We start from the raw sequence: 114,058 nt of genomic DNA on the forward strand, positions 1-114,058 counted from the left end.
CCCCGAAGGCGTGGCCGCCTGGTGGGCCGAAGACGCGCACGGCGACCGCGAAGCCGGCGGCACGGTCAAGGTCCGTTTCACCAACAACGGCCAGGAAATCGGCGCCATGGAGATGAAGCTTGAGCAGCTTGTTCCAGGCGAGCTCGTGCTGTGGCGGTTCCTCGCCGGCCCCGCCGAATGGATCGGCACCCACGCGCGCTTCGCGCTGAAGCAGGAAGGCGACTACTGCATCGTCCTGTTCACCCATGAAGGCTGGAAAGAGCGCGTCGAGTTCACCTCCCACTGCAGCACCAAGTGGGCGGTGTTCCTGATGAGCCTGAAGGCACTGCTGGAAACCGGCAAGGGCCAGCCCAACCCACACGACGTCAGGATCGACAACTGGAATTGAAGACCTCCCCATGGCGGTAGACCACGTACGCGACGCAGACAAGGTGTTCAAGGCACTGGCCGATCCCACGCGCCGCACGCTGCTGGATCTGCTCTGCAAGGACAACGGGCAGACGCTGGGCCAGCTGTGCGAACACCTAAACATGGCCCGGCAATCGGTCACCCAGCACCTGGGCCTGCTGGAAGACGCCAACCTGATCAGCACCGTGCGCCGTGGCCGCGAGAAGCTGCACTTCATCAACCCGGTGCCCCTGCATGAAGTCTACGAACGCTGGGTACGCAAGTTCGAGCAGCAGCGCCTGAGCCTGCTGCATGACCTGAAACGCGAACTGGAAGGAGAATGACGATGTCTGCAGAGTCAACCCGCTTCATCCACGTGATCTACATCGCCTCCACGCCACAGAAAGTGTTCGAGGCCATCACCCGCCCCGAGATCGCCAGTCGCTACTGGGGCCACGAGAACGTCTCGGACTGGAAACCGGGCTCGCGCTGGCAGCACGTGCGTGCAAATGAAACGCGCTCGGTCGAGCTGGTCGGCGAAGTGGTGGAAAGCACCCCGCCCTCGCGCCTGGTCATCACCTGGGCAGCCGCCTCGCAGGCCGACAATCCCGCTGCCTACAGCCGCGTCACCTTCGACATCGTGCCCTACCAGGACATGGTGCGGCTGACGGTTACCCATGAGGAACTGGAACCCGGCAGCGGCATGGATACCGGCATCCGCCAGGGCTGGCCGATCGTGCTGTCCAGCCTGAAGTCGCTGCTGGAGACGGGCAAGGGGCTGGATGTGTTTGCGAAGCCGAACTGAGTCGTGCCGCAATCGGCGGCGGAGCGCCATCCGCCGCCAGCGCTCCCTGGCCGGTCAATCGCTCAATCTGCGCGAACGCCCATAGCCCCCGTGCACATCCTGCTTGATCCAATCGGCCAGCAGGCGCAGGTAGCCGTCGGTGATCCGCGTCGACACGCGGTTGCCCTCGGCATCGGTGCGGAACTCGACCATGCCGTGGTCGGTATCCGGGAACAGGTAGGTGTCGATCGGCTGCCCCGATACGCGCAGGCGCCCCAGGATGCTGCGGGTGGCTGTAATCGGCGCGGCGCGGTCCTGCTCGGCCAGCACCCACAACAACGGCACCTTCAGGCGGCGCAGCGCGGCCTCGGCGTCGTAGTCCCAGATCAGCTCCAGGTTGTCGAAGCGCGCGCGACCGATCCGGCGCAGGTCAGCGTCACTCATGCGCAGCATGTCGCCGCTGTATTCGCCGCTGATGTTCTTTGCCCACGGTGCGGCACCGATCTGCGTACGCACCTTCGCCAGCGCCTCGAACCCTTCATTGAAATGCGTGCGCATCAACTGCGCGGTCGCGTCTGAAAGCTGGCCGACCTGCTTCATCGCCGTTGCATCCAGCTGCATGCGCCGTGCCTCGTCGAACAGCTGCTCGCGGTCCTCCTCGATCGGCGACACCACCAGCCCGAAACCGATCGCCACGAAATCCGCCTGCGAGCGCGTCGCCGCAAGCGGTGCGATCCACCCGCCCTGGCTGCCACCGAAGTAGCCGGCGCGGCCGAACCGGCCTCTCGCCAGTTCGCGCGCCTTGGCAAGCGCCGCCGCTGCATCGTCAGCCAGCAGCTCGAAGTTCTGGGTGTACTCGCCTTCCGAATCGCCGGTGCCACGCTTCTGGTAGGCGAACACCGAGATTCCCTGCGCCACCAGCATGCGCTGGTAGATGGCCGCCACTGCCATCGTGCGTTCCGAGCCGTGCACCAGCACCACCAACGGCCGCTTGGGGTCGGCCGGGCCGGCCGGTTCGATCAACTGCCCGACCAGCTTGGCTCCCGCACTGCTGAAGGTCGTCTCGGTATCGCGGGTCGGCAGTCGCTGCCAGCGCTGCGTCGCTCCCGCAGGCGACCTGAAGCTGACCACATCGTCGCTGCAGCTCACCGGCGCGCTGGCATCACCGGTGGCGCCACGTCGCCCGTCCAGCATCAGATAGCGCTGGCCTGTGGCCGGCGCCGCAGCGGGTGCGCCCAGCACCACCAGGTTGCCCTGCCCGTCACCGTAGGCACTGACCGTGCACAGCTCGGCGGCTGCAACCGGCAGGCCAGAACACACCAGCACCGCCACCAACAACGAACGTCCTTTCCACCCTGCCATGCCCTTTCCCGGTATCGTGAACCCGCCTCGTGCGGGCGCCCGGCGCAGCCTAGCGCGTTCGTTCGCCAGATTCATGCTGCATCTGCTTACTGTCGGCCTCTCCCATGGCCATACTGGGCGGACGATACGAACTTCAGAGCGCACGATGCACACACATGTAGAACAGATCGGCAGCACCCGCGTCCTGCGCAGCGCCGATACAGGCCCGCTGCTGGATGGCAACGCCCTGCGCGACCTGGTCGGCGATGCCCTTGGGCACCAAGCCGAGTGGATCGCCGTGCCGGTGCAGCGCCTATCGGCAGACTTCTTCGAGCTGCGCTCCGGCATGGCCGGGCAATGGCTGCAGATGCTGGTGAACTACCGCCTGCACTTCGCCGTCCTGGGCGATGTCAGCGCCTACCGCGCACAGAGCGAATCGCTGGACGCGTGGATCACCGAATGCAACCGCGGCCGCGACGGCTGCTTCGTGGCCGGCTGGGGCGCCCTGCTGGCGCGCCTTTCGGCCCCCGCCAGCGCCGGCTGAACGCCGCCCCCACGCTCACCCTCGCCAAACCTGGTTCCGACTGCACTCCGACGCTGCCCGCCACAGCATCACCCGCGGGCTCCCCAGGCGACGTTCGATGCGCGCTTCAGACGCAGATTCCCTGCACAGCAAAGTGGCGGCGGTCACTCTCGGTTTCTGGGTGATGAAGATCGCCGCCACCACCCTCGGCGAGACTGCGGGTGACCTGCTGTCGATGACGCTCAACCTCGGTTACGTGGCCAGCTCGGCCATCCTGCTGGCGATCTTTGCCGGCCTGCTGGGCATGCAGTTGTCGGCGCGGCGCTTCCACCCAGTGCTGTTCTGGTCGGTGGTGCTGGCGACCAGCACCGCCGGCACCACCCTGTCCGACCTGATCGACCGCACGCTCGGCCTGGGCTACGCCACCGGCGCCAGTCTGCTGGCCGGCTGCCTGGCGCTGGTGCTGCTGGCTTGGCGGGTGTCGGAAAAGTCGATCTCGGTCAGCAACATCGCATCGCGCCGCGCCGAAGGCTTCTACTGGACCGCCGTGCTGTTCTCCAACACGCTCGGCACCGCGCTGGGTGATTTCCTCGCCGACGATTCCGGGCTGGGCTTCACCGGCGGCGCACTGCTGATCGGCAGCCTCATCGCGCTCACCGCGCTGGCCAGCCGCATCAAGGGCATCAACCGGGTCATCCTGTTCTGGATCGCCTTCGTGCTCACCCGCCCGTTCGGCGCCACCTTCGGCGACCTGCTCACCAAACCGCTGGAAAAGGGCGGCCTGGGCTTCGGCACAGTCGGCTCGTCGCTGGTGCTGTTCACCCTCCTCGCCACGCTGGTGGCACTGCCGATGCTGCAGCGCAAGGCGCAGCCAGCCAGCTAGCGCGCCGTCCAGCCCCCATCCACCGGCAGCGCCGTTCCGGTGATCTGCGCCGCAGCGTCCGAGGCCAGGAACACCACCGTCTCACCCAGCTGATCGGGCGTCACGAACTGCAACGACGGCTGCTTCTCAGCCAGCAGCGCACGCGCGGCGGTCTCCTGATCCGTGCCTTCGCGCTCGGCCAACGCGGTGATCTGCTGCTCGACCAGCGCCGTCCGCACCCAGCCCGGGCAGATCGCATTGGCGGTAATGCCGGTCCCCGCATTCTCCAGCGCGGTCACCTTGGTGAAGCCCACCACGCCATGCTTGGCCGCCACGTAGGCCGACTTGTTCACCGAGCCCACCAGGCCGTGCACCGACGCAATGTTGATGATGCGGCCGGCCCCCTGCTGCTTCATGTGGGGCAAGGCCGCCGCCGTTGCATGGAACACCGCCGAGAGATTCAGCGCCAGGATCGCGTCCCACTTCTCGACGGGGAATTCCTCGATCGACGCCGTGTGCTGGATGCCGGCGTTGTTTACCAGGATGTCGATGCGGCCCATCGTTGCAACGGCGCGATCGATCATCCCGCGCACCGCCTCGCCATGGGAAAGGTCGGCGCCGTCATGCGCCACGCGCACGCCGAACTCGGTTTCCAGCTTGGAACGGATGCGTTCGATCTCCGCCGCATCGCCGAAGCCGTTCAGCACGATGTCGGCGCCTTGCCGGGCCAGCGCGGTGGCAATGCCAAGACCGATACCGCTGGTGGAGCCGGTGACCACCGCAACCTTTCCACTGAACATGGGTGAGTTTCCATTGGGCGTAGGTGGTCAGTGTAGCTTTGCCGGCGCCCCGCTTCAGCGACGCTACATTGGTCAATTAACGGTTAGAACGCGTTGGGTAGCCGCCGAGGGAAGTGTCCAGCGTTCTTTCAAAACGGACGGTACGCCTCAGAGGGGACGCATCCGTGGCCCGCTGGCGATGCTGTCCGACTCCCACAAGGGCAATGCATCCATGCTTTGCCCGGCGGATCGAACACGTCCGAAAATAGCTTCTGCGGCCGTTCTACTCCCCCCACCGCCAACCGGGCGGGGCGCCTTTCATCCAGCAGATAAGGACAAGCACCAACACCACGGCCCACGTGTAGAGCTGAAACGCGATGGGCTCGCGAAATGGAGAGAACAGAAACGGACCCGCCAGTAGCAAGCCGAATGCGACTGCGTACACAAGCCAGCCTTGCCACGCGCACGGCATCCCCCAGCCCCATCCGTACTTCTTCCTGGTAAACCAGTACTTCCTGCTGATCATTGCAGTGTTCCTCGATGGCCGCCGGTCTCACTCACCTGATCCAAGCATGCTTTGAGCTGTTCGTAAAGACGCCGGTCCAGAATCAAGTCAATATCCCCTCTGGCTGTGACGAGAACAGAGCTACGATCCGTGCGCAGCACGAAGACGTTGCGACCGTTCTGCATGCCGAACTTGCCAAGTTCAACGCCCCCGGTGCTGGTCCCAAGTTGCCGGTGAGGCAGCGTGATCCTTGAAGCATCGGAAGCGTCCTGCCACGCGACACTGGAAAGCGGGAGCTGCAGTCGGACAAACGCTGCTGACCCAATCAGCTGGCCATCTGTAATGGCGATGTACGCTGTCCGCGCTTGATATACGAGGCCAAAGGCAACTACGACAACAACGGCCAGCGCCGAGCCGAGCGCAATATTCCTGGCTGGCACCCAGCCAGAGCGGGGTGCCAGCCATACTGCGATCAGAACCACGGCTGCTGCCACGCATATGCCGAGAGGAAGCGCATAGGCATGAATCAGGGAGACGTCCAGCGTGGATCGGCACATCATCATGAACTACTCCGCAGAGATTGACCGCATGCCGTAAACGTAAGTCGTCTCGACAATTATCTCAAATGCGTCTTCGTCACAGGTACCAAGGCCCACGCTTTGCGTCGCGCGCAGGAACGAGCGGACCTCGTTCCATGTTACGGGCTTTGCGTGTTCATCGCAGATCATGCTTGCACTGCCACGCATGAGAATGCTTCGGTATCAGATACCGCGCAACAAACGCCCATTTCTCATCGATTACATCGGTCACACAGGGGCTGCGCGCTGTGATGCCATTGCAGTGACACTGTTCATACCGAACTTCAAACACGCTCTAGAAGAGGATGCCCACCCGATCAACGGTCGCCAGTGGATTGGCCTTCCGCACCGCCTCCAGGAACAGCAGGAAATCCCGATTGAACAGCGTCAGGTTGTTGGTGAACATCACGCACTTTCTGCCCGATGCTTTGCTGAAGCACACCTGCCAGACATAACGCCCGTAGATCCTGTCGGACGTTCGTGTGACTGAGGTGATCTGCGAAAGCGGAACCGCCGTGGGCACCGGCCCACGCCGCAGGTAGAAGGATTCTGTATCAAAGAAATAGTGCTCGCGATCCTCTTTTCCATCCACCATCACCAAGGTCATGGACCTGCCGGAAATCCTGCGCGGGGCATGCAAATGCAGCCCCGATTTCACGTACGAGCGAGCAGTTGCTGACATCCGCCGAAGGGTGAACCAGAGGATCACCAACGGAAGGGCCGCGAGGACAATGAAACCTACAGTCTTCAAAACAGTTTCCAGCGTGCTGGGCACACAGATCTCCAGGATGAACTTTCAGGCGATACCCAAGTAGATCCACGTCACGCGTGGATGGCTCTCCCCCAACGCCCTTTCACTTCCAGTGATCCGGCCCCAGGAACGGCAGGCTCAACACAAACACCGGAACCGCCACAGGGATCAACGCCGCGCCGAGCACCTTGCCCGCCGCCGAACCCACACCCGGCTTGTCCTCCCTCTCCGGCAGGATCCGCTGCGCCCGCGCATTGATCGGCTGTGCCAGCTTCCCCTTCTCCGCCAGCGCCGCAGCATCCGGCAACTGCACCCGCTCGCCTTCGCCCTCGAACAGCGCGCTGTAATAGCTGCCGCCCTTCCTTGAAAGATTGCAGGCGCGGTCAAACGCCAGCGCGTAGCGGGTCCGGTCCATCGGCAGGTAGTAGCGCGACCGCTCCTCCACGGCCTTGGCCTCACGCGGGAGCACCTCAATCCGCTCCAGCTTGAACTGCGCGGCCTGTTCCGCCGTCACCTGCTCCGGCCGCAGCAGCAGCGCATAGCTGCCGTGCACCTTGGACTTGTTAGCCGGGTCGCGCCAATCCTCATGGAAGTACATCTGCGCGCAGGCCACCGCCTCGCGCAGCGGGCTGTCCATCAGCGCGCGGTACTCGCGGAACGGCGCGGCATTGAAGCGCATCGGCTCGTCATAGCGCGGCAACAGGTACAGCTGGCCGTCGTCGGCCACGAACGCACTGGTGATCTCGCGGCTTGAGGCGTGCTCCTCCGGGCCACTGGCACAGCCGGACAGCAGGCCAAGGCACAGGGCGGAGAAGGTGAAGAGGATGGACGTTCGCATGTCGTGTTGGTGGGCTTCCCTGGGAAAACGGCCCCGGCCGGAACGACGAGGCCAGCCCATCATGGTGCCATGCCGGCCTTGCCCTGCCCAATCAAGCTGCTGGAGATCGAGCGGGTTCAAGCCGCTGGCGCTGGTCGGCGTGATATATTGAGTGCGCCTGGACATGCATGTTCAGTGACGTTCCTGGATCAGTCTGGAACGAGCGCCACAGGCATATCCCCGTTCGGCCTTTCCGTAGCGCGTTGGGATTATCCAATCACCAGCGCGCCAGATTGCTCCTTGGTTCGCGAGATGAGCCAGTGGCTGGGGCCATGCGTCTTGGCCAACGGCCAGAGCAGCCACTCGGCATGCCTTTGAAGAATCGCCGCGATATATACCGCATTTCAAGCGTGCCGATTACGGCATCTGCCGGGCGGCATCGCCGTGAGGCGATGCCCATCTCAGTTTCAATTCTGGTTGGTGGTGCCCGTATTGCGTTGTTACGGCGCGGTGCACCGTCCCGCTGCAGCAGCGCCTGATGGACTCAAGAGGCACTCTGGCGTTCCGCATTGGCGGGGTTGCAGGCCATCACTCTTTCGCCCTGGACCGACGCCAGCGGCATCGCAATTGCTGCCATGTCTGTCGCAATTGCCAAGCACTTTGCCCGGCTACTGGGGAACCGATGAAGAAGAAAGCCCACTCTTGAAAGGAGAACGCGCAAATGAACGCTGAGGATGTGAAGACCATGCCGGTGATGGACCCGCTCGCCAACCAGCACGCAGGTGGATCGAGTGCATCCCGACGCACGATCTACGTAGATCTTGATGGTGTCATGGCCGACTTCGACGCGGCATTCCCCGCCCTGTTTGGCCTGGACCATCGCTTGCTTGCCGATGATGAAATGTGGGGGCACATCAACAACCACCCGTCATTTTTCCGCGACCTTCCGCCGATGCACGGTGCAGTAGAGTTCTTCCACAGCATCCACCACTTGAACCCGGTGATTCTCACGGCCTGCCCGAAATCGAACTATCCACTCGCTGCCATGCAGAAGCGGCAGTGGGTCCGCGAACACCTGTCAGCAACCTGCCTGGTGTTGCCTGTGCTCGGCGGCAGGCACAAGCCTCTTTTCATGCACCAGCCGGGCGATGTTCTGATCGACGATTTCGAAGCGAACTGTGATGCCTGGACAGCGGCCGGAGGCGTGGCGATCAGGCACGCCGGCGATTGGACCGCGACGCGTCACGCGCTTTCCCAGATTGAAGATCTGTCAGGAATAGCGCTCGCGAAGGGCTGATGCCCTCTCTGCCGACCACGGTGGCACTTCCATAGACAGGCCGAGGCGCTGGCCCCTCGGCCCCATGGCTGGCAACCTGCTGTGCAGCCCCGCCCTACTTCAACCGCTCCACCAACCGCTGCCCCACCTCCAGCGCAGAAGCCGGGTTCTGCCCGGTAATCAGCTCGCGGTCGACCACCACATGCCCGGTCCACGGCGTGGTGTTGCTGCTGAACTTCGCCCCCGCCCGCTGCAGCGCGGTCTGCGGGTAGAACTTCATCTCACCGCCGCCCAGCAGCGGCTTGGCTTGTTCTTCTTCCTGGTTGCTGATCACCGTCATCTGGTAGCCGCTGTAGATCCACTTCGGCATGGCCGGCATCGCACCCGTTTCCAGCTTTGCGACGAAACCTGCTGCATCCGGCAGCGTGGACAGCAGCGCGATCGGCCCGTGGCAGACCAGCGCGGTGGTCTTGTTGCGCTGGTGGAAGTCGGCCAGCAGACGGCCCAGCGCCGGGCTCTTCAGCAGGTCCTGCATCGGCGCGTGGCCACCGGGAATGTAGACCGCATCGAAACGCGCGTAGCCCAGCTGCTCGACGCGCGCCAGGCTGACCACCGGCGAAGCCGTCGGCGAGGTCAGCGCCAGTTTCTCCAGCAGGTCCTTGTGCAGCCTCAGCTGCGCGGCATCGTTGCCGAAGTACGCCGGCGTCACCGAAGACGCATCCACCGTCGGCGCCCGACCCTGCGGCGTGGCGAAGGTCACCTCGTGGCCCGCGTCCAGCAGCAGCTTGACCGGCTGCATCAGCTCGTTGAGATAGAAGCCGGTGGACAGCACCTTGCCGTCCTTCAGGTCCAGGTGGTTTTCGTCGGACAGCACTACCAGCACGTTGGCTGCATGCGCGCCGCTGGCGGCCAGGGTCAGGGCCAGCGCTGCGGCCAGCCGGGTCATCAGGTTCATGGGGGAGCTCCTATCGGGGAATGGCGACCACTTTATTCATCGCCCCAGCGGCGATAAATTGGCCCCATCGCAAAACATCTGTTCCCCGGAGAGCCAAATGAGCCGCAAGTTCGACTACCTGGGCGATGTAGAGGTGTTCCTGGCGGTGGTCGAGCACGGCTCGTTCACGGCCGGCGCGGTGGCGCTGTCCACCACGCCCTCGGTGCTGAGCCGCGCGGTCACCCGCCTGGAAGCGCGGCTGGGCCGGCAACTGCTGCAGCGGACCACCCGCCGCGTGGGCCTGACCGACGCCGGGCGGCTCTATCTGGAACAGGTGCGCACCGCCTTCGGCCTGCTGGACGACGCCGAGCGCGACGTACTGGCCCAGGACGGTGCGCTGGCCGGCCGCGTGCGCCTGAGCGTGCCCACCACCTATGGCCACTACCGGCTGCCGCCCGTGCTGGCGCGCTTTGCGCAGCAGTACCCACAGGTGCAGGTGGAACTGAACATCACCAACCGCAACGTGGACCTGGTGGCCGAGGGCTTCGACCTGGCCATCCGCCTGGGCCAGCTGCCGGACAGCGGGCTGGTGGGGCGGAAGCTGGAGGATGCGCCTTTGGTGCTGGTGGCTTCGCCGGAGTACCTGCAACGCCGGGGCGCGCCGCAGACGCTGGACGACCTGCAGCAGCACCTGTGCCTGCCCTTTGTGATGCCGCGCACGGGGCGGTTGGCGCCGTGGGCGTTCCGCGACGACGGGCGCGACGTGGACTGGCTGCCGCGTTCGTCCATCGAGACCTCCGACGATGTGCTGGGCGTGGTGTCGCTAGCCGAACAGGGTATTGGCATCTGCCAGAGCTATGAGTTCATCGTGCGCGAGCGACTGCAGCGCGGGCAGCTGGTGGAAGTGCTGCCGCAGCTGCGGGGGCGGTCGAGGCCGTTCTCGGTGATCTATGCGCCGCATCGGCGGCAGTCGGCGGCGGCGCGGGCGATGATTGAGTTGCTGGTGGGGAACGCGGCTGAGGATGGCGCTGGTTGAGGGTGCGAGGTTCGTTGGCGGTGTCGGGTTTGAACCGCTTTTCGGGATGTGCGGCTGATCGCGTGCCGTTGCTTGGCGAGGCGAACTAAGAACTGTTGCAAAGAAGGCTGTCGCGCTATTCGCTGGCGGCATGGGCGATTGCGCCACCGTGATTCGCAATCGACAGAGCATCTGCGCGAATGCGCCTGCTGGCGTCGCGTGCTGCACGAATGGTGCGTGCAACAATAGTTCTTCGCTCTCGGATTCCGCGATTCCTTCGTGAATTTCTATTGGCATTCGGAGCGTCGGCGTAAACACCATGGTGCGCCACCGAAAAAGGGTGGCAGCGGGTCTGCAAACCCGTGATGAGAGATGCACCTGTAGTTTGCGCTTGCCCGTCGGCACCGTCCTTAACCGGTGCCGGCGGGCAATCCGTCGGCCTTTCTGGCGGGCGGTGCGTGGGGGTCCTCGGGCCCACCGGTCTATGGTGCTATTTCATCCCGGTTTGCAGCCACGCATCGCCCGCCACCCGCACTCGCGGTGGCGCTGTTAAGCACAGCCACGGAAGCCGACGCCATGAACGAATCCGACACCTTCTCCTCGTACACCGTTGTTGAACCCATCAACGACGACACTCCCCTGCCCGACCTGAACTCCCTGCTAGGCATCCTCAAGCGCATGCGCGGCTGCGAGGGCGCAGATGGACTGCCCTGGCCGGAGAACGACGTGTCACCTGGCCGCCGCGTGAACTTGGCCAGGACCGAGCGCGCAATGGTGGGGCTCCTGACGGTGCTGGAAGTGCTGCATGCGGCAGACCGCTGCCGGGTGGCAGCGGAACCAGAGCGGCATCTGGATGAGGGGGTGGTTGATGGGCTGTTTCTGGCTTGTCGGGGGTTGGCTGAGTGGGCTTGTCGGGTAGTTAGGCCTGATTAGATACAGTGCTATACGCCATGTAAGCGCAAGCACTACGAAACACACCTATCTAACCGCACGGATCTTGATCCCCTGCCTACTGCTTGGCAACATAAGCCCGCAGACATGAGGAGAGAGATTTGCGATTCTTAGCAGACGGACCGTTAATTCCAGACGAACTCCTCATCGCTCGAGATCAGGGAAGAGTGATCTTCTTCTGCGGAGCTGGGGTGTCGAGAGCCCGCGCCAATCTCCCTGATTTTTTTGGGCTCGCGCAGAGGGTAGTTTCGAAACTTGGCGTTGATTCAAACAGCCCGGCATGTAGGCTAATCGAAGAGGCGAAAGAGTTTGATCGGCGCGTCGGCATTCCCGGAGTTATATCTGCCGACCGCGTTTTCGGCCTACTGGAAAGGGACTTTTCCGCAAAAGATATCGAAGAAGCAGTTGCGCTAGCCCTGAAGCCACCTGAAGATTGTGACCTAACGGCGCACAGCATTCTACTCGATCTCGCCACCACGCCGAAAGGATCCGTCCAACTGGTAACAACGAACTTTGACAGACTTTTTGATGATTGCGGGAGAAATCTCAAGGCATGGCAGCCACCAAAATTGCCTGACCCCAGGCGACCCAGTGAGATCAACGGAATCGTCTATCTCCACGGGAGGGCAAAAGCAGATTACACCGGAGCCGAAGGAGATGGCTTCATTCTCTCAAGCTCTGAATTCGGCCGAGCTTACCTATCAGATGGATGGGCAAAGACTTTCATCCGCGAGATCCTTGAGAGGTATGTAGTAGTTTTCATAGGGTACACAGCAGACGATCCGCCAGTTCACTACCTTCTCGAGGCGTTGCGCAACTCAAGGGGCACTAGAGATAAAGCCTACGCTTTTCAGGCAGGCGCGGAGAACGATGCAATTTCAAAATGGATTCACAAAGGTGTCGAAGCGATACCATATCTTGAAGAAAATTATCATTCCGCACTGTGGGACACCTTAGACGCCTGGGCGGAGCGCGCACGAGACCCCGACATCTGGCAGGACAAGGTAATACAAATGTCGCAAGGGGGGCCTGCCAAACTCCAACCCCACGAGCGCGGCCAGGTCGCGCACATCGTCTCAACTTTCGAAGGTGCAAAGAGATTCTGCGTTTCCAAGAGTCCTCCGCCTGCCGAATGGCTGTGCGTATTTGACAAGCATCGACGCTTTGAAAAGCCAGGCACCTCAGGCTCACCAGGCCAGAACGGACGGTATGTCGACCCATTCGATATCTACGGAATTGATTCCGACCCTCCCCCAAAAAAGGATGACCCTGAAGACCACTACGCAAAACGTGAGGTTCCTGCGTATTCTTGGGACGCGTTCGAAATCAGCCGACTTGATAGAACCGCTATTCGGGACGACAATCTCCCTGCCCTTCGAGGGCCGTTTTCAAGTCAATCACCGCATCTTGTGCAGCGCGTTGGGCAACTAGGCGCTTGGTTGGCACGAGTTCACGATCATTCAGCCGCCATTTGGTGGGCAGCTCATCAGACAGCCCTCCATCCAACAGTTCAGCAGATGATCTCCTGGGAGTTAGAACGAGGGGATCGGCAAGCACATCCAAGAGTCCGAAAAATTTGGCGGCAGATCTTTGAGGCATGGAACCGCAATTCCGACTTCCACTTGGCTTGGCACTCTCTGGTTAACACAATAAAGACGGACGGATGGAGTAGTGCCGCCGTTCGGCGCCTTGGCGACCTACTTAGCCCCTACCTTAGCGTAGAGCCCAGTATGTGGAGTCGTCCCGTGCCGCCAAGATCGAGAAAGGAAGGCGAAATCGACTCGGGCATCATTAATCTGGATGTCAAGTATCCTGAGCTACAGGAAGAAATTGTTATTCCGGACGAATGGGCTATTGCTTGCACCAAGGCGTTGAAACGAAACCTTGAACTGTCCATTGCACTGGAGCATGAAATTGGAGGATATGGGCTCTCCAACATTTCCCCAATCGCCCAAGGTGAAGTAGAGGATTCAGACTACCACAAGGATTACGGCCTATCCGCAGCCGTAATCAGATTCGCACGAATTTTCTCTCAACTTTCGATATTTGATATTAAATCTGCGCGAAACGAATATCTATCGTGGCCGAAAGATGACAACACTGTATTTTCACGCTTGAGAATATGGGCATCTGGCGACAGAAGAGTAGTTCGCGACCATGAATTCTCCAGTGTAATTCAATCGCTGAGCAATACTGCCTTCTGGGACAGCCATCATCAACGAGACCTTCTTCTTGTGATATCGGCACGCTGGAAAAGACTGAACAAGGCCTCTAGAGGGGCTATTGAAGATAGGATTCTGAAGGGCCCAAAAAGACTTCGCCGAGAGAGAGCTGAAGACTACATAATCCGCAAATCCTGGTCTACCGTTGAGCGCATCTATTGGCTCAAGCAAGCGGGATGCAATCTAAGCACCTCTGCAAAGGCTGAGATGGATCGTCTCCGCATTAGCATCCCAAACTGGACAGAGGAGCTGGGAGCCAGAGCCGCAGACTCGCTGCAGGGGCGCGGCGGCTGGGTGAGAACAGACACAAGCCACAGCATACTTGAGAACATTCCAGTATCAGAAATACTCTCAAAAGCGAAAGAACACAGCGGCAGGTCAAACGATTTTCTTGTTGAGAATGATCCTTTTGCCGGGCTGGTATCGGCCCGACCAGCACGCTCATTGGCGGCTTTGATTTACGCTGCACGTAACGATGAATTCCCCGTTTGGGCGTGGCGGCAGTTCCTTAGTCACGACACAAGAAAAGAGGACCGCGCTCGCCTCACTCTCGTTATTGCAGAACGATTACTCCAGCAACCCAACAGTAAATTGTCATCCATTTTGCGACCGAGCATCGACTGGCTTAAGAATGCCAGCATGAAAGTTGAGCCAAAGTGCATACCCGTACTATACAAGTTGCTTGACAAACAATTGACCATTTTGCATCACCATCCGGAGACCGGACAGTCGGGAATATTGCGGGGATCCCGCGCCCCAGACTGGACCATGGAGTCCATAAATTCACCCGTTGGCAAACTAGCGGAATGCCTATTCAACGATAGCCGTATAGTTTCCATGAAGAATAGCGAGGGCTTTCCCTCCGAATGGATATCCAGCGCCGAGCGACTCCTTTCACTTCCCGGCAATCTGCGGAGATATTCATTAGTTATATTTCTCCACCATCTTGAATGGATCTACCATGTGGATAAATCGTGGGCCGAGGAGCAACTAATCACTGCCCTAGAGAGTTCCTCCAAAGACGATCACGATGCTGCCTGGTCCGGCTTCTTGTGGGCAGCGAAGACCCCAAACAGAGATCTATATACACGACTTAAGGCCAGCATGCTGGCGCTATCAAAATCCCGCCCTTCAAATCGCCGCCAGTACACTGAAATTATTGCTGGCATGATCTTGGCAGGATGGGCCACCGCAGATGCGACGACAGGAACTCGCCTCATTTCCGATGATGAATTGCGCAGTCTGCTCGTAGCGACAGATGACGAGTTCCGATCACAAGTGCTGTGGTTAGCACGAAAATGGTCGAACGCTAGAAACCAAGGACAGTACAAACATTGGCAGAAACAACTACATGATTTACTTGACATTTGGCCAAGACATCTTTCCGCCAGGTCCCCAAATATTTCCGCGCGCCTTTGCGAAGTTGCCTTTGCTAGTGGCGAACACTTCCCGACCATCTCCACCAAAGTTCTTCCAATTCTCGGCAGGGTCGAAAGATTTAATCTGATCATCCCCGATATTCGAAATAATGGAAACACTGTCTTTGATAAATATCCACAACAGGCTCTCGCCATCCTGTATTCAGCACTTCCAACCAACGCTATTGCGTGGCCCTATGGGATCGATGAAGTACTGCAACGTATTGAGCAAGCGGACAGCTCCTTGCGCACTGACGAACGATTAATTTCGCTCAAACAGCAATGGGATTCGAGATGAGATCGAGGAAATTTCTGGATCTCACGCAAAGCCAGTCCATCCTTGAGCGAGACTGGAAAGGTACGATCCAGATAATCACCTCCTGGACATTGACGATTCATCATCAACGCCCGGAGTCTTAATCGCTGAAAATTCGATTCATGCACATCAATGGGCACAAACAACAAGGGCGCCTCTCGGCGCCCTCGTTGTTCCCACTCATTCCCACTCAATAGTAGCCGGCGGCTTCCCCGAGATGTCATAAACCACCCGCGACACCCCCCGCAACTCATTGATGATCCGGTTGCTCACCGTACCCAGGAACTCATACGGCAGATGCGCCCAATGCGCCGTCATGAAGTCGATCGTCTCCACGGCCCGCAGCGCAATCACCCACTCATAAGCGCGCGCATCGCCCACCACGCCCACCGACTTCACCGGCAGGAACACGGCAAACGCCTGGCTGGTCTTGTCGTACAGATCGGCCTTGCGCAACTCATCAATGAAGATGGCATCGGCCTTGGCCAGCAGCTCGGCGTATTCGCGCTTCACTTCGCCCAGGATACGCACGCCCAGGCCCGGGCCCGGGAACGGATGGCGGTAGACCATCGTGCGCGGCAGGCCCAGCTCGACACCCAGGCGGCGCACTTCGTCCTTGAACAGCTCGCGCAGCGGCTCCACCAGGCCAAGCTTCATGTGCTCCGGCAGGCCGCCCACGTTGTGGTGGCTCTTGATCACATGCGCCTTGCCGGTCTTGCTGCCGGCCGACTCGATCACATCCGGATAGATGGTGCCCTGCGCCAGCCACTTGGCGTTCTTCAGCTTGCTCGACTCTTCATCGAAGATCTCAACGAACAGGTTGCCGATGATCTTGCGCTTGGCTTCCGGGTCGCTCACGCCTTCCAGCGCGGCGAAGTAACGGTCGGCGGCATTCACGCGCACCACCTTCACACCCATGTGCTCGGCGAACATCGCCATCACCTGATCGCCTTCCTGCCAGCGCAGCAGGCCGGTATCCACGAACACGCAGGTCAGCTTTTCGCCGATGGCCTTGTGCAGCAGCGCGGCCACCACGGACGAATCGACGCCGCCGGACAGGCCCAGGATCACTTCGTCATCGCCCACCTGTTCGCGCACGCGGGCGATCTGGTCGTCGATGATGTTGGCGGCGGTCCACAGGGTCTGGCAGCCGCACACGTCCACCACGAAGCGGCGCAGCAGCGCCTGGCCCTGCAGGGTGTGGGTCACTTCCGGGTGGAACTGCACGCCGTACCAGCGCTTTTCTTCGTTGGCCATGGCGGCCACCGGAATGCGGTCGGTGGTGGCGGTGATGGTGAAGCCCGGCGGTGCAACGGAGACGTGGTCGCCGTGGCTCATCCAGACATTCAGCTTCGGCTCGCCGCCGTGGTCGCTCAGGCCCTTGAACAGCGCATCCGGGTTGATCACGTTCACTTCGGCGTGGCCGAACTCGCGCTGGTCAGCCGCTTCGGTGGCACCACCCAGCTGCGCGGCCAGGGTCTGCATGCCGTAGCAGATGCCGAAGATCGGCAGGCCGCTGTCGAACACTTCCTGCGGCGCGGCCGGCGCACCCGGCAGCGTGGTCGATTCCGGGCCACCGGACAGGATGATGCCCTTGGCGCCGAACGCGGCGATCTCGGCCGGGTTGTGGTCCCACGCCCAGATTTCGCAGTAGACGCCCAGCTCGCGGATGCGGCGGGCGATCAGCTGCGTGTACTGCGCGCCGAAATCGAGGATGAGGATCTTGTCGTTATGGATGTTGGTCATGGTGCCGTTCCAGTGGTGTTTTTCGCAGCGCCCGGCGCTTCAAGGCTCTGCGTCAGCGTGGCGATGAACGCCTCGCGTTGTTGAATATGTGAGGGGTCTTCCTCGTCCCAGCGCAGCATCAGCAGGCCGTGCGGTGCGTTGGGGTTGGCGCGGTCGGCGCGCGGCAGTTCGGCGATTTCCTGCACTTCGGTGCCGGGCACGATGCGCCGTTGAAAGGCGTGCATCGGGTAACCAGATGCTTTCGCAGTACCCCAATCGGCCATCGCTGCGCTCATCCGCTTCGGCTCCAACGGCCCCAGCACCGAATCGGTCACCGGATCTTCCGGGCCAGCCCACAGCTCGGTAATGCATTGCAAGGTGACCTGCAGCGGGCGCTCGCCGGTGCCTTTCAACAGCCAGCGCTGTTCGCCAGCGGCCTGCACCTGCCAGCCCTTCGGCAGCGAGAATGCGTTCTGGCAGGCCTGTACGTCCTGCAATTGCGAAACCGCCGCGCCCGGAGACCCGGAGCGCGGCGGCGGTTCGGACAACGAACAGCCTGCCATCAGCAGGCTGCCCGTGATCGCAAGAGCAGTTCGCAAGCGCATCAGGCGCGGTAGTTCGGCGGCTCTTTGGTGATCGTCACGTCGTGGACGTGGCTCTCACGCTGGCCGGCGCCGCTGATCTTCACGAACTTGGGCTTGCTGCGCATCTCGTCGATGGTGGCGCAGCCCACGTAGCCCATGGTGGCGCGCAGGCCGCCCATCAGCTGGTGGATGATGCCGCCCACCGGGCCGCGGTACGGCACGCGGCCTTCGATGCCTTCCGGCACCAGCTTGTCGGCGGTGGCGGCGTCCTGGAAGTAGCGGTCCTTCGACCCCTTCTCCATGGCAGCCAGCGAACCCATGCCGCGGTAGCTCTTGTACGAACGACCCTGGTACAGCTCGGTCTCGCCCGGCGATTCCTCGGTACCGGCCAGCAGGCCACCGACCATGATGGTCGAGGCACCGGCGGCCAGCGCCTTGCCGATGTCGCCCGAGTAGCGGATGCCACCGTCGGCGATCAGCGGGATACGGTCCTGCAGGGCTTCGGCCACCAGGTCGATGGCGGTGACCTGCGGCACGCCGACGCCGGCGACGACGCGGGTGGTGCAGATCGAGCCCGGGCCGATGCCGACCTTGACTGCGTCCGCGCCGCTGTCCAGCAGCGCCAGTGCGGCTTCGCCGGTGCAGATGTTGCCACCGATGACCTGCACGTTCGGGAAGTTCTTCTTGACCCAGCTGACGCGGTCCAGCACGCCCTGCGAGTGGCCGTGCGCGGTATCGACCACGATCACGTCCACGCCGGCGGCGACCAGCGCTTCCACGCGGCGATCGGTATCACCACCCACGCCGACGGCAGCGCCGACCAGCAGGCGGGTCGACAGATCCTTGGCAGCGTTGGGGAAGTCGGTGTTCTTCTGGATGTCCTTGACGGTAATCAGGCCACGCAGTTCGAACGAGTCATTGACCACCAGCACCTTTTCGATGCGGTTGCGGTGCAGCAGCTGCAGCACTTCATCAGACGCGGCGCCTTCCTTGACCGTGATCAGGCGATCCTTCTTGGTCATGATGTGGCGGACCGGGTCGTCCAGCTCGGTCTCGAAGCGCATGTCGCGGTGGGTCACGATGCCGGCCAGCTGGCCGTCGCTGCCCACCACCGGCACGCCGGAGATGTTGTGCGCCTGGGTCAGGGCCAGCACGTCGCGGATGGTGGTTTCCGGGCCGACGGTGATCGGGTCGCGGATGACACCGGCCTCGAACTTCTTGACCTTGGCCACTTCCGCGGCCTGCTGTTCCAGGCTGAGATTCTTGTGGATGATGCCCATGCCGCCGAGCTGGGCCATGGCGATGGCCAGGCGGGCTTCGGTGACGGTGTCCATCGCGGCGGACAGGATCGGAAGCTTCAGCTTCAGGTCTCGGGTCAACCGCGTTTCGAGGTTGACGTCCTTGGGCAGGATGGTCGAGTGGGCGGGGACGAGCGAGACGTCGTCGTAAGTGAGTGCTTCAGCCTGGATGCGCAGCATCGGCATACCCGAGATGTGGGGAAGCGCGACATTTTACCCTGTTTTCGCGTCGCGTGGCAGGGGGTAGATGCGACGCAGTGTCGCGCCGGCGGCGATCGGTTCAGGGCGACGGACCGGGGCCACGCGCCGCCTGGGAACCCCCACGGAACCGCCTTTGGTAGGTGCCAACCTTGGTTGGCACGATCCGTCCGGCACCGGCACCCCAGATGGGCCGATGGCCCCGATGGATGTGTGCCAACCAAGGTTGGCACCTACCAGGAGCAGGCCAACGGTTGCCCCCACCCCAAAAGGTCAGCTCAGCGCTTCCGCCGCTTCCAGGGTGTTCTGCATCAACGTGGCCACGGTCATCGGGCCCACGCCACCCGGCACCGGGGTGATCCAGCTCGCCCGCTGGGCAGCCGCCTCAAACCCGACATCGCCCACCAGGCGGCCGTCATCCAAGCGGTTGATGCCGACGTCGATCACCACCGCGCCCGGCTTCACCCACTCGCCCGGCACGATGCCGGGGCGGCCTACCGCCACCACCAGGATGTCGGCGTTGCGCACGGCCTGTTCCAGCACGTCCTTGGGGGTGAACTTGTGGCAGCTGGTCACGGTGCAGCCGGCAATCAGCAGCTCCAGGCCCATCGGCCGGCCCACATGGTTGCTCACGCCCACGATGGTGGCGTTGCGGCCGCGCACCGGCTGGTCGGTGTGGCCCAGCAGCGTGGTGATGCCGCGCGGGGTGCACGGGCGCAGGCCGAACTCGCGCAGGGCCAGGTGGCCGACGTTTTCCGGGTGGAAGCCGTCCACGTCCTTGCGCGGGTCGATGCGCTGGATCAGCCGGCGCGCATCGGGGATGCCCGGCAGCGGCAGCTGGATCAGGATGCCGTTGATCTTCGGATCGGCGTTGAGCTGGTCGATCAGCTCGAGCAGCTCTGCCTCGGTGGTACCGGCCGGCAGATCGTAGTCGTGTGCCTCGATGCCGACCTTCTCGGCGGCACGGCGCTTGTTGCGCACGTATACGGTCGAGGCCGGGTCGCCACCGACCAGCACCACGGCCAGGCCCGGGCGGCTGCCACCGGCCGCCACGCGGGCGTCGACGCGCACCTTCAGGCTGTCGAGCAGGTCCTCGGCGATGCGGCGGCCATCAAGAATGCGGGCAGGATGCGGGGCGGCGGAATCAGTCATCGGGGGCAGGCGTGGGGCGGCGGGGACGCTATTGTCCCTGATTCAGGCCCCCTCGCCCACCGCAGGATGGGGTCCTGACGGGGTCGGATCCCTTTGCCACAGGCAAAGGGCTCTGACCCCAGCACGACGTAGCGGGTCAGAGCCCTTTCCGCTGGAAAGGGATCCGACCCGCAAACGCTATTCTTCCTCTTCCGGCACGTCCTGCGGGTTCAACGTCTTGCTCGCCCGCTTCGGCGCGGTGAACGGCGTCGGCGTCGGCACGCCCTGGGCTGAATTGCCGAACACCATCTTGGCGCCGGCATTCAAGCCACCACCGGCAATCTCCAGCTCGAAACGCTCGGCATCGCGGCGACGGATCTGCTCGGCAATCTCCACCGCGTCGCCTTCATCCGCACCCAGTTCCACCAGCGCGGCCTGGCCGAACAGCACCGCCGACTCAAACGTCTCGCGGATCTGGAAATCGACACCGGCATGGATCAGCCGCAGCGAATGCTCGCGGTCGAACGAGCGCACCATCAGCTTGGCCTGCGGGAACTCGTGCGACACCAGTTCGACGATGCGGTCGGCGGCCTCGGCCTTGTCCACGCACACCGCAATCGCACGCGCGGTGGCCGCGCCCGAGGCATGAAGCACGTCCAGTCGCGTACCGTCGCCGTAGTAGATCTTGAAACCGAAACGCGCGGCGCTCTGGATCATCTCCACGTCGTTGTCGATGATGGTCACGTCCACATCGCGCGCCAGCAGCGACTGGCTGGCGACCTGGCCGAAGCGGCCGAAGCCGATCAGCAGCACACTGCCGGACAGACCCTCGGCCTCGTCCACGCCGTCCATGTTCACCGTCGGCTTCGGCGCGATGCGCTTGTAGACCAGCACCACCAGCGGGGTCAGCGCCATCGACAACACCACCACGGCGGTGAAGTTGGCATTGATCTCCAGGTTGATCACGCCGGCTGAGGCGGCAGCGGAGAACAGCACGAAGGCGAACTCGCCACCCTGCGCCATCAGCACGCCGCGATCCAGCGCCTGCGCGTGGTCACTGCCCATGATGCGCGCGACCACGTAGATGCACAGCGCCTTGGCCACCATCAGCGCCAGCACCAGGCCGAGGATCAGCTGCCAGTTGCCAGCCACCACGCCCAGGTCCAGCGCCATGCCCACGCTGAGGAAGAACAGGCCCAGCAGGATGCCGCGGAACGGTTCGATGTCCGCCTCGATCTGGTGGCGGAAGGTCGACTCGCTCAGAAGCACGCCCGCGAGGAACGCGCCCATCGCCATCGACAGGCCGGACAGCTGCATCAACAGCGCCGCGCCCAGCACCACCAACAATGCGGCGGCGGTCATCACCTCGCGCGCCTTCGATTCGGCCAGCACGCGGAACAGCGGATTGAGCAGGAAGCGGCCGACCAGCACCAGGCCGACGATGGCGCCGACCCCGATCGCCACTGACAGCCAGCGCGAACCCTCGCCATCGGCACTGCCCGCGCTCGGGCCCATCCACGCCACCAGCGCCAGCAGCGGCACGATCAGCAGATCTTCGAACAGCAGGATGGAGACGATCTTCTGCCCCGACGGCAGCGCGATGTCACCGCGCTCGGCCAGCAGCTGCATCACCACTGCGGTGGATGTGAGCACAAAGCCGGTGGCACCGATGAAGGCCACCTGCCACGGCAACCCGAACAGCTTGGCGATGCTGGTCAGCACCAGCGCACAGGTGACGATCTGCAGCGTGCCCAGCCCGAAGATTTCCTTGCGCAGGCTCCACAGGTGCGAGGGCCGCATCTCCAGGCCGATCACGAACAGGAACATCACCACGCCGAGCTCGGCGGTATGCAGGATCGCCTGCGGGTCGGAGAACCAGCCCAGCCCGAACGGTCCGATCGCCAGGCCAGCGGCGAAGTAGCCCAGTACCGAGCCCAGGCCGGCCCGACGGAACAAAGGCACCATCACCACCGCCGCGCCCAACAGGGCGACGACCTTGACCAGCTCGCTGGTCGCTGCTTCTACCGCCATGCGGTGTGTTCCCCAAGATCCAGAATCGCGTTCAACAATAGAGCAATGCCGATGACGGCAATAGCACGCATGTTGCGCCGGATTGTCTTGGAGATGGAACGATACCGGGAGTGACCCCCAGCATCATCCCGAAACCATGCATCCGCGTCGGTGGGTGCCAACCTTGGTTGGCACAACCACAACCTGTAGAGCCGAGCCCACGCTCGGCTGCTCTTCGTGCCGAGGCCAGAAGCAGCCGAGCATGGGCTCGGCTCTACAGTAGATCCACGCCATGCGTGGATGAATCCCCGGCCAGGTTCCCCGCCGTGGATCCACGCCATGCGTGGATGACGCCCGGCCGGGTTCACCCACCCCGGCAGAACGCGGCGTAATCGATATATCCCGGGAACGGCACGCCCGGCGCGCACACCGGGCAATGCGGGTCCGGCCGGATGCCGGTCTCACGGAAGCGCATGCCCAGCGCGTCGAAGCGCAGCAGGCGGCCAACCAGCGGCTCACCGATGCCCAGCAGCAGCTTCAGCACCTCGGTCGCCTGCAGCACACCAGCCAATCCCGGCAGCACACCCAGCACACCGGCCTCGGAGCAGTTCGGCGCGAACTCCGGCGGCGGTGGCTCCGGGAACAGGCAGCGGTAGCACGGCGCCACGCCGCGCTGGCGGCCAGCGTCAAATACGCTTACCTGGCCGTCAAAGCGCTCGATGGCGGCATACACCAGCGGCGTGGCGTGCTTGATGCAGGCGTCGTTGAGCAGGTAGCGCAGCGGGAAGTTGTCCGAGCCATCCAGCACCACATCCACCCCGGCCAGCAGCGCATCCACGTTCTCGGACGTGACCCGCTCAGGCACCGCCTCGACGTCGATCGACGGGTTCAACGCCAGCAGCCGCTCGCGCGCCGAATCGACCTTGAACTGGCCGACGCTGGCTTCGGTATGCACGATCTGCCGGTGCAGGTTGCTGCGCTCCACGCGGTCATGGTCGGCGAAGCGCAGGTGCCCTACCCCGGCGGCGGCTAGGTAGAAACCAGCCGGCGCGCCCAGCCCACCCGCGCCCAGCACCAGCACGCGTGATTGCTGCAGCCGGCGCTGGCCGGCCTCGCCCACCTGTGGCAGCAGCAGGTGGCGCGAATAGCGATCGTAGAAGTCGCGGTCGGCGGCGCTGGCCAGCGGCTGCACCAGCGGCAGCCACTGCTCGCGCCAGGCCACGGTGCCGCCGGTCACGGAAGCGACGCGGGTGTAGCCGGCCTCCAGCAGGAACTGCGCGGCGTCGGCCGAGCGCTTGCCGCTCTGGCAGATCAGCAGGATCTCCTGGTCGTGCCGCGGCAGGTGTGCGGCCGGGTCGGCCTGCAGCTCGTCCTTTGCCACGCCGCGCGCGCCCTCGGCCATGCCGCCGACCCGCTCGTGCGCCTCGCGCACATCGATCAGCACCGCGCCATGGGCCAGGCGCTCGCGCGCCTGCGCGGGGGAAAGCTCTTGGATGCTCATGGCCGCATTATCGCGCACGTGGCGGCAGGCCGCCTTGACCAGCATCTGTAGAGCCGAGCCTATGCTCGGCTCTACGGGTCCACCGCAGGCCTGCGGTAGCGCCCGCCCTGCACCCGGGGTCAGATCCCTTTTCCGGAGGAAATGGGATCTGACCCCATTCTCCGCAACGAAAAAGGCGGCCCTGCGGCCGCCTTCTCGTGAATCACTTGCCCTTGACGTGCTTCATCAAGCGCCGCTTGGCCTTGACCTGCCGCTCGGTGAGGACGTTCTTCTTGCCCTCGTACGGGTTGGTACCCTCGCGGAAGATGAAGCTCACCGGCGTGCCTATCAGCTTGAAGCGCTTGCGGAAGAAGTTCTCCAGGTAGCGCTTGTACGACTCCTGCAGCTCCTTCAGGCGGGTGCCGTGCACGATGAAGGTCGGCGGGTTGGAACCGGCCGGGTGCACGTAGCGCAGCTTGGAGACGTGGCCGCGGATGGTCGGCGGCGGGTTGGTCTCGTAGGCCACTTCCAGCGCCTTGTTCACTTCGCTGGTGGTGAAGGTCTTGTTCGCCGATTCGTGCGCGCGGTGCACCGCGCGGAACAGCTCACGCAGGCCCGAACCATGCTTGGCCGAGATGCGCACCGACTCGGCCCACGGCACGAAGCCCAGCTTCAGCGACAGCATGGTTTCGGCCTGCTCACGCTGGTACTCGGTCAGGCCATCCCACTTGTTGATGGCGATCACCAGTGCGCGGCCGGCGTCGAGCACGGCACCGAGCACGGTGGCGTCCTGGTCGGTCACGCCTTCGGTGGCGTCGAGCATCAGCACGGCCACCTGGCACTGCTCGATCGACTGCATGGTCTTGACCACCGAGAACTTCTCGACGACCTCGTCCACGCGCGACCGACGGCGCAGGCCGGCGGTATCGATCAGGCGGTACTCGCGGCCATCACGCTCCAGGTCCACCGCGATCGAGTCGCGGGTGGTGCCCGGCACGTCGGAGGCGATCATGCGCTCCTCGCCGAGGATGCGGTTGACCAGGGTCGACTTGCCCACGTTCGGGCGGCCGACGAAGGCGATGCGGATGCGGTTCGGATCGTTGTCCAGCTCTTCGCCGCTGCCTTCTTCCGGCAGGCGCTGGATCACTTCGTCCAGCAGGTCGTCCAGGCCCTGGCGATGCGCGGCCGACACGGTCAGCATCTCGCCGAAGCCGTAACGGGCGAACTCCGAACGCACGGTGTCCTCGTCGGTGCCGTCGATCTTGTTGATCAGCAGCAGCGTCGGGCGCGACAGCTTACGCAGCCAGGCCAGGATCTCGTCGTCCATCGCCGAGGTACCCTCACGGGCGTCGACCACGAACAGGATCAGGTCGGCTTCCGCCGCAGCGGCGCGGGCCTGGCGGGTGGTAGCCCCTGCCAGACCCTCTTCCTCTTCCGCGATACCGCCGGTGTCGACGACGAGGAAATGATTGTCCTCGTCCAGCCGGCAGACACCGTAGTTGCGGTCGCGGGTGACGCCGGGCTGGTCATGGACCAGCGCGTCACGGGTGCGGGTAAGCGCATTGAAAATAGTCGACTTGCCGACATTCGGCCGTCCAACCAGGGCGACCAAAGGCAGCATCGCGATTACTCCAATTTTTAATTTGCCAACCGGAAGGCGGTCAGCTTGCCATCAACGTTCTGCACCAGCAGCACCCCGTCTGCGACGACCGGCTGGGCCAGCAGGGCGTCGCCGCCACTTTTTGCCCGTGCCGCCATCGCACCATCGGACGCCTGCAACCAGTGCACGTATCCCTTGTAGTCGCCGACCACCACGTAGTCGCCGTGCAGCGCCGGGCCGGTCAGCGAACGACGGGCCAGCGCGGTCTGCGACCACATGGCCGCGCCGCTGGCCTTGTCCAGGCCGAACACGCCGCCCTTGTTGTCGGTGACGAACACATTGCCCGACGACACCGCCACGCCACCGGCACCGCCATGGTCGCGCGCCCACAGCGGGCGACCGGTCGGGCCTTCGATGGCCATGGTCTGGTTCTTGAAGCTGCTCACGTAGAGGGTGTTGCCCTCCAGCACCGGAGCGCCGTCGACGTCGGCCATGCGCTCCAGCTCGGTGCGGCCTTCGCCGTTGCCGAGGTTCTGCTCCCACAGCGTGCGGCCGTCCTGCTGGGCCAGGGCCGCAACCGCGCCCTCGTCCTTGCCGATGAACAGCACGCCCGGGCCGGTCACCACCGGCGCGTTGCCACGCACGGTCAGCGCCGGCAGCTCGCTCGGGTTGAACCACTTCTGCGTGCCGTTGCCGGCATCGAAGCCGGTAACGCGGCCGTCGTTGCTGCGCACGTAGACCATGCCCTGGGCAACGGCCGGCGCGGCGATGACTTCACCCGGAACACGGGCGCGCCACTTCTCGCTGCCATCGTTGATATCCAGCGCGATGACCTGGCCATCCAGCGTGCCGATCACGACCAGGTTCTCACCGACACCCGGGCCGCCGGACAGGCGCAGCTTCGCCTTCTTCTTTTCCTTCTTCGGCTCCCAGGTCCAGACCTTCTTGCCGGTCTGCAGGTCGATGGCGTGCACGCCACCGGTGATCGCGGCAGCAAACACGTGGCCGTTGGCGACCGCCGGGCCCTGGCGCACGCCGATGCGGCGCTCGCCCTTGCCGAGGTTGACCGACCAGGCCTTGCTGACCTTCAGGGTCGGCTCGAACTTGACCAGCTCAGCCGGTTCCTGTGCCTTCTTCGCGGCCGCGTCCTTGCCGGCGAACCAGCCCTTCATGGTGCTGCAGCCGGTCAGGGCCATGCCCATCAGGAGCACGGTGGCGACGCGGGTGATCATGACCTTCTGACTCATCAAACCGACTCCGCAGGGGCGGCGACGGTGCCGCCGGCGTCCATAACCTTGGTTTCCAGCAGGCGCCGCTGCGGCGCTGCCACGTCCAGCGTCTTCAGCGCCTTCTCGTACTGTGCACGGGCCTCATCACGCTTGCCCTGCGCCATCAGCGCATCGCCATGGATTTCCAGGCTGCTGCTGTCGGTCGCGCTGCCCAGCAGCTTGATGGCCTCGTCGCTCTTGCCGGTGGCCACCAGCAGGCGGGCCACACGCTGGTCGACCACGCGCTGCAGGTCACCTTCGACCTTCACATTGCGCAGGGTCGCCAGTGCCTCTTCATTCTTGCCGGCGTCGACCTGGGCCTTGGCCAGCTGCAGCGCCGCGAGGTCGCCGTAGATGCTGGACGGGCCGGCTTCGAGCGCCTTGACCGCCTTGGCAGCGTCGTCAAGCTTGTTCTGCTGCAGGCCCTGCAGGGCCTTCTGGTACTCGACATTGGCCGAGGCCAGCTTGCCGCCCTGATCCTTCTGGTACCACTGCCAGCCAGCAATGGCACCGATGGCGATGACTACGCCACCGAGGATGCTGGCGCCATTCTTCCGCAGCCAGCTGCGGACGCGTTCACTTTGTTCGTGCTCGTCGAGCAGATCGTCGATCGCCATGCGTACTCTCGCCCCGCCCGTCGGGAGGGACCATTGGGATTATCGAAGGTGGTGAAACCGCGCCTCAGTGCGAAACCGGGACCACGGAGCCTTCAGAGGATACCTGAAAGCGTGCCACGTTGGCTCGCTGGTAGGGGGTCAGATCGACGATAGCGCCGTTCTGCTGAACCTGGACCGCCGAGGCGTTGCCCAGGGTCACCCGGGTCACCTGGCCCGGCGTGAAGCTGCGGGTCTCGCCGGACCTGATCAGCGCCTTCTCGACGGTGCTGCCGTCCGGACCCCCGATGTCGACCCAGCTGTCGCCGCTGAACTGCATTTCCAGCGCGTTGCCGGCAGCCGCCGGAGCCGGCGCCGGGCGCGGCACCGGGGCCAGCGAGGCCACGTACGGGGTGGCCGCCGGCTTGCTGGCCGGGGCGGTGGCCGCTTCGGCCGGCGCGACAGCCTCGGCACCGGCCGTGGACGGGGTAACCGGCACGGCGGCCGGGATCACATCCAGCGAGGCGGTGCTCGGCGACGGGGTCGCGCTGCCGTCGAAGTGGCCACGGGTGGCGAACCACACCGGCACCGCCAGCACGGCGGTGATGCCGACATACAGCACGCGCCGGCCGAGGTTCTCGGCGATGCGGCGCGCACGCGGGGTATGGGTATGGCTGACCAGGGTGGGCGGAACCACCGGGCCGACCTGGGCCTGTTCCAGCAGCTGGCCGACATCCACGTCGAGCAGGCGCGCATAGCTGCGCAGCTGGCCACGCACGAACACCGGCGCCCCCAGCTTCTGCCATTGTTCCTCTTCCAGCGACTTGACCACCTGGACCGGCATGCGCAGGCGCGAGCCGACATCTTCGAGGGTCAGTCCGGCCGCTTCGCGGGCCTGGCGCAGGCGGGTGCCGCAGCCGGCCGCAGTCTCGAGAGCGCTCACAGTCTGGTCATCAATCACAATGCATCAACCCTGGAGTTAGGAGCCCGCGTCCTGCGGAAATTCCTGTCGAATCCGCTGCAGATAACGATCAGATGCCGCCCGATCGCCCAGCTTCACTTCGATTTGAGACGCAAGTTGTAACACGGAACGCGTTGCGGGTGCAGCCGCAATCCTACGTTCGGCGAAGGCCCGGGCCTCCATGTAGCGGCCCTGGCGGTAGCTCAGCTGGGCCATCGACTCCAGCGCGACCGGGTTGGCCGGGGCCGCCACGAGCGCCGCACGCAGGTCGCGTTCGGCGCGTTCAAGCTGGCCCGCGTCCAGTGCGCAGCTGCCGGCATTGGCCTGGGCTTCTCCCGGGGTGGCATAACCCGGCGCCTGCAACGCGCGGTCGAACCAGACCAGCGATTCGGCCGGCTGGCCCTGCTGGCACAGCCAGGCACCGTAATTGTTGAGCACGTCGCCGCGCTGCGGCGCCAGTTCGGCGGCCTTGCGGAAGTTCTCACCGGCTTGGCGGGTGCGGCCACGACGGTCATCGATGCCGGCTTGGAGCACCAGCGCATCGGGCGCCTCGGGCGCCAGCTTCAGTGCTTCGCGCACCTTGCGCTCGGCGGCATCGAGATTGCCGACCTGCATGTCGCGGGTCGCCAGCGTCAACAGGTCGCGCCAGCGCACTTCGCGCCGCACGCTTTCCGGGTCACCCACCGAATAGACCGGCGCCTGGCTCGGACCGAGCTTGGCCTTGGGATGGGATTTGCAGCCGCCGACCGCAACGGCCAGCACGCCTGCGAGAAGCGCCAGCCAGAGGCGGTCAGGCCGCGGCATCGCTCCCCTTCCCCGCCTGCAGCGTCTTGTTGAACTCCGCCTGGCGGCGGGTGCGGTCCATCACCTGGCCCTTGAGCTGGCCACAGGCGGCGTCGATGTCGTCGCCACGGGTGCGGCGGACCATGGTCAGCACGTTGCTGTCGAGCAGGATCTTCTGGAAGGCGCGGATGTGCGCTTCTTCCGAACGCTCGTAGCGGGTGCCCGGGAACGGATTGAAGGGAATCAGGTTGACCTTGCCCGAATCCTTGGCCTGCACCGCGTTGTCGAACTGGCGCATCAGGCGGGCCAATTCGCGGGCATGCTCGGGCTTGTCGTTGATGCCCTTCATCAGGGTGTATTCAAAGGTGACCGATTCGCGGCGCTTGTTGGCGCGCAGGTAGCGTGCGCACGAGGCCATCAGCTCGGCGATCGGGTACTTCTTGTTGAGCGGCACCAGGGTTTCGCGCAGCGCATCGTTCGGCGCATGCAGCGACACCGCCAGCGAGACGTCGCTCTCGGCGGACAAGCGGTCGATCTGCGGCACCAGGCCGGAGGTCGACAGGGTCACGCGCTTGTTGGCCAGGCCGTAGCCCAGGTCGTCGCGCATCACGCTCATGGCGCGCACGACGTTGTCGAAATTCATCAGCGGCTCGCCCATGCCCATCATCACCACGTTGGTGAGGCGGCGCATCTGGTGCGGCACGTTGCCCAGGTGGCGCGCGGCAACCCACACCTGGCCGATGATCTCGGCGGTGGTCAGGTTGCGGTTGAAGCCCTGGGTGGCGGTGGAGCAGAACGTGCAGTTCAGGCCGCAACCGACCTGCGAGGACACGCACAGCGTGCCGCGGGTCTTGTCCGGGATGTACACGGTCTCGATGGCGTTCTTGCCATCCACGCCCATCGCCAGCAGCCACTTGTGGGTGCCGTCGGCGGAGGGCTTGTCGAACACGATGTTCGGAACCAGCACCTCGGCATGGGCCTGCAGCTTGGCGCGCAGGACCTTGCCGAGGTCGGTCATTTCATCGAAATCGGTGACGTAGCGATGGTGGATCCACTTCATCACCTGGTGGGCACGGAACTTCTTTTCGCCGAGAACCTCGACGAAGAACTTCTCCAGGCCCGCGCGATCGAGGTCGAGCAGGTTCTGCTTGCCAGCCGTGGGTGCCGACTTCGGCAGCGGCTGGATGGCGGGGGACTGTACGACCTCGTTCACGGCATTACTCTCAGCGCGAAACGACTTCGGTGGCGGCGAAGAAGTAGGCGATTTCAATCGCGGCATTCTCGACCGAGTCCGAGCCGTGGGCGGCGTTGGCATCGATGGATTCGGCGAAGTCGGCGCGGATGGTGCCCGGCGCGGCTTCCTTCGGGTTGGTGGCGCCCAGCAGGTCGCGGTGGGCCAGGACGGCGTTCTCGCCTTCCAGGGCCTGGATCATCACCGGGCCGGAGATCATGAACTCGACCAGCGCGTTGAAGAACGGACGCTCGCGGTGCACGGCGTAGAAGCCTTCGGCTTCACGGCGCGACAGCTGCTTGTACTTGGCGGCCACGACCTTCAGGCCGGCCTTCTCGAAGCGGGCGTAGATTTCGCCGATGACGTTCTTGGCAACGGCGTCCGGCTTGATGATCGAAAGGGTGCGCTCCAGCGCCATGGGATGTCTCCAATGGAATCGGGCCGCTGATGGCCCGAAGGGTAACATGAAAAAAACCCGCGTCGGGACGCGGGCTTAGCCTGATAAACGTAGGCGAATTGTAAAAGATAAAGCGGCGGCATGGTAGTGCCGGTCGCCGGCCGGCAAACCCTCATGGCAGGGGTCAGATCCCCACAGGGGCTCTGACCCCATTCCGGGCCCAGTGTCGGGGTCGGAGCCCCTGCGGGGATCCGACCCCTACCCCATTCACCCACCTGAGTGAAATCTGACCGGACCGGCCGATTTTGCTGCACTGCAAAATGCCATACGCTACCGTCTGGTCCTAGTATCAAACAATCGTTTGATTAAGGTCCGCCCGCCGATGGCCAAACCCGCCCACTTCTCGACCAAGGACCGCATTCTCGGCGCGGCCGAGGAGCTGTTCGCACAGCACGGCTTCGCCGGCACTTCGCTGCGCCAGGTGACCAGCCAGGCCGACGTCAACATCGCAGCGGTCAACTACCACTTCGGCTCCAAGGAGAACCTGGTCAACGAGGTGTTCCGCCGCCGCATGGACGAGATGACCGGCGCCCGCCTGTCGCAGCTCGAACGCGCCCGCAGCGAACACCCCGGGCAGCTGCGCCCGGTGCTGGCCGCGTTCGTCGAGCCGGCATTGGCGCTGGCCCAGGACCGCCAGAACGGCGGTGCCTTCGTGCGCGTGATCGCCCGCGCCTACGCCGAGAAGAACGACAACCTGCGCAAGTTCCTGTCCGACCACTACGGCCACGTGCTGCGTGCGTTCGGCAAGGCCATCGGCGAGTGCGTACCCGACCTGAGCAAGGAAGAGCTGTACTGGCGCCTGGATTTCCTGGCCGGCTCGCTCACCTATGCCATGGCCGACTTTGGGCTGATCAAGCGTCCCGCCGGTGTCACTGAAGCGGCGCATCGTGCCCATGCCGCCCACGAACTGATCCATTTCGCCGAAGCCGGGTTCCGCGCCGCCGCTCGCGCCAGCGCCCTGCCCGCTTCCCTTTGATTCCACCCAGTAACTGCTGACCAACAAAGGCCCTACACCATGTCCAATTCCCTGCTAGTCCGCCGCGCCGCCGTGCTGGGTGCCGGCGTCATGGGTGCCCAGATCGCTGCCCACCTCACCAACGCTGGCGTCGACACCGTGCTGTTCGACCTGCCCGCCAAGGAGGGTCCGGCCGACGGCATCGTGCTGAAGGCGATCGCCAACCTGGGCAAGCTGAGCCCGGCACCGCTGGCCAGCAAGTCGCTGGCCGAAGCCATCACTCCGGCCAACTACGAGTCCGGCCTGGAGCAGCTGAAGGACTGCGACCTGATCATCGAGGCCATCGCCGAGCGCATGGACTGGAAGCAGGACCTGTACAAGAAGATCGCGCCGTTCGTGGCCGACCACGCGGTGCTGGCCTCCAACACCTCGGGCCTGGGCATCAACAAGCTGGCCGACGTGCTGCCCGAGCAGCTGCGCCACCGCTTCTGCGGCGTGCACTTCTTCAACCCGCCGCGCTACATGCACCTGGCCGAGCTGATCCCGGCCACCACCACCGACGCCGCCGTGCTGGAAGGCCTGGAAGAGTTCCTTGTCACCACCCTGGGCAAGGGCGTGGTGTACGCCAAGGACACCCCGAACTTCATCGGCAACCGCATCGGCGTGTTCTCGATCCTGTCCACCATCCACCACACCCAGCAGTTCGGCCTGGGCTTCGATGAAGTGGACGGCCTGACCGGTCCGCTGGTCGGCCGCCCGAAGTCGGCCACCTACCGCACCTCCGACGTGGTCGGCCTGGACACCATGGCCCACGTCATCAAGACCATGGGCGACACCCTGCCGAATGACCCGTGGCATGAATTCTTCAAGTCGCCGAAGTGGCTGGACGCGCTGATTTCCAAGGGCGCGCTGGGCCAGAAGACCGGTGCCGGCATCTTCCGCAAGGTCGGCAAGGACATCGTGGTGCTGGACCTGGAGAAGCAGGACTACCGTCCGGCCGATCGCGCTGCCGTGCCGGAAGTGGTCGAGATCCTGAAGATCAGGAACCCGGCCGAGAAGTTCGCCAAGCTGCGCGAGAGCCAGCACCCGCAGGCGCAGTTCCTGTGGGCGACCTTCCGCGACCTGTTCCACTACAGCGCCTACCACCTGGCCGACATCGCCGAGACCGCGCGCGACGTCGACCTGGCCATCCGCTGGGGCTACGGCTGGTCGCTGGGCCCGTTCGAGACCTGGCAGGCCGCCGGCTGGAAGCAGGTGGCGCAGTGGATCGCCGATGACATCGTCGCCGGCAAGAGCATGAGCAACGCGCCGCTGCCGGACTGGGTGTTCGATGGCCGCGACGGCGTGCATGCCGCCGAAGGCAGCTACAGCCCGTCGCGCAACGCCAAGCTGCCGCGCTCGTCGCTGCCGGTGTACCAGCGCCAGCGCTTCCCCGATCCGCTGCTGGGCGAGACGTTCGCGCCGGGCGAGACCGTGTTCGAGAACGACGGCCTGCGCATGTGGCACGACGGTGATGGCATCGCCGTGGTCAGCTTCAAGACCAAGATGAACACCGTGTCCGACCAGGTGCTGGACGGCCTGCAGGAATGCGTGAGCCGCGCCGAGAAGGACTTCCAGGGCCTGGTGATCTGGCAGCAGAAGGAACCCTTCTCCGCCGGTGCCGACCTGGCCGGCGCGCTGGGCCTGCTGCAGGCCGGCAAGGTCGACCAGTTCGAAGAAATGGTTGCCAACTTCCAGCGCACCAGCCAGCGCATCAAGTACTCGCTGGTGCCAGTGGTGGCTGCCGTGCGCGGCCTGGCCCTGGGTGGCGGCTGCGAGTTCCAGATGCACAGCGCCAAGACCGTGGCCTTCCTGGAAAGCTACATCGGCCTGGTCGAGGCCGGCGTCGGCCTGCTGCCGGCCGGTGGTGGCCTGAAGGAACTGGCCGTGCGCGCCTCGCAGGCCGCGGGCCCGGGCGGCGACGTGTTCGCCGAACTGAAGAAGACCTTCGAGACCGTGGCGATGGCGAAGGTGTCCAACTCGGCGGTCAACGCCAAGGAACTGGGCCTGCTGCGCAGCACCGACAAGGTGGTGTTCAACAGCTACGAGGCCCTGCACATCGCCAAGGCCGAAGCACGCGCCCTGGCCGAAGCGGGTTACCGCCCGCCGCTGCCGGCACGCCGCATCCAGGTGGCCGGTGACGTGGGTATCGCCACCTTCAAGATGATGCTGGTCAACATGCTGGAAGGCCGCTTCATCAGCCCGTACGACTACGAGATCGCCGAGCGCATCGCTACCGTGCTGTGCGGTGGCAAGGTCGACCGCGGCACCCTGGTCGACGAAGAGTGGCTGCTGACCCTGGAGCGCAAGCACTTCGTCGAACTGGCCCAGCAGGAAAAGACCCAGGCCCGCATCGCGCACATGCTGAAGACCGGCAAGCCGCTGCGTAACTGATCGCCCATCCCTGCTTCCGGTGGGTGCCGACCGTTGGTCGGCACTCCGGCTAAAAAATTCAAGAGATCACTGCAATGACCAAGCAAATCCAGGACGCCTACATCGTCGCCGCCACCCGTACCCCGGTTGGCAAGGCGCCCAAGGGCATGTTCCGCAACACCCGCCCCGACGACATGCTTGCGCACGTGCTGCGCAGCGTCGTCGCCCAGGCCCCGGGCGTGGACGTCAACCGCATCGATGACGCCATCATCGGTTGCGCCATGCCGGAAGCCGAGCAGGGCATGAACGTGGCCCGCATCGGCGTGCTGCTGGCCGGCCTGCCGAACACCATCGCCGCACAGACCGTGAACCGCTTCTGCTCCTCCGGCCTGCAGGCCGTGGCGCAGGCCGCCGACGCGATCCGCCTGGGCAACGCCGACCTGATGCTGGCCGGCGGCACCGAGTCGATGTCGATGGTGCCGATGATGGGCAACAAGATCGCCATGGCGCCGAGCGTGTTCGACAACGACCACGTTGCCATCGCCTACGGCATGGGCATCACCGCCGAGAAGGTCGCCGAAGAGTGGAAGGTCTCGCGCGAAGACCAGGATGCCTTTGCCCTGGCCTCGCACCAGAAGGCCATGGCCGCGATCCAGAACGGCGAGTTCAAGGACGAGATCAGCCCGTACGAGATCGTCTCGCACCTGCCGGACCTGGCCGACGGCCAGCGCATCATCACCCGCAACAAGATCGCCGACACCGACGAAGGCCCCCGCCCGGATTCCTCGGCCGAAGGCCTGGCCAAGCTGCGCCCGGTGTTCCGCAACGGCCAGTTCGGCGGCACCGTCACCGCCGGCAACTCGTCGCAGATGAGCGACGGCGCCGGCGCCGTGCTGCTGGCCTCGGAGCAGGCGATCAAGGATTACGGCCTGACCCCGCTGGCCCGTTTCGTCAGCTTCTCGGTGGCCGGCGTGCGTCCGGAAGTGATGGGCATCGGCCCGATCGCCGCGATCCCGAAGGCACTGAAGCAGGCCGGCCTGACCCAGGACCAGCTGGACTGGATCGAGCTCAACGAAGCCTTCGCCGCGCAGTCGCTGGCGGTGATCCGTGACTGCGGCCTGGACCCGGCCAAGGTCAACCCGCTGGGCGGCGCGATTGCCCTGGGCCACCCGCTGGGTGCGACCGGTGCGATCCGTACCGCAACCCTGCTGCACGGCCTGCGTCGTCGCCAGCAGAAGTACGGCATGGTGACGATGTGCATCGGCACCGGCATGGGTGCGGCGGGTATTTTCGAGGCGCTGTAAGGTTCAAGGCGTTGCCTCGTTGGGCTTCATGGCGTGGGTCGGGTTGGCAGGGCTGCCCGGGACACGCCGTGAACCCTTCCATGGGGGCTCGATGGCGCCATCCATGGCGCCAACGGTCCCGGGAAGCCCTGCCAACCCGGCCCTTCCAGCCTCCCCGCGGCGGAGGGATGAGCAAAGGCAGGGTCAAAGGCTGGGGTCAGATCCCTTTGCTGCGCAAAGGGATCTGACCCCAACCCACGAAAAAAGGCAGCCAGTGGCTGCCTTTTTGCTTTTGCTTCTGCCTTTGATTCCGCCCTTCCCGTCCGCGCCACACGGAAACTGTCGAGAGGGGGCGGATGGCCCTCTCCAAAACCGTTGGCGCCATGGATGGCGCCATCGAGCACCATGGAAGGGCTTTAGCGTGTTTTGGAGAGGGCCATCCGCCCCCTCCCCCACGTATCAATCAAGGCGCCGCACGGAGCGCTTGATAAAACCCTTATTCCGCCAGCATCGCCGCCAGCTTCTCCCGCGCCGGGCCAGCCAGCTTCGGGTTGTCCAGCGCGAAGCGGATCGTCGCCTCCACCAGACCCAGGTGCGTGCCGCAGTCGAAGCGGGTGCCCTCGAAACGATAGGCATCGACTTCTTCGGTCTTCAGCAGCTCGGCAATCGCATCGGTCAGCTGGATCTCGCCGCCGGCACCGGTCTGGGTCTGTTCCAGCAGCTCGAAGATCTTCGGGCTGAGCACGTAACGACCCACCACCGCCAGGTCGCTCGGCGCGTCCTCCGGCTTCGGCTTCTCGACGATCTGCGAAATACGGCCCTTGCGGCCATCGAACGCGTCGGTGGCGACGATGCCGTAACTGGCGGTCTTATCGTGCGGCACGTCTTCAACCGCGATCACGCTGGCGCCACTGGCTTCGTTGAGGTCGGCCATCTGCTTCAGCGCGCCCGCACCGCGGTTCCAGATCAGGTCGTCGGGCAGCAGTACGGCAAACGGCTCGTCACCGATCACCGACCTGGCACACAGCACCGCGTGCCCGAGGCCCAGCGCCTCGGCCTGGGTCACGAAGATCGCGCGCACACCATTGGGGAGCACGTGCCGGATCAGTTCCAGCTGCTCCTGCTTGCCAGCGCGCTCAAGCTTCTGCTCCAGCTCGTACGCCTTGTCGAAATAGTCGGCAACGGCGTGCTTGTAGCGGTTGGTGATGAACACCAGCGTGTCACAGCCGGCTTCGATCGCCTCATCCACCGCGTACTGGATCAGCGGCCGATCAATGATCGGCAGCATCTCCTTCGGCACAGTCTTGGTTGCTGGCAAAAAACGCGTCCCCAATCCTGCCACCGGGAAAACTGCTTTGCGAATTCGCTTGCTCATTGGTGCCTGTTGGCCTCACGTGCCGGAAAAGGCACGACTTTAGCGGATGAAATGTAAGCATCCTGTTCGATTGGCGAGAATTCCGGCATCGTCGCAAACAGGATTTCCTGGATGCGGGCGGTGTCGTAGCTGGCAATCGCCTCGCGCAGGCGCGGAACGTTGCCCAGCACCAGGTCGCGCGAGAACGTACGCACGCCGGCTTCAAGAATCTTCGGGTGCGCGGTGGAGCGGTAATCTTCGTCCGAATAGAACAGCGTCTCGTGCAGCTTCTCGCCCGGACGCAGGCCGGTATAGATGATCTGGATGTCCTTGTACGGCTGCTTGCCGGTCAGGCGGATCATCTGTTCGGCCAGCACGCGGATCGGCACCGGCTCGCCCATGTCGAGGGTATAGATCGCACCATGCGACGCCGATGCGGCCGCCTGCAGGATCAGCTGGCAGGCCTCGGGAATGGTCATGAAGTAGCGGCTGACTTCCGGGTCGGTGACCGTGACCGGGCCACCGCGCAGGATCTGCTCGCGGAACAGCGGCACCACGCTGCCGGCCGACGCCAGCACGTTGCCGAAGCGCACCGTGACAAAACGGGTATGCGTGGACTTCTGGTCCAGGCTCTGGCAGATCATCTCGGCGTAGCGCTTGCTCGCGCCCAGCGCATTGACCGGGTCGACCGCCTTGTCGGTGGAGATGAACACGAAATGCTCCACGCGGGCTTCCAGGCAGGCGCGCGCGACGTTCTCGGTCGCCAGGATGTTGTTGCGCACTGCTTCACGCAGCTGGCGTTCCAGCACCGGTACATGCTTGTAGGCGGCCGCATGGAAAGCGGTATCGACCGGGTGCAGCGACAGCGCGTGGCGGATCACCGCTGGGTCACCGCAGTCGCCCAGCACCGCCTCGATCTCGACATCGGGGAAGCTGCGACGCAGCTCGCCTTCGATGGTCAGCAGCAGCAGCTCGCTGATCTCCAGCAGGATGATGCGACCGGCACCATGCCGCGCGCACTGGCGGCACAGCTCCGAGCCGATCGAACCACCGGCGCCGGTAACCATCACGGTGCGCCCACCCAACCAGCCGCGGATCAGGTTCCAGTCCGGCATGATCGGCTTGCGCCCCAGCAGGTCCTCGATCGCCACTTCCTTCAGCTGGCCCGGCAGCGACTGGCCCTGCAGGATGTCACTGAGCTTGGGCACGGTACGGAACGGCACGCCGGTGCTTTCGCAGATCGCGACGACGCGCTGCATGCCTGCGGCGTCCAGCGACGGCATGGCAATGACCAGCAGCTTGGCAGCGGTCTCGCGGACCACCGTCGGCGCGTCATCCAGCGTACCCAGGATCGGCAGGCCCTGCAGCTTGGCGCCACGCAGGTGCGGCGCGTCGTCGAGCAGGCCGACCGGCTCGAAGTTGCCGGAGCGGCGCAGGTCGCGCACCAGGGTCTCGGCCGCCTGGCCGGCGCCGAGGATCAGCACGCGGCGGGCGCTGGAATCGGACTGCAGTGCCTGGTAGTCCTTCCAGGCGCGGTACAGCAGGCGCGGCGCGCCGAGCAGTGCCGACAGCGCGAACGGGTAGATCACCAGCACCGACATGGGTACGCCGTCGAAGCGCTTCCACATCAGCACCAGGATGATGGCCACCATGCCGATGAAGCTGGCCTTGAAGATGTTCAGCAGGTCGCTGACGCTGGCAAACCGCCACAGGCCGCGGTACAGGCCCACGCGCCAGAACACCAGGCCCTGCAGCAGCAGGACCAGGGTGGTATCGACGTTCCACAGGGGCAGCGCCGGGGCGTTGGGCAGGATCGAGTAACGCCCTGCATGGAGCAGCTGCCAGCATGCCCAGACCATGAAGAGGTCGTGGCAGACGATGGCCGAACGCGGCATCAGGCCGAGGATTCTGTCCCGCCAGGGTGAAGCCATAATTCAGGTAATTCCTTGTCGGTGGCGCATTCCATTGCGCAGGAGGAGCCAGAGGACGCTCAGCGCGATGAACCACGCGATCGCCACGACAGCCTCCCACCTCGGCTGCAAATTGGAGCAGACATTGAACACTGTAATACTGAACAGACCCAAAGCAAAGTACATCCCTGTCACCTGCGGGTGACTGGCTCCTGCCTGCACCGCGCGCTGGTAGACATGCTGGGTATGGGGTTCCATCCAGCGTTGTCCGGAAATGATGCGCGCCAGCAGTGTGAAGCCCGCGTCCACGAGGAACGGCGAAACCGGTACCAGCAGCAGGATCCAGTTGATATCGGTACGCACGCTGGCGATCGCCAGCACCACTGCGACCGCATACCCCAGCGCACCGCTTCCGACATCGCCCATGAAGATCCGGGCGCGAGGGAAGTTGAACGGCAGGAATCCAAGACAGGCCAGGCCCAGCGCCACGGCGGCCAGTGAATAGGGCCACGGCAGCACCGGCGCCAGCCCCAGCATCGCCACGACGGCCTGGCTGGCGGCGATGCCATTGATGCCGTCCATGAAGTTCCAGATGTTGATCAGCGACGCGGTGAACAGCAGCACCAGCACCGACAACAGCCAGCTGCCACCATTCACCTTGACCAGGCCGGCCAACAGCGCTGCGGCGATGAAATGCACCAGCAGGCGACGCATCGCCGGCAGGGGCTTGTGGTCGTCCCACCAGCCGATACCGGCCACCAGCACCAGCCCAAGGCTGGCCACCAGCACCGTCGGCGTGCTTTCGGGCCAGGCCCAGATGGCCACGCCGGCGGTCACCAGCAGGCTGATGACGATGGCGATGCCGCCACCGCGCGGGGTGGCAACGCTATGGCTGCGACGCTCGCCCGGCTGGTCCATCAACTGCTGGCGCAGTGCATAGCCCCGCGCAGCCCAGGTCAGCAACGCACTGAGCAGGGCGAGCCCCAGCAGCGCGCCCATCACAAGCCAGGGCATGGATCAGAGCACCGCGTAGTTCAGCAGCGGCTTGACCGTCCCCCACTCCTTGCAGCTCGGGCACTGCCAGTGGTGGGTACGCGCACCGAAGCCGCAGCGCGTGCAGCGATAGGCCGGGTTGCGCACCAGCAGCTGGTCGGTGATGTGCTTGAGGTCATGCAGGGTGGCGGTGGAATCGGCTCCCTCGGCGAGGGTCAGATCGATCAGCGCGGATTCGCCACGTACCGACGGGCGATCCTTGAGCTGGCGACCGAGGTAGGCACGGGCCGGCGCCACACCTTCCTGCTCTTCCATCAACCGGGTCAGCGCCAATACCGGGGCGATGCCGCGGTAGTGCTCGGTCATCTCCGACAGGAACGCGCGTGCACCTGCCAGATCGCCGACCCTGCGATAGTTCTGCATCAGTGCCGGCAGCAGTTCCGGCAGGTATTCGGGGTCGTTGCGCGCGGCGCGCTCGAAGGCGCGCACGGCGGCCTCTGGATTGCCCGCGTCGGTTTCCAGCCGGCCCTCGATGATGCCGGCGCGCACCGACATCGCGTCGGCCTGGTAGGCGCGGGCGATCGCTGCCCTCGCCTCTTCCAGCTTGCCGGCGCCACGGAAACGTTCGGCCAGTTCGCATTCGAACTGTCCGATCAGCTTGCCCATCGGCTCGCCGGTGACGTCCTCGAAACGGGTCGCGTTGTCGATCGCCTTTTCCCAGTCGCGCTCGGCCTGGTAGATGCCGATCAGGTGCTTGAGCGCCTGCGGTGCGCGCTGATCCAGCTGCGCCAGCTCGGTGAACACGGTCTCGGCACGGTCCAGCAGGCCGGACTTCATGTAATCCTCGCCCAGCGCCAGCAGGGCCTGCACGCGCTGTGCATCACTGAGGTCGTGGCGGTTGACCAGGCCCTGGTGCAGGCGGATGGCGCGGTCGACTTCGCCGCGGCGGCGGAACAGGTGGCCCAGCGCGACCTGGGTCTCGAAGGTTTCCTTGTCCAGCTCGGCGATGTGCAGGAACAGCTCGATGGCCTTGTCCGGCTGCTCGTTGAGCAGGTAGTTCAGGCCACGGAAATAGGTGCTCGACAGGCGGCTGACCTGGCTGTCACCGTGGCGTTGACCACCGCGCCGCCCGATCACCCACCCAGCCAGGGCGGCCAGCGGAACGAACAGGAAGAACCAGAACCACTCGGTGACGAAATCCATCTTCGATCAGCGTCCATCAAAAGATTGAGGGGAAGCAACCGGTGCCGGCGTGGCGGCAGCGGACTTGTTGGCGCGGCGCAGCTGGCTGTAGAGCGGAATGACCACGCTCACCAGCACCAGGCCAGCGCCAACGATGACGCCGATCAGCAACGCGGCAATGATGGCCACGCCGACCGAGGTCTTAAGCTGGGTGAACAGCAGGTTGATGGTCATCTCGTCCATGTTCATGGCACCGATGATCAACCCAAGAATGAGTACCGCCAGCAGGACCAGCAGACGAAAAACCTTCATGCGACAGCTCCAGTGGCAGGAGTCCGTAGCTTATCCGACTCGCGGCTGGATTCGCACGCGGTGGCGCGACGGAAGGCTCAGGCCGGATCGGCGTCCAGCGGCAGTACACTGCTGACCCGCTCGCGCAGTTCCTTGCCCGGCTTGAAATGGGGGACATGCTTGCCCGGCAGGGCAACCGATTCGCCGGTCTTCGGGTTGCGACCCAGGCGCGGCGGACGATAGTGCAGCGAGAAGCTGCCAAATCCACGGATTTCGATGCGATCCCCGGCGGACAGCGATCCGCCCATCATTTCCAGCAACGACTTCACCGCCAGATCGACATCATCGGCCTTCAGGTGCGCCTGGCGGCGCGCAAGGATTTCGATCAGTTCGGATTTGGTCATTACCGGCTCACATCAGGGGCATCTCAGCCTGAAACGGCCCGGGCAATGCCCGGGCCGTCCAGGAAACAACGAACAGCGTAAGGCCGATTACTCGGACTTGTTGCCGTTCAGCTGTGCACGCAGCAGCGCGCCCAGCTGGGTGGTGCCGCTGGAAGCCGAAGAGGACTGGTATTCCTCCAGCACTTCGCGCATTTCCGCGTCGTCCTTGGCCTTGATCGACAGCTGCAGGGTACGGCCCTTGCGGTCCATGCCCACGAACTTGGCTTCGACCTTGTCGCCGACCTTCAGGTGCTGGGTGGCGTCGTCAACGCGCTCGTTGGCGATGTCGCGGGCCGAGACGTAACCTTCGATGCCGTCAGCCAGCTCGATGATCGCGCCCTTGGCGTCGACTTCCTTCACCACACCTTCAACCTTGGAGCCCTTCGGATTGGCAGCCATGTACTGGCCGAACGGATCCTGCTCCAGCTGCTTCACGCCCAGGGAGATGCGCTCGCGCTCCGGATCGACAGCCAGGACGACGGCGTCCAGGGTATCGCCCTTCTTGAAGTTGCGAACGACGTCTTCGCCGGTGGTGTTCCAGCTGATGTCGGACAGGTGGACCAGGCCGTCGATGCCGCCGTCCAGGCCGATGAAGATGCCGAAGTCGGTGATCGACTTGATCTGGCCCGACACCTTGTCACCCTTCTTGTGGGTGGCAGCGAAGGTTTCCCACGGATTGGCGGCAACCTGCTTCATGCCCAGCGAGATACGGCGACGCTCTTCATCGACGTCCAGCACCATCACTTCGACTTCATCACCAACCTGGACAACCTTGGACGGGTTGACGTTCTTGTTGGTCCAATCCATCTCCGAGACGTGCACCAGGCCTTCGACGCCCGGCTCGATCTCAACGAACGCACCGTAATCGGTGACGTTGGAGACCTTGCCGAAGACGCGGCTGTTGGCCGGGTAACGACGGCCGATGTTGTCCCACGGATCCTCGCCCAGCTGCTTCAGGCCCAGCGAAACGCGGTTGCGCTCGCGGTCGAACTTCAGCACGCGGACGTCCAGCTCGTCGCCGACGTTCACGACTTCCGACGGGTGACGCACGCGCTTCCACGCCATGTCGGTGATGTGCAGCAGGCCGTCGATACCGCCCAGGTCCACGAACGCGCCGTAATCGGTCAGGTTCTTGACGACACCCTTCAGGATCGCGCCTTCCTGCAGCTTGTCCATCAGCTGCTCGCGCTCTTCCGAGTGCTCGCTTTCGACGACAGCGCGGCGCGAGACCACGACGTTGTTACGCTTGCGGTCCAGCTTGATGAGCTTGAACTCGAGTTCCTTGCCTTCCAGGTAGGCCGGATCGCGCACCGGGCGCACATCGACCAGGGAACCCGGCAGGAAGGCGCGGACATCCTTGATGTCCACGGTGAAACCACCCTTGACCTTGCCGCTGATGCGGCCGGTGATGGTTTCGTTCTTTTCCAACGCTTCTTCCAGCTCGTCCCACACCATCGCGCGCTTGGCCTTCTCGCGCGACAGGACGGTTTCGCCGAAGCCGTTCTCGATCGAGTCGAGGGCGACCTTGACGATGTCGCCTTCGGCGACGTCGATTTCGCCAGCGTCGTTACGGAACTGTTCGATCGGCACGATGCCTTCGGACTTCAGGCCAGCGTTGATCACCACGACGTCGCCGCGGACTTCAACAACGGTACCGCTGACGATGGCGCCCGGCTTCAGCTTGGCCAGATTGGCCTGGCTGGCTTCAAACAGTTCGGCAAATGATTCGGTCATTAGATTTACTCTGTTGGACACATGGGTCGGTGGCGTCCCCTTCAGGGGAATGGCGACCGCCCGCCTGTTGGTCGACCCCGGAAACGCAGGTCGTGTGTAGTAGGAAAACCGCCACGCATCATTGCGCGGCGGAGCTGGTACAGCACTGCTATGCGCGACCGCCGCCGATGCTGCTGGCAGCGCTCCCGCGCGAACGGATCAGGCAGCCGGAACCGGAAGCAGATCCATCACTCTGGCAACGACATCATCGATGCCGATGCCTGTGGTGTCGATGAGGACAGCATCGTCTGCCGGCTTCAGGGGCGCCACGGTACGCTGGGCATCACGGGCGTCGCGGGCCATGATCTCGCGCAGGAGGTCATCAAAGTTAACAGAAACCCCCTTGTCTTTCAACTGCTTATGCCGGCGCTCGGCGCGCTCCTCGGCACTGGCGGTCAGGAAGACCTTGTAGGAGGCGTCCGGGAAGATCACCGTGCCCATGTCGCGGCCGTCGGCGACCAGGCCCGGCAGCTCCCTGAATGCGCGCTGGCGCTCCTTCAGGGCAGCGCGTACCTCGGGAATGGCGGCAATGGCCGAGGCCAGCGCACCGGTGGTCTCCAGGCGCAGCTCGTCGGTGGCATCGGTGCCGTTGACCATGACCCGCATGGCATCGCCCTGCTCGACAAACTGAACGTGGGTGTCGAAGGTGCAACGCACCAGCGCCGAGGCGTCGGAGGTATCGATGTCGGCCCAGCTTGCGGCCACGCCCACCGCCCGGTACAGCGCGCCCGAATCCAGGTAATGCCAGCCCATCCGGCGCGCGATGATGCGGCTGATGGTACCCTTGCCGGCCCCGGATGGGCCGTCGATGGTCAGGACGGGAGCGAGTGGATTCATGGGGGTCCCAGAGCGTGTGAAGAGGCCATTCTAGCCCCTGCCAGACGCCCCCAGCGGGATCTTTTGTGCAACCACTTGAAACCACGAGGAAAAGCCCGGTAGAATGGCGGGCTTGAACGAGCGTCAACTGCCGATTGTCTTTCGCATATCGCGGCCACGCTCCACCCGAACAACTACTGTTTACGCCGAGGTATGCCATGAAAGTCCTGTCCTCCCTGAAGTCGGCGAAGGCCCGTCACCGTGACTGCAAGGTCGTGCGTCGTCGTGGCAAGATCTTCGTCATCTGCAAGTCGAACCCGCGTTTCAAGGCGCGTCAGCGCTAAGCCTCACAGCCTTCCGGCTGCGGCTGGCCCTACGCGGGGCCGACCCGATGCAAGAAACCGCCTTCGGGCGGTTTTTTGTTTATGCGGCTTTTTCCTGCCGTTTTTGCTGTAATCGCCTTTCTTGACCACTGGGGAGTAGATCGAGATGAAGCGTTACCTGTCCGCCCTGGCCGTGATGGCCACCCTGGCCGCCGCCACACCGGCACTGGCCGATACCCTGCTTGTCGACCGCGCCCGTGAGAAGCCGGCCGGTGCCCTGCCCGTGCGCGGCCAGAGCATGCAGCAGGTGCAGGCGCAGTTCGGCGCGCCCAGCGAGCAGCTGCAGCCGCGTGGCGGGCAGAAACGGCAATGGCCGACCATCAACCGCTGGGTGTACCCGCAGTTCACCGTCTACTTCGAGAAGCAGAAGGTGATCGACGTGGTGGCCAACCAGGCGGACCCGAACGAAATCGGCCCGAAACCGCCGATCCGTTGATCCCATTACCCGCCGTGGGCGGGCCTGTGTAGCGAGACCATGAACCAGACCCTTCGTTTTCCTGCCGAGTGGGAAGCCCAGAGCGGCGTCCTGATTGCCTGGCCCACCGCCGATACCGACTGGGCCGACCGCCTGGGCCAGGTGGAAGAGACCTACATCGCCCTGGTCGCGGCCATCACCCGCTTCCAGCCGGTGCTGGTCTGCGTGGCCGACGACGATGTGGAGACCTACGCCGAGATGCGGCTGCGCTCCAACCGCATCGACATGGACAAGGTCCACTTCACCACGGCGGCCTACGACGATACCTGGCTGCGCGACTCCGGCCCGATCACCCTGCGCCGTGCCGACGGCGGCTTCCAGCTGCTGGATTTCCGCTTCACCGGCTGGGGCGGCAAGTTCGACGCCACCCTGGATGACCAGCTGGTGGGCGTGCTCGACCAGGCCGGCGTATTCAACGATGCGCCGGTCCGCAGCATTCCGTTCGCGCTGGAAGGCGGCGGCATCGAGACCGACGGTGAAGGCACCCTGCTGACCACCTGGAAGTGCCTGCACGAGCGCCACCCGGACCGCGACCGCGCCAGCCTGAGCGCCGACCTGGCCGACTGGCTGCAGCAGGACCGCGTGCTGTGGCTGGACCACGGCTACCTGGAAGGCGACGACACCGACGCGCACATCGATACCCTCGCCCGCTTCGCCTCGGCTGACAGCATCGTCTACCAGGCCTGCGACGACGAGAGCGACTCGCATTACGCCGAACTGCAGGCGATGGGCAATGAGCTGGCCGCGCTACGCACCAAGGATGGCCAGCCGTACCGCCTGTTCCCGCTGCCGTGGGCCCGGCCGGTGATCGACGAAGGCCGTCGCCTGGCTGCCTCGTACGCCAACTACCTGATCGTCAATGGCGCGGTGCTGATGCCGGCCTATGGCGACCCGGCCGATGACCTGGCCCGCGACGTGCTGGCACAGGCGCACCCGGGCCGAGAGATCGTGCAGGTGCCCTGCCGCTCGCTGATCTGGCAGAACGGCAGCCTGCACTGCATCACCATGCAGCTGCCGGCCGGGCTGTTGAAGGCGTAACGATCGTGCCGGCCGCTGGCCGGCAACCCTGCAATGCCTGATGGATCCACGGGATTGCCGGCCAGCGGCCGGCACTACCCGCTGCGCCATTCAGCGCGCGACACGCCGTCGCCGCCCATCCGCGCTAACATGCTGGTTTTCCCCCGCAGGAACGCCCCGCATGAACTCGCGCAGCCCCCTTACCGTCGCCCTGATCCAGGAGCGCAACCACGGTGATGCCGCCGCCAACCTGGCGGTGATCGAAGCACGCGTGGCCGAGGCGGCTGCGCAGGGTGCCAAGCTGGTGCTGCTGCAGGAACTGCATAACGGCCCGTACTTCTGCCAGCACGAATCGGTGGACGAGTTCGACCTGGCCGAGCCGATTCCGGGCCCGAGCACCGAGCGCCTTGGCGCGCTGGCGAAGCAGCATGGCGTGGTGCTGGTCGGCTCGCTGTTCGAGCGCCGCGCTGCCGGGCTGTACCACAACACCGCCGTGGTGTTCGAGAAGGACGGTACGCTGCTCGGCAAGTACCGCAAGATGCATATCCCGGACGACCCGGGCTTCTACGAGAAGTTCTACTTCACCCCGGGCGACATCGGCTTCATGCCGATCGATACCTCGGTGGGCCGCCTGGGCGTGCTGGTGTGCTGGGACCAGTGGTACCCGGAAGCGGCGCGCCTGATGGCGCTGGCCGGCGCCGAGCTGTTGCTGTATCCGACTGCGATCGGCTGGGATCCGGACGACGTGCAGGACGAGAAGACCCGCCAGCGCGACGCCTGGGTGCTGAGCCATCGCGGCCATGCCGTGGCCAACGGCCTGCCGGTGCTGAGCTGCAACCGCGTCGGCCACGAGGCTTCGCCGCTGGGCGCGTCGGGCATCCAGTTCTGGGGCAACAGCCACGTGCTCGGCCCGCAGGGCGAGTTCCTGGCCGAGGCCGGCACCGAGGCCACCGTGCTGCTGTGCGACGTCGACCTGCAGCGCAGCGAGCACGTGCGCCGCATCTGGCCGTTCCTGCGTGATCGCCGCATCGATGCCTACGGCGACCTGCTCAAGCGCTACATCGACTGAGCCGGAGCCCGCGCATGGCCGTCCTCATCCGTGATGCCGGCCCGGCCGACATCGACGCGATCACCGCGATCTATGCGGTGGAAGTGACTGACTTCGTCAACACCTACGAGTACGACATTCCGGACGCGACCGAGATGCTGCGCCGCATGCGCGACATCGTCGATCGCGGCTTCCCCTACCTGGTCGCCGAGATCGACGGCCAGGTCGCCGGCTATGCCTACGCCAACACCTACCGCACCCGCGTCGCCTACCAGTGGACCGTTGAGAACTCGGTCTACGTCGATGCCCGCTTCCAGGGCCAGGGCGTCGGCACCGGCCTGCTGCAGGCGTTGATCAACGCCTGCATCGCACGTGGCTACCGGCAGATGGTGGCGGTGATCGGCGAGCCGACCAACACTGCTTCAATCAAGCTGCACGAACGCTTCGGCTTCGAACTGGTGGGCGTGTTCCGTGGCCTCGGCCGCAAGCATGGCCGCTGGCTGGACACCGTGCAGATGCAGCGCGCGCTCGGCGATGGCGCCGACACCGCACCTTCCAATGAATGAACCCATGACCGAAACCCTTCCCGAGACCGGTGACGACCTGTTCGCCGGCCAGCCGGTGCGCGTCGTCGAACGCGACGGCGTGCGCTACACTCTGCTGGGCACCGCCCACGTCTCCCGCGCCAGCGTCGAGGCCGTGGAAAAAGCCATCGACAGCGGCCGCTTCGATGCGGTTGCCGTCGAGCTGGACCCGCAGCGCCTGCAGGCGCTGAGCGACCCGGACACGCTGGCCAAGCTCGACCTGGTCGAGGTGATCCGCAAGGGCCGCGTCGCCCTGTTCGCCGCCAACCTGGCCCTGTCCGCCTACCAGCGCCGCCTGGCCGAACAGCTCGACATCGAGCCGGGCGCGGAACTGAAACGCGCGGTGGAACTGGCGCGCGAACGCGACCTGCCGGTGCACCTGATCGACCGCGAGGTCGGCCTGACCTTCCGCCGGGCGTCGCAGCGGCTTGGGTTCTTCGGCAAGCTGAAGCTGGTTGCCGGGCTGGGCGCCGGCCTGTTCTCGTCCGAGGAAGTGGGCGAGAACGAGATCGAAAAGCTCAAGCAGGGCGACATGCTGGAATCGAGCTTCGGTGAGTTCGCCAGCGAGAGCCCGGCGCTGTACGAAACCATCATCGGCGAGCGCGACCGCTACATGGCCACGCGCCTGCGCGAGGAGCACACCCCGCAGCAGCGTGAAGTGCTGGCGGTGGTCGGTGCCGGTCACCTGGCCGGGCTGGCGCGCTACCTGGAAACCGATACCGAGGCACCGGCGCCGCTGCGCGCCGAGCTGGAGGCGGTGCCGAAGAAGCGCAACATCCCGTGGTTCACGCTCGGCATCCTGGCGATCGTGGCGACCGGCATCGGTGTGGGCTTCTACCGCGGCGGCCTGGGCGTGGGCACCGAGCTGCTGGCGACCTGGGCAATGTATACCGGCGGACTGGCGGGCTTGGGCTGCCTGCTGGCAGGCGGTCACCCGCTGAGCATTCTCACCGCGATCGCGGTGGCCCCGTTCAAGCCGTTCCGCCTGAGCATCCCGACCGGCGCATTCTCGGCGCTGCTGGAAGCGCGCCTGCGCAAGCCGGCCTACGAAGACTTCCTGAAGCTGCGCGACGATGCGCAGAGCCTGAAGGGCTGGTACCGCAATCGCGTTACCCGCGTGGTGCTGACCTTCATGCTGACCAACATCGGCAGCATGCTCGGCCTGTGGCTGACCACCTTCAAGGTGTGGGGCAAGGTGGCGGGATAAGCCTCTCAACCGGCCACAGAATCTGTAGCGCCCGAGCCCATGCTCGGGCGATGCCGCGACGCGGCGAGCAGAAAAAAAGGGGGAGACCGCCCCACTACGACCGGCCTCCCCCACACCACAACACGTTGGCGCGCATTACAGCCGGGCAGCGCCCGGCTCCATCCTCTCCAGCCCGCGTGCACGGCGGATCAACCGCGTCACGGCATTGCGCAGGTCATCGAGCACCGCATAGATCGTCGGCAGGAACAGCAGGCTGACCACCGTCGAGAACGCCAGGCCGCCCGCAATCGCGCGCGCCATCGGCGAATACTCCGGGCCATTGCCGAACATCTGCGTATCGGTCAGCGAGATCGGGATCATCGCCAGGATCGCCGTGCCCATGGTCATCATGATCGGGCGCAGGCGTTCGCGTGAGCCTTCCACCAGCGCCTGGGTGCGGCCCATGCCGCTGCGCCGCAGGTTGTTGATGTGCTCGATCATCACGATGCCGTTGTTCACCACCACGCCCATCAGCACCAGGATGCCGATGAAGGACATGATCCCGAACGAGGTGCCGGTGATCCAGAACAGCCAGAACACGCCGAAGATCGAGAACAGCACTCCGCTCATGATCGCCGCCGGGAACAGCAGCGACTCGAACACCGCCGCCATCACCACGTAGATCATCACCAGTGCGATCAGCAGGTTGAACACCATCTGCTGCATGGCCTCGTCGTCGTTGCCGTAGTCGCCGCCGTCGAAGGTGAAGCCATAGCCGGCCGGGAAGTTCATCGGCTTGAGCACGGCTTCGATCGCCTTGCGCCCGTCCGGCGCGGTGACCTTCTCGGCCAGGTTGGCCTTGATGGTCAACGTGGTCTGGCGGTTGGTGCGGCCGATCTGGGTGGCGGACGAACCAACGTCCACGGTGACCAGGCTCAGCAGCGGCACGCTGCGGCCATCGCCGGTGCGCACGCTGAAACCGGCCAGGTCTTCCGGGCTGCTCTGCTCGGCGCCGGCAAAGCGCACCCACACCGGCACTTCGTTGTCACCGCGGCGGAACTCGCGCATCGGCGCGCCGCGCAGCGCCAGGCCGACGAAGCTGGCCACCTGCTCGGCATTGAAGCCGAACGCTGCGGCACGCTCGCGGTCGACGCGCACCTTCAGCTCGCCGCCCTTCTCGCCGTTGTCGATGCGCACGTCACGCAGCTCGGCACGCTGCGCCAGCAACGGCACCACTTCCTGGCCGATCTCCTGCAGCATCGAGCTGGAATCACCCACCAGCTGCACCTGCACGCCCTGGTTGCTGCCGCCACCGCCATCGCCGCCCTGGTTGCCGACGAAGTAATCGGTGCGTGCCGACTTCGGCAGGCCCTTGCGCAGTTCCTCCTGCAGCGACTTGATGTCCTTGGCGTATTTTTCGTCCAGGGTGACCACCGTGGAGCTGCCTTCCTGCTCGCTGTACCAGGAATACACCTGCTTCACGTGCAGGCGTTCGCGGTTCTGGTCGATCCAGTTCTCCACCCGCGCCACTTCCTCGGACATCTGGCGGTAGGTGTAGGCGCCCTTCCACATGTAGCCGATGAAGATGTCCTTGCCCCCCTCACCACCGAACATGTCGACCTTGGTCAGCTTCATCGGCACCAGGCTGACCAGCACCACGAGCAGGATGCCGAGCAGGCTCCAACCGCGGTGATGCAGTGACCAGTCCAGCAGCTGCGCATAGCGTCGCTGCAGGCGCGCGATCAGGCCGGTCTGCGAGTGCACCAGCTTGGGCGTGGCCATGCGCGCGGACAGCATCGGGATCAGGCTGACCGCCACCAGCCACGAGGCCAGCAGCGAGACCGAGATGGTGATCGCGATCTGCGCCATGAAGATGCTGATGTTGTTGGTCTCGCCGAACAGGTTCGGCACGAACACGATGCAGTGGCACAGCGTGCCGGCGCTGAGCGCGATGGCCACGTTGCGGGTGCCGATGATCGAGGCCAGCCGTGGCTGCCCCGGCATGCGCTCGCGCTCCTGGTAGATGCTCTCCACCACCACCACCGCGTTGTCGACCAGCATGCCGACGGCCAGCAGCAGGCCCATCATGGTCAGGATGTTGAGTGTCACCCCGACGAAGTACATGAAGCCGAGGGTGATGGTGAAGCAGATCGGAATGGCCAGGGTCACCATCAGCGTCGACGGCCAATGGCGCAGGAAGAAGAACAGCACGGTGACCGACAGGATCAGGCCGACCGCGCCGGCCTCGGCCAGCTCCAGCAGCGAGGACGTCACTGCCTTGCCCTGGTTGTCGATCACCTTGATCTGCACGTCGCGCATCGACGGCTGCGCGCGGATCGCCTCGACCTCGGCCAGTGCCGCACGCGAAACGTCCACCAGGTTGGCGCTGCGTTCCTTGAAGATGTCCAGGCCCACCGCCGGGTTGCCGTCCAGGCGGCGCCCGTAGTTCATCCGCGCCGGCTTCAGGCGCACGTCGGCGATGTCGCCCAGGCGCAGGCCCTTGGCGTTGATCACCAGGTCGCGCATCTCCTGAAGGTCGGTGATCTCGCCTACCGGCTGCACGCGCACGCGTTGGCCGTTGTCATCGATCTGCCCGGCCGAGATCGAGAAGTTCAGCGTGCGCAGGCGCTCGCTCAGCTCGTTGATGCTCAACCCATGCGCGTTGAGCCGGTTCGGATCGATGGCGATCTCCACCTCGTTCGGCGGCGCACCGGTGATATCGACGCGGGCCACACCGGGAATACGCTCGATGCGCCGCTTGAACTCACGATCGAGCATGTCATAGGCGGTGGTCAGGTCGGTGGTGCTGGCCAGCCGCACCTTCAGCACGGGCTGGTCGCTGCTGGACCACTTGAACACGTTGTAGCGCTGCAGGTCGTCGGGCAGGTCGCTGCGGATCGCGTCGATACGCTCGCGCGCGTCCGACGCGGCAATGGCGATGTCGCGGTCCCAGTCGCTGAACTCGATGTAGATCAGCGCCGCCTCGGAGGTGGCCGACGAGCGCATGCGCTTGATGCCGGTCATCGTCGCCAGCGATTCCTCGACTGGACGGATGATGGTCCGTTCCACTTCTTCCGGGGTCGAGCCGGTGTAGGGAATCTGCACGAACAGGAACGGCGCGGAGATGTCCGGCAACGCCTCCAGCGGCAGCCGGAACGAAGCGATCAGGCCGATCACCACCAGCGACACGAAGCACATGATGGTGGTGACCGGACGGCGGATGGAGAACTCGGCAACACTCATGCCGGTTCCTCCACACCCGCTGTGCCGCCCTCGTCGCCATGCAGGCTCTCACCGGCGTGCTTGCGGCCGCGCTCACGGTAGTAGGTGTCGCCGCGACGATCCATCAGGTCGTACACCACCGGGATCACCAGCAGCGTCAGCAGCGTCGACACCAGCAGGCCACCGATCACGGTGATCGCCATCGGTGCACGCACTTCGGCGCCCTCGCCCATCGCCACCGCCAGCGGCAGGAAGCCGAACAGCGTGCACAGCGTGGTCATGATGATCGGCCGCAGGCGCGAGCGCGCACCTTCCACCAGCGCCTCATGCTTGGCCACGCCGGCCTCGCGCAGCTGGTTGACCTTGTCGATCAGGATGATCGCGTTCTTGGTGACCAGGCCGACCAGCAGGATCAGGCCGATGAACACCACCACCGAGATGGGCTTTCCGGTCAGCATCAGCGCCAGGATCGCGCCGACCAGCGCCAGCGGGATGGTGAACAGGATCACGAACGGGTGCAGCAGGGATTCGAACTGCGAGGCCATCACCAGGTAGACCAGGAAGATCGCCAGGCCGAAGGCGAAGATCAGCGACTTCGCCGCCTGCGCCAGTTCCTCGCCCTGGCCGCCGATGTGCAGGCCGACGCCCGCGCCCAGCGGCTGCTCGGCCACCATCTGCTGCACTTCGCGCATGGCGGCGCCCAGGTCGATGTCGCGCAGGTTGGCCGATACCACCGCGACCCGGGTCTGGTCGGCACGATGGATCTCGCTGGGGCCGGTGGTGGCGACCACGTCGGCCACCGCGTCCAGGGTCACCGGGCGGGTGCTGCCCGGATTGACGATCAGCCGGCGGATGCTCTCCACGCTGGCGCGGTCACCTTCCTGGGCGCGCACCAGCACGTCGATCTTGCGGTCACGGAAGCTGTAGCGGGTGGCGACGTCGCCACGCACCTTCTTCACCACCACGTCGGCGATCTGGCGGGTGGTCAGGCCCAGCGCACCGGCGCGCTCCTGGTCGAAGCGGATCTGGATTTCCGGGAAGCCCTCTTCCACCGTCGACTTCACGTCGGCGTAGTGGGCGTTGCCGCGCAGCATCGCCGCCAGGCGCTGGCCGGCCACTTCCAGGGTCGCCATGTCCTGCCCGCGCAGTTCGATTTCCAGCGGCGTGGAAAAGCTGAACAACGCCGGCCGCGCGAAGTCGACCTGGGCACCCGGGTGCTGGCTCATGGTGCCGCGCAAGCGCTCGGTGATCGCCGCTTCAGTGTGCGCATTGCCGCCACCTTCCATCACCACGGTCAGCTTGCCGATGTTCTCGCCACTTTCGGTCGGGCTGGCATCCAGCCGGGTGCCGCTGCCACTGACGCCATACAGCGAGGCCACGCCTTCGCCCTTGCCATGCGCCAGCTGCAGCTCGCGCACCAGTGCATCGGTCTGCTTGAGCGGCGTGCCGGCCGGCAGCTTCACCGTCATTTCGAAACGGTCCTGCGCCAGCTGCGGGATCAGGTCGGCGCCAAGCATCGGCACCAGCGCCATGGTCGCCACGAAAATGATGGCTGCCACGCCCAGCACCTTGCCGGGATGCGCCAGCGCACTCGGCAGCAGGCGCAGGTAGCCTCGCTCGGCGCCTGCATAGGGCTTCATCGCCAGGTCGCTGGCCTTGCGCATCACCGGGCCGACCACCGCCACCACGCCGCGCCACAGGCGCACCACGAGCCAGGCCAGCGCATAGAAGCTCCAGCGCACGCTGGCGAGCACGCCACGGCGGCCCAGTGCAACCGGCTTCTGCCAACGCTTCTGCGGCTGCCATGCTGCGTTCGGCGCCTCTTCCGGGAACGCCAGCGGCGGCCGCCCCTTCAGCGAGCTCAGCATCGGGATCAGGGTCATCGACACCAGCAGCGAGATCGCGATGGCGATCGCCACGGTCAGCGCCTGGTCGCGGAACAGCTGCCCGGCGATGCCATCGACGAACACCAGCGGCAGGAACACCGCGATGGTGGTCAGGGTCGAGGCGACCACGGCCATGCTCACTTCACGGGTGCCGGCGATCGCCGCCTGCAGGATGCCCAGGCCGCGCTCACGGGCCTTGGCGATGCTCTCCAGCACCACGATCGAGTCATCCACCACCAGGCCGGTGGCCAATGCCAGGCCACCCAGCGACATCACGTTCAAGCTCAGGCCGAGCTGGCCCATGAAGAAGAACGTGGCGATGATCGAGACCGGCAACGACAGGCTGATCACGAACGTACTCCAGCCATCGCGCAGGAACAGGAAGATGATCAGGATCGCCAGCAGGCCGCCGATCACGGCATCCTTCTTGACGTCGGCGATGGCGTGCTCGATGAAGCGCGACTGGTCCTCGATGGTGGTCAGCTCGACATCGGACGGGAACGTGCCCTTGATCTGCTCCAGGCGCTTGCGCAGCGCTTCAGCGGTGGACACGGTGTTGGCGTCGCCTTCCTTGTAGATGGCCAGCTCGACCGACTCCTTGCCGCCCAGGCGGATGATCGCTTCGCGCTCCTTGTAGCCCTGGCGCACGGTGGCCACGTCCTTCAGGCGCACCGGCACGCCGTTGGCAACCACGCTGGAGCCACCGCCGGACGATGCGCTCTGTGCCGCCGACGCCGCCGCGATGGCGGCCGCCGAACCCGTCGACGCGGCGATGTTGAACATCTGCTGCAGCGCCGAGTCCGCCGCGCTGCCATTGGCGGCCTGGGTGGTCACCAGCAGGTTGCGGATCTCCTCCAGGTCGGCGAACTGGTTGACGGTACGCACCAGGAAGCGCTGCGAGCCCTCCTCCAGGCGGCCGCCGGAAATGTTGATGTTCTCGTCCTTCAGGCGCTTGATGACGGTGTCGATCGGCAGGTTCAGCTGGGCAAGCTTCTGCTGGTCGATGTCGACCTGGATCTCGTCCTCCAGGCCGCCGCCCACCTTCACTGCCGCCACACCGGTGACCGGCTCCAGCTTCTTCTTGAGGTCTTCATCGGCATAGCGGCGCAGGCCGGTCAGCTCGCGCACCGCATCGGCATCGCTGGTCGGCGCCGTCTTGTTCGACAGCACCAGGCGCATGATCGGCTCGGTGGACGGATTGAAGCGCAGCAGCACCGGGGCCTTGGCCTCCAGCGGCAGGTTCAGCGCTTCCATCTTGTCGCGCACCTCCAGGCTGGCCTGGTCCATGTTGGTGCCCCAGGCGAATTCCAGCACCACGTCGCTCTGGCCGGTGCGCGAGACCGACTTCAGCTTGCGCAGGTTCTTGACCACGCCGACCGCTTCTTCGACCGGCTGGGTGATCAGGGTTTCGATTTCAGTCGGCGCTGCACCGGTGTATTCGGTGCGCACGGTCAGCGTCGGGTAGCTCAGGTCGGGCAGCAGGTTGACCTTGAGATTGCCCAGCGCGATCAGGCCGAACAGCAGCAGCGTGACCGTGCACATGGCGATGGTCACGCGGCGGCGGGTGGCAAACTCCACCAGGCCGCCGCGCATGCCGCCGGCGGCGCCGTCGCTCGCCGGCGAGGCACCGTGGTCGTGGCCCGGGGCGGTCATTGCTTGCTCCCGGCCTTGTCTGCTGGCTTGGCGGCCGCAGCGACCGTCTTCGCCTTCGGATCGGCAATCACCTGCACCGTGGTGCCGTCGCGCAGGGCGACCTTGCCGGCGGTGACCACCTGATCACCGGCCGCCAGGCCATCACGGATCTCCACCCACGGACCCTCGGCGTAACCCAGCTTGACCGGAACGCGTGCGACCTTGCCTTCGCGCACGCGGAACACCGCCGGCTCACCGTCGTCGAGCAACGCCAGGCGCGGTACGACCAGCGCATCGGCACGCTGGTCGTAGTCGATGCGGATGCGACCGAACATGCCGGGCTGCAGCGCGTGTGCGGCGCCGTCGAAGGCGCTGACCACGCGAAACGTGCCGCTGCCCGAATCCACCACCGGCGCGATGCGATCAACGGTACCGGTGAAGCTCTGCCCCGGCAGCGCGTCGGCCGCCAGCGTCACCGGCTGGCCGGCGCGCAGGGTGGCCAGTTCACGCTCGGGCACGTTGAGGGTCGCTTCCAGCCGCGAGTTGTCGACGATGCGGAAGATCGGCGTGTTGATCTGCACGAAGTTGCCGGTCTTGATCGAGCGCGATGCGATCACGCCGGAGATCGGCGCCACCACCGTGGTGTAGGACAGCTCCAGCGTGGCCAGCCGGTACTGCGCGCGGACGTTTTCCAGGTCGTAGCGCAGCTGGTCGACATCGGCGGCGCTGACCATCTGCTGGCCGACCAGCTTCTGTGCGCGCTGGTAATTGTTTTCCAGCTTGCGCATCTGCGCTTCGCTCTGTGCAACGGCCAGCCGTGCACGATCCGGGTCCAGCCGCACCAGCGGTTGGCCGGCGGTGACCCGCTGCCCTTCCTCGACCAGCACCGCCAGCGCCACGCCGGAGGTCTTGGCGACCACCTGCGACTCGGCGCGTGGTTCCAGCGCGGCCGTGCCGGTGTAGCTGGCCGCGACGGCACGATGGCTGGCCACCGCCACTTCGACCGGGACTGCGTCGACCTTCTTCTCCTCCTTGGTCTCGGCAGCCTTGGCTTCGGAATTGGGCCCTGCGGCGCAACCGCCCAGCAGCAGGGAGGTGGAGATCAGCAGTGCGGCAGCGCAGATTCCGCTGCGACGGCCGGACAGGAAGGTTGGGTGCAACATCGTCGGGTCCCTGAAGGATGCGTGGACAGGTGTGGTAGCAAAGTAATGCACCACTTCACGGCAACACCATATCCCAAAGGTCATGGTGCCTTCACGCCGCTGGTCGGCGCGCCCCCATTTCAGCTAGATGAAACCTGAGGCTATACTCGGGTCGTTCCGTACCCCACGCCGGAACGACCAGACCCGAATCCCCGGAAACGACACCATGCGCCCGCAGCCGCTCGCCGCTTGTCTCGCTCTGGCCGTCCTCCTGCCCCTTGGGGCCGCCGCACAGCCCGCTCCTGCTCCTGCCACACCCGCCCCGGCCCCGGCTCCCGCCGTTGCGCCAGCGCCCGCCGCACCCACCGGCAACTTCGACAATGGCCGCATCCTGGCCTACACCTGCCAGGGCTGCCACGGGATCACCGGCTACAAGAACGCCTACCCCAGTTACCGGGTGCCGAAGATCGGCGGCCAGACCCAGCAGTACCTGGCCCAGGCCCTGACCGAGTACCGCCAGGGCAAGCGCCGGCATCCGACGATGCAGGCGCAGTCGATGAGTTTCAGCGAACAGGAGATCGCCGATCTCTCTGTTTACCTGTCCACCGTCAAGTAAGGCCCGCCCATGTCGAAAGCCGCGCATCCGATGCGTCACGCCATCGCCCTGTCCGTTGCCCTGCTGCTGGCCGCCTGCTCACAGTCGCAGGTGGAAAACAGCGAAAAATCGGCCGCCGACCCGGGCCATGCCAGCGGCGAGCACGGTTCATCGTCCTCCGCCGGCCTGCCGGCAGGTCGCGAGGCCGCCGGTGAGGCCCGCGCCAAGGTGAAGGGCAAAGCCACCAACCAGAGTTGCATCGACTGCCATGGGGCCGACGGCAATGCGCCGATCGATCCGACCTATCCGAAGCTGGGTGGGCAGTACGGTGACTACCTGGCGCACGCGCTGCAGGCCTACCGCGCCGGTGACCGCCAGCATGCGCTGATGACGCCGCAGGCGAAGGACCTGAGTGATCAGGACATCGCCGATCTGGCGGCGTACTTCGGCAGCCGGCCGAGCCAGCTGCGGGATCTGCACGGGGTCAAATGACGGCCGGCCCCCCGGTCGGTGCGGACCGTTGGTTGGTAGGTGCGGACCGTTGGTCCGCACAGATTCCGGATATCCACGCATGGCGTGGGTCTGCTGAGCCGGGCGTGGGCTCGGCTCTACATCAATCGGCGCGATCGCTGGCGCCGGTCAACGCTCAGCCTTCCAGCTCTTCCCAGCGCGCGTAAGCGGCATCCAGTTCGGCCTGCACCTTGGCCAGCTGCTGGGTGTGCGCCGTCACTTCAGCACTGCTGCGGGTGTAGAACGATGGGTCGTTCATCGCCGAGGTCAGCCCTTCGACATCGCCTTCCAGCTTCTCGATGGTCTTTGGCAGCTGCTCCAGCTCGCGCGCTTCCTTGTACGCCAGCTTGCGCTTGGGGGCTGCGGGAGTCGCGGCCGCAGCAGCGGCCGGTGCAGCAGTCGCCGGCTTGGCAGCCGGGGCCGCGGCAGGCGCAGCCACGCTGGCCGCATAGCGCTGCCAGTCGCTGTAGCCACCGACGTACTCGCCGATCACGCCGTCGCCTTCCATCACCAGCGTGGAGGTCACCACGTTGTCGATGAAGTCACGGTCGTGGCTGACCAGCAGCAGCGTACCGGTGTACTCGCCCAGCAGCTCTTCCAGCAGCTCCAGGGTTTCCACGTCGAGGTCGTTGGTCGGTTCGTCCATCACCAGCAGGTTGGACGGCTGCGCGAACAGCTTGGCCAGCAGCAGGCGGTTGCGCTCGCCACCGGACAGGCGGGTGATCGGCGCACGCGCGCGCTCGGGGGTGAACATGAAGTCCTGCAGGTAGGCATGCACGTGCTTGCGCTTGCCGTTGAACTCGAGGAAATCGCGGCCTTCGGCCACGTTCTCGATCGCGCTCCAGTCTTCGCGCAGCACCGCGCGGTACTGGTCGAAATAGGCGATCTGCAGGTTGGTGCCCGCATTGACCTCACCCTTGGCCGGCTGCAGTTCGCCCAGCAGCAGCTTCAGCAGCGTGGTTTTGCCGCTGCCGTTGGGGCCGATCAGGCCGATGCGGTCGCCACGCAGGATGGTGGTGGTGAAATCGCGGACCATGGTGCGCTCGCCGAAGGCGAACGAAATGTCCTTGACGTCGATGACCTTCTTGCCGGAGCTGACGCCCTGCGCAGCTTCCATCTTGACGTTACCGCTGAGGTCGCGGCGCTGCGAGCGTTCGGTGCGCATCGCCTTGAGGCGGCGCACGCGGCCTTCGTCGCGGGTACGGCGCGCCTTGATGCCTTGGCGGATCCAGACTTCTTCCTGCGCCAGCAGCTTGTCGAAGCGGGCATTTTCCTGCGCCTGCGCGTTGAGGCGTTCCTCGCGGCGGCGCTCGTAGTTGGCCCAGTCGCCCGGCCAGCTGGTGACCTGGCCGCGATCGATCTCGACGATGCGGGTGGCCAGCGCACGCAGGAAGCGGCGGTCATGGGTGACGAACACCACGCTGCCGCTCCAGCCCTTCAGGAACGCTTCGAGCCAGTCGATGGCTTCGATGTCCAGGTGGTTGGTCGGTTCGTCCAGCAGCAGCACGTCCGGGCTGGAGACCAGTGCACGGGCCAGCAGCACGCGGCGCTTCATGCCGCCGGACAGGCGGCCGAATTCGGCATCGCCGTCCAGGTCGAGCTTGGTCAGCGTTTCGCTGACGCGCTGGTCCAGGCCCCAGCCGTTGGCGGCGTCGATCTTGGCCTGCACATTGCCGAGGGCTTCACCATCGAAGACCTCGGCATGGCTGAGATGGTGGAACTCGGCCAGCCACTGGCCCAGTTCACCGAGACCATCGGCAACGACGTCGAACACCGAGCCGGCGGCGCCGTGTGGCACTTCCTGCTCCAGGCGGGTGACGCGCACGCCCTGCTGCACGCGGACTTCGCCGTCATCGGGCTTGTGGTCGCCGGACAGCAGCTTGAGCAGGGTGGATTTGCCGGCGCCGTTGCGGCCGATCAGGGCGATGCGTTCGCCCGGCTCGATCGACAGTTCGGCCTTTTCCAGCAACAATGGGCCGCCGACGCTGAAGTCGACGTTCTGCAGAGTAATCAGAGGCATCCGGATATTGTACGGGTTGGGGGCGTCGGCCGGGTTGCACCCGGCACCCGCGGTAGTGCCGGCCGCTGGCCGGCAACCTCAACGGCAACGTCAAAAGCTGGTTTCCTGTGGGATGGCGGGATGGGTCCGGTCGCGGGGGACGCCGTAAACCCGTCCCTGGGGGCTTGGCCGCGGCATCCATGCCGCGGACACCCCCGCAACCGGACCCATCCCGCCTTCGACAGATTCCTGCAATCTGTCGGAACTACATTCTGCTCTGGTGGGTGTCGACCTTGGTCGACACGGTAGATCCACGCCATGCGTGGATGAGCGCTACAAGAAGGGTCGATGGATGGAGTCGACTGGAAATCTGATGGCTACCCCACCTCCCCCAGCAACGCCTGCAACCCCGGCAGCCATTGCTTGCCGGGGTGGCGCACCAGCCACAGGGTGCGCTGCAGGGCCGGCAGCGGAGTCTCGAGCACGCGCAGGCGGCCCAGGGCCAGCGGCTCTTCCAGCGCGTGGCGCGACAGGCAGGCCAGGCCGAGGCCGGCGATGGCGGCCTGCTTGATCGCTTCGGTATTGCCCAGCTGCAGGGTCTGCGCGAAGCCACGCAGGTGCGGCAGCAGGGCCTGTTCCACGGCTTCGCGGGTGCCGGAGCCAGGCTCACGCAGCAGCCAGCGTGCGCGGCGCAGTTCATCCAGCGACCAGCGTGCGCGGGCATCGGCGGCAGCCACGATCACCAGTGGGTCCTGCTGCCAGGCGGTCACCTGCAGGCCACGCTCATGGCACGGGCCTTCGATCAGGCCGGCGTCGACGTCCAGGCGCTGTACCGCGGCGACCACGCCGGCACTGTTGTCGATGCGCAGATCGACCTCGGCCTGCGGCGCCTGCCGCAGCAGTTCGGCGATGCGTGGCGGCAGCAGGTAGTTGCCGATGGTGGTACTGGCGGCCAGCACCAGCCGTAGCGGTGCGCCCTGCGACGGGTCGCCGCCGGCGGCCAGCTGCCGCTCCAGATCGGCGGCGTTGACCAGCAAGGTGCGCGCCGGCTCCAGCAGCGCGCGGCCGTGCCCGTTCAGCGCCAGGCGGCGGCCGATGCGGTCGAACAGCGGGGTGCCGAAGTGCGCCTCCAGCTCCTGCAGGGCGGCGCTGCTGGCCGACTGCGAGAGCGCGACGGCCTGGCCGGCGGCAGTGGTGGTGCCATGGTCGGCGATGGCGACGAAGACCTGCAGCTGGCGCAAGGTCAGGCGCATGGAATGTACCCGCTTTATAGGTAGGTTTCACCCATATTATTCGTTTTACAGGTCAGTGACACAGGCGCACGCTTGGCCCATCACTCCAGTCCTGTCGCGCCATGAACGCCACCGCTCTCTCCTCCTGGTCCCTGCCCGCCCTGCGCCAACGCTGGCAGCCTCGCCTGCCCGGCCTGCTGCTGGTGGGCCTGATCGCGGCGGCGTCGCTGTACCTGGCCCAGCTTCCCTGGCTCCAGGCGCATGGCCTGAGCGCGCTGACCGTGGCCATCGTCGCCGGCATCGTGGTCGGCAACACCCTTTACCCGCGGCTGGCGCCGAGCAGCGCGGCCGGTGTCGGCTTCTCCAAGCACTGGCTGTTGCGCGCCGGCATCGTGCTGTACGGCCTGCGCCTGACCTTCCAGGACATCGGCCACGTCGGCGTGGCCGGCGTGCTGATGGACGTGCTGGTGGTCGCCAGCACCTTCGGGCTGGCCTGCTGGCTGGGCATGCGTGTGTTCAAGATGGAGCGCGAAGCGGCGATGCTGATCGGCGCCGGCAGCGCGATCTGCGGCGCGGCGGCGGTAATGGCCGCCGAGCCGGTGGTGCGCGGCCGCGCTGCGCAGGTCACCGTCGCGGTCTCTACGGTGGTGGTGTTCGGCACGCTGGCGATGTTCCTTTACCCGGCGTTGTATGCACTGGTGCAGTCGCACGGCTGGCTGGCAATGGACGCGCGGCAGTACGGCCTGTTCACCGGTGCGACGGTGCATGAAGTGGCACAGGTGGTGGCGGCAGGCCGCGCGGTCAACGAAGCAGCGGCCGACACGGCGGTGATCACCAAGATGGTGCGGGTGATGCTGCTGGCGCCGTTCCTGGTCGCGCTGTCGCTGTGGCTGGCGCGTGGCGGCAAGGCCAGCGCCGACGGCAGCAAGGCGCGCATCGTGGTGCCGTGGTTCGCTTTTGGTTTCGTGGCGGTGGCCGGGTTCAACTCGCTGCATCTGCTGCCGGCGGGCCTGCAGGCGGGGCTGGTGCAGCTGGATACCGTGCTGCTGGCGATGGCGATGGCCGCGCTGGGCCTGACCACCCACGTCTCGGCGCTGCGCCAGGCCGGGCTGAAGCCGCTGCTGCTGGCGCTGATCCTGTTCGCCTGGCTGCTGTTCGGTGGCCTGGCGATCCATCAGGGTGTACTGGCGGTGCTTGGCTGAGCAGGAGCGTGCCGACCCAGGTCGGCATCCACCCGTAGATCCACGCCATGCGTGGACGCCCCCCGGGTATATTCACGCCCTGCGTGGATGACGACTCCGATGGGGTCGGAGCCCTTTCCTGCGGAAAGGGATTCGACCCCATCCGATCAGGCGGGACCGGCCGCGCAGGCAGGTACAATGCGCCATGACTGACTTCTCGACCCTGCCGCTGAGCCCGGCCCTGCAGCCCGGCCTGGATGCCCTCGGCTACACCACCCTCACCCCCGTGCAGGCGCAGAGCCTGCCGGCCATCCTCGATGGCCGTGATGTGATCGCACAGGCACCCACCGGCAGCGGCAAGACCGCCGCCTTCGGCCTGGGCCTGCTGCAGGCCATCGACCCCAGCCTGATCCGCGTGCAGGCGCTGGTGCTGTGCCCGACCCGCGAACTGGCCGACCAGGTCGGCAAGCAGATCCGCAAGCTGGCCACCGGCATCCCCAACCTGAAGCTGTTGCTGCTGGTGGGCGGCGTGCCGCTGGGCCCGCAGCTGGCCTCGCTTGAAGGCCACGATCCGCATGTGGTGGTCGGCACGCCCGGCCGCGTGCAGGAGCTGGCACGCAAGCGCGCGCTGAACCTGGGCGCGGTGCGCACGCTGGTGCTGGACGAGGCCGACCGCATGCTCGACATGGGCTTCGAGGAGCCGATCCGCGAGATCGCCGGCCGCACCCATAGGGACCGCCAGAGCCTGCTGTTCTCCGCCACCTTCCCCGACAGCATCCGCGCCATGGCGCGTGACCTGCTGCGCGACGCGGTGGAAGTGACCGTGGAAGGAGCCGACCAGGCACCGGCCATCCGCCACCTGTTCTGCGAGGTGGAACCGGCGCATCGCCAGAAGGCGCTGGCCGGCCTGCTGCTGAAGTACACGCCGGAATCGGCGGTCGTGTTCTGCAACACCCGCAAGGACGTGGACGAAGTGGCCAACTCGCTGCAGCAGTTCGGCTTCTCCGCACTGGCCCTGCACGGCGACATGGAGCAGCGCGACCGCGAGGAAGTGCTGTTGCTGCTGGCCAACCGCAGCTGCAACGTGCTGGTCGCCAGCGACGTCGCCGCGCGCGGCCTGGACGTGGAAGAGCTGGCGGCGGTGATCAACTACGAACTGCCGACCGACGTGGAGAGCTACCAGCACCGCGTGGGCCGTACCGGGCGCGCCGGTGCCAGCGGCCTGGCGATCAGCCTGGTGGCCGGCCGCGAGAAGACCCGCGCCGACGCCATCGAAGCGCAGATGGGGCAGCCGCTGGACTGGCAGAAGACGCCGCTGGCAACCTCGCGCCCGGCCGAACTGCCGCAGGCCGCGATGCGCACGCTGCGCATCGACGGTGGCAAGACCGACAAGCTGCGCCCGGGCGACATCCTCGGTGCGCTGACCGGTGATGCCGGCCTGTCGAGCAAGTTCATCGGCAAGATCGCGATCTTCCCGACCCGCTCCTATGTGGCGATCGCGCGTGAGCAGGCCAACAAGGCCGTGGCCAAGCTGGAAGCCGGCAAGATCAAGGGCCGTCGTTTCCGCGTGCGGATGATGTGATTGAAGCAGCGTTGCCAACTACGGTTGGTAACGATCTGGCCTGGTAGCGGCCAACCTTGGTTGGCCCGTCCATGGCACCCGTCGCGAAAAGTGCTGCCAACCAAGGTTGGCAACGACCGGCTCCCGGCCATTCGCGCTGGCAGGTGCCAACCCTGGTTGGCACCCACCCTTCGGTCAGAACACCAGTTCGGTGTGCAGCGGCAGGTCCGATTCCCAGCGGGCGCGACCTCCGAGGCCGTCCAGTTCGACCAGTACACCGGCGCCGACCACTTCAACGCCCAGGCGGCGCACCAGCGACAGCGCAGCGACCAGCGTGCCGCCGGTGGCCAGCACGTCGTCGATGATCACCACGCGGGCGCCGGCCGGCAGCGCATCGGCATGCACTTCGATGCAGTCGCTGCGGTATTCCAGCGTGTATTCCTCGCGCAGGACCTGGCCCGGCAGCTTGCCCGGCTTGCGCACCGGCACGAAGCCGACGCCCAGCTCCAGCGCCATCGCGGCACCGAGGATGAACCCACGCGATTCGATGCCGACCACTGCGTCCAGCTTCTGGTCGCGCCAACGGTCGGCCATCGCGGTGATCGCGCCGCGGAAATCCTCGCCATGGGCGAGCAGCGGCATGATGTCCTTGAACAGGATGCCGGGCTTGGGGAAGTCGGCGATGTCGCGCAGGCGGGAGGCCCACTGCGGAGCGACGATGGCGTCGGTCATGTCACATTGGCTATCTGATGGCGGCATAGGGTACCTGTTCCGGGCGCCGCCTGCCTGCTGGTGGTGTCCGGCCGGGCTGCGCCCGGCACCTGCCGTAGTGCCGGCCGCTGGCCGGCAACCTCAACAGCAACGGCAACGGCAACGGCAACAGCAACAGCCTGCATTCCGGGGGATGGCGGGGCGGGCCCGGTTGCGGGGGACGCCGTAGATACGTCCGCGTAGGCTCGGTCGCGCCATCCATGGCGCTCACGCCCCCGCAACCGGACCCACCCCGCCTTCGACAGTTTCCTGCGATCTGTCGGAATTGCTCATGGGGTCAGATCCGTTTTACGAAGGAAAACGGATCTGACCCCGGAATTTCATTCGATTTCTGACAGATGTGTCGACCAAGGTCGACACCTACCCACAGCCGCGGGAATCTGTCGGAGGTGGGGCGGTGTCGGAGTGCGGGGTGTCAGCCGCATGGATGCGGCTGCCAAGCTTACAGGGACGTACTTGCAGCGTCCCCGCACTCCGACACCGCCCCGCCAAACCACGGAATCCGCTTTTGCTCTGGCTGTTGATCTGGCCTCCGCAGGTGCAGGGCGCAGCCCTGCCGAAACCCACCCTCAGGAACTGCAGGACAGCATCGAGCAACCGGCACGATTGTCGGCCCACGCCGGGCGCTTGCCAGCGAAGTGTTCCAGGCCGGCACGCTCGGTGTACGGGTCGCGCAGCACGTCCTGCAGTGCATGGACGCCGCCGAGATCCCCCTGCTCTGCGCGGTCGATCGCTTCCTGGGCCAGCCAGTTGCGCAGCACGTACAGCGGGTTGGTCGCTGCCATCTTCGCCTGGCGTTCGCTGGCCGCCAGCGGATCGCGGCGCAGGCGCGCTGCGTAGTCCTGCAGCCAGTGCTGCAGCGGTGCCTGCACTGCCTGTCGCCGCGCCTCGTCGTAGTACACCGCGTCCAGAACCGTCGCATCTGCTGCCGCCGGGTCGATGCGCATCAGTGCGCGCCAAGCCAGGGTCATGTCCATTGCGCCCTCCTGCATCAGCTGTTGCCAGCGCTGGTAGAGCTGCAGGTCATCATCGTCGGCAGCAGCCAGCCCCAGCTTCGCTGCAGCATCGCGACGCGTGCAGGCCACGAACGTGGACTGGTAAGCCGCCAGGCCTGCCTGCAGCGGTGCGACATCGGCGAACAGCGGCGACAGCGCCTGCGCCAATCGGCCCAGGTTCCAGTACGCCACCTGCGGCTGGGTGCCGAAGCGGTAGCGGCGCCCCTGGGCGTCGGTGGTGTTCGGCGTCCAGTCCGGATCGAAGTCCTCGACCCAGCCATAGGGGCCGTAATCCAGCGTCACACCGAGCACGGACAGGTTGTCGGTGTTCATCACGCCGTGCACGAAGCCGACACGCATCCAGTGCGCGATCATCTCGGCGGTGCGCACGGCGATCTGCGCGAACCAGTCGCCGTACAGCGCCTCGCCCTGCCCTTGCAGTTCGGGGAAGTCGCGGGCGATGCAGGCATCCACCAGCTGCTGCAGCAGGGCGGTTTCACCGCGCGAGGCCGGCAGTTCGAACGAACCGAAGCGCAGGAACGACGGCGAGACCCGGCATACGATGGCGCCTGGCTCGGCACGCGGATGGCCGTCATAGAACATGTCGCGCACCACGTCCTCACCGGTGCCGACCAGTGACAACGCGCGCGTAGTCGGCACGCCAAGGTGATGCATCGCCTCGCTGCACAGGAATTCGCGGATCGATGAGCGCAGCACTGCCCGTCCATCGGCCCCCCGCGAGTACGGCGTTGGCCCGGCCCCCTTCAACTGCAGCTCCCAGTGCTGGCCATCCGGCGCAACCAGCTCACCCAGCGAAATCGCACGCCCGTCGCCAAGCTGGCCGGCCCAGTGGCCAAACTGATGGCCACCGTAGTTGGCTGCCCACGGTTGCATGCCGGCGTACAGCGCATTGCCGCCGAATACCTGCGCGAAACCTTCGCTTTCGACTTCAGCGGTATCGAAGCCAAGCATTTCGGCGACGTCCGGCGCCCAGGCCAACAGCGTGGGCGCCGTCACCGGGGTCGGCATCACGGGCGACCAGGCGGCGCCCAGCACTTCGCGCCTGCGCGGGCCGGATTCGGGGTCGCCCGGCAGGGTGTGCAGCAGGCGGTTGTCGAAACGGGGAGTGTCGGTATCCATCGTGCTGGAGATGAGGGCGACGGCCGCCCTCCTCAATTGCCGCCGAGCGCCTGCAGGTGGCCGCCGTGGGCCTCGGCACGCTGGTAGGCCGGGCGTTCACCGATACGCTTGAGGAAGCCACGCAGTGCCGGTTTGTCGTCCAGGCCACCACCGCGCGCGGCAGCGGCCTGGATCGGGAAGCTCATCTGGATGTCGGCCGCACTGAAACGCTCGCCGGCAAACCACGGGCTTTCGGCCAGGCGGCGCTCCATCCAGTCCAGGTGCAGGCGCCGCTGCGGGCCGATGAAGCCGCGCTCGGCCTTGTCGGCAATGCTGCGTGCGATCGGGCGCGCGAAGAACGGCATCGGCGCGTTGCGTATGCGGCCCATCACCAGGGTCAGCAGCAACGGTGGCATCGCCGAGCCTTCGGCGTAGTGCAGCCAGTAGCGGTAAGCGATGCGTTCGGCCCCGTCTGCCGGCATCGGTGACGGCGACAGCTGGCGTTGCGTGTCGTAACGGTCAGCGAGGTAGTCGAGGATCGCGCCGGACTCGGCCAGTACCAGCTCACCATCCTGCAGTACCGGCGACTTGCCGAGCGGATGCACGTTGCGCAGTTCCGGCGGCGCCAGCAGCGTCTTCGGATCGCGCGGATAGCGGCGCAGTTCGTAGTCCAACCCCAGCTCCTCCAGCATCCACAGCACGCGCAGCGAACGGGAGTTTTCCAGATGGTGGACGATGCGCATGGGGGTGATCCCTTGGGGAGACGCGCATCGTACCGCGCCGGCTGCATGTCCTTTGTAGAGTCGAGCCATGCTCGACTGTCTTTGGGCGCAGTCCAGCATGGCTCGACTCTACAAAAAAAAGGCGGGCAATAAAAAACGCCGGAAGCTTTCGCTTCCGGCGTTCTGGCTACCCAACGGTAGCAGACGGATTAGACCGCCTGCACCTGGTCAGCCTGCATGCCCTTCTGACCCTGGACGGCGATGAAGGTAACCTTCTGGCCTTCCTGCAGGGTCTTGAAGCCGGTGCCCTGGATCGCGCGGAAGTGCACGAACAGGTCCGGGCCGCTTTCCGGGGTGATGAAGCCGAAGCCCTTGGCGTCGTTGAACCACTTGACGGTACCGGTCTGACGTTCAGACATTTTTACTAACTCCTGAAACACATGTTGAAAAAAATCGCAGCCACCGGGTATCGGGGCCGAGACTGAGTTGCAGGCGTTGGTAAAGCGGATCGATGAGCGGATCGTGAGATCAACTGCACCAGGCCACGATTCACGGTGACCCTAGCAAACACAGTGGGTCGCACGATACGCGTGTTTTCTGCAAAAAGCGATAGCCCCGACGTTCATGGGAATACGTCACCCGCTAGGCGTGACAAGGGTTGGCAGCCTCTCGCGGCTAACTCCGAGTCCCCATTCAGGTTTTTCCTACCCTACACTGGGTAAATGACTGAAGCTGAAACCCCCGCTGAACACGCCTCTCCCCGCATCTGGGTGGATGCGGACGCCTGTCCCACCGTCATCCGCGACATCCTGTTCCGTGCGGCTGAACGGGTCGGGATCGAACTGACCCTGGTCGCCAACCAGTGGATCCGCACCCCGCCCTCGCGCTGGCTGCGCTCGATCCAGGTGCCGCAGGGGCTGGACGTGGCCGACAGCGCCATCGTCGAGCGGGTCGCCGCGGGGGACCTGGTGGTCACCCAGGACATCCCGCTGGCCGCGCTGGTGCTGGAGAAGCAGGCCGTCGCGCTGAACCCGCGCGGCCAGTTGTACACACCGAACAACATGGCCGAGCGACTGTCGATGCGCAATTTCATGGAGGAACTGCGCGGCGCCGGGGTCCAGACCGGCGGACCGCCGCCCCTGGGCCCCCGCGACCGGCAGCTGTTCGCCGCCGAGCTGGACCGCTGGCTGGCGCGACGCCCGGCCCGCTGAGCGCCTGGCCGCCCTAAGCCGGAAGGCTCAGGCTGCGGCCGCTGCTGAACATCCGTCGTGCACCACTCAACGGGTCATCGAAAGCCAGGGCCCGCGCCAGCAGCTGCAGCGGCGCCTCGGCTACGTCCGGTGCCCGTTGCCGAAGCTGCGGGTACAGGTCGTCACCCATGATCGGCGCCCCCAGCATGGCCATGTGCACGCGCAGCTGATGCTTGCGGCCGGTTTCCGGCAGCAGCCGGTAGCGCCAGATCGGCCCTTCGGCCTCGATCAGCTCGATCCGGCTGCGCGCATTGGCTTCGCCGGGCACTTCGGCCATGCGGAAGAACGGCTCGCCCGGCACCAGGCGGCTGTACCGCTGCAGCGGAAACTCCCGCCCCGGCAGCGCCGGTGCCAAGGCCTCATAGGTCTTTTCGATGCGCCGCTCACGGAACAGGCGCTGGTAAGCATCGCGCGACGCACGCTGGGTCGAGAACAGCACCAACCCGGCCGTCAGCCGATCCAGCCGGTGCAGCGGCACCAGATCGGCATTGCCGGTGCGGGCGACCAGCCGCGCCAGCAGCGTCTCGCGTACATGCCCGCCCGCCGGTGTCACCGGCAGGAAATGCGGCTTGTCGGCCACCAGCAGGTGCGCATCCAGATGGACGATGGTTTCGGTGAAGGGGATCACCGGTTCGTCGGCCACCTCGCGGAAGTACTGGATGTCCAGCCCGACCTGCCAGGGCATGTCCGCAGTGAGCGCCCTGCCCTGTGCGTCCAGCACACGGCCGCGCGCGAAGCGATCCTGCCATTGCGCGCGCGCGATGCGCGGAAAACGTGCACACAGGCCATCCAGCAGGGTGGCCCAGGGGCCGGGCGGCAGCTGCAACCGGCTGGGCAAGCTCATGGCGTCCACTCCGGCCACGGGAAAGAGCGCAAGAGTGCCACCGTTGACGGTGCGCAGACAGTCCGGCCACGGACACCCCCGGAGCAAACCTCTATCATTGTCCTCTTTAGTCCACGGATCCCCCATGGCTCTTACCGCCACCATCCGCAAGGCCGAACTGCAGATCAGCGACATGGATCGCGGCTACTACGCGACCCACAACCTGACCCTGGCCCAGCATCCGTCCGAGACCGACGAGCGCCTGATGGTGCGCCTGCTCGCCTTCGCGCTGAACGCCGGCGATCGCCTGGAGTTCGGCCGCGGCCTGAGTACCGATGACGAGCCCGATCTGTGGGAACACGACTACACCGGCGACATCCTGCAGTGGATCGACCTGGGCCATCCGGACGAATCGCGCATCCGCAAGGCCAGCAATCGCAGCCGCCAGGTGCAGGTGGTCAACTACGGCGGCAACGCCTCGGAGATCTGGTGGAGCAAGCAGGGCAAGGGCCTGGCGCGCTTCGACAATCTTTCGGTGGTCGCTCTGGACGGCGAATTCGTCGAGCGCTGGGGCCAGCAGATCCAGCGTGCCATGCGTTGGAGCGTGCTGATCCAGGACGGCGAAGTGCAGCTGCTCAACGACCAGATCCAGCTCGACGTGATCCCGGACTGGCGCAAGCGCGCCAAGGCATGAGCACCATCCGTTGCGATGTGGTGGTCATCGGTGCCGGCGCAGCCGGGCTGATGACCGCGATCACTGCCGGCCAGCGCGGCCGCCAGGTGCAGGTGATCGACCATGCCAACAAGGTCGGCAAGAAGATCCTGATGTCCGGCGGTGGCCGCTGCAACTTCACCAACACCGGCACCACCCCGGCCAACTTCCTGTCGGCCAACCCGCACTTCTGCAAGTCGGCGCTGGCCCGCTACACGCCCTGGCATTTCATCGAGCTGGTGCACAAGCACGGCATCGCCTATCACGAAAAGGAACTGGGGCAGCTGTTCTGCGATATCTCGTCCAAGCAGATCGTGAAGATGCTGGTGGACGAGTGCCAGGCGGCCGGCGTACAGATCCGTACCGAGTGCAGCGTGCAGCGCATCGAGCACGGCAGCGATGGTTTCCGCGTGCACACCACCCAGGGCCTGTTCCATTGCGCCTCGCTGGTGGTTGCCACCGGTGGCCTGTCGATTCCCAGCATGGGGGCCAGCGGCTTTGGCTATGAGGTGGCCCGCCAGTTCGGCCACCAGGTACTGCCGACCCGCGCCGGGCTGGTGCCGCTGACCCTCAGCGGCAAGCACCAGGAGCGGCTGGCCGACCTCAGCGGCGTCGCACTGCCGATCGAGGCGCGCTGCAACGGAAAGAGTTTCCAGAACTTCATGCTGCTGACCCACCGTGGCGTAAGCGGCCCGGCCATCCTGCAGATTTCGTCGTTCTGGCAGCCCGGCGATGCGCTGGAGCTGGACCTGTTGCCGGGCCAGGATGCCGGCGAGTGGTTGCGCCAGATGAAGCGCGACCGCCCGGCCGCCGAGCTGCGCACGGTGCTGGGCGAGGTACTGCCGAAGCGGCTGGCGCAACGCCTGTGCGAGCACTGGCTGCCCGACCGGCCCGTGCGCCAGCTGGACGAGCCGGTGCTGCGCCAGGCCGCGCAGCTGCTGGGCGCATTCCCGCTGGTGGCCAGCGGCACCGAAGGCTACCGCACCGCCGAGGTCACCCTGGGCGGCGTGGACACCGCCGAAGTGTCATCCTCGACGATGGAATCCAAGCGCGTGCCCGGCCTGCACTTCGTTGGCGAGGTGCTGGACGTGACCGGCTGGCTGGGCGGCTACAACTTCCAATGGGCCTGGGCCAGCGGCCACGCAGCGGGCGGCGTGGTGTGAACCACTTCGCCGTTCGACGCGCGCCAGGGGTGCGCGCATGGACGGTTCGCCGCGCATCGTGTATCTAGATTCGCAGATTGGGGAGCAGTGCATGCAGAACGCGAACGACATCACCATCCGCCTGCTGATCGTCGATGACAGCGGCGAGAATGCCGAAGCCATCGTCAGCACCCTGCGCAACAGCGGCATCGCGGTACGCCCGTGGCGCCCGCAGGATGCGGCCGAGCTGGCCCAGGTGCTGGCCAGCCAGGCCATCGACCTGGTGCTGGCCTCGCCTTCGCAGGGCATCCCGCTGCAGCTGGCGGCCCAGCACATCGCCGCCAGCGGCAAGGACATCCCGCTGGTGCTGCTGGCCGAGCGCATCGACGAGGACGAACTGGTGCAAGCCAGCAGCCATGGCATCCGCGCCCTCGCCCTGCGCCAGCGCCCCGAGCATCTGCTCGCCGTGGTCCGCGACCAGTGGGTCGACCTGCAGGCGCGTCGCGGCCTGCGCCGGATCGAGGCGCAGATGCGCGAGACCGAGCGCCGCTGCGACGCGCTGATCGCCTCCTCGCGCGACCCCATCGCCTATGTGCATGAAGGCATGCACATCCGCGCCAACGACGCCTATCTGGAGATGTTCGGCTACGAGCATTTCGAGGACATCGAAGGCATTTCGCTGCTGGACATGGTCGCCGCCCAGCACGTGGAGGGCTTCAAACAGCTGCTCAAAGGCCTCAGCCGTGGCGAGGCGCCGCCGCCGCAGTACCAGCTCGACGCGCGCCACGAGGACGGCAGTTCCTTCCCGGCGACGATGGAATTTGCCGCGGCCACCTACGAGGGCGAGTCCTGCCTGCAGGTGGTGCTCCGCCGCCGCATGGAGTTCGACCCCGAGCTGGCACGCGAGGTCGAGGACCTGCGCCAGCGCGACCAGGTCACTGGCCTGCTCAATCGCCCGACCTTCATGCTGCAGCTGGAAAGCGCGGTGGCCCAGGCCGGGCGCAGCGAGGGTCAGTTCGGCCTGCTGCTGATCGAGCCTGACCACTACGCGCGCCTGCTGCCGGATATCGGCCTGGCGTCGGCCGACATCCTGATCGGCGCTCTCGCCGCCCTGCTGGCCGAGGTGGTCGGCGAGGACGCGCAACTGGCCCGCTTCGGCGAACACAATTTCGCCGTGCTGCAGGCCGGGCCCTACGCGCAGACCGTGGCGCTGGCCGAGCGCATCCGCGAAGCCTATGCCGCACATGTCTTCAGCATCGGCGCACGCTCGGCCACGGTGACGGTCAGCATCGGTGGCGTGCAGGTGGGCGAGAAGATCGCCAGCATCGGCCAGGTGCTGGCGCGCGCCAGCGACTGCACCCAGGCCGCCGCCGAACTGGGCAACACCTGCCGCATCTTCGACCCGGCTGCCGCCGACCGTGTCGAGGAAGAACGCGTACAGCGCTGGGTTGCGCGCATCCGCGAGGCGCTGGCCGGCGACGGCTTCCAGCTGCATTACCAGCCGGTGCTGAACCTGCAGGGCGAGCCACTGGAGCTGTACGAGGCCTACCTGCGCCTGGAGAACAATGGCGAGCTGCTGAGCCCGACCGCGTTCCTGGGCATCGCCGAGGAACACGGCCTGCTGGCCGACATCAATCGCTGGGTGGTCTCGCAGGCCATCGCGGTGCTCGGCCAGCGGGCACGCGAAGGCAACGCCACCCAGGTGCTGGTGAAGGTGACGCCGGAATCGTTCGAGGACCCGCAGATGATCGCCACGCTGCGCCGCGAACTGCAGGCACAGGGCGTGCCCGGCGAACGGCTGTGGCTGCATGCGCCGGAAGCGAAGGTTTTCACCCACCTGCGCAGTGCGCAGCAGTTCCTAGCCGAAGTGGCGCCGGTGGGCTGCCGCATCGGCCTGGAGCAGTTCGGTTCGGGGCTGGATTCATTCCAGCTGCTGGCCCACTTCCAGCCGCAGTTCCTCAAGCTGGACCGGGGCTTCACCAGCGACCTGGCCGCCACGCGCGAGAACATCGACCGCATCAGCCAGATCACCGCGCGCGCACAGGAAGCGGGTATCCGCACCATTGCCGAGTTCGTCAGCGATGCCAACTCGATGACGCTGCTGTTCAGTGCCGGCGTGGATTACGTGCAGGGCGACTTCGTCGGCCCGGCGCTGCCGGAGATGGGCTTCGAGTTCGGGTGACGCCTCTCTGTAGAGCCGAGCCACGCTCGGCTGCGGGACTCAAGCGAAGAGCAGCCGAGCATGGCTCGGCTCTACACAAACGAGAAGGCCTGCGTTCGCCGGCCTTTTCGTTGATCAGGTCATGTCGACCAGATTTTCGATCTTCACGTCCGGATTGACGTCGGCCTCGTAGTCCACGCCCTCCACGCCGAAGCCGAACAGGCGCAGGAAGTCGGCCTTGTAGCCGGCCAGATCGCTGATCTCGTACAGGTTCTCGTTGGTCACCTGCGGCCACAGCGCGACCACCCTGCCCTGCACATCTGCGGCCATTTCCTTGTAATCGGCGCGCAGGCGGCCTTCCTCATCCATCAGCGCAACGGTGCGGCCATCGCCATCGACCAGGTCGTGGCGCAGGCGATCGATCGCCACGCCGTCGGCCTTGCCGCCGTAGAGGATGTCGTACAGCACGTCCAGCTGTTCGATGCAGCCTTCGTGGGTGCCCTTTTCCTTCATCACCTTGAACAGCAGCGACAGGTACAGCGGCATGGTCGGAATGGCCGAGCTGGCCTGGGTCACCACCGCCTTCAGCACCGATACGCGTGCATCGCCACCGATCTTGGCCAGCTTCTCGCGCAGGCCCAGCACCTTGGTGTCCAGGTCCTTCTTGGCCGCACCGATCGAGCCATTCCAGTAGATCGCCTGGGTGATCTCTTCGCCCACGTAGGTGAAGGCGGTGGTGGTGCAGCCGTTGGCCAGCACGCCGGCATCGGCGAGCGCGTCGATCCACATCTGCCAGTCTTCGCCGCCCATCACCGCGACGGTACCGGCGATCTCTTCCGGGGTAGCCGGCTGCAGGTGGGTCTCGGTCAGCACCTCCTTGTCGGTATCCAGGCCACGCAGGGTGATCGGCTCGCCGATCGGCTTCAGCGAGGAGCTGATGATCTCGCCGGTCTTCGGATGCTTGCGGCGCGGCGCCGCCAGGCTGTAGACAACCTGGTCGACCTGGCCGAGATCGGCCTTGATCATTTCGATGGTCTTCGCCTTCACTTCATCGGAGAAGGCATCGCCGTTGATGCTCTTGGCATACAGGCCGGCTTCGTCGGCGTACTTGTGGAACGCAGCCGAGTTGTACCAGCCCGCCGTGCCCGGCTTGGTCTCGCTGCCCGGCCGTTCGAAGAAGATGCCGAGGGTGGCGGCGCCACTGCCAAAGGCAGCGGTGATGCGCGCGGCCAGGCCGTAGCCGGTCGAGGCACCGATCACCAGCACCCGCTTGGGACCGTTCTGGATCGGTGGGCGCGCGCGGATGTAGTCGATCTGCTGCTTGACCGCGGCCTCGCAGCCGGTCGGGTGGGTGGTGACGCAGATGAAGCCGCGGACGCGCGGTTTGATGACCATGGATACCTCGGGTTGGCAGATGCGGCGCACGGGGCGCTCAGCAGGAATACGGGCGCGCGCCTGCGCGCGCGAACCGCAGGATCGTAGTGCGCGGGGGACGATTGCACAACCGACGCTGGCGTAGGGTGGGGTTTCTCTTTGCAGGGCTGCACCCTGCACACGCGGTAGTGCCGGCCGCTGGCCGGCAACCTCAACAGCAGCATCAAAAGCGGGGTTCCTGTGGGTTGGCGGGGTGGATCCGGTTGCGGGGGACGCTGCAAGTACGTCCATGTAAGCTCGGTCGCCGCATCCATGCGGCTCACGCCCCCTCAACCGGACCCACCCCGCCCTCGACAGTTCTCCGCGATCTGCCAGGACGGCTTTCTGCTCTGGTGGGTGTCGCCCTTGGTCGACATGGTAGATCTGATTCCAGTCTGATTATCGATATCTGATAGATGTGTCGACCAAGGTCGACACCTACCAACAGCCGCAGGAATCTGTCAGAGGCGGGGCGGTGTCGGAGTGCGGGGTGTCAGCCGCATGGATGCGGCTGCCAAGCCTACACGGACGTACTTGCGGCGTCCCCGCACTCCGACACCGTCCCGCCCAACCACGGAATGCACTCTGTTGCTGTTGCTGTTGCTGTTGCTGTTGCCGGCCAGCGGCCGGCACTACCGCGGGTGCAGGGCTGCAAGCCCTGCACACAAAAAACCCCGCTTGCGCGGGGTTCTCTGTGTGCCGCATGCAGCAGATGCTTACGGGCGACGGGCCAGGGCCTCGACGTCCTTCGCCTTCGGCAGCAGGTCCTGCTTGCTGACGCGCAGGAAGCCGATCGTCAGCATCGGCACCGCGACCAGGATCGAGGACAGCACCACGATCACCGCACCGATCATGTGCGTCTCGGCCAGGCCTTCCATCGACGCACCGCCGTACAGGTACAGGGCAAGCGCCGACAGGAAGAACATCACCGCGGTGATCACCGTACGCGACAGCGTCTGGTTGATCGAACGGTTCAGCACCTCCATCGAGTCCACGCGCAGGCTGCGGAAGTTCTCGCGGACGCGGTCGAACACCACGATGATGTCGTTGATCGCAAAGCCCATCACCGACAGCAGGCCGGCCAGCACGGTCAGGTCGAACTCACGGCCCAGCAGGGACACGTAGGCGACCGTCACGATCAGGTCGAACATCGCCACGATGCTGGCGGTGACCGCGAACTTCCATTCGAAGCGCACCGCGATGTAGATCAGGAAGCCGGCCAGCATGAAAATGGTGGCGTACAGGCCGTTCTTCGCCAGGTCCTTGCCGATCTGCGGGCCGACGAATGCGGTACTCATCACCGTGGCCTGGTTGTCGGCGCTGGACAGCACCTTCACCACGGCCGCGGCGGTGGCCTTGTCCTCGGCAGCGGCATCACCGGTGCCCGGCGCATGCTCGCCGTGCGGCGCCAGGCGGATCAGCAGGTCGGTATTGCCACCGACGCTCTGCACCTGGGCACCGTCGAAGCCGTTCTGCTCCAGCTTGGCGCGGACCTGCTCGACGTCCACGGCCTTCTCGAAACGCGTTTCGATCAGGGTGCCGCCGGTGAAGTCCAGTGCGTAGTTGAAGCCCTTGATGCCGATGATGGCGACCGAGGCCAGGAACACCACGATGGTGACTGCCATGGCGACATGGCGCCAGCGCATGAAGTCGATCTTGGTGTCGTTCGGGAGGATGTGCAGCGGAAACAGTTTCATTGTGCGTGTCGTCCCGTCAGATGGCCACGTTCTGGAGCTTCTTGCGACGGCCGTAGATCAGCGTCGCCAGCGCACGCGACACGGTGATCGCAGTGAACATGGAGGCGAAAATACCGATGATCATGGTCAGCGCGAAGCCCTTCAGCGGACCGGTACCGAATGCGAACAGCGCCACGCCGACGATCAGGCCGGTCAGGTTGGCGTCGAGGATGGTGCCCGAGGCACGCTCGTAACCGGTCACGATCGCGGTCTTGCCCGGCACGCCGGCGCGCAGTTCTTCACGGATACGCTCGTTGATCAGCACGTTGGCGTCCACCGACAGGCCCACCGACAACGCCAGGCCGGCGAAGCCCGGCAGGGTCATGGTGGCGCCGAACAGCGACATCACCGCCACCACGATCAGCAGGTTGAACAGCATCGCCGCCGAGGTGATCACACCGAACATGCGGTAGTAGATGCTGAAGAACACCAGGGTGAACAGGAACGCGAACACCACCGCGCGCATGCCGTTCTTGACGTTCTCGGCGCCCAGGCTCGGGCCGACCACGCGCTCTTCGACGAAGTCCATCGGCGCGGCCAGCGAGCCGGACTTCAGCAGCTTGGCCAGGTCCTCGGCTTCCTTCTTCTGCAGGCCGGTGGTCTGGAAGTTCTTGCCGAACACGCCGTTGATGTTGGCCACCGAGATCACTTCCTCGTTGACCTTGAAGCCACGCACTTCCTGGCCGTCGACGACGGTCACGGTCGGCACGCGTTCGGTGTAGACCACCGCCATCGGCTTGTTCACGTTGGCGCTGGTGAAGTCGAACATGCGCTGGCCGCCGACATTGTTCAGCGTCACGCTGACGGCCGGGGAGCCACTGTTCGAATCGGTCACCGCCTGCGCGCCGACCATCTGGTCACCGGTGACGATCACGCGCTTGTTCAGCAGGATCGGGCCGCGGCCATCACGCTGCTGGTAGACCTTCGCTTCCGGCGGGATGCGGCCGGAATTGATGGCGTCCTGCGCATTGCCCTCGACCACCGCGCGGTACTCCAGGGTGGCGGTGGCGCCGATCATGCGCTTGGCTTCGGCGGTGTCCTGCACGCCCGGCAGCTGCACGACCACACGGTCGGCACCCTGGCGCTGGATGATCGGCTCGGCCACGCCGAGCTGGTTCACGCGGTTGCGCAGGGTGTTGATGTTCTGCTCGATGGCGCCGTTGGCGATCTGCGTGATCTCGGTCTCCGGCACGGTGACCGTGATGCGGTTGCCGCTGACGTCATAGCCGAGCGTCGGCTGTGCCTTGACCAGGGCGGCACGGGCACGCTGCGCGGCGTCGTCACCGGCGGACGGGCTCAGGTTGGCCACGATGCTGTTGTCCGCACGGCGCTCCACCGACTGGTAGGCGATGCGGGCGTCACGCAGGGTGCCGCGCACGTCTTCGGTGTAGGCATCCAGGCGCTTGTCGAGGGCGGCCTTCTGGTCGACCTGCAGCACGAAGTGCACGCCACCCTGAAGGTCCAGGCCGAGCACCATCGGGCGACCGCCCAGCCGGGCCAGCCAGTCCGGCACGGTCGAGGCCAGGTTCAGGGCCACCGTGTACTTCTCGCCGACGGTGTCGCGCAGGGCATCGCTGGCCGCAGACTGCGACTTCAGGTCCGGCAGGCGGACGATCAGGCTTTCCCCTTCCTTTTCGGCACCGATGGCAGTGACCCCGGCCTTCTTCAGGTCGGCCAGCACACGGACGCGCAGCGCATCGTCGATCTGCCCGCCACGGTTGGCGGTGATCTGGATGGCCGGGTCCTTCTGGTAGATGTTGGGCAGCGCGTACAGCGCACTGAGCGCCAGTACGATCAGGATGACGACGTACTTCCAGCGTGGAAATTCGAGCATTGCTTGGGTCCCGCGCGGCGCCATCCCCGGCGCCGCGGTTGTGCTTCGGAAAGGGAGTGGCTTACTTGGCCGAATCCAGGGTGCCGGTCGGCAGCACGCTGCCGACAGCGCCCTTCTGCACGCGGATGCGCACGTTCTCGGCCACTTCGATGGTGATGAAGTTGTCGCCGATGTCGGTGACCTTGCCGGCGATGCCACCGTTGGTCAGCACTTCGTCGCCACGCTTGATCTTCTCCAGCATGGACTTGTGTTCCTTCTGCCGCTTCATCTGCGGGCGGATCATCAGGAAGTACATGATGGCGATCAGGATGATCGGGAACAGCAGCGTGGTCAGGCCCATGCCCTGCGGTTGGCCGCCGGCGGCCTGGGCGTGGGCGGCGGGAATCAGGAAAGCAAGCAGGTTCATCGTTGGTCCTTTGGTTGGGCGGCGCTCCCGTCCCTTCAGGGACGGGGGTGTCGACCGCGGATCTGGGTCAGCCTTGAAGTATGCCACGGCCCCGGGCGTTCGTCCTTGGGCCGTTTGGCAGGGGGCGTTCGGGTTACAGCGGCGGGGCCACCGCCCCGCGTGCCGCGTAGAAGGACTCACGGAAGGCCAGGAAGGTTCCCGCCTCGATCGCCGCGCGGATGTCGGCCATCAGCTTTTCGTAGTAGAACAGGTTGTGCAGGGTGCCCAGCATCGGCGCCAGCATCTCGTTGCAGCGGTCCAGGTGGCGCAGGTAGGAACGGGTGTAGCCGCCGGTGCAGGCCACGCAGCCACAACCCGGCTCGATCGGGTCCATGTCGCGCGCGTACTGGGAGTTGCGGATGCGGACGGTGCCGAACGAGGTGAAATAGTGGCCGTTGCGGGCGTTGCGGGTCGGCATCACGCAATCGAACATGTCCACGCCACGTGCGACACCCTCGACCAGGTCCTCCGGCCGGCCCACGCCCATCAGGTAGCGCGGGCGGTCGCCCGGCAGCTCCGGGTCCAGGTGGTCGAGCATGGCGTTGCGCTCGTGCTCCGGCTCGCCCACGGCCAGGCCGCCGATGGCGTAGCCGTCGAAGCCGATCGCCTGCAGGGCATCGGCCGAGCGGCTGCGCAGGTCGGTATGCACGCCGCCCTGGACGATGCCGAACAGGGCCGCGTCGTTGCCCAGTTCGTCATGCGCGTTGCGGCTGCGCTGCGCCCAGCGCAGGCTCAACTCCATCGAACGGCGGGCAACGTCCTCGGTGGCCGGGTACGGGGTGCATTCGTCGAAGATCATCACGATGTCCGAATCGAGCACCTTCTGGATCTTCATGCTCTCCTCGGGACCGAGGAAGACCCGTGCGCCGTCGGTCGGCGAGGCGAAGGTCACGCCCTGCTCGGTGATCTTGCGGCGGTGCGCCAGCGAGAACACCTGGAAGCCGCCGGAGTCGGTCAGGATCGGGCCATCCCAGCGGCAGAAGCCGTGCAGGCCGCCGTGGTCGGCGATGATGTCCAGGCCCGGGCGCAGGTACAGGTGGAAGGTATTGCCGAGGATGATCTCGGCGCCCAGCGCGCGCACCTGGTCCGGCAGGATGCCCTTGACCGAGCCATAGGTCCCCACCGGCATGAAGGCCGGCGTTTCCACCGTGCCACGCGGGAAGGTCAGGCGGCCACGGCGGGCACGGCCGTCGCGGGTCTGGAGCTGGAACTGCAGTCGGGACATGGAGCGGTCATTGGGGCAAATAGTTGCCTATTGTCTCCCAAGAAGGCGTGCGCACCAAGGTGCGCACCCACAGGGGGCCCCTGCCCTCCCGGGGCGCGCTACCCCGCCTGCGGGAACAGCAGCATCGCGTCGCCGTAGCTGAAGAAGCGGTAGCGCTGCTCGATCGCGTGCTGGTAGGCCTCGAACACGCGCTCCTTGCCGGCAAACGCGGAGATCATCATCAGCAGCGTGCTTTCCGGCAGGTGGAAGTTGGTCACCATCGCGTCGACGCTGCGGATGCGGTAGCCCGGGGTGATGAAGATCTGCGTCTCGCCGGCGAACGGCAGCAGCTCGCCATCGCGCATCGCGCTTTCCAGCGCGCGCACCACGGTGGTGCCGACGCCGATCACGCGGCCGCCGGCGGCGCGCGTGCGCCGCACCTGCTGCACCAGTTCGGCACCGACATTCAGCCACTCGCGGTGCATCACGTGGTCCTTCAGGTCTTCGGCACGCACCGGCTGGAAGGTGCCCGCGCCCACGTGCAGGGTGACGTGGCCGAACTCCACGCCCTTTTCCTTCAGTGCGGCCAGCAACGGTTCGTCGAAATGCAGGCCCGCGGTCGGTGCCGCCACCGCGCCCACTTCACGCGCGAACACGGTCTGGTAGCGCTCGCGGTCGTCCACGCCCGGCTCGCGCTGGATGTACGGCGGCAGCGGCAGGCGGCCGGCATGCAGCAGCCACTGCTCCAGCGACTCGGGCACGTGGAACTGCAGCACGTAGAACTCGCCATCGCGGCCCAGCACCTCGGCTTCGCCACCGGCATCCAGCGCGATGCGGCTGCCGGCCTTCGGCGACTTGCTGGCGCCCACCTGAGCACGGGCCTGCTGGCCGCCGAGCAAGCGCTCGATCAGGATCTCCACGCGGCCGCCGCTGGCCTTCTGCCCGAACAGGCGCGCCGGGATCACCCGGGTGTCGTTGAACACCAGCAGGTCGCCCGGCTGCAGCAGCGACGGAAGGTCACGCACCTGCAGGTCGGTGAACGCGGCGGGGGCTTGCGGCACCAGCAGCAGGCGGCTGGCGGAACGCTCGGCCAGGGGCGCCTGCGCGATCAGTTCGGCCGGCAGGTCGTAGTTGAAATCAGACTTCTTCAAGGCAGTGGGCGGCAACAGGTCGACAATGGCGCGCATTGTACGTCCAGCGTCTGCGAGCCGGCGTGCTTCGCGGCGAACGTCGCGCAAAATGCTGCTATGCAGCAGGTTTTTGCGGGGTTATCGCGCAAAAAAACAAGTGCTAGCATCGAGTCGGAAGTCCGCTGCACGAGCCTGTCCCCAAGCGCGCGTTGACGCGCGTTTTGCTTTTGAAGGCCCGTGCGACCCATCGTTTCAGGAGATCTGCAATGAGCTTCATCGAACGCCTCGCCCCCCTGCGCACCCAGCCCGGCACCCGCCTCACCACCGGCCTGGACGACGCCACCCTGACCGCCCTGTCCGTCCGCCACCCGCAGCTGATCGCCGCAGTGGATGCCGCCGCCGAGGAGTTCGCGCGCGTGCAGGCCGACCTGGGGCCGCTGCTGGCGCAGGACGAACAGGCGCAGATCGACGCGATGCAGGACGGCTTCGTCAATTTCTACGCCGATGATGCAGTGACCCCGTACGTGGCGCTGGCCGCGCGTGGCCCCTGGGTGGTCACCCTGAAGGGCGCGGTGCTGTACGACGCCGGCGGCTACGGCATGCTCGGCTTCGGGCACACCCCGGATGCCGTGCTGGAGGCGATGGCACGCCCACAGGTGATGGCCAACATCATGACCCCCAGCCTGTCGCAGCAGCGCTTCATCACGGCCCTGCGCGCCGAGATCGGCCACCGCCGTGGCGGCTGCCCGTTCGCGCGCTTCATGTGCCTGAATTCCGGCTCCGAGGCGGTTGGCCTGGCCGCGCGCATCGCCGACGTCAACGCCAAGCTGCAGACCGACCCGGGCGCGCGCCACGCCGGCGCCACGATCAAGCGCGTGGTGGTCAAGGGCAGCTTCCATGGCCGTACCGACCGCCCTGCCCTGTATTCCGATTCCAGCCGCAAGAGCTACATGCAGCACCTGGCCAGCTACCGCGGCGAGGATTCGGTGATCACCGTGGCGCCGTACGACGAGGCCGGCCTGCGCAATGTGTTCGAGGACGCCGCACGCAACCAGTGGTTCATCGAGGCGGTGTTCCTGGAACCGGTAATGGGCGAAGGCGACCCGGGCCGTTCGGTGCCGCCGGCGTTCTATGCCGTGGCCCGTGAGCTGACCCGTGCGCACGGCAGCCTGCTGCTGCTGGACTCGATCCAGGCTGGCCTGCGCGCGCATGGCGTGCTGTCGGTGGTCGATTACCCGGGCTTCGAAGGCCTGGATCCGCCGGACATGGAGACCTACTCCAAGGCGCTCAACGCCGCGCAGTACCCGCTGTCGGTGCTGGCGGTGACCGAGCACGCCGCGCAGCTGTACCGCAAGGGCATCTACGGCAACACCATGACCAGCAACCCACGCGCGCTGGACGTGGCCTGTGCCACCCTGGCGCAGCTGACCCCGCAGGTGCGTGCCAACATCGCCGAGCGCGGTGCCGAGGCCGTGCGCAAGCTGGAACAGCTCAAGAGCGAACTGGGTGGCCTGATCACCAAGGTGCAGGGCACCGGCCTGCTGTTCTCCTGCGAGCTGGCCCCGCAGTTCAAGTGCTACGGCGCCAATTCCACCGAGGAATGGCTGCGCCAGCACGGCATCAACGTGATCCACGGCGGCGAGAATTCGCTGCGCTTCACCCCGCACTTCGGCATGGACAGCGATGAGCTGGACCTGCTGGTCGGCATGGTGGGCCGCGCCCTGCGTGAAGGCCCGCGCCGCGAACAGGCGGCTGCCGCGTAAGCCTGCTTGGCGTTTGTAGAGTCGAGCCATGCTCGACTCAGCCTTTGCCGCGATCTGAACGAAGCGCAGCCGAGCGTGGCTCGGCTCTACAGAAGGCCTGTCAAGGCCTCATAATCCACCGACACCCCGTCCCTGACCGCCCTGCGGTTGGCGACGGGGCGTTTTCGTTTCCGGCCAAGAGACAGGAAGATCCATGAAATCGATCTGTGTGTACTGTGGTTCCAACGCTGGCAGCAAGCCGGCCTACACCGAACGCGCCATTGCCCTGGGTGATCGCATCGCCCGTGACGGCCTGCGCCTGGTGTATGGCGGCGGCAACGTCGGCCTGATGGGAACCGTGGCCAATGCCGTGCTCGCCGCCGGCGGGGAGGTGACCGGCGTGATCCCGCGCCAGCTGGCCGACTGGGAAGTGGCCCACCGCGGCCTGACCGAACTGGAGATCGTCGGTTCGATGCATGAGCGCAAGTCGCGCATGTTCGACCTCGCCGATGGCTTCGTCGCCCTGCCCGGCGGCTTCGGCACCATGGAAGAGATCTTCGAGATGCTGACCTGGCGCCAGCTGGGCATCGGCAACAAGCCATGCGCCTTCCTCGACGTGGAAGGCTTCTACGCCCCGCTGATCGGCATGATCGATCGCATGGTGGAAGAGCGCTTCCTGCATCCGGACCAGCGCCAGGACCTGTGGTACGGCTCGGACATCGAGGAAATGCTGGAGTGGATGCAGAACTATCAGCCGGCCCAGGCTTCCAAGTGGATCGACGAGAAGCGTCGCTCCGCCCTGCGCTGAGGCGACCCGGCGCGGTGGCTCAGGCCACCGCGCCGTCCCACGGCGCCGGGCGGCCCAGCAGGTAGCCCTGGCCGTAGTCGCAACCAAGTTCGCGCAGCGTCTGCCGCTGCGCTTCGGTCTCGATGCCTTCGCCGATGGTTTCGATGCCCAAGGTGCGGGCCAGTGACAGCACGCCCTCGACCAGCGCGCGCGTGCTCTGCACTTCCGGCCCATGCAGGCCGGCGATGAAGCTCTGGTCGATCTTCAACGTGCTGATCGGGAAGCGGTGCAGGTAGGACAGCGCCGAGAAGCCGGTACCGAAATCGTCCAGCTGCACCTGGATGCCACGCTCGCGCAGGCCCTGCAGGATGCGCAGCGTGTGCGGGCCATCATCCAGCAGCGCCACCTCGGTAATCTCCAGGCGCAGCCGGCGCGGGTCGGCGCCGCATGCATCGAGCAGACCGAACAGGCGGCCACTGAACTCGGCCGAGCGGAAATGGCGTGGCGATACGTTCACCGAGACATAGCCGTGGCCGCCTTCGGCCAGTCCCGCGATGACCTGTTCGTAGATCAGCCAGTCGACCTGCTCGATCAGGCCGCTTTCCTCGCCCAGCTCCAGGAACGCCCCGGGCAGCAACAGGCCACGACGCTCGTGGCGCCAGCGCAGCAAGGCCTCGTGCCCCACGACTTCGCCATCGGACAGGCGCACGATCGGCTGGTAGAACGGCACGAAGTCGCGGTTGTTGATCGCACGCCGCAGATCCGCTTCCAGGTCCAGGCTGCGCATCGCTTCTTCGCGCATGTCTTCGTCGAAGATCGCGCAGCGGTCATGACCCTGCGCCTTGGCCCGGTACATCGCCGCGTCTGCGTCGCGCAGCAGTTCTTCACCGGTCCGGTAGCGCGGGTTCCACAAGGCGATGCCCAGGCTGCCGGACGGGAACAGTTCGCGCCCGGCGATCCACATCGATTCCTGCAGTGCCAGCAACAGCCGCTGGCCGAACTCCAGCGCCTGTGCCAGCCCCTGCGGACACTGCAGCAGCACCGCGAACTCATCGCCGCCCAGCCGCGCCACCACGTCATCGGTGCCGGCCATCGATACGATGCGCTTGGCCACCTCCACCAGCATGCGATCTCCGGCAGCGTGGCCGATGCTGTCGTTGACCAGCTTGAAGCGGTCCAGGTCGAGGAACAGCACGGCGAACACCGGCCCACCCTCGCGCTTGGCCAGCGCCAGCGCATCCTGCAGGCGATCAAGCAGGTGCAGGCGGTTGGGCAGGCCGGTCAGCGCATCGTGCATGGCCTGATGGGTCAGGCGCTGCTCGGCACGCAGGCGCTCGCCGATCTGCCCGAGCAGCTTCTCGTTGACCTCGGCCAGCTCGCGGGTACGTTCCTCCACGCGCTTTTCCAGCTCGGCATGCGCCGAACGCAGCTGCTGCTGGTCGCGCTGGCGCGCCAGCCCGGTTCCGATGTTCTGTGCAACGAAGGTCAACAAGCGCTGATCGTGCACGCTGAAAGTGCTGTTCTCGCTGTAGCTCTGCACCACGATCGCGCCGACCACCTCGTCATCGCGCAGCAGCGGCACACCCAGCCAGCAATGCGAACGTGCGCCCGATTCGCGCACTTCGCCGCTGGCCAGCAGTGCGTCGATCTGCTGCCGCGAAGCCAGCAACGGACGCCGGTTGCGCACCACGTACTCGGTCAGGCCGCGGCTGAACGGGCGTGGCGCACGGCTGGCGTTGTGCTCGTCCACCGAGTAGACGAAGTCCAGGCCGCTGCCGGCCCCGTTCACCAGCGCGATGTAGAAATTGCGCGCGTCAAGCAGGCGCCCGACCACGCCATGCACCTGCCCGTAGAACTGGGCCAGGCTGTCGGCCGACATCGCCATCTCGGCGATGTTGTACAGCGCGGTCTGCAGCTGCTCTGCGCGGCGGCGCTCGGCCACTTCATCCTGCAGGCTGTGGTTGGCACGCTGCAGCTCCAGCGTGCGCCGCTCCACCTGCTGTTCCAGCCGGACCTGCGCCTGGCGCCGGTCCATCGCGGTCTGCACGTGCTGCGCGACAAAACCCAGCAGCGCCCGCTCGGCCTCGCCATAACGGGCCGCCAGCTCATAGCTCTGCACCACGATGGCGCCGCATACCCGTCCATCGCGCAGCATCGGCACGCCCAGCCAGTCCAGGCTCTCCGGTCCACGCTGCGGGTCGTGCTCCTGCTCGACCACGCGCGCCAGCAACTCGCGCGAGGGGCCGCTGAGCGGCTTGCCGTGGCGCAGCAACGCCACGGTCAGGCTGCGCGGCATCTCATCGGCGTCATGGCTCTGCGACGGATCGGCGACGAAGTCATCGACCTGGTCGGCGAAGTACAGGAAGCGGATCTGGTCGCGGACATCGTCGTACTCGACGATGTAGCAGTTTTCCGCGTACATCAGCGTGCCAAGCACGCCGTGCACGTGACGCAGCATCTCCGACATCTCCAGGTCGGCGCCAGCCAGATCGGCGATCTGGAACAGCGCCTGCTGCAGCCGTTCAGCTTCTTCCAGCGCCTTGATCTGCCCGGCCTGGCGACCGCGCTGCAGCGCCAGCTCCATGGCCTGCCGGGCCAGCCCCCACCACGCCGCTGAAGGCACGGCACCTTCGACCGACAACTGCAGGCGGGCACCGTCATATTCCCAGCCATGGCAACCGTTGCCCACGCCGGGCACCGTCAACGCGTCGGCCGCCGCGACAGCCGGCCAGCCGCCCTGTCCGCGGCCCAGCTGCGGGTCATCCCAGCCAACGCGGACCACGGCCGAGTCCGGCAGCAGCGCATGCAATGCGCGCACCAGCGCCGTGCTCAGCACGGCCTCGTGTGGTGGCTCTTCCGCCGGTTCAACGTGCGTGGACAAATGACAATCTCTCGGCGCCGTCTGTGCGTCGCCTCCCCTGAGCCGCCGAGCATAGCGCGCCACCCGGGGGGCAATGGAAGCCCGTAAACCCCGAATCGTGCGCCCGTACGTTTTTCCTCCTGCCCGTAGCCGCTTCCACGCCATGAACCTCGCCCTGCCCGCCCCCGTCACCGGCTATGCGCCACCGCCTGCAGGCCTTACCCTGTACGCTGTGGAAGCCAGCGCACTGCCAACCGATGAAGCCTTGATGCTGGCCTGGGCCGGTGGCGACCTGCGCGCGTTCGAAAGCCTGTATGCACGCCATCGCAAGCGCCTGTTCGGCTTCCTGCTGCGGCAACTGCGCGACAACGCGTTGGCCGAGGAGATCTTCCAGGATGTCTGGCAGCGGGTGATCAGCGCGCGCGCGGGCTGGCAGCCTGACGCTGCATTCAGCACCTGGCTGTTCCGCATCGCCCACAACCGCCTGAACGACCACTGGCGGGCCGCTCGCCATCGCCCTGCCGCACCGGCCGACGCCGACCTGCGCCTGGCCGCGATCGAGGACGGGCAGACCCCGGAAGCCGAGCTTTCCGAACTCGAACAACGTCGCCGCATCCAGCTGGCGATGGAGCAACTGCCGCCCGAGCAGCGCGAAGTGCTGCAGCTGCGGCTGGATCAGGAACTGAGCCTGGAGGAGATCGGCCAGATCACCGGCGTAGGCCGGGAAACCGTGAAATCGCGGCTGCGCTATGCGATGGACAAGCTGCGTGCGGGATTGAACGCATGAACCGAGACGAACCGCTGACGCCGGAAGAACGCGAGCTGGCGCGCCTGCTCGGCCGTCGCGTCGAACAGGCCCCGCCGGCCGCGCTGGACGCCACCATCCTGGCCGCGGCGCGCGCTGCCGTGCACGCACCGGCGGCCGATGCTGCTGTCTCCGCCGAGGCGCCGCGCAGGCAGCGCACACGTCCGCGTTGGCCGGCGGTGTTCGGCATCGCCGCCTCGATGGTGTTCGCCATCGGCATCGCCTGGCAGCTGCGCCCGGAACCGCCGCCGGTTCCGGCAGGCGAGGCCGCTGTTGCCGCGGCGCCCGCTGCGGCAGACGTCGCGGCCGCCGATCAGGCCGCTGGGAGCAGTCCAGCCGACAGCGCGGTTGCCGCATCGGAAACGGCCACCGAACCTGCAGCACCCGAGGCGGCCCCTGTTGCCGCTCCCCCGGCGCCGTCCGTCGCGCGGGTAGCCAAGCCTGCGCCGACCGAGACTGCTGAAGCTCCGGCCCAGGCTGCACGAGCGATGGCAGCGGATGCGGCCGCCGATACGTCCTTTGCGGCGCTCCCGCCTGGTCTGGCCACCGCACCGGCAGCGGCACCGCCCGCGCCTCCCGCACCGGCTGCCTATTCGGCACCTGCACCGGCATTGGCGCCGGCCCCGGCAGGGGCGCTGAAAGCACGCAGCGCCGAGGCGCCAGTGGCCAACGCTGCCGATGCGGAACGGGCGCAGGCACTGGATCGGGTAGAGATCACCTCGATGAAGCGGCAGGCCCCGAGCCGCTCCGCGCCCGGCGTCATGCGCCGCGGCGCCGACGCGCGGCTCAGTGCGGATGCCGTGCAGGCCGAGGTGGACGCCGATGCACAGCTGCCGCGACGGCAGTGGCTGCAAAAGATCCGCGCGCGCCGCGATGACGGCCAGCGCGACCTGGCCCGCGCCAGCCTGGAGCGCTATGTGCAGCAGTATCCGGAAGCACGCCTGCCGCGCGACCTGCGCCCGCTGCTGGACGACTGAAGCGGGCAGTGACCTCTGGCGACCCCGTAGAATGGCGGGAATGCCCGATACCCTCGCCCAGCCGGTAAGCCACACGCTGGAAGTCAAACACAGCCGCTTCATTGCCCATGCCGCGCCGATCGATGGCGCCGCGGCAGCATTGGCGTTCCTGCAACAGGTGGCCGTAGCCGACGCAACCCACAACTGCTGGGCCTACCGGCACGGCCAGGACTACCGCTCCAGTGACGATGGCGAGCCCGCCGGCACCGCTGGGCGGCCGATCCTGGCTGCGATCGACGGCCAGGGCTTCGACCGGGTGATGGTGGTCGTAACGCGCTGGTTCGGCGGCATCAAGCTGGGCGCCGGTGGACTGGTGCGCGCCTACGGTGGCGCCGCCGCCGAATGCCTGCGTACCGCCCCGCGCTTGCCGCTGGTGGCGATGGCCCGGCTGCAGCTGTTGGCCGGCTTCGAGGATCTGGGCACCCTGCATGCCACCCTTCCCAGCTTCGGCGCCGTGAAGCGCGATGAACAGTTCGATGCCAACGGCGTGTGCCTGCGGGTCGAATTGCCGGCCGATCAGGTCGATGCATTGAAAATCCGCCTGCGCGACGCCACCCGTGACCGTATCCGCATACAAGACGACGACCAGGATGACTGACAAGGACGACGCCCCCGCCTCGGCCCCACCGCTGCGCCGCCTCGGCAGCCTGAGGACGCTGTGGCCGTTCGTGCGCCGCCACAGCGGGCTGTTCACCGCCTGGCTGCTGGCGCTGGCGGTCTCTTCGGCCGCCACGCTGAGCCTGCCCCCCGCCGTGAAGCAGATGATCGACCACGGCTTCACCAGCGGTGGCCAGATCAACCGTGCCTTCGCCCTGCTGATGCTGGTGGCGGTGGTGCTGGCACTGGCAACGGCCGCACGGTTCTTCTTCGTGTCGCTGCTTGGCGAAAAAGTCGTGGCCGACCTGCGCAGCCGCCTGTACGCACACCTGATCCAGCTCGGTGCCGGTTTCCATGACCGCAGCCGTAGCGGCGAACTGGTCTCGCGCCTGACCGCTGACAGCGAACTGCTGCGCAGCGTGGTCGGCTCGACCATGTCGGTCGCCCTGCGCAGCAGCGTCACCGTGGTCGGCAGCCTGGCCATGCTGTTCGTCACCAGCCCCAGGCTGGCGGCATGGTCGCTGCTCGGCATCCCACTGGCGGTACTGCCGATCATCATCGGCGCGCGCAAGCTGCGCACGGTTGCACGCAGCAGCCAGGACCGCATCGCCGATGCCAACAGCCTGGCCAGCGAGACGCTGGGCGCCGTGCGCACGGTGCAGGCACATGCACGCGAGCCTTACGAGCGCGGACGCTTCGACAAGGCACTGGGCGATGCCATCGGCGCCGCGCGCCGACGCATCGGTGCGCAGTCGCTGGTCACCGCCAGCGCCATCCTGCTGGTGTTCGGCGCCATCGTTGGCGTGCTGTGGCTGGGCGCGCACGATGTCATCGACGGGCGCCTCAGTGCCGGCACGCTGGGGCAGTTCGTGCTGTACGCGCTGATCGGCGGCGGCTCGGTGGGCGCGCTGGCCGAAGTGTGGAACGAACTGCAGCGTGCAGCCGGTGGCATGGGCCGCATTGGCGAGCTGCTGCAGGAAGACATCGAGATCCGTGCGCCGGCGCAGCCGCACGTTCTGCCGCAACCATTGCGCGGCGAAATCCAGTTCGACGACGTGGTGTTCCACTATCCGCAACGTCCGGACCAGGCCGCGCTGGACCACTTCAACCTGCATGTCCGCCCGGGCGAGACGGTGGCCCTGGTCGGCCCGTCGGGCGCGGGCAAGAGCACGGTGCTGTCGATGCTGCTGCGCTTCCACGATCCGGCCAGCGGCCGCATCTGCGTGGATGGCATCGACGTTCGCCAGGTCGATCCGGCCGAGCTGCGCGCGCAGCTGGCGCTGGTGCCGCAGCAGCCGACGCTGTTCGCGGCCAGTGCACGCGACAACATCCGCTATGGCCGCCTGCAGGCCAGTGACGCCGAGGTCGAAGCTGCCGCGCGTGCGGCCGAGGCCGACGGCTTCCTGCGCGCGTTGCCGCAGGGCTACGACAGTGAGCTGGGCGAACGCGGTGCGCGCCTGTCCGGTGGCCAGCAGCAGCGCGTGGCGATTGCCCGCGCACTGCTGAAGGACGCGCCGATCCTGCTGCTCGATGAAGCCACCAGCGCGCTGGACGCACAGAGCGAGCACAGCGTGCAGCAGGCGCTGGAGCGGCTGATGGCCGGTCGCACCACGCTGGTCATCGCCCACCGCCTGGCCACCGTGCTCAAGGCCGACCGCATCGTGGTGATGGACCAGGGCCGCATCGTGGCCGAAGGTACCCATGCCCAGCTTCTGGCCGAAGACGGACTGTACGCTGAACTGGCACGACTGCAGTTCATCGATTGATGACGGCCGGCTAACATCGGCCGGACCAAGCTGGCCTCGCATCAGCAGCATCCGCTGAAGGAGGTACGCGATGTCGTTCCGTCAGTTCCCTGCAGTCGACAGCAATGGCGAAAGCCACATCATCATCGAGTTCAAGCCCGAGGCGAATGGCAGCGGGCATCACTCTGAATCCACGCCGCGTTACGAGCTGGATGACGGGCGTCATCTGGTTCGCAATGGCCGCGAATTCACCACCAGCGGCGGCGAACTGCGGTTGATGATCTAGCGCTGCCCACCTTGGTGGTCACTGGCCGTGTCGCCCTGCTCTGGTAGGTGTCGACCTCGGTCGACACGCGCTTTGCCAAGGGCAGTCGAGCACGGCTCGACTCCACAAGAAGGCGTGATCAATTTTTCACCAAGCATCTTGACAACCTTGCCTGACAAGGGCTGCGCAGGGTTATCCACACGTTTGCTCAGAAACCATCCACACCGCCTGTGGATGAATTCAGCCCAGCACCCGTCCGATGCCGCTGGCGTCCACGTCGGCCGCGGCCCGGGTGATCGCCGCCGGATCGCTGCCGGCCACGAATCCGATGCGGAAGTGCACTTCACCGCCGGGCGTGCGCGAGGAATGGATCGAAGCCAGGCTGATGCCATGCTGCTCGAACACGTTCAACAGCTCGCGCAGCGAGCCAGGCCGGTCCTCCGGCAGGTGCACCGACAGCGCGTTGCGCTCGGTCAGATCGGCCAGCAGATACCCCACGCGTTCGAACGTGTAGTTGCCATCCGCCAGGGCCTGCTCGCCGAAGGCACTGCGATTGGCTGACAGCAGCTGCTCACGGAATGCAGCCCGTGCGCCGTCGTCGCCCTGTCCGACCTGCACCTGCAGGGCCTGCAGCTGCCCCACCAGCCGCTCCAGCATCGGCGCCACGTACGGGTTGCCGAACTGGATGTCTTCGTAGATCGCTGGATTCAGCGACAGGATGCGCGAGATGATCGCCGTGTCCAGCTCGAACGACGCCGAACGGTACGGCATCATCGCGGCCAGATCGCCCAGCTGCGGCTGGTACTGGCGCAGCACGCCTGCCTGCGCCAGGTGGGTGGCATGCACCATCGCCTGCACCAGCGCCATCATCTGGTCGTGGTGCTGCGGCGTCGCGCGCACGCACTCGGCCTGCAGCGCGGTGCACAGCGTATCGACCCATGCCCGCCAGTGCTGCAGCCGCGCTTCGCAGACCACCATCACCCGCCCTTTCAGGGTCGGCGCCTTGGGTGGCGCGGTCATCGGGTGCAGTCCGACCACTTCGGCCTGCGAGGCCAGCATCGCCTGCACCGGTGCCTCCTTTACCGAGGTCACATCCAGCCACAGCCTGCCCTGCTCGCGGCCCGCCGATTGCCGCACGTACTCGGCGATCAACGCCGGCGTGTGCCGGATCGGTGCCGAGAACACCAGTACATCGGCCTGCGCCAGCAGGTGTTCCGGCGTGTGCGAGTCCGGGTCGGCCGGGTCATGGCCGATCACCTGCAGCTGCAGGTGCTGCTGGAAGAAGCGGCACAGCCAGCGCCCATAGGCACCAGCACTGCCGACGATGCCGACCGTGCGCGGCGTGCGTGGATCCAGGCCGCTCATGCCACGCGTTCAGCGCGGAAGCGCGTTCCTTCGGCCAGCGCCGCCGGCGCGGCAGCGATCACGTCGAACTCCTCGAAGCCGTTGTCCAGGGTCGCCTCCAGCGCCGCATGGGTGCCGGCAATCGCGCGCGAAATCGCCTGCTGCATCGACTCACCGCGCAGCAGGAACGACACCACCAGCGACATCAGCACGTCACCGGTACCGGCCACGTCCACCGGCAGCAGCGGTGAGGTCCAGCGCCAGGTTTCCTCGTGCCCGACCGCCAGGGTGACCAGCTCACCCGGGTTGCCGCCTACGCTGTGCGCGATCACCCAGTGCGGGCCACGATCCAGCAGCGTGCGCGCGGCGGCGATGGCATCGGCCTCGGCCAGTGCCGGCATGCCGGTCAGGCGATTCAGTTCGAAGGCATTGGGCGTCACCAGCCAGGCGTGGGGCAGCAGGCGCTCGGCGAAGATCGCTTCCAGGCCCGGTTCCACGTAGGGTCCGGTATGGGTATCACCGATCACCGGGTCCAGGCAGTAACGCAGCTGTGGGCAGGCCGGCAGGATGTTGTCCAGCCAGTCGGCGAAGGCCGCACCGTTGGCGGTGCTGCCGAAGTAGCCGGACACCAGCATCTTCGCCCGCTGCGGCAGGCCACGCTCGTGGGTACCCAGCAGCAGGTCGGCAAACCAGTCGGCGGGCAGCACGCGGCCCCGCGTAGTGTCGTAGAACGGCGCATTGCTCAGCAGCACGGTCGGGATTTCGGCGACGCGCACGCCCAGTGCGCGCATCGGCGGGACGGCGGCACTGTTGCCGGCGTGGCCGTACACAAGTTGCGACTGGACCGAGATGACATCGATCGGCGACGGCCCATCCGGCCGCTGGCGGCGGCCGTGGACCAGGTGGTTATCAAGGGATTCGCTCATGGCCGCATTCTACGCCCAAGGGAGTTTTCGGCAGGGCTTGCAGCCCTGCACCTGCCGAAGCTTCAAGCAACGGCAAAGGCAAAAGCCAAAGCGAGCTATCCGTGGGATGGCGGGGCGGTGTGGGTGGGCAGGACACGCCGTAAACCCCCCTCCGGGGTCCGGCCCAGCCGCTGGCGGCTGTGCGTTCGGGCGCTTGCGAAGCAGTGCTTCGCAAGCGAAGCGCCCTCACCCATGGGGCTCGATGGCGCCATCCATGGCGCCAACGGTCCTGCCCACCCACACCGCCCCGCCTCTGACAGATTCCCGCGACTGTTGGTGGGTGCCGACCGTTGGTCGGCACATCTGTGGGATACCGAAATAAATCGGGGTCAGATCCGTTTTCCTTCGGAAAACGGATCTGACCCCACCAGCTGTTCCGACAGATCGCGGAAAACAGTCGAAGGCGGGGTGGGTCCGGTTGCAGGGGTGTCCGCGGCATGGATGCCGCGGCCAAGCCCCCCAGGGATGGGTTTACGGCGTCCCCTGCAACCGGACCCACCCCGCCAACCCACGGATAGCCCGCTTCTGCTGTTGACGTTGCCTCTGCAGGTGCAGGGCTGCAAGCCCTGCAAACCCAACCCCCTCAGTGAGCAGCAGGCCGCGATGGCGGCAGCCACGCCGCGACGATGCCCAGCAGTGGCAGGAACGCGGTCAGCTGATAGACGAATTCAATGCTGGTCCTGTCTGCCAGCATGCCCAGCACGGCCGCGCCAAGCCCGCCCATGCCGAATGCAAAGCCGAAGAAGAGGCCGGACACCATGCCGATGCGGTGCGGCATCATCTCCTGCGCGTACACCACGATGGCCGAGAACGCCGAGGAGAGCACGAAGCCGATCAGCACTGCCAGCACTGTGGTCCATAGCAGATCGGCGTGCGGCAGCATCAGCGCGAACGGGGCCACGCCGAGGATCGAGGTCCAGATGATCGGCTTGCGGCCGATGCGGTCACCCAGCGGGCCGCCGAGGAAACCACCGGCGGCAGACGCCACCAGGAACGCGAACAGATGCAGTTGCGCCTGTGCCACCGGAATGCCGAAGTGGTGGATCAGGTAGAAGGTGAAGTAGCTGCCGATGCTGGCCATGTAGAAGTACTTGCTGAAGATCAGCACCAGCAGGATCGCCAGCACCTTGGCCACGGTGCGCGACGAATGCCGCGGGGCCATAGACGCGGTGCTGGCCGGACGCGGTGTGCCCAGGTGCAGTGCATACCAGCGGCCAACATAGGTCAGCAGCGCGATGCCGATCAGCGCGGCGCCGGCAAACCATGATGCGGCACGCTGGCCATACGGCACGATCACGGCCGCAGCGATCAACGGCCCCAGCGCGGTACCGAAGTTGCCACCCACCTGGAACACCGACTGCGCGAAGCCATGGCGACCGCCCGAGGCCAGCCGGGCGATGCGCGAGGCCTCCGGGTGGAAGATGGCCGAACCAATGCCGACCATCGCCGCAGCCATCAGCACCACCGCGTAGTTCGGCGCAAAGCCGAGCAGCAGCATGCCGCACAGGGTCGAGGCCATGCCGATCGGCAGCGAGTACGGTGCCGGGCGGCGGTCGGTGGCCATGCCGATCAACGGCTGGAAGATCGACGCGGTGAGCTGGTAGGTCAGCGTGATCAGGCCGATCTGGGTGAAGCTGAGGTTGAAGCCGCCCTTGATCACCGGATAGATGGCCAGGATCAGCGACTGCATCATGTCGTTGACGACATGCGAGGTGGAGATGGCGGCCAGCACGCCGGGAGCCACCGGGCGTGAGGTCGTTGCGGGAGAAGCCAGGGTCGACATGGACACAGTCAGGTTGGGGGCGAGCCACGCATGCTACGGTGGGCCCCCACTCCCTTCTGCCGCGTTCGGGTCATGGCCTATCGCAAAAAGGACACTCCCTGCCTGATCCGCGAGACCGCGCCGTGGAACGAAGTGCCGGTACACCGCCCGGTGACCAGCCGCGCCCGGCACTACCCGCCCGGTACCCACATCGCGCCACACCGGCATCGCCGTCACCAACTGGTCTTCGCCATGTCCGGCCTGATGGTGGTGCGCGCGGACGGTGGCCGCTGGGTCGTGCCCTCCACCCGCGCGATCTGGGTTCCGGCCGGCATGGTGCATGCGGTGGACTGCATCGCCGAGGTGCACATGCGCAGCCTGTACGTGGAACCGGACTTTGCACCGCAACTGCCGGATGGGGCGTTCGCAGTACAGGTGGCGCCGCTGCTGCGCGAACTACTGCTGGCGGCCAGCCTGATCGAGTCCGCGCACGTGGACGACAGCCGCGACGGTCGCGTGGTGCGCCTGCTGCTGGACGAGCTGCACCGCATGGACGTGCTGCCGCTGCACCTGCCCTCGCCCACCGACCCGCGCCTGCAGAGGATCTGCCAGCACATCCAGAAGCATCCCGCCGACGACGCCACGCTGCAGGACTGGGCCCAGGCCCTGCAGGTGGACGTGAAGACCATCCAGCGCCATTTCGCCGGCGAACTGGGCATGACCTTCGGGCAGTGGCGGCAGCAGGCGCGCCTGCTGGCCGCTCTGGAGCGGCTGGCAGTCGGCGACAAGGTCATCGATGTGGCGCTGGCGATGGGCTACGACAGCCCCAGCGCGTTCACCAGCATGTTCAAGCGCCAATTGGGGCAGACGCCCGCGGCGTTTTTCCGCTGATCGCAAACGAAAACGCCGGGCATGGCCCGGCGCTACCGCTCAACGCTTCGGTTGAAAAACTCAGGACGTCATCCGGTCCCAGAAGCCCTTCACGCCATCCATGAACGTCGCCGACTTCGGCGAATGCTTGCGTGCTTCCTCGCCGACAAAGGTGGCTTCGAACTGCTCCAGCAGCTTGCGCTGTTCGTTGGTGAGGTTGACCGGGGTCTCCACCACCACGCGGCAGTACAGGTCGCCCTCGCTGCGGCTGCGCACCGAACGCACGCCCTTGCCACGCAGGCGGAACAGCTTGCCGGTCTGGGTCTCGGCCGGGATGCGGATTTCCGCTTCGCCGCCGAGGGTCGCCACGCGTACGGTGTCGCCCAGCGCTGCCTGCGAGATGCGGATCGGCACTTCGCAGTGCAGGTCGTCGCCATCGCGCTGGAAGATCGCATGCTCGCGCACCCGTACTTCCACGTACAGGTCACCCGGCGGCGTTCCTGCCGGGCCGGCCTCACCTTCGCCCTGCAGGCGGATGCGGTCGCCGGTATCGACGCCGGCCGGCACCTTCACCGACAGCACCTTGTCTTCCTCGACGCGGCCGTTGCCATGGCAGGTCTTGCAGGGCTTGGCGATGATCTGGCCACGGCCGCCGCAATTGTGGCAGGCCTGCTGCATGGCGAAGATGCCGCGCTGGATGCGCACCTGGCCGCGGCCATGGCACACATTGCAGGTTTCAACCTTGCCGTCTTCGGAGCCACTGCCATCGCAGTCGCCGCACTCGGCCAGGGTCGGGATCTCGATGCGGCGCTCGACGCCGCGTACCGCTTCTTCCAGGTCCAGCTCCATCACGTAGCCGATGTCGGCGCCGCGACGGGCCTGGCGCGGCCCACCGCCGCCCCCGCCAAAAATGTTGCCGAAGATATCGCCGAAGATATCGTTCATGTCCGGGCCGCCCGGACCACCACCGCCCATGCCGTGCTCGAACGCGGCGTGGCCGTGGCTGTCGTACATGCGGCGCTTGTTGCCATCGGACAGCACTTCGTAGGCTTCCTTGCACTCCTTGAAGGAGGCTTCGGCCGCCGCATCACCCGGGTTGCGGTCCGGGTGGAACTTCATCGCACAGCGACGGTAGGCCTTCTTCAGCTCGTCGTCGGTGGCGGTGCGGGCAACGCCCAGCACTTCGTAGTAATCGCGCTTGCTCATATGGTGAATCTGGTTCCGGAAAGTCGGGATTCGTCAAAGCGGAAGAGCGGAACCAGGTCCGCTCTTGCGTCGGGCGCCCCGACACGCCGGTGGGCGGTCAGGACCCTGATGCGACAACGGGACGCTGATGGCCAGCGTCCCGTGTCGGTCCGGATCAGGACTTCTTGTCGTCCTTGACTTCGGTGAACTCGGCGTCGACCACGTCGTCCTGCGCCTTGCCGGCGTTGCCGGCGTCGGCGCCCGGGGCACCGCCCTGGTCGGCCGAAGCAGCGGCGAACAGCGACTGGCCGGCTTCCTCCAGCACCTTCGACTTGGCTTCGATCTGTGCCTTGTCGTCACCCTTCATCGCGGTTTCCAGGTCGGCCAGGGCCGCCTCGACCTTGCCGATGACATCGCCGCCGACCTTGCTGCCGTGCTCGGTGATGGCACTGCGGGTGCCGTGGATCAGGGCATCGGCCTGATTGCGGGCCTGCACCAGCTCCTGGAACTTCTTGTCTTCTTCGCGGTTGGCTTCCGCGTCGGCGACCATGCGTGCGATCTCTTCCTCGGACAGGCCCGAACCGGCCTTGATCTCGACCTTCTGTTCCTTGTTGGTCTTCTTGTCCTTGGCCGACACGTGCAGGATGCCGTTGGCGTCGATGTCGAAGGACACTTCCACCTGCGGCAGGCCACGCGGAGCCGGCTCGATGCCGGACAGGTCGAACTTGGCCAGCGACTTGTTGAAGCGGGCCTGCTCGCGCTCACCCTGCAGCACGTGCACGGTCACGGCCGACTGGTTGTCCTCGGCGGTGGAGAACACCTGCGAGGCCTTGGTCGGGATGGTGGTGTTCTTCTCGATGATCTTGGTGAACACGCCGCCCATGGTTTCGATACCCAGCGACAGCGGGGTCACGTCCAGCAGCAGCACGTCCTTGACGTCGCCGCCCAGCACGCCGCCCTGGATCGCAGCGCCCAGTGCCACGGCTTCGTCCGGGTTGACGTCCTTGCGCGGTTCCTTGCCGAAGAATTCGGTCACCGCCTGCTGCACCTTCGGCATGCGGGTCTGGCCACCGACCAGGATCACTTCGCTGATGTCGCTCGAACGCAGGCCGGCATCGTTCAGGGCGACGCGGCACGGCTCGATCGACTTCTTGATCAGGTCTTCCACCAGTGCTTCCAGCTTGGCGCGGGTCAGCTTGATGTTCAGGTGCTTCGGACCCGAGGCGTCAGCGGTGACGTACGGCAGGTTCACTTCGGTCTGCTGGGCGCTGGACAGCTCGATCTTGGCGCGCTCGGCAGCGTCCTTCAGGCGCTGCAGGGCCAGCGGATCCTTGCGCAGGTCGATGCCCTGGTCCTTGTTGAATTCTTCAACCAGGTACTCGATGACGCGGTTGTCGAAGTCTTCGCCGCCCAGGAAGGTGTCGCCGTTGGTGGCCAGCACTTCGAACTGCTTCTCGCCGTCGACGTTGGCGATCTCGATCACCGAGACGTCGAAGGTGCCGCCGCCCAGGTCGTACACCACGATCTTGCGATCCTTGTTGTCGCCCTTGTCCAGGCCATAGGCCAGCGCGGCCGCGGTCGGCTCGTTGATGATGCGCTTGACGTCCAGGCCGGCGATGCGGCCGGCATCCTTGGTCGCCTGGCGCTGGCTGTCGTTGAAGTAGGCCGGCACGGTGATGACCGCTTCGGTGACCTTCTCACCGAGGAAGTCCTCGGCGGTCTTCTTCATCTTCTCCAGCACCTTGGCCGAGATTTCCTGCGGGGCCATCTTCTTGCCATCGCTGGTCGACACCCAGGCATCGCCGTTGTCATGGGCCAGGATGCTGTACGGGACGTGGGCGATGTCCTTCTGCACTTCGGCGTCGGTGAACTTGCGGCCGATCAGGCGCTTCACCGCATAGAAGGTGTTCTTCGGGTTGGTGACGGCCTGGCGCTTGGCCGAGGCGCCCACCAGGACTTCGCCGTCCTTGGTGTAGGCGACGATCGACGGGGTGGTGCGATCGCCTTCCGAATTCTCGATGACGCGGGCCTTGCCGCCGTCCATGATCGCCACGCACGAGTTGGTGGTGCCGAGGTCGATACCAATGATCTTGCCCATGGGGGAGACTCCTGAGGATGCTTGTTGGGGTCAGTCCGGCCGTTCGGCCGGTGGATGAATACGATGTGGGGGAGGCTCGTGGAACATTCAAGCCATCTCCCGAACGCTGTGTTTCCGGTCGCCCGGCGCGTTCAGCGTCGGGCCGGGTGACGGGACATTCCCGCCTTCCGGCCCTGGAGGGGTCAGTCGGCGGCCACCACCACCAGCGCCGGCCGCAGCAGGCGCTCGTTGAGCAGGTAACCCTTCTGGAACACGGTCACCACGCTGCCCGGGGCGGCGTCTGGGGCCGGCACCTGGCTGATGGCCTGGTGGTGTTCCGGGTTGAACGGCTGGCCGATCGGGTCCAGCAGGACCAGCCCGTTGTCGGCGGCAACCTTCAGCAGCTGCTTGTAGGTCAGCTCCAGGCCCTCGCGCAGCGGATGCGGGTCATCGCCGGCCGCCTTCAAGCCGGCATCCAGGCTGTCGAACACCGGCAGCAGCTCGCCCAGCAGCTTCTCGTTGGCGAACTTGCGGGCCTGCTCGATGTCACGGGCAACGCGCTTGCGCTGGTTCTCGAGGTCGGCGCGCTCACGCAGCGCATCGGCCTTGATCTGCTCGACCTCGGCGCGCAGGCGCTCCACTTCGTCGTTGACGCCGGCGGCGGCGGCCGCATCGGCGGCAGTCTGCTGGGATTCGATATCTGGATGTTCGTGGTTCATGTCTGGGTCCCTGGCGGTCAGTCTCCGCCTCCACCCACCCTAGTGTGGGCGGGATGCTGCGTTTCAAGCGTCGGATGTTCCAGGAGTGCGCCCGGCTGGCGAAAACGCCGCGCCGAGTACATCGGCAGTAGCCTGGACCAGCGGGATCATCCGGTCGTAGGCCATCCGCTTGGGGCCGATCACGCCCAGCACGCCCAGCACCTGGCCATTGGCCGTGTAAGGGGCAGTGACCAGCGAGACGCCCTGCAGCGGCATCATCCCGGTCTCCTCGCCGATGAAGATGCGCACGCCGGGCGCCTGGATGGTCCGCTCCAGCAGCTGCAGGATCTCCCGCTTGCTGGAGAACAGCTCGAACAGCTCGCGCAGCCGCTCCAGGTCGGACAGGTCCTGCACCCCCATCAGACGGGTCTGCCCGGCCACCAGCATGTCGTCGGCCGCCGGCTGCAGGGCCTGCTCGGCCAGCTCGATGCTGTGCGCCAGCAGCTGCTCCAGCTCCGAACGGGCATCACGCAGTTCCAGCAGCAGGCGGGTGCGGATCTCGGCCATCGGCAGGCCGGCGAAATGCGCGTTGAGGTAGTTGGCGACCTGTTCCAGCTGGCCCGGCGCGAACTCCTGGCGGGTCTCGATGACCCGGTTCTGCACCTCGTTGTCGGCGAACACCAGGATCGCCAGCACCCGGCGCCCGTCCAGCGCCACGAAATCGATCTGGCGGAACGCGAACTGCTCGCGCCGCGGGGCGCTGACCACGCCGACGAAGTGGCTCATCGCCGACAGCAGCTCCGAGGCGCTGCCAAGCAGGGCCTGGGTGCTGCCGCCGCCGGCCAGTTCCTGGCGCAGCCGGGCCAGCTCGCCTTCGCCCGGCGGCTGCATCTGCAGCAGGCTGTCGACGAACACCCGGTAGCCATGTGCGGTCGGGACGCGCCCGGCCGAGGTGTGCGGCGAAGCCAGCAGCCCCAGGTCTTCCAGGTCACCCAGGATGTTGCGGATGGTGGCCGGACTGACCTCCAGCCCGGCCACGCGCGCCAGCGTCTGCGAGCCGACCGGCTCACCGTCCTGGATGTAACGCGCGATCAGCGTGCGCAGCAGATGGCGCGCACGCGGGGCAAGCTGGTCGGGAGAACCGTGCATGGAATCAACCTGTGAGACACGGACACTAGATAATGGCGGCGGATCACCTTGGCAAGTCATTGGACCTCCCGCGCCCGCGTGCTAGCGTTGCGCGGCTGCTGACACCCCCTTACCCATGCTCAGACATCTTTCGATCAAGGATTTCGCCGTCGTCCGCGCCACCGAACTGGAGTTCGGGCCAGGCATGACCGTGGTTTCAGGCGAGACCGGCGCCGGCAAGTCACTGATGGTCGACGCGCTGGGCTTCCTGTCCGGCCTGCGCGCCGACAGCGGCGTGGTCCGCCACGGCGCCGCGCGCGCCGAGCTGTCGGCCGAGTTCGCGCTGGACCAGCTGCAGGCCGCGCGCCAGTGGCTGGCCGACAACGAGCTGGACGACGAGGAGCAGTGCCAGCTGCGCCGCGTGATCCGTGCCGATGGCGGCTCGCGGGCCTGGATCAACGGCCGCCCGGTGACCCTGGCCCAGCTGGGCGACCTGGCCTCGTTGCTGGTGGAGATCCACGGCCAGCACGAACAGCAGGCCCTGCTGACGCGCCCGTCGCAGCTGGCCCTGCTGGACGCCTATGCCGGCAACGAGGACGAGCGCCGCCAGGTGCGCCGCGCCGCTGCGGCCTGGCAGGCGCTGGTCGATGAATCGCTGGCGCTGTCGCAGCAGGGCGACGTCAGTGACCGGATCGGCTTCCTGGAGCACCAGCTGCGCGAACTGGACCGCGAAGACCTGGAACCGGAGTCGATTGCCGCGCTGGGCGCCAGCCACCGCCGCCAGGCCCATGCCAGTGCCCTGCTGAGTGCCTGCCAGGCGGCCAGCAACCAGCTCAATGGCGACGACGGCAGTTCCGCGCTGGACCTGCTGCAGCAGGTGCGCCACGAGCTGTCGCGCCTGATCGAACACGACCCGCGCCTGGGCGAGGTCGACGGCCTGATCGAAAACGCCTCGATCCAGCTGCACGAAGCCCTGTCGCTGCTGGACCGCGTGCATGACGACCTCGACGCCGACCCGGAACAGTTCGAGGAGAACGAGCGTCGCCTCGGCCGCCTGCACGACTTGGCCCGCAAGCACCGTGTGCCGATGGACGAGCTGGGCGCGCAGCGCGAGCGCATGCACGCCGAAGTGGAACAGCTGCGTGGTGCTGACGAACGCCTGCAGCGCCTCGCCGGCGAGATCGACAAGGCCGCTGCGGCGTGGCGCGTGCAGGCCGGGCTGCTGACCGCCAGCCGCCGCGCCGCCGCTGCCGAGCTGTCGGCCACCACCACCGGCATCATCGCCGAGCTGGGCATGGGCGGCGGCCAGTTCCTGATCGAGCTGGAACCGCAGGACGCCGGCAAGCCCGACCCGCAGGGTGCCGAGCGCGTGGAATTCCTGGTGGCGGCCAATGCCGGGCAGCCACCGCGTGCCCTGCGCAAGGTGGCCTCGGGTGGCGAACTGTCGCGCATCTCGCTGGCCATCGAAGTGGCCGCGCTGGACCTGGATGCAGTGCCGACCATGGTGTTCGACGAAGTCGACTCCGGCATCGGTGGCGCGGTGGCGGACATCGTCGGCCAGAAGCTGCGCGCCCTTGGCGAGAAGCGCCAGGTGCTGTGCGTGACCCACCTGCCGCAGGTCGCCTCGAAGGGCCATGCCCATTACCGGGTCAGCAAGGCCCCGGTGGAAGGCATGACCCAGAGCGCAGTGGAAAAGCTGGACAGCAAGGCGCGCGAGGAAGAACTGGCGCGCATGCTCGGCGGCGTGGAAGTGAGCAAGGAAGCGCGCGCCGCCGCACGCAAGCTGCTGCAGGTGTAACGCCGGCCGAGCCGAGCATTGGCTCGGCTTCCGCACGGTAGTGCCGGCCGCTGGCCGGCACCCCGATGCGGGTGGATGAAGATCATGAGGTTGCCGGCCAGCGGCCGGCACTACCCCTGTGGCTGCGTCAGATCGACGTTCTCCACCAGGAAATCAAGAAATGCGCGCACCCGCAGCGGCAGGTAGCCGCCCTGCCCCAGGAACACCGCGTGCACCTCTTCCAGGTCACCGGGATTGGCGTCCTCCAGCACCGGCAGCAAGCGCCCGGCGGCAATGTCCTGCTGCACCTGGAATGCTGCCAGCCGCGCCATGCCCAGCCCACCCAGCACCAGCTGGCGCAGCGCATCGCCGTTGCTGGCGCGCGCGTTGCCACTGGGCAGCAGCATGCGTTCGCGCCCGTCCTGCAACAATGGCCAGCCCTGCATCGCGCGCGCATGGCCGATATCCAACCGGTTGTGCGACTGCAGCTCCTCGGCAGTGCGTGGCAGCCCGTGCCGCTGCGCGTAGGCCGGTGCAGCCACGATCATCATCCGCGTCGCACCCAGCCGCCGCGCCACCAGGCTGGAGCTCTTCAGTGGACCGGCCCGCACCGCCACGTCGGTGCGCTGCTCAAGCAGGTCGATCACCTCGTCATTGAGGGTCAGGTCCACGCCTACCTGCGGGTTGCGTTCGAGGAATGCCGGCAGCAGCGGCAGCAGGAAATGCTGGCCGAACGGCACGTTGGAGTTGACCCGCAGCCGTCCGCGCGGCTCGGCATGGGCACTGGCACAGCGCTCGGCCTCCTCCAGGTCGGCCAGCACGCGCAGGCCGCGCTCGTAGAACGCGCAGCCTTCCGGGGTCAGCTGCAGCTGGCGGGTGGAGCGTTGCAGCAGGCGCGTACCCAGCCGCTGCTCCAGCCGGGCCACCAGCTTGCTCACTGCTGACGGCGTCATGTCCAGGGTGCGTGCGGCGGCGGAGAAGCCACCGGTCTCGATCACCCGCACGAACACTTCCAGTTCGCCGGATCGGTTGATGTCGGGTCGCGCCATGACGATGAATCCAGTTCACAGATGATTGTCCATGCGCAGTCTAGTTCACAGATAACCCCGGAATCACCATGGCGTTCCCTCCCCCTTGGATTGCCCGATGAACCGCTTGAGCCAGCTCACCGCCACCGCCCTGCTCGCCCTGTCCGGCGTCGCCAGTGCCGCATCCGCCCCGCACTGGGTCGCCAGCTGGCAGGCCAGCCCGCAACCGGTCTGGGACGCGGATTTCCTGTTCCCGACCCTGGTTCCGGCCGCGCTGCAGGACCAGACCTTCCGCCAGACCGCGCGCATCAGCCTGGGCGGGTCCCGGCTGCGGGTGCGGCTGAGCAATGCCTACGGCACCCAGCCGCTGCGGATCGGGGCGGCCAGCGTGGCCGCGGGCGCCACCCCGCAACCGCTCAGCTTCGACGGCCAGCCCGGGGTGTTGATCGGTGCCGGTCAGGAACGGCTGAGCGATCCGCTGGCGGTGGCCACGGAAGACCACCAGGCGCTGCAGGTCAGCGTCTTCGTGCCGGGGCCGACGCCGGTGCAGACGTTCCATTGGGACGGCCGCCAGACCAGCTGGATCGCCGGCGGCAATCAGGCCCGGGCGCGCGACCTGCAGGGTGCCAGTTCCACTACCGCACGCCTGTTCCTCACCGGGATCGAGGTCGAGGCCGCCGCCAGTGCGCGTAGCGTGGTGGTGATTGGCGACTCGATCACCGACGGCGCCACCGCCAGCCTCGACCAGGACCAGCGCTGGACCGACCATCTGGCCGCGCGTCTGGCACCGCGCGGCGTCGCGGTGGTCAACGCGGGCATTTCCGGCAATCGGCTGCTGAGCGACGGCATGGGCGAGTCGGTTCTGGCCCGCCTGCGGCGTGACGCACTGGATCAGCCCGGCGTCGCCGGCGTCATCGTGCTGATCGGCATCAACGACATCAGCTGGCCCGGTACTGCCTTCGCCCGCGCGCAGCCCCGGCCCAGCCTGCCCGAGCTGCAGGCCGGCTATCGTGCCCTGGCCGAACAGGCCCACCGGCGGGGTCTACGCATATTCGGCGCCACCCTGATGCCGTTCGCGGGCGCCCTGCCCGGCACGCCGCTGGACGACTACTACCACCCGGACAAGGAGGCCCTGCGCCAACAGCTCAATGCATGGCTGCGCAGCAACAGCCCGTTCGACGCGGTGATCGACCTGGACGCGGCGCTGCGCGACCCGGCCGATCCGTCACGGATGGCCGCCGCCTACGACTCCGGCGACCACCTCCACCCGGGGGATGCCGGCAACCGGGCGATGGCCGAGGCGGTGGACCTGGAGATCCTGCTCGGTTGCAAGGGGTCAGAGCCCTTTGCTGGCGCAAAGGGATCCGACCCCGCAGAGCGCCCGGGGCCGGCCCCCTTTCCTGGAGGGAAAGGGCCCTGACCCCGGCAACGAAAAACCCCGGGCAAGCCCGGGGTTTCGTCGCTAGCGGCTGGCCGGAACGGCCTACTTGCGCTTCTTGCGCACGTAGAGCACCAGCGAGTGTTCTTCCAGCTCATAGCCGTGATCGGCCGCGATCTTGCGCTGCAGCTCCTCGATCTCATGGCTTTCGAATTCGATGATCTTGCCGCTGTCCACGTCGACCATATGGTCGTGGTGGCCACCACGGTCCAGCTCGTAAACGGCCTGGCCACCCTCGAAATTGTGCTTGAGCACGAGGCCGGCGGCCTCGAACTGGGTCAGCACCCGGTAGACCGTCGCCAGGCCGATCTCGTCGCCATGCTCGAGCAGCTGGCGGTAGATGTCCTCGGCGGTCATGTGGTGCTGGTGGTGCTGGGCATTGCGCTGTTCGAGCAGCGCCAGGATCCGCATCCGCGGATGGGTCACCTTCAGGCCGACTTTACGCAGGTCGTGGGTTTCCATAGGTCTCCGTTCATTGGCGATTTAGCGCCAGCTGCCTCGGATTGGGTCGCGGTGGCACGCCGGGAGTGTATCATCGGTTTGATTTCCCCAACCGCCAGTCCCGATGCGCAATCTCCTGTTGGTCGCCGCCGTCGCCCTGTCCACCACCGGGTGCGGCATCATCTACAAGCAACCCATCTATCAGGGCAACCTGATCCGGGAAGATGCCGTGGCCAAGCTGCAGGTCGGGCAGAGCAAGCAGCAGGTCACCGCGCTGCTGGGCACCCCGTCCATCCCCGACCCGTTCCACGCCCAGCGCTGGGACTACACCTCCAGCCAGCGCGTGAACCGCCTCGGCCGCACCGAAGTGAAGAACTTCGTGGTGTTCTTCGAGAATGACGCCGTTACCCGCTGGGAGGGCGACTACTTCCCGGGCAACGACAAGGCCCTGGCCCAGCAGACGGTGCGCCAGTTCGGCCGCAACCTGCCGAAGGACAAGAAGAAGAAGGGCCGCTGAGGCCTGCCCGTCCGCAGGGACGGGTTGCCGGGATCAACCGCCGAGCGCGCGACGCCGGCGGTTGTCCTTGGGGTCGGCCAGCAGCGGGCGCAGCAGCTCGATGCGGTCCCCGTCCAGCAGCGCCTGCTGTGGACGGGCCAGCACGCCATGCACCGCGGCGGCCGGACAGTCGGCACTACCTTCCAGCGCAGCGGCGGCGATGGCGTCGGCCACGGTCGCTCCCTCTTCCAGCTGCAGGTGGCGCGACAGCACGCGCTCCGGCCAGGCCAGCACCACCTCGACCTCGATCATCGCTCAGCCCTCGTCGGCGACGCGGACGAAATCATTGACCATGCGATCGGCCAGTCCCTGGAAGCCGATCGCCAGGGCCGGACCGAGCAGGCGCGAGCTGGGTTCGAACTCCAGGGTCAGGGTGACCTTGCACGCATCCTCGGCCAGCGCATGGAATTCCCAGCGGCCGTGCAGCTGCTTGAACGGGCCATCGCGCAGCTGCATGTCGATGCTGTGCGGGCGCTGCAGGGTGTTTTCAGTCTGGAACCAGGTACTGAACGAGCCCAGGCCCAGGTCCAGGCGCGCCACCAGGCGGTCCTCGCCCTGCTCCAGGATCTGGGCAGCCGAGCACCAGCGGAAACGGCGCGGATAGGCCTGGACGTCGTTGACCAGGTCGAACATGCGCGCGGCCGAATGTTCGACCAGGGCGCTGCGGCGGATAGTAGGCATGAATACAGGACGTTTCGGCAATCGACCGGGCGGGCCCGAATCGGAGACAATACGGAAATGAGCAAGAACAGCGGCAAGGATAAAGCAAAGAGCGCGACGGCCAACAAAACCATCGCGTTGAACAAGCGTGCCCGCCACGAGTACCACATCGAAGAGCGCTTCGAGGCCGGCCTGGCCCTGCAGGGCTGGGAGGTGAAGTCGATCCGCGCTGGCCGCGGCAACATCATCGACGCCTACGCCTATGTGAAGCACGGCGAGATCTTCCTGATCGGCGCGCAGATCACCCCGTTGATCCAGGCCTCCACCCACGTGGTGGCCAATGACCGGCGCGAGCGCAAGCTGCTGCTGCACCGGAGCGAGATCGACAAGCTGGTCGGCAAGGTCGAGCGCGATGGCTACACGATCGTGCCCACTGCGATGTACTGGAGCAAGAACAAGATCAAGCTCGAAGTCGCGCTGGCCAAGGGCAAGCAGACCCACGACAAGCGCGATGCCGCCAAGGACCGCGACTGGGCGATCGAGAAGCAGCGTGTGATGCGTCGCGGCAACCGCGACGCATGACCGCCCCCATCGGCGCCATGGTGACTGCCAGCGCCGATGAAACGCGCACGTTGTGCGCGCGCCTGCTGGCCTTCAACCAGGCCCACGGCGGCGATTCACTCGATGAGACTCCAGTCCGCCTGGCCTGGCATGACGAGCACGGCGCGCTGCGCGGTGGTGTGCTGGCCGACGTCTGTGCCAGCTGGCTGCAGGTACATGTGCTGTGGGTGGATCCGGAACTGCGCGGGCAAGGCATCGGCCAGCGCCTGCTGGCGGAAGCAGAAGCCGCCGCGCGCCAGCTTGGCGCCCGCAACGTGATGCTGGATACCTTCGACTGGCAGGCCGAAGCTTTCTACCTGCGGCAGGGCTACACCGTCTATGGGCGGCTGCCCGATTGCCCGCCCGGGCACGAGCGGATCTACCTGCGCAAGCCATTGTCAGGTTCCTGACCGCGGCCGCGGAAACGCCGACCGGTCACCCTGCCAGCACGCCCTGCCCGCGCATGCGCGGCGCCAGCGCTGCGTGCATCACGGCCAGGTGCATCACCACTGCCAGTTCCGGCGCATGCCGGTCATCGCCGGCGCGCCACCGCTGCGCCAGCTGGGCCGCGTCGGCCGGCAGCAGGGCCAGCAGCTGGGCGTCATCCAGCGAATCGGCCGCGCCCTGGAGCTGCCGCGCCATCTGTCGCGCCTGCCATACATGCACGCCGATGCTGAGGCTGGCCAGCGACATCAGGACCACGGCCAGCCCGTGCTCGAACCATTGCGACAGCACTTCCGGCCCCCACAGCAGGGCCGCCAACACGGCCAGGCCCGGCAGGCGCCAGCCCAGCCAATGGATGCGACCGCGCTGCGACCAGTGCACAACCACCGCACTGGCCACCAATGCCGCGGCCGCAGTCGCCGGCAGCTCGGTCAGCGCGGTGGCCGCAAGCAACACCGCCAGCACCGCCCAGACCCAGCCGGGCGGCAGGGCGCGCCGCTGGTAGTCGGCACCGACCGGCCCGATCAGCTGCCGCAGGCTGCGTTGTTGGCTTGCATCGGTCACCCACAGTCTCCGTGTCTGTCCTGGCCCGGATGGTCGCCGCCAGTGTGTCGCAAATTCGTGCCAGTGACGTTACCAATCCGCTATGCCGCTGGCTCTACAACATGTTGTGGATTGCCACGGTGACTGTTCAGCTGTTTTGGCGTAGCATTGGCAGCGTTGGGCAGGCACTGGCCGTGGCGACACGAAACAGGCCTCGTACCTTGCAGAACTTGAAGAAACCGGGGGTGCATTGGTTTCGACGGGGGTTGTGAAGTCGCCTGGCGCATGCCGAGGGGGTAGCTTTCCTCGTAAATCCAGCTGCAAAACTCTAGTTGCCAACGACGACAACTACGCTCTGGCCGCTTAAGGCCTAAGCCTCGAAACCGCTTGTGTCCATGCTCGCGGTGTAGAGTCACTATCATGGAATCGCGCTGGATGGCTGCCTGTCAGTCCGGCACTAGAACACAACAGGCTGGTTCCCGGATGCGCTTTGCGCACCGTGCTGTTCGGGGACGAGATCCAACGGTGAGCTAAGCATGTAGTGCTGGGGATGGAGTGCCTTCGGACGGCGGTTCAATTCCGCCCACCTCCACCATCTGTATGGCCTGTCGAGGCCGCAAGAAGCCGGATCTCCCGTCGAGGGGGTTCCGGCTTTTTTGTGCCTGCTCGTCGTGCGGGAAGCGTGGGGCATAATCGGGATGGAGCTTTCGCTCCATCGCTGCATTGCCCCGGCCTGCTGCCGCCAGAAGGATCTGCAATGAAAACCGCCACAACCACGCTCGCCCTGCTCCTCACCACCCTCGCCGCAGCCTCAGCCACGCACGCTGCGGCGCCGGCCATCGCGCCCCCCGGCACCGCCACGCTGGAAGCGCTGCTGGCCTGCAAGGCCGGCTCGAACTTCAGTGCGGCCGACGCCATCGATGCGCTGCAGGCCGCCGGCCTGGCCAAGAAACCGGGCGGCACCTTCGAGCCGGAGGACAAGCCGGTCGCGCTGTTTGGCGGCACGGTCACCAGTGCCGATGTAAACGTGGCCGAAGGCGAGAAGAGCCTCTTCGTGTACTTGAACGGCGTCGATTCCAAGCGCCTGGCCAAGGCCTGGTCGGTGACCGAGGTCAACGAGCATGCCAACACCGAAGAACCGTCGTACGTGAAGCGCATTGACAAGCGCCACACCCTGCACGTGATCGCGGGCGACGACTACGAGGGTTATTCGGCTGCGGTGAAGTGCCAGATCAGCCGCTGATGGCGTAGCCGACGCTACAGCCAGCGCGGCACGCGATGACGGTATTGCGCGTACGCCTCGGGAAAGCGGGCCATCAATGCCCGCTCCTCCGGCAGGATCTGCAGCCGGGTGATGTACACCAGGAACAGCGGCACCACCAGCAGCGCGATCAGGTTCTGCAGGTACACCATGGCGCCAAGCAGGACCAACGCCTGGCCCAGATACATCGGATTGCGCGTGCGGCCGTAGATTCCGCTGGTAACCAGCGCGCTCGACGCCGAAGGTCGCAGAGGATTGACGGTGGTACCGGCGCGCTGGAAAGACAGCTTGGGCAGCAGATTGAGCACGACACCCAGCGTCACCGTCACGCCTGCGAGCAGAACCGGCACCGGCACCCGAAGGTGGAAACCCGGCCACAGCCAGCGTGCTGCAAAGCCCGCAGCGGCGCACAGCAGCATTACCACGGGCGGGGGAATGCGGGTTTCCAGCCAGGCCATCGCGATCACCGTGTCCGTTCCATTCGCCGCAGTGTCACACTGAATGGCTGAATCGCCCACGGCGGCCAGGCCCAAACCGACCGTTCGGTCTATTCCGCTTTGACAGGCCGGCCGCTAGAGTGACGGCACCGCGCAGGAGCATCGTATGGCTACCACGGGCATGGGCTTCATCGGCCGCACGACCCTCATCATCACCGTGCTGCTCACCCTGGGGGGCTGCGCGACGCTGCGCCAGTTCGGGCCGTCGGTGCAGGTCGCCTCGGTCACGCCCGGCCAGTACATCGCGCTCAAGCGCGGTGACATCCTCACCTCCGGCAAGCTCAGCGCGGCGACCACCGAGACCCTGCGCGTGGCCGGGCTCGATGAGGGCGTCTGTGCCAAGCCCGGCCTGCCGTGCATCGAGGCCATGGAAAGCAGCATCGTGGTGCGCGAGGAAGACAAGCGCTCCAGCCTGGCCGAGTTGTGGCTGCAGCATGCGATGACCCTGCCGGCACCGAAGCGCGAGTACTCGGCATCCGGCCGCGCCAAGACCGCGATCACCGAACTGGATGCCGACTTCCAGCCGCGCCTCGATGCGTGGATGCAGGTCGCGCGCCAGGCCTATGCCTATCTGTTCTTCACCGAGCGCACCGCCAACCAGCGTGGTTTCGAGGACCGCCAGACCCAGGTGCGCGACTACTACAACCTGGCTGTGCAGGAAGCCTCGGTGCAGCTGTACAACGCGTACGCCACCGGGCGCGTGCACAGCCAGGCCAGCCATTTCCAGCTGGGCCGCTGGACCTTCGTGCTGGCCCCTTCAGGCGAAGCATCGCCGCTGGACACGCGCACCCCCACCGAGCTGGTACCGGCGGCCTCGCTGTCGTTCACCGGCACGCTGCGCAGCGTGCATCGCCGCGATGGCTTCGGTGCCGAGCTGGTGGCGGTGATGGACGATCCGGCTGGCAGCACGGCCACCCCGCCTTCGGCAGCGACGCCCGCCGCGCAGGCAAGCACCCCGGCCGCGCAGAGCTGGAGCGAGATGCCCTCGCCTTCGATGACGGTGCTGCTGCGCTTCTCGGGAAAGAACCTGTGGGAAGTGCTGCACGACGACGAGCCGGAACTGGAGATCCACGATCCCTACCAGGTCTCGGAAGTAACCCTGCACGGCCAGCAGGTGCCGTTGGCGGCCAACTTCACTGCGGGCTACGCACTGTGGCTGGCGCGCTCCAACTTCAGCCAGCAGTCGCTGCGCTCGTTGTTTGGTGGCAAGGGCGGCATCGACGCGCCGCATCTGTACATGATGCAGCCCTACGACCCGAACCGCCGCGTGCTGTTGATGATCCATGGCCTGGCCAGCAGTCCCGAGGCCTGGGTGAACGTGGCCAACGAACTGATGCGCGACGACGAGATCCGCCAGGACTTCCAGGTCTGGCAGTTCTACTACCCGACCAACATGCCCATCGCGATGAGCCACGATGCGATGCGCCACACGCTGGCCGAAGTGCTCAAGCACTTCGACCCCAGCGGCAAGGCGCAGGCCTCGCATGACATGGTGCTGGTCGGGCACAGCATGGGCGGGGTGATCGCGCGGTTGATGGTCTCTTCCTCCGGCGACCACCTGGTCGACACCCTGCTGGCCACCGCGCAGATGACGCCCGCCCAGCGCGAGCTGCTGCGCACCAAGGGCGCGCCAGTACTGACCTTCCTGCCGGAACCGGAAGTATCGCGGGTGGTTTTCATCGCCACACCGCATCGCGGCACCGACGTGGCCGGTACCCGCCTCGGCCGCTGGATCGGCCGCCTGGTACGGCTGCCGCTGACCGTGCTGGAGGACGTGGCGACGCTGGCCAACGACGGCCAGATCGATCGCAACGATGGCAAGCACGGCTACCAGATGAACAGCATCCAGAATCTGGACAAGGACGACCCGTTCGTCCGTGCCGTGGCCGACCTGCCGATGTCACCGAAGGTGCACTACCACTCGATCATCGCCCGCGCCAAGGCCGATGGCCCACTGGAAAAAACCGATGACGGGCTGGTTCCCTACTGGAGCTCACACCTGCCACACGCCGTTTCGGAGAAGGTGATCGTGTCCGGTCACAGCGTGCAGGAAGCCTCGCCGGCCATCATCGAGCTGCGGCGGATCCTGCATGAGGACATGCAGGAACACGGGCGTACGGCAAAGTAAGCCGTCCGCCCCTGCAGATCAGGCACCGGCCGTATGGCGCGAGAACGTGCCGTGCAGCGCCGCGGGAATCGCGAAGCCTTCCATGCGCACCTCGGGCCGGTAGTCGGCGCTGGGGGTGAAACGGAATTCGCGCGCCAGCAGCGAACACAGCAGTACCAGTTGCGCGTTGCCCACCGCCGATCCCACGCACGAGCGCGTGGGGAAGCCATAAGGCACATAGATGCCGGCGGTGCGCTTGCGCCGCTCGGGCAGCCAGCGATCGGGATCGAACTGCAGCGGGTCATCCCAGTATTTCGCCGAGCGATGCTGGATGAACGAGCTCAGCTCGAACACCGTGCCCTCGGCGATGGCCTGCCCTTCCACCTGCAGATCGCAGGCGGCCACCCGACGGTTGTTGAAGGGCGTGGAATACAGTCGCATCACTTCCTTCAGGAAGCGCATCGTGCAGGGAATCCTGGCCATCGGCAGCGCATGGATCTCCGCATCCGAGAGCGGCGCGAATTCCTCCTCGATGCGCTGGCGCCAGCGCGGATGCATCTGCATCGCCAGCAGCAGGCAGGCGGCCATCATGCCAGGCACGCCGGAAATGGCGATCAGCTGCACGGTGACCAGGTAGGTGACCTTGTCCAGGCCGATGCGCTCGCGCAGGCTCAGCAATGACTGCGCGTAGTCCAGCGCCGAACGTCCGCTGCGGACCCGGCGCTTGAGTTCGGCGGCGATCGCCCGCGATTCGCCGCGACCGATGAGGAAGTTGCGCAGCAGATGACGCCGATGGATGACCTGCTCGACCTGGGTGGTATAGCGCAGATGCAGGGCGCGTTCGATGGCCGCGGTGCCGCGCGCGTCGAGCCCATCGATCACCAGTGGCACCAGCGGATGCGCCATCACCTTCCACACGGCTGGCGTGGCATCCAGCTCGCGCCCGCACAGTGCGTCCAATGCCTGCCGCATGCGCGACTGCAACGCCTCCAGAGTCTGTGCACTGGTGAGCTCAGCACTGCGCGTGGCAATCAGGCTGCGCACTTCGGTCCAGCGCACGCGTTCGTGCCGGCGGAACAGGTCGGCCAGCGACTCGACCACGAACAGGTGCTCGGAATTCTCCTTGTCGACCTTGCCGGCCAGTTCCGGGCAGAACACCCCGATACCGCCGGTTTCCAGTTTCAGCACCGGCCCTTCGCGCTCCACGCGCGCAGCCAGGCGCTCGGCAGCAATGGCGCTGCCTTCATTCGACATCCCTTGCATGCAGTGCGTCTCCGGCAGGAAGGGACTCGAAAGACGAGTCCCTTCGTCTTGCTACCGCTCAATCGCGGGGTTGCCCCGCGGGATCAGAACTCGACCCAGAGCGGCCAGGTATTCCACACACTGCTCTTCTCGTTCGGATGGATATTCAGAGTGACGCGCAATGCTCGGGCGAATCTTTTCATTTTCATTCCTTTGCTTGCTGTGTGGTTATGCCGGGATTATCCCGGCACCGGCTAGATAACACGACATAATCCCCCTGTCCAACCGGCCGGGTGGCGCACCGCAGCATCCGGGTGG

At 66.1% G+C, this 114,058-nt stretch carries 99 protein-coding genes and 1 other RNA gene (1 of these 100 running past the window's edge); 42 read left to right on the forward strand and 58 right to left on the reverse strand.

The window, feature by feature from the left end; all coding sequences use genetic code 11:
• The 3 genes in view from AC5P53_RS08650 to AC5P53_RS08660 are tightly spaced (at most 10 nt apart) and all read left to right on the forward strand, a layout consistent with a single transcriptional unit that may run on beyond the window.
• Positions 1–388, forward strand: partial view of an SRPBCC family protein gene (locus AC5P53_RS08650; RefSeq protein WP_241886719.1) — the 3' portion only. The gene continues 65 nt to the left of window position 1, outside the view; 388 of the gene's 453 nt are visible here — the last part of the coding sequence; its start codon lies off the left edge, out of view; its stop codon occupies positions 386–388.
• Positions 389–398: 10 nt separating this feature from the next.
• On the forward strand, positions 399–731 hold the full coding sequence (locus AC5P53_RS08655; RefSeq protein WP_241886718.1) for a metalloregulator ArsR/SmtB family transcription factor: 333 nt from the start codon (positions 399–401) through the stop codon (positions 729–731).
• Positions 732–733: 2 nt separating this feature from the next.
• Complete coding sequence (locus AC5P53_RS08660; protein ID WP_069117095.1) at positions 734–1,192, forward strand: SRPBCC family protein; 459 nt, start codon at positions 734–736, stop codon at positions 1,190–1,192.
• A gap of 54 nt (positions 1,193–1,246) precedes the next feature.
• Here AC5P53_RS08660 and AC5P53_RS08665 read toward each other — a convergent pair whose 3' ends face one another.
• On the reverse strand, positions 1,247–2,533 hold the full coding sequence (locus AC5P53_RS08665) for an alpha/beta fold hydrolase (RefSeq protein ID WP_241886717.1): 1,287 nt from the start codon (positions 2,531–2,533) through the stop codon (positions 1,247–1,249).
• Between the two features lie 145 nt (positions 2,534–2,678).
• On the opposite strand from AC5P53_RS08665, the gene AC5P53_RS08670 reads away from it, so the two are divergent.
• Positions 2,679–3,056, forward strand: coding sequence for a DUF4180 domain-containing protein (locus AC5P53_RS08670; RefSeq protein WP_197606635.1), 378 nt, complete (start codon positions 2,679–2,681; stop codon positions 3,054–3,056).
• A gap of 97 nt (positions 3,057–3,153) precedes the next feature.
• Complete coding sequence (locus tag AC5P53_RS08675) at positions 3,154–3,918, forward strand: COG4705 family protein (protein ID WP_032958119.1); 765 nt, start codon at positions 3,154–3,156, stop codon at positions 3,916–3,918.
• Here the strand turns inward: AC5P53_RS08675 and AC5P53_RS08680 are convergent.
• From AC5P53_RS08680 to AC5P53_RS08695, 4 genes are all read right to left on the reverse strand, one after another.
• Complete coding sequence (locus AC5P53_RS08680) at positions 3,915–4,697, reverse strand: 3-hydroxybutyrate dehydrogenase (protein WP_241886716.1); 783 nt, start codon at positions 4,695–4,697, stop codon at positions 3,915–3,917. The genes AC5P53_RS08675 and AC5P53_RS08680 overlap by 4 nt on opposite strands.
• A 501-nt stretch (positions 4,698–5,198) precedes the next feature.
• Positions 5,199–5,744 carry a hypothetical protein gene (locus AC5P53_RS08685; RefSeq protein ID WP_049440740.1) on the reverse strand — a complete coding sequence of 182 codons (546 nt, stop codon included), beginning with the start codon at positions 5,742–5,744 and terminating at the stop codon, positions 5,199–5,201.
• Between the two features lie 310 nt (positions 5,745–6,054).
• Complete coding sequence (locus AC5P53_RS08690) at positions 6,055–6,534, reverse strand: hypothetical protein (protein WP_241886715.1); 480 nt, start codon at positions 6,532–6,534, stop codon at positions 6,055–6,057.
• Positions 6,535–6,613: 79 nt separating this feature from the next.
• A complete protein-coding gene (locus AC5P53_RS08695) occupies positions 6,614–7,348 on the reverse strand; it encodes a hypothetical protein (protein WP_057501460.1) in 735 nt (244 codons plus the stop codon).
• 700 nt (positions 7,349–8,048) lie between these two features.
• On the opposite strand from AC5P53_RS08695, the gene AC5P53_RS08700 reads away from it, so the two are divergent.
• Entirely contained in the window at positions 8,049–8,624 is a 576-nt protein-coding gene (locus AC5P53_RS08700; RefSeq protein WP_241886714.1) for a 5' nucleotidase, NT5C type, read from the forward strand.
• 94 nt (positions 8,625–8,718) lie between these two features.
• On the opposite strand, the gene AC5P53_RS08705 is transcribed toward AC5P53_RS08700, so the two are convergent.
• Positions 8,719–9,558 carry a type 1 glutamine amidotransferase domain-containing protein gene (locus AC5P53_RS08705; protein ID WP_241886713.1) on the reverse strand — a complete coding sequence of 280 codons (840 nt, stop codon included), beginning with the start codon at positions 9,556–9,558 and terminating at the stop codon, positions 8,719–8,721.
• A gap of 97 nt (positions 9,559–9,655) precedes the next feature.
• Between AC5P53_RS08705 and AC5P53_RS08710 the strand changes: the two genes are divergently transcribed.
• From AC5P53_RS08710 to AC5P53_RS08720, 3 genes are all read left to right on the forward strand, one after another.
• Positions 9,656–10,573 (forward strand): LysR family transcriptional regulator, encoded by a 918-nt coding sequence (locus AC5P53_RS08710; RefSeq protein WP_241886712.1) that lies wholly within the window; start codon positions 9,656–9,658, stop codon positions 10,571–10,573.
• A 555-nt stretch (positions 10,574–11,128) separates the two neighbouring features.
• A complete protein-coding gene (locus AC5P53_RS08715; protein WP_241886711.1) occupies positions 11,129–11,485 on the forward strand; it encodes a hypothetical protein in 357 nt (118 codons plus the stop codon).
• A 119-nt stretch (positions 11,486–11,604) separates the two neighbouring features.
• Positions 11,605–15,441 (forward strand): SIR2 family NAD-dependent protein deacylase, encoded by a 3,837-nt coding sequence (locus tag AC5P53_RS08720; RefSeq protein ID WP_241886710.1) that lies wholly within the window; start codon positions 11,605–11,607, stop codon positions 15,439–15,441.
• Between the two features lie 198 nt (positions 15,442–15,639).
• Here AC5P53_RS08720 and guaA read toward each other — a convergent pair whose 3' ends face one another.
• From guaA to ndk, 13 genes are all read right to left on the reverse strand, one after another.
• Entirely contained in the window at positions 15,640–17,205 is a 1,566-nt protein-coding gene (gene guaA / locus AC5P53_RS08725) for a glutamine-hydrolyzing GMP synthase (RefSeq protein ID WP_019661318.1), read from the reverse strand.
• Entirely contained in the window at positions 17,202–17,627 is a 426-nt protein-coding gene (locus AC5P53_RS08730) for a hypothetical protein (protein ID WP_495227297.1), read from the reverse strand. Before AC5P53_RS08730 ends, guaA begins: the two co-directional genes overlap by 4 nt.
• Before the next feature lie 161 nt (positions 17,628–17,788).
• The gene (gene guaB / locus AC5P53_RS08735) at positions 17,789–19,246 is read right to left on the reverse strand and encodes an IMP dehydrogenase (protein ID WP_032958143.1); all 1,458 of its coding nucleotides are present in this window, start codon (positions 19,244–19,246) and stop codon (positions 17,789–17,791) included.
• Positions 19,247–19,537: 291 nt separating this feature from the next.
• Positions 19,538–20,416, reverse strand: a complete 879-nt coding sequence (folD, locus tag AC5P53_RS08740) for a bifunctional methylenetetrahydrofolate dehydrogenase/methenyltetrahydrofolate cyclohydrolase FolD (protein WP_099487870.1) — start codon at positions 20,414–20,416, stop codon at positions 19,538–19,540.
• Positions 20,417–20,593: 177 nt separating this feature from the next.
• Positions 20,594–22,426, reverse strand: coding sequence for a monovalent cation:proton antiporter-2 (CPA2) family protein (locus tag AC5P53_RS08745; protein WP_495227299.1), 1,833 nt, complete (start codon positions 22,424–22,426; stop codon positions 20,594–20,596).
• A gap of 343 nt (positions 22,427–22,769) precedes the next feature.
• On the reverse strand, positions 22,770–23,906 hold the full coding sequence (gene moeB / locus AC5P53_RS08750) for a molybdopterin-synthase adenylyltransferase MoeB (RefSeq protein WP_495227301.1): 1,137 nt from the start codon (positions 23,904–23,906) through the stop codon (positions 22,770–22,772).
• Between the two features lie 202 nt (positions 23,907–24,108).
• Entirely contained in the window at positions 24,109–25,506 is a 1,398-nt protein-coding gene (gene der / locus AC5P53_RS08755; protein ID WP_014646861.1) for a ribosome biogenesis GTPase Der, read from the reverse strand.
• 17 nt (positions 25,507–25,523) lie between these two features.
• The gene (gene bamB, locus AC5P53_RS08760) at positions 25,524–26,732 is read right to left on the reverse strand and encodes an outer membrane protein assembly factor BamB (RefSeq protein WP_014036904.1); all 1,209 of its coding nucleotides are present in this window, start codon (positions 26,730–26,732) and stop codon (positions 25,524–25,526) included.
• A complete protein-coding gene (locus AC5P53_RS08765) occupies positions 26,732–27,370 on the reverse strand; it encodes a YfgM family protein (RefSeq protein WP_014646859.1) in 639 nt (212 codons plus the stop codon). Before AC5P53_RS08765 ends, bamB begins: the two co-directional genes overlap by 1 nt.
• A 64-nt stretch (positions 27,371–27,434) precedes the next feature.
• Entirely contained in the window at positions 27,435–28,307 is an 873-nt protein-coding gene (locus tag AC5P53_RS08770; RefSeq protein WP_032960759.1) for a RodZ domain-containing protein, read from the reverse strand.
• A gap of 18 nt (positions 28,308–28,325) precedes the next feature.
• On the reverse strand, positions 28,326–29,111 hold the full coding sequence (gene pilW, locus AC5P53_RS08775) for a type IV pilus biogenesis/stability protein PilW (RefSeq protein WP_041863329.1): 786 nt from the start codon (positions 29,109–29,111) through the stop codon (positions 28,326–28,328).
• The gene (gene rlmN, locus AC5P53_RS08780) at positions 29,098–30,303 is read right to left on the reverse strand and encodes a dual-specificity RNA methyltransferase RlmN (RefSeq protein WP_005409296.1); all 1,206 of its coding nucleotides are present in this window, start codon (positions 30,301–30,303) and stop codon (positions 29,098–29,100) included. The genes pilW and rlmN overlap by 14 nt, the downstream gene beginning before the upstream one ends.
• Positions 30,304–30,313: 10 nt before the next feature.
• Positions 30,314–30,739 (reverse strand): nucleoside-diphosphate kinase, encoded by a 426-nt coding sequence (gene ndk / locus AC5P53_RS08785; protein WP_005409295.1) that lies wholly within the window; start codon positions 30,737–30,739, stop codon positions 30,314–30,316.
• 361 nt (positions 30,740–31,100) lie between these two features.
• Here ndk and AC5P53_RS08790 point away from each other — a divergent pair, with 361 nt between their 5' ends.
• The 3 genes from AC5P53_RS08790 to AC5P53_RS08800 all read left to right on the forward strand — a co-directional run bounded on the left by AC5P53_RS08790 (position 31,101) and on the right by AC5P53_RS08800 (position 35,449).
• On the forward strand, positions 31,101–31,754 hold the full coding sequence (locus AC5P53_RS08790; protein ID WP_014646856.1) for a TetR/AcrR family transcriptional regulator: 654 nt from the start codon (positions 31,101–31,103) through the stop codon (positions 31,752–31,754).
• A 39-nt stretch (positions 31,755–31,793) separates the two neighbouring features.
• Positions 31,794–34,166, forward strand: a complete 2,373-nt coding sequence (locus tag AC5P53_RS08795) for a 3-hydroxyacyl-CoA dehydrogenase/enoyl-CoA hydratase family protein (protein ID WP_111206125.1) — start codon at positions 31,794–31,796, stop codon at positions 34,164–34,166.
• Between the two features lie 74 nt (positions 34,167–34,240).
• Positions 34,241–35,449, forward strand: a complete 1,209-nt coding sequence (locus tag AC5P53_RS08800; protein WP_019661304.1) for an acetyl-CoA C-acyltransferase — start codon at positions 34,241–34,243, stop codon at positions 35,447–35,449.
• Positions 35,450–35,924: 475 nt separating this feature from the next.
• Here the strand turns inward: AC5P53_RS08800 and galU are convergent, their stop codons facing one another.
• The 8 genes from galU to cmk form a co-directional block, all read right to left on the reverse strand.
• Entirely contained in the window at positions 35,925–36,803 is an 879-nt protein-coding gene (gene galU / locus AC5P53_RS08805; RefSeq protein WP_032960751.1) for a UTP--glucose-1-phosphate uridylyltransferase GalU, read from the reverse strand.
• Complete coding sequence (locus tag AC5P53_RS08810) at positions 36,800–38,713, reverse strand: polysaccharide biosynthesis protein (protein ID WP_014646852.1); 1,914 nt, start codon at positions 38,711–38,713, stop codon at positions 36,800–36,802. The genes galU and AC5P53_RS08810 overlap by 4 nt, the downstream gene beginning before the upstream one ends.
• Before the next feature lie 3 nt (positions 38,714–38,716).
• Positions 38,717–39,706: an MraY family glycosyltransferase gene (locus AC5P53_RS08815; protein ID WP_134808768.1), complete on the reverse strand. Its 990-nt coding sequence runs from the start codon at positions 39,704–39,706 to the stop codon at positions 38,717–38,719.
• 3 nt (positions 39,707–39,709) lie between these two features.
• Positions 39,710–40,888: a lipopolysaccharide assembly protein LapB gene (gene lapB / locus AC5P53_RS08820; RefSeq protein ID WP_014646850.1), complete on the reverse strand. Its 1,179-nt coding sequence runs from the start codon at positions 40,886–40,888 to the stop codon at positions 39,710–39,712.
• 6 nt (positions 40,889–40,894) lie between these two features.
• The gene (locus tag AC5P53_RS08825; RefSeq protein WP_014646849.1) at positions 40,895–41,179 is read right to left on the reverse strand and encodes a LapA family protein; all 285 of its coding nucleotides are present in this window, start codon (positions 41,177–41,179) and stop codon (positions 40,895–40,897) included.
• Positions 41,180–41,256: 77 nt separating this feature from the next.
• Positions 41,257–41,562 (reverse strand): integration host factor subunit beta, encoded by a 306-nt coding sequence (locus tag AC5P53_RS08830; RefSeq protein ID WP_005409286.1) that lies wholly within the window; start codon positions 41,560–41,562, stop codon positions 41,257–41,259.
• 87 nt (positions 41,563–41,649) lie between these two features.
• Positions 41,650–43,335, reverse strand: a complete 1,686-nt coding sequence (gene rpsA / locus AC5P53_RS08835) for a 30S ribosomal protein S1 (RefSeq protein ID WP_005416230.1) — start codon at positions 43,333–43,335, stop codon at positions 41,650–41,652.
• Positions 43,336–43,533: 198 nt separating this feature from the next.
• The gene (gene cmk / locus AC5P53_RS08840) at positions 43,534–44,211 is read right to left on the reverse strand and encodes a (d)CMP kinase (protein WP_014036894.1); all 678 of its coding nucleotides are present in this window, start codon (positions 44,209–44,211) and stop codon (positions 43,534–43,536) included.
• Between the two features lie 197 nt (positions 44,212–44,408).
• Between cmk and ykgO the strand changes: the two genes are divergently transcribed.
• From ykgO to AC5P53_RS08870, 6 genes are all read left to right on the forward strand, one after another.
• Positions 44,409–44,534: a type B 50S ribosomal protein L36 gene (ykgO, locus tag AC5P53_RS08845; protein WP_005409283.1), complete on the forward strand. Its 126-nt coding sequence runs from the start codon at positions 44,409–44,411 to the stop codon at positions 44,532–44,534.
• Between the two features lie 175 nt (positions 44,535–44,709).
• Positions 44,710–45,009 carry a hypothetical protein gene (locus AC5P53_RS08850; RefSeq protein WP_227837998.1) on the forward strand — a complete coding sequence of 100 codons (300 nt, stop codon included), beginning with the start codon at positions 44,710–44,712 and terminating at the stop codon, positions 45,007–45,009.
• Positions 45,010–45,048: 39 nt separating this feature from the next.
• Complete coding sequence (locus AC5P53_RS08855; protein WP_241886706.1) at positions 45,049–46,086, forward strand: agmatine deiminase family protein; 1,038 nt, start codon at positions 45,049–45,051, stop codon at positions 46,084–46,086.
• A 160-nt stretch (positions 46,087–46,246) separates the two neighbouring features.
• Positions 46,247–47,134 carry a carbon-nitrogen hydrolase gene (locus AC5P53_RS08860; RefSeq protein WP_241886705.1) on the forward strand — a complete coding sequence of 296 codons (888 nt, stop codon included), beginning with the start codon at positions 46,247–46,249 and terminating at the stop codon, positions 47,132–47,134.
• Between the two features lie 14 nt (positions 47,135–47,148).
• Positions 47,149–47,679, forward strand: a complete 531-nt coding sequence (locus AC5P53_RS08865; protein WP_069117148.1) for a GNAT family N-acetyltransferase — start codon at positions 47,149–47,151, stop codon at positions 47,677–47,679.
• Positions 47,680–47,683: 4 nt separating this feature from the next.
• On the forward strand, positions 47,684–48,904 hold the full coding sequence (locus tag AC5P53_RS08870) for a TraB/GumN family protein (protein WP_142234601.1): 1,221 nt from the start codon (positions 47,684–47,686) through the stop codon (positions 48,902–48,904).
• A 135-nt stretch (positions 48,905–49,039) separates the two neighbouring features.
• Here AC5P53_RS08870 and AC5P53_RS08875 read toward each other — a convergent pair whose 3' ends face one another.
• From AC5P53_RS08875 to AC5P53_RS08885, 3 genes are read right to left on the reverse strand one after another with little or no spacing between them, the layout of a single operon-like run.
• The gene (locus AC5P53_RS08875) at positions 49,040–52,126 is read right to left on the reverse strand and encodes an efflux RND transporter permease subunit (RefSeq protein ID WP_014646844.1); all 3,087 of its coding nucleotides are present in this window, start codon (positions 52,124–52,126) and stop codon (positions 49,040–49,042) included.
• Positions 52,123–55,584, reverse strand: coding sequence for an efflux RND transporter permease subunit (locus AC5P53_RS08880; protein WP_495227400.1), 3,462 nt, complete (start codon positions 55,582–55,584; stop codon positions 52,123–52,125). The genes AC5P53_RS08875 and AC5P53_RS08880 overlap by 4 nt, the downstream gene beginning before the upstream one ends.
• A 56-nt stretch (positions 55,585–55,640) precedes the next feature.
• Positions 55,641–56,786, reverse strand: a complete 1,146-nt coding sequence (locus AC5P53_RS08885) for an efflux RND transporter periplasmic adaptor subunit (protein ID WP_168708226.1) — start codon at positions 56,784–56,786, stop codon at positions 55,641–55,643.
• Positions 56,787–56,991: 205 nt separating this feature from the next.
• Between AC5P53_RS08885 and AC5P53_RS08890 the strand changes: the two genes are divergently transcribed.
• Both AC5P53_RS08890 and AC5P53_RS08895 read left to right on the forward strand, forming a co-directional pair.
• Entirely contained in the window at positions 56,992–57,381 is a 390-nt protein-coding gene (locus AC5P53_RS08890; RefSeq protein WP_111206121.1) for a c-type cytochrome, read from the forward strand.
• Positions 57,382–57,390: 9 nt separating this feature from the next.
• The gene (locus AC5P53_RS08895) at positions 57,391–57,852 is read left to right on the forward strand and encodes a c-type cytochrome (RefSeq protein ID WP_005416218.1); all 462 of its coding nucleotides are present in this window, start codon (positions 57,391–57,393) and stop codon (positions 57,850–57,852) included.
• Between the two features lie 154 nt (positions 57,853–58,006).
• On the opposite strand, the gene AC5P53_RS08900 is transcribed toward AC5P53_RS08895, so the two are convergent.
• Positions 58,007–59,890 carry an ATP-binding cassette domain-containing protein gene (locus tag AC5P53_RS08900; protein ID WP_014646841.1) on the reverse strand — a complete coding sequence of 628 codons (1,884 nt, stop codon included), beginning with the start codon at positions 59,888–59,890 and terminating at the stop codon, positions 58,007–58,009.
• A gap of 356 nt (positions 59,891–60,246) precedes the next feature.
• Positions 60,247–61,122, reverse strand: a complete 876-nt coding sequence (locus AC5P53_RS08905; protein WP_014646840.1) for a LysR substrate-binding domain-containing protein — start codon at positions 61,120–61,122, stop codon at positions 60,247–60,249.
• A 101-nt stretch (positions 61,123–61,223) separates the two neighbouring features.
• Here AC5P53_RS08905 and AC5P53_RS08910 point away from each other — a divergent pair, with 101 nt between their 5' ends.
• Positions 61,224–62,303, forward strand: coding sequence for a YeiH family protein (locus AC5P53_RS08910; protein WP_032960449.1), 1,080 nt, complete (start codon positions 61,224–61,226; stop codon positions 62,301–62,303).
• A 184-nt stretch (positions 62,304–62,487) separates the two neighbouring features.
• Positions 62,488–63,864, forward strand: a complete 1,377-nt coding sequence (gene dbpA / locus AC5P53_RS08915) for an ATP-dependent RNA helicase DbpA (RefSeq protein ID WP_014646838.1) — start codon at positions 62,488–62,490, stop codon at positions 63,862–63,864.
• Between the two features lie 174 nt (positions 63,865–64,038).
• Here the strand turns inward: dbpA and AC5P53_RS08920 are convergent, their stop codons facing one another.
• The 4 genes from AC5P53_RS08920 to AC5P53_RS08935 form a co-directional block, all read right to left on the reverse strand.
• Entirely contained in the window at positions 64,039–64,575 is a 537-nt protein-coding gene (locus AC5P53_RS08920; protein ID WP_049405272.1) for an adenine phosphoribosyltransferase, read from the reverse strand.
• A 608-nt stretch (positions 64,576–65,183) separates the two neighbouring features.
• Complete coding sequence (locus tag AC5P53_RS08925) at positions 65,184–66,749, reverse strand: protein adenylyltransferase SelO (protein WP_241886703.1); 1,566 nt, start codon at positions 66,747–66,749, stop codon at positions 65,184–65,186.
• Positions 66,750–66,781: 32 nt separating this feature from the next.
• Positions 66,782–67,471: a glutathione S-transferase family protein gene (locus tag AC5P53_RS08930; protein ID WP_014646835.1), complete on the reverse strand. Its 690-nt coding sequence runs from the start codon at positions 67,469–67,471 to the stop codon at positions 66,782–66,784.
• A gap of 188 nt (positions 67,472–67,659) precedes the next feature.
• Positions 67,660–67,869 (reverse strand): cold-shock protein, encoded by a 210-nt coding sequence (locus tag AC5P53_RS08935; RefSeq protein WP_005416210.1) that lies wholly within the window; start codon positions 67,867–67,869, stop codon positions 67,660–67,662.
• 303 nt (positions 67,870–68,172) lie between these two features.
• Between AC5P53_RS08935 and AC5P53_RS08940 the strand changes: the two genes are divergently transcribed.
• On the forward strand, positions 68,173–68,661 hold the full coding sequence (locus AC5P53_RS08940) for a YaiI/YqxD family protein (protein ID WP_014646834.1): 489 nt from the start codon (positions 68,173–68,175) through the stop codon (positions 68,659–68,661).
• A gap of 13 nt (positions 68,662–68,674) precedes the next feature.
• On the opposite strand, the gene AC5P53_RS08945 is transcribed toward AC5P53_RS08940, so the two are convergent.
• On the reverse strand, positions 68,675–69,544 hold the full coding sequence (locus tag AC5P53_RS08945; protein ID WP_014646833.1) for a pseudouridine synthase: 870 nt from the start codon (positions 69,542–69,544) through the stop codon (positions 68,675–68,677).
• A 124-nt stretch (positions 69,545–69,668) separates the two neighbouring features.
• Here AC5P53_RS08945 and AC5P53_RS08950 point away from each other — a divergent pair, with 124 nt between their 5' ends.
• From AC5P53_RS08950 to AC5P53_RS08960, 3 genes are all read left to right on the forward strand, one after another.
• Positions 69,669–70,217: a YaeQ family protein gene (locus tag AC5P53_RS08950; RefSeq protein WP_014646832.1), complete on the forward strand. Its 549-nt coding sequence runs from the start codon at positions 69,669–69,671 to the stop codon at positions 70,215–70,217.
• A complete protein-coding gene (locus tag AC5P53_RS08955) occupies positions 70,214–71,398 on the forward strand; it encodes a BaiN/RdsA family NAD(P)/FAD-dependent oxidoreductase (RefSeq protein ID WP_032960467.1) in 1,185 nt (394 codons plus the stop codon). Before AC5P53_RS08950 ends, AC5P53_RS08955 begins: the two co-directional genes overlap by 4 nt.
• A gap of 91 nt (positions 71,399–71,489) precedes the next feature.
• On the forward strand, positions 71,490–73,559 hold the full coding sequence (locus AC5P53_RS08960; protein ID WP_241886702.1) for an EAL domain-containing response regulator: 2,070 nt from the start codon (positions 71,490–71,492) through the stop codon (positions 73,557–73,559).
• A 114-nt stretch (positions 73,560–73,673) separates the two neighbouring features.
• Here AC5P53_RS08960 and fabV read toward each other — a convergent pair whose 3' ends face one another.
• The 6 genes from fabV to queA form a co-directional block, all read right to left on the reverse strand.
• A complete protein-coding gene (gene fabV, locus AC5P53_RS08965) occupies positions 73,674–74,933 on the reverse strand; it encodes an enoyl-ACP reductase FabV (RefSeq protein ID WP_495227306.1) in 1,260 nt (419 codons plus the stop codon).
• 734 nt (positions 74,934–75,667) lie between these two features.
• Entirely contained in the window at positions 75,668–76,648 is a 981-nt protein-coding gene (gene secF / locus AC5P53_RS08970; protein ID WP_014646828.1) for a protein translocase subunit SecF, read from the reverse strand.
• A 16-nt stretch (positions 76,649–76,664) separates the two neighbouring features.
• Positions 76,665–78,521, reverse strand: coding sequence for a protein translocase subunit SecD (secD, locus tag AC5P53_RS08975; RefSeq protein WP_241886701.1), 1,857 nt, complete (start codon positions 78,519–78,521; stop codon positions 76,665–76,667).
• A 61-nt stretch (positions 78,522–78,582) separates the two neighbouring features.
• Complete coding sequence (gene yajC, locus AC5P53_RS08980; RefSeq protein WP_014036867.1) at positions 78,583–78,927, reverse strand: preprotein translocase subunit YajC; 345 nt, start codon at positions 78,925–78,927, stop codon at positions 78,583–78,585.
• 133 nt (positions 78,928–79,060) lie between these two features.
• Positions 79,061–80,191, reverse strand: a complete 1,131-nt coding sequence (gene tgt, locus AC5P53_RS08985; RefSeq protein WP_014646826.1) for a tRNA guanosine(34) transglycosylase Tgt — start codon at positions 80,189–80,191, stop codon at positions 79,061–79,063.
• A 98-nt stretch (positions 80,192–80,289) separates the two neighbouring features.
• On the reverse strand, positions 80,290–81,357 hold the full coding sequence (gene queA, locus AC5P53_RS08990) for a tRNA preQ1(34) S-adenosylmethionine ribosyltransferase-isomerase QueA (protein ID WP_014646825.1): 1,068 nt from the start codon (positions 81,355–81,357) through the stop codon (positions 80,290–80,292).
• A 209-nt stretch (positions 81,358–81,566) separates the two neighbouring features.
• On the opposite strand from queA, the gene AC5P53_RS08995 reads away from it, so the two are divergent.
• Together AC5P53_RS08995 and AC5P53_RS09000 are read left to right on the forward strand one after the other, a co-directional pair.
• A complete protein-coding gene (locus AC5P53_RS08995) occupies positions 81,567–83,063 on the forward strand; it encodes an aminotransferase class III-fold pyridoxal phosphate-dependent enzyme (RefSeq protein ID WP_241886700.1) in 1,497 nt (498 codons plus the stop codon).
• 193 nt (positions 83,064–83,256) lie between these two features.
• Positions 83,257–83,850, forward strand: a complete 594-nt coding sequence (locus AC5P53_RS09000; RefSeq protein ID WP_014036864.1) for an LOG family protein — start codon at positions 83,257–83,259, stop codon at positions 83,848–83,850.
• A 19-nt stretch (positions 83,851–83,869) separates the two neighbouring features.
• On the opposite strand, the gene AC5P53_RS09005 is transcribed toward AC5P53_RS09000, so the two are convergent.
• A complete protein-coding gene (locus AC5P53_RS09005; RefSeq protein WP_069117163.1) occupies positions 83,870–86,710 on the reverse strand; it encodes a bifunctional diguanylate cyclase/phosphodiesterase in 2,841 nt (946 codons plus the stop codon).
• A 247-nt stretch (positions 86,711–86,957) separates the two neighbouring features.
• Between AC5P53_RS09005 and AC5P53_RS09010 the strand changes: the two genes are divergently transcribed.
• The 5 genes from AC5P53_RS09010 to AC5P53_RS09030 all read left to right on the forward strand — a co-directional run bounded on the left by AC5P53_RS09010 (position 86,958) and on the right by AC5P53_RS09030 (position 91,138).
• Positions 86,958–87,476, forward strand: coding sequence for an RNA polymerase sigma factor (locus AC5P53_RS09010; protein WP_241887016.1), 519 nt, complete (start codon positions 86,958–86,960; stop codon positions 87,474–87,476).
• Positions 87,473–88,471 (forward strand): hypothetical protein, encoded by a 999-nt coding sequence (locus AC5P53_RS09015; protein WP_241886699.1) that lies wholly within the window; start codon positions 87,473–87,475, stop codon positions 88,469–88,471. The genes AC5P53_RS09010 and AC5P53_RS09015 overlap by 4 nt, the downstream gene beginning before the upstream one ends.
• A gap of 40 nt (positions 88,472–88,511) precedes the next feature.
• The gene (locus tag AC5P53_RS09020; protein WP_032960562.1) at positions 88,512–89,108 is read left to right on the forward strand and encodes an IMPACT family protein; all 597 of its coding nucleotides are present in this window, start codon (positions 88,512–88,514) and stop codon (positions 89,106–89,108) included.
• A complete protein-coding gene (locus tag AC5P53_RS09025; RefSeq protein ID WP_180835788.1) occupies positions 89,101–90,873 on the forward strand; it encodes an ABC transporter transmembrane domain-containing protein in 1,773 nt (590 codons plus the stop codon). Before AC5P53_RS09020 ends, AC5P53_RS09025 begins: the two co-directional genes overlap by 8 nt.
• 70 nt (positions 90,874–90,943) lie before the next feature.
• Positions 90,944–91,138 (forward strand): hypothetical protein, encoded by a 195-nt coding sequence (locus tag AC5P53_RS09030; RefSeq protein ID WP_014646818.1) that lies wholly within the window; start codon positions 90,944–90,946, stop codon positions 91,136–91,138.
• A gap of 219 nt (positions 91,139–91,357) precedes the next feature.
• Here AC5P53_RS09030 and AC5P53_RS09035 read toward each other — a convergent pair whose 3' ends face one another.
• The 3 genes from AC5P53_RS09035 to AC5P53_RS09045 form a co-directional block, all read right to left on the reverse strand.
• Positions 91,358–92,482 carry a prephenate dehydrogenase gene (locus AC5P53_RS09035; protein ID WP_032960565.1) on the reverse strand — a complete coding sequence of 375 codons (1,125 nt, stop codon included), beginning with the start codon at positions 92,480–92,482 and terminating at the stop codon, positions 91,358–91,360.
• Complete coding sequence (gene pdxY / locus AC5P53_RS09040; RefSeq protein ID WP_014646816.1) at positions 92,479–93,387, reverse strand: pyridoxal kinase; 909 nt, start codon at positions 93,385–93,387, stop codon at positions 92,479–92,481. Before pdxY ends, AC5P53_RS09035 begins: the two co-directional genes overlap by 4 nt.
• Positions 93,388–94,009: 622 nt before the next feature.
• Positions 94,010–95,209, reverse strand: coding sequence for an MFS transporter (locus tag AC5P53_RS09045; RefSeq protein WP_041863321.1), 1,200 nt, complete (start codon positions 95,207–95,209; stop codon positions 94,010–94,012).
• A gap of 72 nt (positions 95,210–95,281) precedes the next feature.
• On the opposite strand from AC5P53_RS09045, the gene AC5P53_RS09050 reads away from it, so the two are divergent.
• On the forward strand, positions 95,282–96,079 hold the full coding sequence (locus AC5P53_RS09050; protein WP_197575322.1) for a helix-turn-helix domain-containing protein: 798 nt from the start codon (positions 95,282–95,284) through the stop codon (positions 96,077–96,079).
• Between the two features lie 60 nt (positions 96,080–96,139).
• Here the strand turns inward: AC5P53_RS09050 and dnaJ are convergent, their stop codons facing one another.
• The 4 genes from dnaJ to hrcA all read right to left on the reverse strand — a co-directional run bounded on the left by dnaJ (position 96,140) and on the right by hrcA (position 101,167).
• A complete protein-coding gene (dnaJ, locus tag AC5P53_RS09055; RefSeq protein WP_014036853.1) occupies positions 96,140–97,264 on the reverse strand; it encodes a molecular chaperone DnaJ in 1,125 nt (374 codons plus the stop codon).
• Positions 97,265–97,418: 154 nt separating this feature from the next.
• Positions 97,419–99,341, reverse strand: a complete 1,923-nt coding sequence (gene dnaK / locus AC5P53_RS09060) for a molecular chaperone DnaK (RefSeq protein ID WP_014646813.1) — start codon at positions 99,339–99,341, stop codon at positions 97,419–97,421.
• 182 nt (positions 99,342–99,523) lie between these two features.
• Entirely contained in the window at positions 99,524–100,039 is a 516-nt protein-coding gene (grpE, locus tag AC5P53_RS09065) for a nucleotide exchange factor GrpE (protein WP_014646812.1), read from the reverse strand.
• A gap of 63 nt (positions 100,040–100,102) precedes the next feature.
• Entirely contained in the window at positions 100,103–101,167 is a 1,065-nt protein-coding gene (gene hrcA / locus AC5P53_RS09070) for a heat-inducible transcriptional repressor HrcA (protein WP_010484463.1), read from the reverse strand.
• 115 nt (positions 101,168–101,282) lie between these two features.
• On the opposite strand from hrcA, the gene recN reads away from it, so the two are divergent.
• Positions 101,283–102,944: a DNA repair protein RecN gene (recN, locus tag AC5P53_RS09075; protein WP_014646810.1), complete on the forward strand. Its 1,662-nt coding sequence runs from the start codon at positions 101,283–101,285 to the stop codon at positions 102,942–102,944.
• A gap of 110 nt (positions 102,945–103,054) precedes the next feature.
• On the opposite strand, the gene AC5P53_RS09080 is transcribed toward recN, so the two are convergent.
• A complete protein-coding gene (locus AC5P53_RS09080; protein ID WP_032959114.1) occupies positions 103,055–103,972 on the reverse strand; it encodes a LysR family transcriptional regulator in 918 nt (305 codons plus the stop codon).
• A gap of 97 nt (positions 103,973–104,069) precedes the next feature.
• Between AC5P53_RS09080 and AC5P53_RS09085 the strand changes: the two genes are divergently transcribed.
• On the forward strand, positions 104,070–105,371 hold the full coding sequence (locus tag AC5P53_RS09085) for an SGNH/GDSL hydrolase family protein (RefSeq protein WP_134808755.1): 1,302 nt from the start codon (positions 104,070–104,072) through the stop codon (positions 105,369–105,371).
• A 63-nt stretch (positions 105,372–105,434) separates the two neighbouring features.
• Here the strand turns inward: AC5P53_RS09085 and fur are convergent, their stop codons facing one another.
• The gene (gene fur, locus AC5P53_RS09090; protein WP_014646807.1) at positions 105,435–105,851 is read right to left on the reverse strand and encodes a ferric iron uptake transcriptional regulator; all 417 of its coding nucleotides are present in this window, start codon (positions 105,849–105,851) and stop codon (positions 105,435–105,437) included.
• Between the two features lie 103 nt (positions 105,852–105,954).
• Here fur and AC5P53_RS09095 point away from each other — a divergent pair, with 103 nt between their 5' ends.
• On the forward strand, positions 105,955–106,347 hold the full coding sequence (locus AC5P53_RS09095) for an outer membrane protein assembly factor BamE (RefSeq protein WP_014036847.1): 393 nt from the start codon (positions 105,955–105,957) through the stop codon (positions 106,345–106,347).
• Positions 106,348–106,380: 33 nt separating this feature from the next.
• Here the strand turns inward: AC5P53_RS09095 and AC5P53_RS09100 are convergent, their stop codons facing one another.
• Together AC5P53_RS09100 and AC5P53_RS09105 are read right to left on the reverse strand one after the other, a co-directional pair.
• Entirely contained in the window at positions 106,381–106,638 is a 258-nt protein-coding gene (locus AC5P53_RS09100) for an RnfH family protein (protein ID WP_014646806.1), read from the reverse strand.
• A gap of 3 nt (positions 106,639–106,641) precedes the next feature.
• Complete coding sequence (locus AC5P53_RS09105) at positions 106,642–107,067, reverse strand: type II toxin-antitoxin system RatA family toxin (RefSeq protein WP_032959119.1); 426 nt, start codon at positions 107,065–107,067, stop codon at positions 106,642–106,644.
• A gap of 57 nt (positions 107,068–107,124) precedes the next feature.
• Between AC5P53_RS09105 and smpB the strand changes: the two genes are divergently transcribed.
• On the forward strand, positions 107,125–107,628 hold the full coding sequence (smpB, locus tag AC5P53_RS09110; protein WP_005409231.1) for an SsrA-binding protein SmpB: 504 nt from the start codon (positions 107,125–107,127) through the stop codon (positions 107,626–107,628).
• A complete protein-coding gene (locus tag AC5P53_RS09115) occupies positions 107,625–108,056 on the forward strand; it encodes a GNAT family N-acetyltransferase (protein WP_049439209.1) in 432 nt (143 codons plus the stop codon). Before smpB ends, AC5P53_RS09115 begins: the two co-directional genes overlap by 4 nt.
• 25 nt (positions 108,057–108,081) lie before the next feature.
• Here AC5P53_RS09115 and AC5P53_RS09120 read toward each other — a convergent pair whose 3' ends face one another.
• On the reverse strand, positions 108,082–108,654 hold the full coding sequence (locus AC5P53_RS09120) for a hypothetical protein (RefSeq protein ID WP_014646803.1): 573 nt from the start codon (positions 108,652–108,654) through the stop codon (positions 108,082–108,084).
• 220 nt (positions 108,655–108,874) lie between these two features.
• On the opposite strand from AC5P53_RS09120, the gene ssrA reads away from it, so the two are divergent.
• Positions 108,875–109,228, forward strand: a transfer-messenger RNA (tmRNA) gene (gene ssrA, locus AC5P53_RS09125).
• Positions 109,229–109,390: 162 nt separating this feature from the next.
• Entirely contained in the window at positions 109,391–109,876 is a 486-nt protein-coding gene (locus tag AC5P53_RS09130) for a hypothetical protein (RefSeq protein ID WP_495227308.1), read from the forward strand.
• A 14-nt stretch (positions 109,877–109,890) separates the two neighbouring features.
• On the opposite strand, the gene AC5P53_RS09135 is transcribed toward AC5P53_RS09130, so the two are convergent.
• Positions 109,891–110,352: a methyltransferase family protein gene (locus AC5P53_RS09135; RefSeq protein WP_495227401.1), complete on the reverse strand. Its 462-nt coding sequence runs from the start codon at positions 110,350–110,352 to the stop codon at positions 109,891–109,893.
• A gap of 145 nt (positions 110,353–110,497) precedes the next feature.
• Here AC5P53_RS09135 and AC5P53_RS09140 point away from each other — a divergent pair, with 145 nt between their 5' ends.
• Positions 110,498–112,519 carry an esterase/lipase family protein gene (locus tag AC5P53_RS09140; RefSeq protein ID WP_495227309.1) on the forward strand — a complete coding sequence of 674 codons (2,022 nt, stop codon included), beginning with the start codon at positions 110,498–110,500 and terminating at the stop codon, positions 112,517–112,519.
• Positions 112,520–112,537: 18 nt separating this feature from the next.
• Here AC5P53_RS09140 and AC5P53_RS09145 read toward each other — a convergent pair whose 3' ends face one another.
• Positions 112,538–113,761 (reverse strand): cytochrome P450, encoded by a 1,224-nt coding sequence (locus AC5P53_RS09145; protein WP_495227311.1) that lies wholly within the window; start codon positions 113,759–113,761, stop codon positions 112,538–112,540.
• Positions 113,762–114,058: the final 297 nt, after the last annotated feature.

Source organism: Stenotrophomonas sp. YJH_SMC_82 (assembly GCF_059368875.1).

Bases quoted from the DNA above. Each gene is read 5' to 3' on its own strand.
- AC5P53_RS09010 (WP_241887016.1), top strand. From the start codon at position 86,958: ATGCTGGCCTGGGCCGGTGGCGACCTGCGCGCGTTCGAAAGCCTGTAT.
- AC5P53_RS08810 (WP_014646852.1), bottom strand. From the start codon at position 38,713: ATGGCTTCACCCTGGCGGGACAGAATCCTCGGCCTGATGCCGCGTTCG.
- yajC (WP_014036867.1), bottom strand. From the start codon at position 78,927: ATGAACCTGCTTGCTTTCCTGATTCCCGCCGCCCACGCCCAGGCCGCC.
- AC5P53_RS09035 (WP_032960565.1), bottom strand. From the start codon at position 92,482: ATGAGCGGCCTGGATCCACGCACGCCGCGCACGGTCGGCATCGTCGGC.
- guaA (WP_019661318.1), bottom strand. From the start codon at position 17,205: ATGACCAACATCCATAACGACAAGATCCTCATCCTCGATTTCGGCGCG.
- AC5P53_RS08945 (WP_014646833.1), bottom strand. From the start codon at position 69,544: ATGAGCTTGCCCAGCCGGTTGCAGCTGCCGCCCGGCCCCTGGGCCACC.
- dbpA (WP_014646838.1), top strand. From the start codon at position 62,488: ATGACTGACTTCTCGACCCTGCCGCTGAGCCCGGCCCTGCAGCCCGGC.
- AC5P53_RS08940 (WP_014646834.1), top strand. From the start codon at position 68,173: ATGACTGAAGCTGAAACCCCCGCTGAACACGCCTCTCCCCGCATCTGG.
- AC5P53_RS08790 (WP_014646856.1), top strand. From the start codon at position 31,101: ATGGCCAAACCCGCCCACTTCTCGACCAAGGACCGCATTCTCGGCGCG.
- ykgO (WP_005409283.1), top strand. From the start codon at position 44,409: ATGAAAGTCCTGTCCTCCCTGAAGTCGGCGAAGGCCCGTCACCGTGAC.
- AC5P53_RS08885 (WP_168708226.1), bottom strand. From the start codon at position 56,786: ATGTTGCACCCAACCTTCCTGTCCGGCCGTCGCAGCGGAATCTGCGCT.
- AC5P53_RS08930 (WP_014646835.1), bottom strand. From the start codon at position 67,471: ATGCGCATCGTCCACCATCTGGAAAACTCCCGTTCGCTGCGCGTGCTG.
- AC5P53_RS08670 (WP_197606635.1), top strand. From the start codon at position 2,679: ATGCACACACATGTAGAACAGATCGGCAGCACCCGCGTCCTGCGCAGC.
- AC5P53_RS08795 (WP_111206125.1), top strand. From the start codon at position 31,794: ATGTCCAATTCCCTGCTAGTCCGCCGCGCCGCCGTGCTGGGTGCCGGC.
- fabV (WP_495227306.1), bottom strand. From the start codon at position 74,933: ATGGTCATCAAACCGCGCGTCCGCGGCTTCATCTGCGTCACCACCCAC.
- AC5P53_RS08710 (WP_241886712.1), top strand. From the start codon at position 9,656: ATGAGCCGCAAGTTCGACTACCTGGGCGATGTAGAGGTGTTCCTGGCG.
- AC5P53_RS08660 (WP_069117095.1), top strand. From the start codon at position 734: ATGTCTGCAGAGTCAACCCGCTTCATCCACGTGATCTACATCGCCTCC.
- AC5P53_RS08920 (WP_049405272.1), bottom strand. From the start codon at position 64,575: ATGACCGACGCCATCGTCGCTCCGCAGTGGGCCTCCCGCCTGCGCGAC.
- AC5P53_RS08830 (WP_005409286.1), bottom strand. From the start codon at position 41,562: ATGACCAAATCCGAACTGATCGAAATCCTTGCGCGCCGCCAGGCGCAC.
- AC5P53_RS09140 (WP_495227309.1), top strand. From the start codon at position 110,498: ATGGCTACCACGGGCATGGGCTTCATCGGCCGCACGACCCTCATCATC.
- AC5P53_RS08870 (WP_142234601.1), top strand. From the start codon at position 47,684: ATGACCGAAACCCTTCCCGAGACCGGTGACGACCTGTTCGCCGGCCAG.
- queA (WP_014646825.1), bottom strand. From the start codon at position 81,357: ATGCGCGCCATTGTCGACCTGTTGCCGCCCACTGCCTTGAAGAAGTCT.
- dnaK (WP_014646813.1), bottom strand. From the start codon at position 99,341: ATGGGCAAGATCATTGGTATCGACCTCGGCACCACCAACTCGTGCGTG.
- AC5P53_RS08955 (WP_032960467.1), top strand. From the start codon at position 70,214: ATGAGCACCATCCGTTGCGATGTGGTGGTCATCGGTGCCGGCGCAGCC.
- AC5P53_RS08695 (WP_057501460.1), bottom strand. From the start codon at position 7,348: ATGCGAACGTCCATCCTCTTCACCTTCTCCGCCCTGTGCCTTGGCCTG.
- tgt (WP_014646826.1), bottom strand. From the start codon at position 80,191: ATGTCCCGACTGCAGTTCCAGCTCCAGACCCGCGACGGCCGTGCCCGC.
- AC5P53_RS08715 (WP_241886711.1), top strand. From the start codon at position 11,129: ATGAACGAATCCGACACCTTCTCCTCGTACACCGTTGTTGAACCCATC.
- bamB (WP_014036904.1), bottom strand. From the start codon at position 26,732: ATGAGTCAGAAGGTCATGATCACCCGCGTCGCCACCGTGCTCCTGATG.
- AC5P53_RS09135 (WP_495227401.1), bottom strand. From the start codon at position 110,352: ATGGCCTGGCTGGAAACCCGCATTCCCCCGCCCGTGGTAATGCTGCTG.
- AC5P53_RS09115 (WP_049439209.1), top strand. From the start codon at position 107,625: ATGACCGCCCCCATCGGCGCCATGGTGACTGCCAGCGCCGATGAAACG.
- AC5P53_RS08905 (WP_014646840.1), bottom strand. From the start codon at position 61,122: ATGCGCCTGACCTTGCGCCAGCTGCAGGTCTTCGTCGCCATCGCCGAC.
- lapB (WP_014646850.1), bottom strand. From the start codon at position 40,888: ATGGATTTCGTCACCGAGTGGTTCTGGTTCTTCCTGTTCGTTCCGCTG.
- AC5P53_RS09045 (WP_041863321.1), bottom strand. From the start codon at position 95,209: ATGTCGACCCTGGCTTCTCCCGCAACGACCTCACGCCCGGTGGCTCCC.
- AC5P53_RS08995 (WP_241886700.1), top strand. From the start codon at position 81,567: ATGAGCTTCATCGAACGCCTCGCCCCCCTGCGCACCCAGCCCGGCACC.
- moeB (WP_495227301.1), bottom strand. From the start codon at position 23,906: ATGAGCATCCAAGAGCTTTCCCCCGCGCAGGCGCGCGAGCGCCTGGCC.
- AC5P53_RS09000 (WP_014036864.1), top strand. From the start codon at position 83,257: ATGAAATCGATCTGTGTGTACTGTGGTTCCAACGCTGGCAGCAAGCCG.
- AC5P53_RS09105 (WP_032959119.1), bottom strand. From the start codon at position 107,067: ATGCCTACTATCCGCCGCAGCGCCCTGGTCGAACATTCGGCCGCGCGC.
- AC5P53_RS09100 (WP_014646806.1), bottom strand. From the start codon at position 106,638: ATGATCGAGGTCGAGGTGGTGCTGGCCTGGCCGGAGCGCGTGCTGTCG.
- pdxY (WP_014646816.1), bottom strand. From the start codon at position 93,387: ATGAGCGAATCCCTTGATAACCACCTGGTCCACGGCCGCCGCCAGCGG.
- AC5P53_RS08685 (WP_049440740.1), bottom strand. From the start codon at position 5,744: ATGATGATGTGCCGATCCACGCTGGACGTCTCCCTGATTCATGCCTAT.
- guaB (WP_032958143.1), bottom strand. From the start codon at position 19,246: ATGCTGCGCATCCAGGCTGAAGCACTCACTTACGACGACGTCTCGCTC.
- ndk (WP_005409295.1), bottom strand. From the start codon at position 30,739: ATGGCGCTGGAGCGCACCCTTTCGATCATCAAGCCGGACGCCGTTGCC.
- AC5P53_RS08855 (WP_241886706.1), top strand. From the start codon at position 45,049: ATGAACCAGACCCTTCGTTTTCCTGCCGAGTGGGAAGCCCAGAGCGGC.
- AC5P53_RS08890 (WP_111206121.1), top strand. From the start codon at position 56,992: ATGCGCCCGCAGCCGCTCGCCGCTTGTCTCGCTCTGGCCGTCCTCCTG.
- AC5P53_RS08665 (WP_241886717.1), bottom strand. From the start codon at position 2,533: ATGGCAGGGTGGAAAGGACGTTCGTTGTTGGTGGCGGTGCTGGTGTGT.
- recN (WP_014646810.1), top strand. From the start codon at position 101,283: ATGCTCAGACATCTTTCGATCAAGGATTTCGCCGTCGTCCGCGCCACC.
- cmk (WP_014036894.1), bottom strand. From the start codon at position 44,211: ATGAATCCACTCGCTCCCGTCCTGACCATCGACGGCCCATCCGGGGCC.
- AC5P53_RS08935 (WP_005416210.1), bottom strand. From the start codon at position 67,869: ATGTCTGAACGTCAGACCGGTACCGTCAAGTGGTTCAACGACGCCAAG.
- AC5P53_RS08765 (WP_014646859.1), bottom strand. From the start codon at position 27,370: ATGGCGATCGACGATCTGCTCGACGAGCACGAACAAAGTGAACGCGTC.
- smpB (WP_005409231.1), top strand. From the start codon at position 107,125: ATGAGCAAGAACAGCGGCAAGGATAAAGCAAAGAGCGCGACGGCCAAC.
- galU (WP_032960751.1), bottom strand. From the start codon at position 36,803: ATGAGCAAGCGAATTCGCAAAGCAGTTTTCCCGGTGGCAGGATTGGGG.
- AC5P53_RS08680 (WP_241886716.1), bottom strand. From the start codon at position 4,697: ATGTTCAGTGGAAAGGTTGCGGTGGTCACCGGCTCCACCAGCGGTATC.
- AC5P53_RS08880 (WP_495227400.1), bottom strand. From the start codon at position 55,584: ATGCGCGGCGGCCTGGTGGAGTTTGCCACCCGCCGCCGCGTGACCATC.
- AC5P53_RS08675 (WP_032958119.1), top strand. From the start codon at position 3,154: ATGCGCGCTTCAGACGCAGATTCCCTGCACAGCAAAGTGGCGGCGGTC.
- AC5P53_RS09050 (WP_197575322.1), top strand. From the start codon at position 95,282: ATGGCCTATCGCAAAAAGGACACTCCCTGCCTGATCCGCGAGACCGCG.
- AC5P53_RS09145 (WP_495227311.1), bottom strand. From the start codon at position 113,761: ATGCAAGGGATGTCGAATGAAGGCAGCGCCATTGCTGCCGAGCGCCTG.
- AC5P53_RS08825 (WP_014646849.1), bottom strand. From the start codon at position 41,179: ATGAAGGTTTTTCGTCTGCTGGTCCTGCTGGCGGTACTCATTCTTGGG.
- grpE (WP_014646812.1), bottom strand. From the start codon at position 100,039: ATGAACCACGAACATCCAGATATCGAATCCCAGCAGACTGCCGCCGAT.
- folD (WP_099487870.1), bottom strand. From the start codon at position 20,416: ATGACTGATTCCGCCGCCCCGCATCCTGCCCGCATTCTTGATGGCCGC.
- secF (WP_014646828.1), bottom strand. From the start codon at position 76,648: ATGAAACTGTTTCCGCTGCACATCCTCCCGAACGACACCAAGATCGAC.
- AC5P53_RS09095 (WP_014036847.1), top strand. From the start codon at position 105,955: ATGCGCAATCTCCTGTTGGTCGCCGCCGTCGCCCTGTCCACCACCGGG.
- rpsA (WP_005416230.1), bottom strand. From the start codon at position 43,335: ATGACCGAATCATTTGCCGAACTGTTTGAAGCCAGCCAGGCCAATCTG.
- fur (WP_014646807.1), bottom strand. From the start codon at position 105,851: ATGGAAACCCACGACCTGCGTAAAGTCGGCCTGAAGGTGACCCATCCG.
- AC5P53_RS08910 (WP_032960449.1), top strand. From the start codon at position 61,224: ATGAACGCCACCGCTCTCTCCTCCTGGTCCCTGCCCGCCCTGCGCCAA.
- AC5P53_RS08860 (WP_241886705.1), top strand. From the start codon at position 46,247: ATGAACTCGCGCAGCCCCCTTACCGTCGCCCTGATCCAGGAGCGCAAC.
- hrcA (WP_010484463.1), bottom strand. From the start codon at position 101,167: ATGCACGGTTCTCCCGACCAGCTTGCCCCGCGTGCGCGCCATCTGCTG.
- secD (WP_241886701.1), bottom strand. From the start codon at position 78,521: ATGCTCGAATTTCCACGCTGGAAGTACGTCGTCATCCTGATCGTACTG.
- AC5P53_RS09030 (WP_014646818.1), top strand. From the start codon at position 90,944: ATGTCGTTCCGTCAGTTCCCTGCAGTCGACAGCAATGGCGAAAGCCAC.
- AC5P53_RS08815 (WP_134808768.1), bottom strand. From the start codon at position 39,706: ATGCCCTGGCTTGTGATGGGCGCGCTGCTGGGGCTCGCCCTGCTCAGT.
- AC5P53_RS08700 (WP_241886714.1), top strand. From the start codon at position 8,049: ATGAACGCTGAGGATGTGAAGACCATGCCGGTGATGGACCCGCTCGCC.
- AC5P53_RS08950 (WP_014646832.1), top strand. From the start codon at position 69,669: ATGGCTCTTACCGCCACCATCCGCAAGGCCGAACTGCAGATCAGCGAC.
- AC5P53_RS08705 (WP_241886713.1), bottom strand. From the start codon at position 9,558: ATGAACCTGATGACCCGGCTGGCCGCAGCGCTGGCCCTGACCCTGGCC.
- pilW (WP_041863329.1), bottom strand. From the start codon at position 29,111: ATGCCGCGGCCTGACCGCCTCTGGCTGGCGCTTCTCGCAGGCGTGCTG.
- AC5P53_RS09020 (WP_032960562.1), top strand. From the start codon at position 88,512: ATGCCCGATACCCTCGCCCAGCCGGTAAGCCACACGCTGGAAGTCAAA.
- AC5P53_RS09025 (WP_180835788.1), top strand. From the start codon at position 89,101: ATGACTGACAAGGACGACGCCCCCGCCTCGGCCCCACCGCTGCGCCGC.
- AC5P53_RS08865 (WP_069117148.1), top strand. From the start codon at position 47,149: ATGGCCGTCCTCATCCGTGATGCCGGCCCGGCCGACATCGACGCGATC.
- AC5P53_RS08850 (WP_227837998.1), top strand. From the start codon at position 44,710: ATGGCCACCCTGGCCGCCGCCACACCGGCACTGGCCGATACCCTGCTT.
- AC5P53_RS08960 (WP_241886702.1), top strand. From the start codon at position 71,490: ATGCAGAACGCGAACGACATCACCATCCGCCTGCTGATCGTCGATGAC.
- AC5P53_RS09130 (WP_495227308.1), top strand. From the start codon at position 109,391: ATGAAAACCGCCACAACCACGCTCGCCCTGCTCCTCACCACCCTCGCC.
- dnaJ (WP_014036853.1), bottom strand. From the start codon at position 97,264: ATGAGCAAGCGCGATTACTACGAAGTGCTGGGCGTTGCCCGCACCGCC.
- AC5P53_RS08875 (WP_014646844.1), bottom strand. From the start codon at position 52,126: ATGAGTGTTGCCGAGTTCTCCATCCGCCGTCCGGTCACCACCATCATG.
- AC5P53_RS08655 (WP_241886718.1), top strand. From the start codon at position 399: ATGGCGGTAGACCACGTACGCGACGCAGACAAGGTGTTCAAGGCACTG.
- der (WP_014646861.1), bottom strand. From the start codon at position 25,506: ATGCTGCCTTTGGTCGCCCTGGTTGGACGGCCGAATGTCGGCAAGTCG.
- AC5P53_RS08745 (WP_495227299.1), bottom strand. From the start codon at position 22,426: ATGGCGGTAGAAGCAGCGACCAGCGAGCTGGTCAAGGTCGTCGCCCTG.
- AC5P53_RS08900 (WP_014646841.1), bottom strand. From the start codon at position 59,890: ATGCCTCTGATTACTCTGCAGAACGTCGACTTCAGCGTCGGCGGCCCA.
- AC5P53_RS08895 (WP_005416218.1), top strand. From the start codon at position 57,391: ATGTCGAAAGCCGCGCATCCGATGCGTCACGCCATCGCCCTGTCCGTT.
- AC5P53_RS09015 (WP_241886699.1), top strand. From the start codon at position 87,473: ATGAACCGAGACGAACCGCTGACGCCGGAAGAACGCGAGCTGGCGCGC.
- AC5P53_RS08925 (WP_241886703.1), bottom strand. From the start codon at position 66,749: ATGGATACCGACACTCCCCGTTTCGACAACCGCCTGCTGCACACCCTG.
- AC5P53_RS09085 (WP_134808755.1), top strand. From the start codon at position 104,070: ATGAACCGCTTGAGCCAGCTCACCGCCACCGCCCTGCTCGCCCTGTCC.
- AC5P53_RS08800 (WP_019661304.1), top strand. From the start codon at position 34,241: ATGACCAAGCAAATCCAGGACGCCTACATCGTCGCCGCCACCCGTACC.
- AC5P53_RS09080 (WP_032959114.1), bottom strand. From the start codon at position 103,972: ATGGCGCGACCCGACATCAACCGATCCGGCGAACTGGAAGTGTTCGTG.